At 62.3% G+C, this 90,385-nt stretch carries 73 protein-coding genes and 3 pseudogenes; 27 read left to right on the top strand and 49 right to left on the bottom strand.

What is annotated here, in order from left to right; translation table 11 throughout:
* The 8 genes and pseudogenes from F3J20_RS20040 to F3J20_RS20075 form a co-directional block, all read right to left on the bottom strand.
* Positions 1 to 334 (bottom strand): annotated as a pseudogene (locus F3J20_RS20040) (secretion protein HylD); the annotation flags it as partial.
* Positions 335 to 338: 4 nt separating this feature from the next.
* Positions 339 to 1,184 carry an efflux RND transporter periplasmic adaptor subunit gene (locus F3J20_RS20045; protein WP_167284316.1) on the bottom strand — a complete coding sequence of 282 codons (846 nt, stop codon included), beginning with the start codon at positions 1,182 to 1,184 and terminating at the stop codon, positions 339 to 341.
* Positions 1,181 to 2,620: a TolC family protein gene (locus tag F3J20_RS20050; protein ID WP_240162850.1), complete on the bottom strand. Its 1,440-nt coding sequence runs from the start codon at positions 2,618 to 2,620 to the stop codon at positions 1,181 to 1,183. The genes F3J20_RS20045 and F3J20_RS20050 overlap by 4 nt, the downstream gene beginning before the upstream one ends.
* Before the next feature lie 209 nt (positions 2,621 to 2,829).
* Positions 2,830 to 10,992, bottom strand: coding sequence for a DUF4347 domain-containing protein (locus F3J20_RS20055; RefSeq protein WP_167284318.1), 8,163 nt, complete (start codon positions 10,990 to 10,992; stop codon positions 2,830 to 2,832).
* A gap of 70 nt (positions 10,993 to 11,062) precedes the next feature.
* Positions 11,063 to 11,701 carry a tail fiber protein gene (locus tag F3J20_RS20060; RefSeq protein WP_167039583.1) on the bottom strand — a complete coding sequence of 213 codons (639 nt, stop codon included), beginning with the start codon at positions 11,699 to 11,701 and terminating at the stop codon, positions 11,063 to 11,065.
* Positions 11,702 to 11,932: 231 nt separating this feature from the next.
* On the bottom strand, positions 11,933 to 12,280 hold the full coding sequence (locus F3J20_RS20065) for a hypothetical protein (RefSeq protein ID WP_167039581.1): 348 nt from the start codon (positions 12,278 to 12,280) through the stop codon (positions 11,933 to 11,935).
* Between the two features lie 314 nt (positions 12,281 to 12,594).
* Entirely contained in the window at positions 12,595 to 13,215 is a 621-nt protein-coding gene (locus F3J20_RS20070; protein ID WP_167284319.1) for a GNAT family N-acetyltransferase, read from the bottom strand.
* Between the two features lie 268 nt (positions 13,216 to 13,483).
* On the bottom strand, positions 13,484 to 14,407 hold the full coding sequence (locus tag F3J20_RS20075; RefSeq protein ID WP_167039577.1) for a LysR substrate-binding domain-containing protein: 924 nt from the start codon (positions 14,405 to 14,407) through the stop codon (positions 13,484 to 13,486).
* A 161-nt stretch (positions 14,408 to 14,568) separates the two neighbouring features.
* On the opposite strand from F3J20_RS20075, the gene F3J20_RS20080 reads away from it, so the two are divergent.
* From F3J20_RS20080 to F3J20_RS20130, 11 genes are all read left to right on the top strand, one after another.
* Positions 14,569 to 15,651 (top strand): tartrate dehydrogenase, encoded by a 1,083-nt coding sequence (locus F3J20_RS20080; protein ID WP_167284320.1) that lies wholly within the window; start codon positions 14,569 to 14,571, stop codon positions 15,649 to 15,651.
* A 638-nt stretch (positions 15,652 to 16,289) separates the two neighbouring features.
* On the top strand, positions 16,290 to 17,648 hold the full coding sequence (locus F3J20_RS20085; protein ID WP_167284321.1) for an MFS transporter: 1,359 nt from the start codon (positions 16,290 to 16,292) through the stop codon (positions 17,646 to 17,648).
* Between the two features lie 978 nt (positions 17,649 to 18,626).
* Positions 18,627 to 19,040 carry a DUF2778 domain-containing protein gene (locus tag F3J20_RS20090; RefSeq protein ID WP_345889903.1) on the top strand — a complete coding sequence of 138 codons (414 nt, stop codon included), beginning with the start codon at positions 18,627 to 18,629 and terminating at the stop codon, positions 19,038 to 19,040.
* Entirely contained in the window at positions 19,037 to 19,348 is a 312-nt protein-coding gene (locus tag F3J20_RS20095) for a hypothetical protein (protein ID WP_167284323.1), read from the top strand. The genes F3J20_RS20090 and F3J20_RS20095 overlap by 4 nt, the downstream gene beginning before the upstream one ends.
* Before the next feature lie 134 nt (positions 19,349 to 19,482).
* The gene (locus F3J20_RS20100) at positions 19,483 to 19,815 is read left to right on the top strand and encodes a hypothetical protein (protein ID WP_167284324.1); all 333 of its coding nucleotides are present in this window, start codon (positions 19,483 to 19,485) and stop codon (positions 19,813 to 19,815) included.
* Positions 19,816 to 20,032: 217 nt separating this feature from the next.
* Positions 20,033 to 20,383: a hypothetical protein gene (locus F3J20_RS20105; protein WP_167284325.1), complete on the top strand. Its 351-nt coding sequence runs from the start codon at positions 20,033 to 20,035 to the stop codon at positions 20,381 to 20,383.
* A gap of 54 nt (positions 20,384 to 20,437) precedes the next feature.
* Positions 20,438 to 21,337, top strand: a complete 900-nt coding sequence (locus tag F3J20_RS20110; protein WP_167039563.1) for a LysR family transcriptional regulator — start codon at positions 20,438 to 20,440, stop codon at positions 21,335 to 21,337.
* 138 nt (positions 21,338 to 21,475) lie between these two features.
* A complete protein-coding gene (locus F3J20_RS20115; protein WP_167284326.1) occupies positions 21,476 to 22,792 on the top strand; it encodes an MFS transporter in 1,317 nt (438 codons plus the stop codon).
* Positions 22,793 to 22,829: 37 nt separating this feature from the next.
* On the top strand, positions 22,830 to 23,879 hold the full coding sequence (locus tag F3J20_RS20120; RefSeq protein WP_167284327.1) for an amidohydrolase family protein: 1,050 nt from the start codon (positions 22,830 to 22,832) through the stop codon (positions 23,877 to 23,879).
* Entirely contained in the window at positions 23,876 to 24,547 is a 672-nt protein-coding gene (locus F3J20_RS20125) for an RraA family protein (protein WP_167284328.1), read from the top strand. Before F3J20_RS20120 ends, F3J20_RS20125 begins: the two co-directional genes overlap by 4 nt.
* A 19-nt stretch (positions 24,548 to 24,566) precedes the next feature.
* Positions 24,567 to 24,971, top strand: coding sequence for a hypothetical protein (locus F3J20_RS20130; protein ID WP_167039558.1), 405 nt, complete (start codon positions 24,567 to 24,569; stop codon positions 24,969 to 24,971).
* A gap of 21 nt (positions 24,972 to 24,992) precedes the next feature.
* Here the strand turns inward: F3J20_RS20130 and F3J20_RS20135 are convergent, their stop codons facing one another.
* The 3 genes from F3J20_RS20135 to F3J20_RS20145 form a co-directional block, all read right to left on the bottom strand.
* Entirely contained in the window at positions 24,993 to 26,090 is a 1,098-nt protein-coding gene (locus tag F3J20_RS20135; protein WP_167284329.1) for a sugar-transfer associated ATP-grasp domain-containing protein, read from the bottom strand.
* A 97-nt stretch (positions 26,091 to 26,187) separates the two neighbouring features.
* Positions 26,188 to 27,570, bottom strand: a complete 1,383-nt coding sequence (locus tag F3J20_RS20140; protein WP_167284330.1) for an undecaprenyl-phosphate glucose phosphotransferase — start codon at positions 27,568 to 27,570, stop codon at positions 26,188 to 26,190.
* Between the two features lie 41 nt (positions 27,571 to 27,611).
* Positions 27,612 to 29,126 carry a mannose-1-phosphate guanylyltransferase/mannose-6-phosphate isomerase gene (locus F3J20_RS20145; protein WP_167284331.1) on the bottom strand — a complete coding sequence of 505 codons (1,515 nt, stop codon included), beginning with the start codon at positions 29,124 to 29,126 and terminating at the stop codon, positions 27,612 to 27,614.
* 656 nt (positions 29,127 to 29,782) lie between these two features.
* Here F3J20_RS20145 and F3J20_RS20150 point away from each other — a divergent pair.
* Positions 29,783 to 31,084: an O-antigen ligase family protein gene (locus F3J20_RS20150; RefSeq protein ID WP_167284332.1), complete on the top strand. Its 1,302-nt coding sequence runs from the start codon at positions 29,783 to 29,785 to the stop codon at positions 31,082 to 31,084.
* Here F3J20_RS20150 and F3J20_RS20155 read toward each other — a convergent pair.
* The 6 genes from F3J20_RS20155 to F3J20_RS20180 form a co-directional block, all read right to left on the bottom strand.
* A complete protein-coding gene (locus F3J20_RS20155) occupies positions 31,048 to 32,250 on the bottom strand; it encodes a glycosyltransferase family 4 protein (RefSeq protein WP_167284333.1) in 1,203 nt (400 codons plus the stop codon). The two genes, F3J20_RS20150 and F3J20_RS20155, sit on opposite strands and share 37 nt — an antisense overlap.
* A gap of 50 nt (positions 32,251 to 32,300) precedes the next feature.
* Positions 32,301 to 33,617: an oligosaccharide flippase family protein gene (locus F3J20_RS20160; protein ID WP_167039546.1), complete on the bottom strand. Its 1,317-nt coding sequence runs from the start codon at positions 33,615 to 33,617 to the stop codon at positions 32,301 to 32,303.
* Between the two features lie 20 nt (positions 33,618 to 33,637).
* A complete protein-coding gene (locus F3J20_RS20165; RefSeq protein ID WP_167284334.1) occupies positions 33,638 to 34,648 on the bottom strand; it encodes a glycosyltransferase family A protein in 1,011 nt (336 codons plus the stop codon).
* An 86-nt stretch (positions 34,649 to 34,734) separates the two neighbouring features.
* A complete protein-coding gene (locus F3J20_RS20170) occupies positions 34,735 to 36,180 on the bottom strand; it encodes a hypothetical protein (protein ID WP_167284335.1) in 1,446 nt (481 codons plus the stop codon).
* 21 nt (positions 36,181 to 36,201) lie between these two features.
* The gene (locus tag F3J20_RS20175; protein WP_167284336.1) at positions 36,202 to 37,317 is read right to left on the bottom strand and encodes a glycosyltransferase family 1 protein; all 1,116 of its coding nucleotides are present in this window, start codon (positions 37,315 to 37,317) and stop codon (positions 36,202 to 36,204) included.
* A gap of 51 nt (positions 37,318 to 37,368) precedes the next feature.
* The gene (locus F3J20_RS20180; protein ID WP_206000447.1) at positions 37,369 to 39,687 is read right to left on the bottom strand and encodes a polysaccharide biosynthesis tyrosine autokinase; all 2,319 of its coding nucleotides are present in this window, start codon (positions 39,685 to 39,687) and stop codon (positions 37,369 to 37,371) included.
* Positions 39,688 to 40,449: 762 nt separating this feature from the next.
* Here F3J20_RS20180 and F3J20_RS20185 point away from each other — a divergent pair.
* A complete protein-coding gene (locus F3J20_RS20185) occupies positions 40,450 to 41,421 on the top strand; it encodes a helix-turn-helix domain-containing protein (RefSeq protein WP_167039920.1) in 972 nt (323 codons plus the stop codon).
* A 47-nt stretch (positions 41,422 to 41,468) separates the two neighbouring features.
* Positions 41,469 to 42,485: an ATP-grasp fold amidoligase family protein gene (locus tag F3J20_RS20190; protein WP_167284337.1), complete on the top strand. Its 1,017-nt coding sequence runs from the start codon at positions 41,469 to 41,471 to the stop codon at positions 42,483 to 42,485.
* Positions 42,486 to 42,597: 112 nt separating this feature from the next.
* On the opposite strand, the gene F3J20_RS20195 is transcribed toward F3J20_RS20190, so the two are convergent.
* From F3J20_RS20195 to F3J20_RS20215, 5 genes are all read right to left on the bottom strand, one after another.
* Entirely contained in the window at positions 42,598 to 43,257 is a 660-nt protein-coding gene (locus tag F3J20_RS20195) for a substrate-binding domain-containing protein (protein WP_167284364.1), read from the bottom strand.
* A gap of 35 nt (positions 43,258 to 43,292) precedes the next feature.
* Positions 43,293 to 43,976 carry a 4-carboxy-4-hydroxy-2-oxoadipate aldolase/oxaloacetate decarboxylase gene (ligK, locus tag F3J20_RS20200; protein WP_167284338.1) on the bottom strand — a complete coding sequence of 228 codons (684 nt, stop codon included), beginning with the start codon at positions 43,974 to 43,976 and terminating at the stop codon, positions 43,293 to 43,295.
* Between the two features lie 2 nt (positions 43,977 to 43,978).
* Positions 43,979 to 45,004: an amidohydrolase family protein gene (locus F3J20_RS20205; protein ID WP_167284339.1), complete on the bottom strand. Its 1,026-nt coding sequence runs from the start codon at positions 45,002 to 45,004 to the stop codon at positions 43,979 to 43,981.
* A gap of 70 nt (positions 45,005 to 45,074) precedes the next feature.
* A complete protein-coding gene (locus F3J20_RS20210; protein ID WP_167284340.1) occupies positions 45,075 to 46,433 on the bottom strand; it encodes an aromatic acid/H+ symport family MFS transporter in 1,359 nt (452 codons plus the stop codon).
* Positions 46,434 to 46,972: 539 nt separating this feature from the next.
* Positions 46,973 to 48,745 carry a tannase/feruloyl esterase family alpha/beta hydrolase gene (locus F3J20_RS20215; protein WP_167284341.1) on the bottom strand — a complete coding sequence of 591 codons (1,773 nt, stop codon included), beginning with the start codon at positions 48,743 to 48,745 and terminating at the stop codon, positions 46,973 to 46,975.
* A gap of 909 nt (positions 48,746 to 49,654) precedes the next feature.
* Here F3J20_RS20215 and F3J20_RS20220 point away from each other — a divergent pair.
* Positions 49,655 to 50,749 (top strand): porin, encoded by a 1,095-nt coding sequence (locus F3J20_RS20220; RefSeq protein ID WP_167284342.1) that lies wholly within the window; start codon positions 49,655 to 49,657, stop codon positions 50,747 to 50,749.
* Between the two features lie 128 nt (positions 50,750 to 50,877).
* Here the strand turns inward: F3J20_RS20220 and F3J20_RS20225 are convergent, their stop codons facing one another.
* The 3 genes from F3J20_RS20225 to F3J20_RS20235 all read right to left on the bottom strand — a co-directional run bounded on the left by F3J20_RS20225 (position 50,878) and on the right by F3J20_RS20235 (position 54,428).
* Positions 50,878 to 52,053, bottom strand: coding sequence for a trypsin-like serine protease (locus F3J20_RS20225; RefSeq protein ID WP_167284343.1), 1,176 nt, complete (start codon positions 52,051 to 52,053; stop codon positions 50,878 to 50,880).
* 60 nt (positions 52,054 to 52,113) lie between these two features.
* Positions 52,114 to 53,445, bottom strand: coding sequence for a hypothetical protein (locus tag F3J20_RS20230; RefSeq protein ID WP_167284344.1), 1,332 nt, complete (start codon positions 53,443 to 53,445; stop codon positions 52,114 to 52,116).
* Between the two features lie 491 nt (positions 53,446 to 53,936).
* A complete protein-coding gene (locus F3J20_RS20235) occupies positions 53,937 to 54,428 on the bottom strand; it encodes a hypothetical protein (protein WP_167039522.1) in 492 nt (163 codons plus the stop codon).
* Positions 54,429 to 54,947: 519 nt separating this feature from the next.
* Here F3J20_RS20235 and F3J20_RS20240 point away from each other — a divergent pair.
* Positions 54,948 to 55,517 (top strand): hypothetical protein, encoded by a 570-nt coding sequence (locus tag F3J20_RS20240; RefSeq protein WP_167039520.1) that lies wholly within the window; start codon positions 54,948 to 54,950, stop codon positions 55,515 to 55,517.
* 71 nt (positions 55,518 to 55,588) lie between these two features.
* On the opposite strand, the pseudogene F3J20_RS32185 reads toward F3J20_RS20240, so the two are convergent.
* Positions 55,589 to 55,764, bottom strand: a pseudogene (locus F3J20_RS32185) (transposase); the annotation flags it as partial.
* 111 nt (positions 55,765 to 55,875) lie between these two features.
* Positions 55,876 to 56,943: a hypothetical protein gene (locus tag F3J20_RS20250; RefSeq protein WP_167039516.1), complete on the bottom strand. Its 1,068-nt coding sequence runs from the start codon at positions 56,941 to 56,943 to the stop codon at positions 55,876 to 55,878.
* Between the two features lie 537 nt (positions 56,944 to 57,480).
* Between F3J20_RS20250 and F3J20_RS20255 the strand changes: the two genes are divergently transcribed.
* The 4 genes from F3J20_RS20255 to F3J20_RS20270 all read left to right on the top strand — a co-directional run bounded on the left by F3J20_RS20255 (position 57,481) and on the right by F3J20_RS20270 (position 61,139).
* The gene (locus tag F3J20_RS20255; RefSeq protein ID WP_167284365.1) at positions 57,481 to 58,185 is read left to right on the top strand and encodes a GntR family transcriptional regulator; all 705 of its coding nucleotides are present in this window, start codon (positions 57,481 to 57,483) and stop codon (positions 58,183 to 58,185) included.
* A 51-nt stretch (positions 58,186 to 58,236) separates the two neighbouring features.
* On the top strand, positions 58,237 to 59,643 hold the full coding sequence (locus tag F3J20_RS20260; protein WP_167284345.1) for an MFS transporter: 1,407 nt from the start codon (positions 58,237 to 58,239) through the stop codon (positions 59,641 to 59,643).
* A gap of 55 nt (positions 59,644 to 59,698) precedes the next feature.
* Positions 59,699 to 60,571 carry an isocitrate lyase/PEP mutase family protein gene (locus F3J20_RS20265; RefSeq protein WP_167039512.1) on the top strand — a complete coding sequence of 291 codons (873 nt, stop codon included), beginning with the start codon at positions 59,699 to 59,701 and terminating at the stop codon, positions 60,569 to 60,571.
* Between the two features lie 175 nt (positions 60,572 to 60,746).
* Positions 60,747 to 61,139: a DUF3597 domain-containing protein gene (locus tag F3J20_RS20270; protein WP_167284346.1), complete on the top strand. Its 393-nt coding sequence runs from the start codon at positions 60,747 to 60,749 to the stop codon at positions 61,137 to 61,139.
* A gap of 212 nt (positions 61,140 to 61,351) precedes the next feature.
* Here F3J20_RS20270 and F3J20_RS20275 read toward each other — a convergent pair whose 3' ends face one another.
* Positions 61,352 to 61,624, bottom strand: coding sequence for a hypothetical protein (locus F3J20_RS20275; protein WP_167039508.1), 273 nt, complete (start codon positions 61,622 to 61,624; stop codon positions 61,352 to 61,354).
* Positions 61,625 to 62,034: 410 nt separating this feature from the next.
* Positions 62,035 to 63,726, bottom strand: a complete 1,692-nt coding sequence (locus tag F3J20_RS20280; protein WP_167039507.1) for a Na/Pi cotransporter family protein — start codon at positions 63,724 to 63,726, stop codon at positions 62,035 to 62,037.
* Between the two features lie 352 nt (positions 63,727 to 64,078).
* On the opposite strand from F3J20_RS20280, the gene F3J20_RS20285 reads away from it, so the two are divergent.
* Together F3J20_RS20285 and F3J20_RS20290 are read left to right on the top strand one after the other, a co-directional pair.
* Positions 64,079 to 64,819 (top strand): 3-ketoacyl-ACP reductase, encoded by a 741-nt coding sequence (locus F3J20_RS20285; protein WP_167039505.1) that lies wholly within the window; start codon positions 64,079 to 64,081, stop codon positions 64,817 to 64,819.
* A gap of 178 nt (positions 64,820 to 64,997) precedes the next feature.
* Positions 64,998 to 65,402: a Fis family transcriptional regulator gene (locus F3J20_RS20290; RefSeq protein ID WP_167039503.1), complete on the top strand. Its 405-nt coding sequence runs from the start codon at positions 64,998 to 65,000 to the stop codon at positions 65,400 to 65,402.
* 68 nt (positions 65,403 to 65,470) lie between these two features.
* On the opposite strand, the gene F3J20_RS20295 is transcribed toward F3J20_RS20290, so the two are convergent.
* Both F3J20_RS20295 and F3J20_RS20300 read right to left on the bottom strand, forming a co-directional pair.
* Entirely contained in the window at positions 65,471 to 66,226 is a 756-nt protein-coding gene (locus tag F3J20_RS20295; RefSeq protein ID WP_167284347.1) for a 4'-phosphopantetheinyl transferase superfamily protein, read from the bottom strand.
* Between the two features lie 125 nt (positions 66,227 to 66,351).
* Entirely contained in the window at positions 66,352 to 67,308 is a 957-nt protein-coding gene (locus F3J20_RS20300) for an AraC family transcriptional regulator (RefSeq protein ID WP_167284348.1), read from the bottom strand.
* 102 nt (positions 67,309 to 67,410) lie between these two features.
* On the opposite strand from F3J20_RS20300, the gene F3J20_RS20305 reads away from it, so the two are divergent.
* Complete coding sequence (locus F3J20_RS20305; protein ID WP_167284349.1) at positions 67,411 to 68,655, top strand: DUF1479 domain-containing protein; 1,245 nt, start codon at positions 67,411 to 67,413, stop codon at positions 68,653 to 68,655.
* Positions 68,656 to 68,666: 11 nt separating this feature from the next.
* Here the strand turns inward: F3J20_RS20305 and F3J20_RS20310 are convergent, their stop codons facing one another.
* Together F3J20_RS20310 and F3J20_RS20315 are read right to left on the bottom strand one after the other, a co-directional pair.
* Positions 68,667 to 69,377 carry a hypothetical protein gene (locus F3J20_RS20310; protein ID WP_167284350.1) on the bottom strand — a complete coding sequence of 237 codons (711 nt, stop codon included), beginning with the start codon at positions 69,375 to 69,377 and terminating at the stop codon, positions 68,667 to 68,669.
* Positions 69,374 to 70,780, bottom strand: a complete 1,407-nt coding sequence (locus F3J20_RS20315) for a selenium-binding protein SBP56-related protein (protein WP_167284351.1) — start codon at positions 70,778 to 70,780, stop codon at positions 69,374 to 69,376. The genes F3J20_RS20310 and F3J20_RS20315 overlap by 4 nt, the downstream gene beginning before the upstream one ends.
* Before the next feature lie 244 nt (positions 70,781 to 71,024).
* On the opposite strand from F3J20_RS20315, the gene F3J20_RS20320 reads away from it, so the two are divergent.
* A complete protein-coding gene (locus F3J20_RS20320; RefSeq protein WP_167284352.1) occupies positions 71,025 to 71,822 on the top strand; it encodes a sulfotransferase in 798 nt (265 codons plus the stop codon).
* A gap of 108 nt (positions 71,823 to 71,930) precedes the next feature.
* Here F3J20_RS20320 and F3J20_RS20325 read toward each other — a convergent pair whose 3' ends face one another.
* The 4 genes from F3J20_RS20325 to F3J20_RS20340 form a co-directional block, all read right to left on the bottom strand.
* Positions 71,931 to 72,818 (bottom strand): ABC transporter permease, encoded by an 888-nt coding sequence (locus F3J20_RS20325; protein ID WP_167039489.1) that lies wholly within the window; start codon positions 72,816 to 72,818, stop codon positions 71,931 to 71,933.
* Positions 72,815 to 73,672, bottom strand: a complete 858-nt coding sequence (locus F3J20_RS20330) for an ABC transporter ATP-binding protein (RefSeq protein ID WP_167284353.1) — start codon at positions 73,670 to 73,672, stop codon at positions 72,815 to 72,817. The genes F3J20_RS20325 and F3J20_RS20330 overlap by 4 nt, the downstream gene beginning before the upstream one ends.
* Before the next feature lie 69 nt (positions 73,673 to 73,741).
* A complete protein-coding gene (locus F3J20_RS20335) occupies positions 73,742 to 74,818 on the bottom strand; it encodes an ABC transporter substrate-binding protein (protein WP_167284354.1) in 1,077 nt (358 codons plus the stop codon).
* A 57-nt stretch (positions 74,819 to 74,875) separates the two neighbouring features.
* Positions 74,876 to 75,721 (bottom strand): TauD/TfdA family dioxygenase, encoded by an 846-nt coding sequence (locus tag F3J20_RS20340; RefSeq protein ID WP_167284366.1) that lies wholly within the window; start codon positions 75,719 to 75,721, stop codon positions 74,876 to 74,878.
* Between the two features lie 574 nt (positions 75,722 to 76,295).
* Between F3J20_RS20340 and sfnG the strand changes: the two genes are divergently transcribed.
* The gene (gene sfnG, locus F3J20_RS20345; RefSeq protein WP_167284355.1) at positions 76,296 to 77,402 is read left to right on the top strand and encodes a dimethylsulfone monooxygenase SfnG; all 1,107 of its coding nucleotides are present in this window, start codon (positions 76,296 to 76,298) and stop codon (positions 77,400 to 77,402) included.
* 86 nt (positions 77,403 to 77,488) lie between these two features.
* On the opposite strand, the gene F3J20_RS20350 is transcribed toward sfnG, so the two are convergent.
* The 12 genes from F3J20_RS20350 to F3J20_RS20405 all read right to left on the bottom strand — a co-directional run bounded on the left by F3J20_RS20350 (position 77,489) and on the right by F3J20_RS20405 (position 88,939).
* Positions 77,489 to 78,484, bottom strand: a complete 996-nt coding sequence (locus F3J20_RS20350) for an MxaL protein (protein ID WP_167284356.1) — start codon at positions 78,482 to 78,484, stop codon at positions 77,489 to 77,491.
* Positions 78,481 to 79,068, bottom strand: coding sequence for a tetratricopeptide repeat protein (locus F3J20_RS20355; RefSeq protein WP_167284357.1), 588 nt, complete (start codon positions 79,066 to 79,068; stop codon positions 78,481 to 78,483). The genes F3J20_RS20350 and F3J20_RS20355 overlap by 4 nt, the downstream gene beginning before the upstream one ends.
* Positions 79,065 to 80,051 carry a vWA domain-containing protein gene (locus F3J20_RS20360; protein ID WP_167284358.1) on the bottom strand — a complete coding sequence of 329 codons (987 nt, stop codon included), beginning with the start codon at positions 80,049 to 80,051 and terminating at the stop codon, positions 79,065 to 79,067. Before F3J20_RS20360 ends, F3J20_RS20355 begins: the two co-directional genes overlap by 4 nt.
* A complete protein-coding gene (locus tag F3J20_RS20365; protein ID WP_345889904.1) occupies positions 80,048 to 80,926 on the bottom strand; it encodes a calcium incorporation protein MxaA in 879 nt (292 codons plus the stop codon). The genes F3J20_RS20360 and F3J20_RS20365 overlap by 4 nt, the downstream gene beginning before the upstream one ends.
* Before the next feature lie 122 nt (positions 80,927 to 81,048).
* Positions 81,049 to 81,912 carry a VWA domain-containing protein gene (locus tag F3J20_RS20370; protein ID WP_167284360.1) on the bottom strand — a complete coding sequence of 288 codons (864 nt, stop codon included), beginning with the start codon at positions 81,910 to 81,912 and terminating at the stop codon, positions 81,049 to 81,051.
* 29 nt (positions 81,913 to 81,941) lie between these two features.
* On the bottom strand, positions 81,942 to 82,964 hold the full coding sequence (locus F3J20_RS20375) for a MoxR family ATPase (RefSeq protein ID WP_167284361.1): 1,023 nt from the start codon (positions 82,962 to 82,964) through the stop codon (positions 81,942 to 81,944).
* 301 nt (positions 82,965 to 83,265) lie between these two features.
* On the bottom strand, positions 83,266 to 84,237 hold the full coding sequence (locus F3J20_RS20380; protein ID WP_205192684.1) for a LysR family transcriptional regulator: 972 nt from the start codon (positions 84,235 to 84,237) through the stop codon (positions 83,266 to 83,268).
* 41 nt (positions 84,238 to 84,278) lie between these two features.
* Positions 84,279 to 84,584, bottom strand: coding sequence for a carboxymuconolactone decarboxylase family protein (locus tag F3J20_RS20385; RefSeq protein ID WP_240158832.1), 306 nt, complete (start codon positions 84,582 to 84,584; stop codon positions 84,279 to 84,281).
* Between the two features lie 221 nt (positions 84,585 to 84,805).
* On the bottom strand, positions 84,806 to 85,501 hold the full coding sequence (locus tag F3J20_RS20390; protein ID WP_167284367.1) for a hypothetical protein: 696 nt from the start codon (positions 85,499 to 85,501) through the stop codon (positions 84,806 to 84,808).
* A gap of 50 nt (positions 85,502 to 85,551) precedes the next feature.
* Positions 85,552 to 86,463, bottom strand: coding sequence for a substrate-binding domain-containing protein (locus F3J20_RS20395; RefSeq protein ID WP_167039466.1), 912 nt, complete (start codon positions 86,461 to 86,463; stop codon positions 85,552 to 85,554).
* A 33-nt stretch (positions 86,464 to 86,496) separates the two neighbouring features.
* Positions 86,497 to 86,919, bottom strand: a complete 423-nt coding sequence (locus tag F3J20_RS20400; RefSeq protein WP_167039464.1) for a c-type cytochrome — start codon at positions 86,917 to 86,919, stop codon at positions 86,497 to 86,499.
* Between the two features lie 202 nt (positions 86,920 to 87,121).
* Entirely contained in the window at positions 87,122 to 88,939 is a 1,818-nt protein-coding gene (locus F3J20_RS20405; RefSeq protein ID WP_167039462.1) for a methanol/ethanol family PQQ-dependent dehydrogenase, read from the bottom strand.
* A 426-nt stretch (positions 88,940 to 89,365) separates the two neighbouring features.
* Between F3J20_RS20405 and F3J20_RS20410 the strand changes: the two genes are divergently transcribed.
* Both F3J20_RS20410 and F3J20_RS20415 read left to right on the top strand, forming a co-directional pair.
* Positions 89,366 to 89,755 (top strand): 4a-hydroxytetrahydrobiopterin dehydratase, encoded by a 390-nt coding sequence (locus F3J20_RS20410; protein WP_167284362.1) that lies wholly within the window; start codon positions 89,366 to 89,368, stop codon positions 89,753 to 89,755.
* A 399-nt stretch (positions 89,756 to 90,154) separates the two neighbouring features.
* Positions 90,155 to 90,385, top strand: a pseudogene (locus F3J20_RS20415) (beta-ribofuranosylaminobenzene 5'-phosphate synthase); the annotation flags it as partial.

Below are 90,385 nucleotides of genomic sequence, written 5' to 3' on the forward strand. Positions count from 1 at the left end.
GGCCTTCGACGCGCGCCGCCGCGTCGGCAGGCGCGCTCGGCGCGCCGCGCGCGAGCGCCTTGCACAGCGCGTTGAGCCACTGCACGTAAGGCGCGTTCGGATCGCTTTGCGGCAAGCCCGAGACCGCCGCCACCGTGCCGGGCGCGCTGCCGCGCCACCAGGCCGACTGCCGGTACGGCACCAGCGAAAGCGTTTCGTTGACGATCGTAAAGCCGAGCGCCGCCTCGCTGTGCGCGGCCCGCGCGCGCGCCGCGAGTTGCCACAGCAACGCAAGCTGCTGGCCGTCGATGCGGACCTGCTGCGCCGCCTCTTCCGGCATGCCTGATTCGCTCATGGCCTCACCGCGCCGCGAAAGTGGCCCAGCCGCTCATGCCGGGCAGCAGTTCGGGCGCGCTGCCGGTCAGCGCGCCCGTCACGTCGACGGTCTGCGTGACCGGATCGACGCGCGCGCCAATGCGCGCGACCTTCGCCGGATAGCTCCTGCCGACCTCGTCGACCTGCACGTTCAGCGCATGGCCGGGCTTGAGCCATAGCAGCCACTTCGACGGCACGATCATCTTCAGTTCGAGATGGCTCGTATCGACGATCGTCAGGAGCGGCTTGCCGGCTTCGGCGAACTGCTGCGGCGCGGCGCTGCGCTTCGACACGCGGCCGTCGAACGGCGCCGCGATCGTGCATTTGTGCACGGTCGCCTGCATGTACGCGACGTCGGCCGCGCTCGCCCTCTGCTTCGCCTCGGCCTGCTGCACCTCGAGTTCGCCGACCGAATGCAGCGCGACGAGCTTCTGGTTCACGCTGAGCAATTCGCGCGCGCCGTCGGCGTCGGCCTGCGCCTTGCGCAATTGCGCGCTGTAGAGCGAGCAGTCGAGCGACACGAGCGTCTGCCCGGCGCGAAACGCGTCGCCGTCGCGAAACGGCAGCGAGGCGATCTTCGCCGAGATTTCGCTCGATATGTCGACCTGATCGCGCGACACGAGCTGGATGCGGATCTTGCCGTCGGGCGAATCTTGCGGCGCGGGTTGGGCCGCGGCTCCTGCTGCTGCCGTGGACATCGTTGCGGCCGACGCCTGCGTCCCACCCGCCGCCGAACGCGCCGGCGCAGTCGCATTCGGAGACGCAACGACCTGCGCCGTCATCAGTAAAGCGATACCGCTGCCTGCACACACCTTCAACCACGGTTTCATTGCGGCTGTGCTCCCGCTGCGAGCGCTGCCGCCGCCGTTTTCGTCGGCCCCGGCTGCGCGGCCGCGACCGTGCTGCCCGCGTGACCGAGCGCGTCCCAGTGCTTCTGCTCCGCGCCGATCGATTGCGTCAGCGACGCGAGATCGTGACCGCGCACCGCGTCCGGCACCGGATCGAGCCCGAGCGTCGCGAGCATCTGCCCATACGCGCTTTCGAGTTCGCCGTAGCTTTGATAGAGGCGCAGTTCCGACATCATCGCGCTCGTCGCCACGCGAATTTCTTCGAGCTTGCCTTGCGCGTTGGCCTGCGTCGCGTTGTGGGTGTGTTCGAGAATCTGCTGGTCGACGTCGTTCATCTGCCTGAACAGATCGAACTGGCGCTGCTTCGCCGAGAGTTCGCTGCGCGCGACGTGCACCTGCGTGAGCACCGCCATGCTGAGCGCCATGCGCTGCGTCTTCGCGACTTCGAGTTGCGCGTCGGCGGTGCCGCGAATCGTCTTGACGTTGAGCAGATTCAGCAGGTTCCAGCTGATGCTGATACCGGCCGCGCGCCACGCGTTGTAGACGAGAAAGCTGTTGCTGTCGTAATGGCCGCCCAGTTCGAGTTCGATGCCCGGCAGCAGCTTCGCCATCGCCTTGTGCGTTTCGTTGACGCTGATGCGCTCGTTATAGCTCGCCTCGACCAGTTCGGGACGGCGCTGCAACGCGGTGTCTTCCATCTGCGGCATCGGCATGTCGAAGTCCGGCACCGGAAAGTCCTCGCTCGCGGCGAGCGTGTAGTCCTTGCCCGGTTCGAGGTTCATCAGCGCGGCAAGGCGCGGCTTCGCTTCCTCGAGCTGGTCGCGCACCGCTTCGAGCTGACGCATCAGATCGAGCAGCGAGTGCTGGTAGTTGAGCGTATCGATCGGTGCGCGCAGACCCTGCTTCTGCGCCGCGCGCGAATCGTCGAGCGCGGCGCGCGCCGCATCGAGCAGCGGGCCGATGCGATCGTGCAGCCGCTGCGCGCCGAGCGCCTGCCAGTACGCCTCGCGCACCTGCTGCATCATCAGCTGCACGACCTTGCGGCGGCGCTGTTCGAGCACGAGCACGTGATCGGCCTGCTCCTTCGCCTCGTAATAGCTGACGCCGAAGTCGAGCAGGTTCCACGACAGGTTCAGGTCCGCGGTGCGCGAGTTCTGATCGGTCGAGAACGACGGAATCAGCGACTCCTCCTGCGTGTACAGACCTTCCGACGACGACGCGAGCGGATGGTTGCGGTTCGTATAGCCGGCCTGCGCGGTGAGCTTCGGCAACAGATCGAAGTTCGACAGATCGAGTTGCTTCTGCGCGAGCGCTTCTTCCATCATCTTCAGACGATGGTCGAGGTTGTAGCGGATCGCGCGCGCCATCGCCTCGTCGAGCGTGATCGGGCCGCTCACCGGCTGCTGGCTCGCGAACATCGACGTGCGATCGGCCTGGGCCGTCTGCACGCGTTCGGCGTCGGTAAACGGCACGGGTTTGACCGCGCAGCCGGACAGCCACAACACGGCGGCCGACAGCGCAATGAGCGTGGGACGCGGTGCGCGCACCGCAAGCGACAAGGATTTCACGTCGGCTGATCTCTTATGGAAAAAGTGGAAAGCGGAACAGGAATACGAGGAAAAGAGGCTCATGCGCGCGGCTCCAGCGAGTGCGTCGCGCGGTTGTCGACGGCTTCGGCATGCGCGACCTTTGCGCCGGCTACGCCCGCGCGCGTGACATGCAAGGCCGCGTGCGCGCTCGCGAACTGCGCGCTCAGCGAAGGCTTCGCGGGCGGCAGCGCGGCATGCGGCGGCGCGCTTTTCACCGGCTTCGGCGCGGACGCGTGCGGGGCCTGACGGTGCGCCGCGTCGAGCGACACGACCACTTCGCGATGCGTCACGCGGCCGAACGCGTCGCGCACGGCCAGCGTCACGCGCACTTCGTGCACGCCGGCGGGCGGCACGCCGGAGAGTTCACCGCGCGCCGCGTCATAGTGGAGCCATGACGGCAGCGGTTCGCCATCGGCAAGCGTGATGCTCACGTCGTTGGCGATGCTGGTTGCGCGCGTGTCCGGTGAGTTCGGCAGAAGCGCGGCCGTCAGCAGCGCGAACGAGCCGTCCGCGTGACGCTGCGGATGCACGTCGAGCGACGCCAGCACCTGCAGGCTCGCGGTTTCGTCGCCGAGGTCGGGCGGCGCGATCGAATCGAGCGGACTCACGTGCGTGTCGCCGAGCGAGCTGTTGTGCTGGTCGTCCTGCGTGAACGTGCGAGTCGGCGGCAGCACGATCGTGCCGAGTTCGACCGGCGGCTTCAGCGCTTCGAGCACGATCAGCGGATTCGACACACCGTCGCTGTAACCGGTGGTGCCGCTGACGATCAGCGGATTCGTGCGCGACGGATTGAAGACCGGCGGCGCGACGATCGTGGGCGTCGCCAGCGGCTCGTCCTTGTGCTCCGGCAGGATCGGCGTGCCGGACGGCTGCGTCGTGGCGACGACCTGCACCGTGCGCGTCGCGGGCGCGCTCGACGCGACGCCGTCGCTGATCGCGAAGGCGATCGTGCGGCTGCTGCCGGTGCTCTCGAACCGCGTGTCGCGATACGAGACCGCGGCGAGCGCGGCCTGCCATTGCGCGAGCGTCGCCGTGCCGCTCGCCGAGGTGAGCCTGAGCACGCCGCTCGCGGCATCGTAGGCGGCGCTGATGTCGCCGGTCGCCGCGCCGCCGCTCGTGAACGCGAGCACGTCGTGCTGCGGATCGAACGCACCGCTGAACGACACCGTGGCCGAGGTCGGCGGCGTCGGGTTGCGGTCGGTCAGCGTGATGCCGTCGCCGACCGCAAGCGCGTCGGCCGCGTTGCCGTTGGCGGTATAGCTCAGCGTGACGCCGCCGCCATCGACGATCAGCGTCTGATGCGTGGCCGTCACGCCGACTGCGCGCGAGAGCGCGACGCTCGCCTTGGTGCCGTCGTTGACCGTGAAGCTGATGGTGCGCGTCGCGGTGTTCGGCGTGATCGCCGTGTCGGTGTAGGTGATCGAGCGCAACGCCATTTGCCATTGTGCGAGCGTGGCACTCGCGCCGGTCGAAGTTAGCGTCAACACACCGGTCGCAGCGTTGTAGCTCGCGGCGATGTTGCCCATCGTCGCGCCGTCGTTCGTGAACGCCAGCACGTCTTCGCCTGCGTGGAAGCCTGTGCCGATCTGTACCGTCGCCGAGGCCAGCGTCGTGTTGTCTCGATCGCCGACCGCGATACCGCCATCCACCACGACCGGCGTCGATACCGTGTTATCGCCCGACACGAACGCTGCACTACCTGTGCTGGTGGTCGAGATGAGCGGCGTCTGCTCGGTATCGGCCACCGTCACCGTGCGCGACAGCGCCACGCTGGTTTCGATCCCATCGTTGACCGCGAAGCTGATCGTGCGCATCGCGGTATTCGGCGTGATCGCCGTATCGGTGTAGGTGATCGAGCGCAGCGCGGCCTGCCACTGCGCGAGCGTCGCGTTCGCGCTGGACGAAGTCAACGTCAGCACACCGGTCGCGGCGTCGTAGCTCGCGGCGATGTTACCCATCGTCGCGCCATCGTTCGTGAACGACAGGACATCTTCACCAGCATGGAAACCCGAACCGATCGCGACCGTCGCCGAGGCGAGCGTCGTGTTGTCGAGATCGCTGACCGCGATGCCGCCATCCACCACGACCGGTGTCGACGCCACGTTATCGCCCGCCACGAACGCTGCACTGCCCGTGCTGCTCGTCGACAGCACCGGCGTCTGATCCGTATCGGTCACCGTCACGTCGCGCGACAGCGCGGTGCTGGTTTCGATCCCGTCGTTGACCGTGAAGCTGATCGTGCGCGTGGTGTTATTCGGCGTGATCGCCGTGTCGGTGTAGGTGACCGAGCGCAACGCGGCCTGCCATTGCGCGAGCGTTGCGCTCGCGTTGAACGAAGTCAACGTCAGCACACCGGTCGCGGCATCGTAGCTCGCGACGATGTTGCCCATCGTCACGCCGTCGTTCGTGAACGCCAGCACGTCTTCGCCGGCATGAAAGCCCGAGCCGACCTGCACCGTCGCCGAGGCGAGCGTCGTGTTGTCGAGGTCGCTGAGCACGATGCCGCCATCGACCACGACCGGTATCGACACCGTGTTATCGCCCGACACGAATGCTGCGCTGCCCGTGCTGGTGGTCGCGATAAGCGGCGTCTGGTCGACGTCGGTCACCGTCACGTCGCGCGACAGCGCCACGCTGGTTTCGATCCCATCGTTGACCGTGAAGCCGATCGTGCGCGTGGTGTTGTCCGGTGTGATCGCCGTGTCGGTGTAGGTGACCGAGCGCAACGCGGCCTGCCACTGCGCGAGCGTCGCGTTCGCGCTGGCCGAGGTCAGCGTCAACACACCGGTCGCAGCGTTGTAGCTCGCGGTGATGTTGCCCATCGTCGCACCGTCGTTCGTGAACGACAGGACATCCTCGCCCGCATGAAAGCCCGAGCCGATCTGCACCGTCGCCGAGGCGAGCGTCGCATTGTCGAGATCGCTGACCACGATGCCGCTATCGATCACCACCGGCGTCGAGGCCACGTTATCGCCCGCCACGAACGATGCGCTGCCCGTGCTGCTCGTCGACAGCAACGGCGTCTGATCGGTGTCGGCCACCGTCACCGTGCGCGACAGCGCGGCGCTCGTCTTCGTGCCATCGTTGACCGCAAAGCCGATCGTACGTGTGGTGTTGTCCGGCGTGATCGCCGTGTCGGTGTAGGTGACCGAGCGCAAGGCGGCTTGCCACTGCGCGAGCGTCGCGTTCGCGCTGGCCGAAGTCAGCGTCAACGTACCGTGCACGGCATCGTAGCTCGCGGTGATGTTGCCCATCGTCGTACCGTCGTTCGTGAACGACAGCACGTCTTCGCCGATGTGAAAGCCCGCACCGATCTGCACCGTCGCCGAGGCAAGCGTCGTGTTGTCGAGATCGCTGACCGCGATGCCGCCATCGACCACCACCGGCGTCGACGCGACGTTGTCGCCCGCCACGAACGATGTGCTGCCCGTGCTGCTGGTCGACAGCAACGGCGTCTGATCGGTGTCGGTCACCGTCACCGTGCGCGACAGCGCCGTGCTGAACTGCGAGCCGGCGTCGAGCACGAAGCTGATCGTGCGCATGGCGGGGTTCGGCGTAACCGCCGTATCGGTGTACGTGATCGAGCGCAGCGCGTCCTGCCATTGCTGGTTCGTCGCGCCGCTGCCCGTGAGCGTGAGCACGCCCGTCAGGGCGTTATAGTTGCCGTAGATGCCGTTCTGGCTCGTGAACAGCAGCACGTCTTCGCCCGCATGCAGGTTGCCGGTAATCTCAACCGTCGCGCTCGTAATCACGTCGCCGAGCGGATCGGCCACCACGAGGTTGCCGTCGACCGTGACCGGCGTCGATACCGTGTTGTCGCCCGCGACGAACGTGGCGCTGCCGGTGCTCGTCGTCGTCAGCGAAGGGGCGGAGCTGGTCACGTCGATCGTGTAGGCGACCGGCGCGCTCGTCTTCGTGCCGTCGTTCGCGGTGAGTTGCAGCGTGCGCGCGCCGAGCGGCGCGCTCGAAGCCGTCGAGAACTGCAAACCCTCGAGGATCGCCTGGTACTGCGCGACCGTCATACCGTTCGAGTTGAGCGTGTACGTGCCGGTCGCCGCGTTGAAGGAATCCGAGAAACCAGCCCCCATCGTTGCCGCGTTGTAGTTGAGCGTGATCGTGTCGCCGGACTGGAAACCGGACGCGATCTGCAACGTGAAAGTCATCGGCAGGGACGGCGTTACCGTACTGTCGCGATCGCTGAACGTCACGCCGCTGTCGATCGTGAGCGGCGCGCCGCCCGCCGGATACGTGACGCTGCTCGTCGAGGCGGTCACCACCGGCGTCTGATCGGTCGCGCTCACCAGGACGACTTTGATGACCGGCATGCTCGTCTTGATGCCGTCGCTAACCGTGAAGCTGATCGTGCGGACAATGCCGCTCGGCACGATCGCGGTATCGGTGTAGGTAATCGAGCGCAAGGCAGCCTGCCACTGCGCGAGCGTCGCGCGGCCTGCTGAACTCAGCTCCAGTGCGCCGGCCGCGCCGGTGTACGTGGCGGTGATATCGCCGAACGCGGCGCCGCCCGTGAACGCGAGCACGTCCTCGCCCACATAGAAGGTGCTGTTAAATATCACCTCGGCGGTGCGTATCGTCGCGCCGCCGCTATCCGACAGCGTGATGCCCGGATCGACCACGACCGGCGTCGAGGCCACGTTGTCGCCCGCGACGAAGCTCGTCGTGCCGTTGGACAAGGTCAGCACCGGCGTCTGGTCGGTCAGCGTCACGTCGACCGTGCGGGTCCACACGCTGCTGCTCTTCACGCCGTCGTTGACGACGAAGCTGATCGTGCGCGCGGCGCCGCTCGGCGCGGCCGCGGTATCGGTGAATTGCACCGAGCGCAGCGCCGCCTGCCACTGCGCGAGCGTCGCGATGCCGCCCGAGGACGTGAGCGTCAGCACACCGCTGGCGTACACGCCAGTGATGTTGCCCATCGTCGCGCCGTCGTTGGTGAAAAGCAGCGCGTCGCCATTGCTGTCGTAGTTGCCGATCGTTACGGAAGCCGACACGAGCGTCGTGTTGTCGCGGTCGGACACCGTAATGCCGCCATCCACCGTGACGGGCGACGCCGCCGTGTTGTCGCCTTGCACCCAGCTCGCATCGCCGGACGTGCCGGTCACGATCGGCGTCTGATCGGTATCGCTTACGTCGATCTGCGCGGTGGCCGCCGCCGACGACTTCGTGCCGTCGTTGACCGTGAAGCTGATCGTGCGCGTCGTGGTATCGGGCGTGATGGCCGTATCGGTGTACGTCACCGCGCTCAACGCGGCCTGCCATTGCGTGAGCGTCGCGCTGGCGCCCACCGAATTCAGCATCAACGTGCCGTGCACGGCATCGTAGGTCGCGGTGATGTTGCCCATCGTCGTGCCGTCGTTGACGAACGACAGGACATCCTCGCCCGCGTGAAAGCCCGTGCCGATCTGCACCGTCGCCGAAGCGAGCGTCGTGTTGTCCAGATCGCTCACGGCGATGCCGCTGTCGATCACGACCGGCGTCGAGGCCACGTTGTCGCCGGCGACGAAGTTCGCGGTCGTGCCGCTCGTCGTAATGATCGGCGTCTGGTCGGTGTCGGTCACGGTCACCGTGCGCGTCGCGACCGCGCTCATGGTCGTGCCGTCGTTGACCTGGTAGCTGATCGTGCGCATGGCGCTCGCAGGCGTCGTCAGATAGTTCGCGTACTGGACCGAACTCAGCGCCGCCTGCCATTGCGCGAGCGTCGCGCCGCCCGAGGCCGTCAGCGTGAGCGTGCCGGTGCCCGAGTTGTAGGCGCCGACGATGTCGCCCATCGTCGCCGGATTGGCAACGAACAGCAGCGAGTCCTGATCGGCCGTGAAGTTGCCGGTGATCTGCACGGTCGCGCTTTCGAGCGTCGTGCTCTGACCGTCGGCCACGCTCAGTCCCGAGTCGATCAGCACCGGCATCGAGGCCGTATTGTCGCCGGCGACGAATGCGGCCGAGCCGGGGTCGGTGGTGATCGTCGGGCCGCTCGTCACGTTTACCGTGTGCAGCGCGAGCGAGCTCGAAGCAACGCCGTCGTTGACCGAGATCGTGAAGTTGCGCGCGCCCGATACCGCCGCAGCCGACGTCGAGAACGTGACTGCATCGAGCGCGTGCTGCCATTGCACGAGCGTCGCGCTCGCGCCCACCGAAGTCAGCGTCAGCGTGCCGTTCGCGTTCGCCGTGATGCCGATGTTGCCGAACTGCGTCGAGTCGGTGTTATCGAACGAGAGCGTATCTCCGCTGTGGTAGCCGCTCGCGATCGAGATCGTCGCCGAGGCGAGCGTCGTGTTGTCCGCGTCGCTGACGGAAAAGGTGGAGATCGCCGTGGGTGTCGAGCCGGCCTGATAGCTCGACATGCTGCTGCCGCCGTCGACGACGATCGGCGACTGGTCGGTCGCGGTCACGTTCACGCTGCGCGAGGCGACGTTGCTCGTCGAGGTGCCGTCGTTGAACGAGAAGTCGACCGTACGCGTAACGGTGGAGGGCGTCACCAGCGTATTCGCGAACGTCACCGATTCGAGCGCCGCCTGCCATTGGGCGAGCGTCGGCGTGCCGCTGGCGGTCAGCGTCAGCGTGCCCGTGCCGCTCGAATAGCTGCCGCTGATGCCGTTGACCGACACAAAGCCGAGCACGTCGCCCGCCTGCACGTTGGCGATCGTCACGGTCGCGGACTGCGCCGTCGACGAACCGCCGTCGGAAAGCTGCAGGCCGCTGTCCACCGCGACCGGCGCGCCGCCCACGCCGTTGTTCGCCGACGCCCATGACGCGTTGCCGCTGCTCGTCGTGACGGCGGGCCCCGTGTCGGTATAGGTCACGTTGTCGATATACAGCGAGAGCGGACCGTACGGGTCGTTCACGTCGATCAGCGTGACCGATCGGGTGTTCTGGAAGTCGGGGTCGTTGGCGATCAGGCTCTTGATGCTGCCGACGAAGCCGCCTGCCGCCTCGGTCGCAATCTGCACGCGCGTCGCGGCATTGCCGTTCGCCTCGATATAGAAGTTGCCGTTGACCGAGCTGATGTCGAGATCCGACAGCGTGAAGGTATGGCCGTTCGCGAGCGAGATCGTGAACTCCGTCATCGGATCGTTGTTGACGTTGACTTCGAGGAAGCCGTCGTTGGGGGCCCCGGAATTGACGTCGCTCGGACCGGTCGGCGCATTGCCGTTGTTCCACACGCCTTCCTCGACGGAGCCGTCCGTCGTGTATACGACGCCGTCGAGCGTATAGCTCGTCCGATAGCCGAGGTCCTGGCCCGTGTCGTTGTTGGCCTCGGCGGCCGTGTCGAAGGTTTCGACCGTCACGCCGAGCAGCTCGTTGAACTGCGCCTGCGCGCTCGCCGATTCGATCACGGCCGTGTGCACGTGCCCGGCCTGGTATTCGAGCGTCCAGTTGCCGCCGAGCGCGCTCGCGCCGGTGTCGTCGGTCGATGCCGCGACGTTCAGGTGCGTGAGTGCCGCGATCTGCTGCACGAGCGCCTGGCCGTCGGCCTTTTGCGCGACGTCGCAGCCATAGATCAGGAAGTCGCCGCCCGGCTTCATCGCCGCGCCGATCTGCGCGAGCTCGGCACTGTAGGCCGAAAAATCCGCGCCGGTGAGCCACGTCGAGCCGGCCTGGATCGCGCCGTCCGTGCCGTGCGAAATCAGATGGATCGACTCGATGCCGTGATGGGTTTGCAGGTACTGCGCGATCTGCGCGAAGCCGTCGCTGTTCGCGTCGAGCACGACGTACTGCGTGCCGGCCGGCAAACCGGCGATCAATATCTGATAGTTCTCGACGCTCGGGTCGATGAAGACGACCTGATGCGAGGCGTCCGGTGTGGTGACGCTCGTGTCCTTGAGCGCGTGCGTGGTGGTGCTGGTGTCCTTGCTGCCCGTGCTCGTGTTCGTGCCGGCGCCCTCGCCGTTCGTTCCCGCATCGCGTTGTGCCGCATTGGACGTACCCGACGCCGACGCGGAAGACGTCGCTTGCGAAGCCCCCTGGCCCGACGAACTCGCTGCGGCCGGATCGTTATGCGTTGGCTCCGCACGATGCGCGTGTTCGTGCGCATGCGTTTCCGCGTGCGGTTTGGCCGCGACAGCGGCGACCGACGCGTCGTACACGACGCGCGGTTCGAGCGCGAGCAACAGGGGCGAAGCCGCGACACGCGGACGCGGCATTTCGCTTTCGGTACTCAAACGCTTGAGCCACTGCCTGACGATCTTCATGACGATACTCTCCCGGCCGCCGCGCGTTCCAAACGCGCGGCGCCGCAAAACGGGACTGGACGAAAACGCTTTAGCCGCGCGACGGGAAAATCCCCGTCAACGCGACGATGAAGTTGATGCCGAGATACGGATTGCGCGTGTTGAACGGCAAGCCGCTGCCCGCATTCGCGTTGACGACGTTCGGCAGGCTGGCCGGCACCGTGAGGTTGAACGGCTTGAGCGTGGTGTCGGCGTTGGCGGTGTTGTAGACCGTCGCCGGATGGCCCGACGACAACGCGCCGCCGAGCACCGTCGTCGGTCCGGGAATATTGGTCACGCTGGTCGCGGGGGGCCCCGACGTGGCCGTCGTGCCCGTCGCGGCGGGAATCGCCACGGCAACCGTGGTCGGCTGCGTCGCACCGGTAACTTGCGTCGCGTGCGTGTGAACGGGCAATTGCGCCTGCGTCAGCGTGATGTTTTCGGCTCCGGCCTGCTCGCCGGTCACCACCGGCGCGAGACCCAGCCCCGTCCCCACGCCGACCGGCGAGCGGCCCTGCAGGTTCGGCAGACCGAACGTGGTTTGGCCGTTGCCGCCGTAGTACGTGCCGAGCAGCGCGAACAGCGGGCTGTTTTGCGCAATCGACATGAGCTGCCCCTGGCACAACGCCCAGCCGTTGGGTGCGAAGTCGAAGCCCACCATGCGGATTTCACCGAGGTATTGATCGGACATGCTGCCTCCAGAAGAGAGAAAACGAAAACGACGGAAGAGCCGTGCGGCTGAGCGGAACGCAGCACGCGACGGCATGCGCAACGCAATGCGAAATGCGATGGGGAAAAAGGTGCAAGGCGGAATGCGAGGCTGCGTACAAGGCGCCGCGTGCAACGGCGTGCGGCGCGCCGCACCGCATGTCGTTGCACGCGCGCCGAATGGAACGCCGCGAAGAATGGAATGCGCGACTCATCACACCGCATCCGCCGCGCAAGCCGAACGCTTGCGATGAATCACCGCGCACAGCGTCCGCGCGCCCGATTCGAGCGGTCTGCCCGGCGAGACGAACAGCAGCCATGCACGGCCGTCGGGTGCGATGAAGCGATAGGTGTCCTGAGGTAACGCAACCGCCGGCGGCAACTCGAAGCTCGCCGAATAGCACTCGTGCTCGCCATTCATGGCGAGGCCCGTCCATGCGTCCAGCAAACGCGTCTGCACGAGCGGCAACGCCGCCGCGTCCGCGCTCGCGAGCGTGAAGACCTGCCCAAGCGACGCCCTCAGCGCATCGTAGGCCGGTAAATCCGAAACCGCGTTCGACACTGGTCCCCCTCGATCGCAACGCGCGCGCCGTGCTGCCGATGCAGCGCGCCGGTTGCCGTCATTCTTGTCATGCTCTCAGTTCGCGCGCATTTGCCGTGATGCATCGCCGTGGCTTACAGCCCGGTTGCGTGTCGCTTTAATACGGGTCTACGGAATGACTCTTTTTCTCTATCGTTAGGCTTACGACATATTTCTGGAAAGCTTTAATGAATTCCACGGTGGTCCAATTCGATCATGCCGCGCCCTGCTTATTACTTGCTTGTGGTTTGCTTATTTTTTATTTATTGCCTGTTCATTATGTGCTTAATACTTTCTCATGCGCACACCGTCCGTGCATCGTCCCGCGACGTGACGGATGAAACGGCACGCGCGTCGAGTTGTATATCGAGCGGCGCGCATTCGCGGCGCATCAACCCGTAGACGCCGCCGTCCTGCTCGCTGCTCTGCTTCACGAAACCCAGACGCCGGTACAACGACTGCACCGGGTTGTCGGCCTCGACGTTCAGGGTAACGGGCAAGCCTTCGCGCACCGCCCCGGCGATCAACGCGCGCAATAGCCGCGTGCCGATGCCCTTGCCACGCCATGCGGGCAGCAAGGCGATATCGATGATGCGGACTTCGTCGCCGAGTTGCGCGGGCCGCCATGCGTGATACAGACGCCCGACCGGCTCCGCGCCGGCCAACACGACGTCGAAAAAAGCGTGTGGATAGTGCTCGCGGTAATACGTGTGTTGAAGCTGCGATTGATGCCGCAGAAACGCTTCGATGCGAGACGGCTCCCAACCGGTGCGTGCGAATTCATCCCAACGCGTGCTCACGAAAACGTCACAAAGAAATGCTTCGTCGGCGACACTGGCGGTGCGCAAGCTCACGGTGCCGGCATGGCTTGCCGGACTTTCTAGCGGCGCTGCGGAATGAGTGAATTCGATCTTCATGCGAAAAGCATTGGTAAGCCGCTGAGCTGACGAATACGTGATAACGCCGAATCCTAACTAATTGTTACTTGCGCAGCAATAGAAACTGTGAAGAGTCAGAGAGCCGGTAATTTCCCTGATTGCCCGCGCATTTTTACCCGCTATGGTGACGCTAAAACGACAATGAATCGAAAGCATTTCGAGTGGAATTTGCGCAATTATTTAGTAAGGCATCTAAAGCACTTCGTCAGCCATGCAAGCGGCTGCGCAAATCGCGGAGTACCCCGCCTCAACGATCCGCCGGCGTGCTGCCGAACTGCGCGAATTCCTCGCTGAGAAAATCCACGCATACCCTCACCTTCGCGGACTGCGCGAGCCGCTCCGGATACACGGCCCAAACGTTGGCGGGTTGAGTCGCCTCGGGTAACAGCTGGCGTAACTGGCCGCTGTCGATGAGTCCGCGCACGTCCCACAGCGAACGCAGCACGATGCCGCGGCCGGCCAGCGCCCATTGCACGGCGACTTCGCCATGATTGGTCGACAGCGGTCCGGTGACCTTGATCGATACCGCTTCGCCGCGCACCGTGAGCCGCCACAAGCCGAACGGATGATCGCGCTCCTTGATGGCGAGACACGCATGCGAGGACAGTTCCGCGAGTTGCCGCGGCGTGCCATGCCGCGCGAGATAATCGGGCGACGCGCACAGCACGCGATGATTCGAGGCGAGCCGCCGCGCGATCAGATGCGGCGCGATGTCGTCGCCGATGCGGATGTCGAGATCGATGCCCTCGCCTGCGACGTCGACAAGACGATCGAACAGATCGAGCCGCACGCTCAGTTGCGCATAGCGTTCCGAAAAGCGTGCGAGCGCGGGTGCGACGAAGCGCCGGCCGAAACCGAAGCTGCTCGAAATGCGCAGCTTGCCGCCCGGAATGCGGCGCGTGGTGGAGACGTCCTCGACCAGCTGATCGACGTCGTCGAGAATTTTTTCGGCCCATGCATAGACGCGCTCGCCCGCCTCGGTAATCGCGACACGACGCGTGGAACGATGCAGAAGGCGCGTGCCGAGCGTCGCCTCGAGCACGCCGATGCGTTTGCTGACATAGGCGGCCGAGACCGATAGCGCCTCGGCCGCCGCGCTGAAACTGCACTTGCGCGCAACTTCGCAGAACACGCGCAGATCGCCGAGATCGGGAGACGGGACGCTATTCATGGCGGCGCTCTTTATACACGAATCGTGTACAGTGGTTTAACCAAAGCGCGCATTGTAGACGCAATTAGCGAGAATAGAATAAGCGCCATTGAAACGTCGATACCCGTTGGGTACTCCGCTGAATACCCTGTTGCACACCCATTACACAGAAGGAGCACAGCATGTCGAACAGATATCGGATTGCCGTCATACCGGGCGACGGCATCGGCGTCGAAGTGATGCCGGAAGCGCTGCGCGTGCTGGACGTCGCGACGAAACGCTTCGGCATCGAACTCGAGTACCGGCATATCGAGTGGGCAAGCTGCGACTACTACGCGAAGCACGGCAAGATGATGCCCAACGACTGGAAAACGCAACTGCAATCGATGGACGCGATCCTGTTCGGCGCGGTCGGCTGGCCCGACACCGTGCCCGATCACATTTCGCTGTGGGGGTCGCTGCTGAAATTCCGCCGCGAATTCGATCAATACGTGAATCTGCGCCCCGCGCGTCTTTTCGCGGGCGTGCCGTCGCCGCTCGCGGGACGCAAGGCCGGCGACATCGACTTCTGGATCGTGCGCGAGAACACCGAGGGCGAGTATTCGTCGGTCGGCGGCGTGATGTTCGAAGGCACCGAGCGCGAATTCGTGCTGCAGGAATCGGTGTTCACACGGCACGGCAGCGAGCGCGTGCTGAAGTTCGCATTCGATCTCGCGCAGCGGCGCGAACGCAAGAAGATCACGGTCGCGACGAAGAGCAACGGCATCGCGATCAGCATGCCGTGGTGGGACAAATGCGCGGCCGGCATCGCCGCGCACTATCCGGACGTCGAATGGGACAAGCAGCACATCGACATCCTTTCCGCGCGCTTCGTGCTGAACCCGGACCGCTTCGACGTGGTGGTCGCGACCAACCTGTTCGGCGACATCCTTTCCGATCTCGGCCCTGCCTGTACCGGCACGATCGGCCTCGCGCCGTCGGGCAATCTGAATCCGGACCGCACGTTCCCGTCGCTGTTCGAACCGGTGCACGGCTCGGCACCCGACATCGCCGGCAAGCACATTGCCAATCCGATCGCGATGATCTGGTCGGCCGCGATGATGCTCGACTTCCTCGGCCGCTCCACCGGCAAGGAACGCGAAGCGCACGACGCGATCCTGCGCGCGATCGAGGCGACGCTCGCCGAAGGCCCGCATACCGGCGACCTCGGCGGCAGCGCAAGCACGAGCGAGGTCGGCGCGGCGATTGCGGCGAAGCTCGCGTGACCTGACAGAGCGTGTTGCCTGGGGCTGCCAATCGAATGCGGATGGCAGCCTCGGCATGCGGATACGCTGCCCTTCGGGCAAAGCAAATTCGACTTCGCTGAAGCGATGCGCGTGTTCCATCACATCGATCATGCCGGGCAGATTCATTTGCCATGCGAACTAATGCGCATCGTGAGATAAAAAGCACCGCTGTCGCCTTCGCGCATACTCCGTTGAACATCCGCGCCGTCGATACCTGTGAATTCGACGTCAACGCGAAATAGATCGCCGCACGCGCACGCTGAAGCCGCGCATCCGCACCTCAGGTTCGGCCCGCTCGACGACTCCGGAATCAGCCCCATCGCGAAGTCCTATCGCACCTTCGCGAGGCGCGTTTCTCATCTCGGGTAATCCCCCGTTGCCCGTTGCCATCAAATTACTTACAGTGGCGCGCGTTCGCGTGAAGAATCACCGTTCTTCACGCGAACAAAACGCCGATCCCGGCGACGCTCCCGCACGCGAACCGCAGCGGGTATGATTCATTGCCTAAGCCCAACAGTTCGCCGCAGGTGCAGGCATCGTGCGCCGCTACCCGACGGCACACGGTCTTAAGAAAAAACGCCCGTTATGTCGGGCTTTTTCGCAGTCAGGAGACCATCATGAACCGCAGCACCGCTGTGAACGTTCAAACCTTTATCAACGAGCACCCGTTTTCGCCGTTCCAGTGGCTGATCTTCTTCATGTGCTTCATCATCGTCCTGCTGGACGGTTTTGACACCGCCGCGATCGGCTTCATCGCCCCCTCGCTCATCACCGAATGGGGCATCGACAAACCCGCGCTCGCGCCCGTGCTGAGCGCGGCGCTGTTCGGCCTCGCGTGCGGCGCGCTCGGTTCCGGCCCGCTGTCCGACCGCCTCGGCCGTCGCGGCATGCTGCTCGGCTCGGTGCTGCTGTTCGGGATCGCGTGCCTCGCGTCGGCATTCTCGACCGGCATCGAGCAACTGACCGTGCTGCGCTTCATCACCGGCGTCGGCCTCGGCGCCGCGATGCCGAACGCCGTCACGATGATGGGCGAGTACTGCCCGGACAACCGCCGCGCCACCGTCATCAACCTGATGTTCTGCGGCTTTCCGCTCGGTGCGGCATTCGGCGGCTTCCTCGCCGCATGGATGATTCCGCATTTCGGCTGGCGCAGCGTCCTGCTGCTCGGCGGCGTCACGCCGCTCCTGCTGTCGGTCCTGCTGCTCACGAAGATGCCCGAGTCGGTGCGCTACATGGTCGCGAACCAGAAGCCGGTCGAGCGAATTCGCGCGGCACTCGCGCGCATTTCCGGCGACGCCGTGCAGGCGGGCGCATTCACGATGACCGAAACCGCGCCGCAAACCGGCGGCAAGGGTCTCGGCGTCGTGCTGTCGCGCTCGTACATCGTCGGCTCGGTGATGCTGTGGCTCGCGTATTTCATGGGCCTCGTGATCTTCTACGCGTCGATCAACTGGATGCCGATCCTGCTGAAAGACGCCGGCCTCACGCCGCAACGCGCGACGCTGATCTCGGCGCTGTTCCCGCTCGGCGGCGTCGGTGCGGTGCTGGCCGGCGTGCTGATGGACCGCTTCAACGCCAATCGCGTTATCGCGGTCTGCTATGCGTTGACCGCGCTCAGCGTGTACTTCATCGGCCAGGCGGCCGGCAACGTCGGCGCGCTCGTGCTGATCGTATTCATCGCCGGCGTGCTGATGAACACCGCACAATCGTCGATGCCGGCACTCGCCGCCGCGTTCTATCCGACCGCGGGCCGCGGCACCGGCGTCGCGTGGATGCTCGGCGTGGGCCGCTTCGGCGGCATCGCGGGCTCGTTCCTCGTGGCCGAACTGACGCGCCGCCACTTCTCGTTCAGCGGCATCTTCGCGACGATCGCGGTTGCCGGTCTGTTGTCGTGTGTCGCGCTGCTGATCAAACAGGCAGCACGTCCGCAAGTAGCGGAAGCGAATGCGTCGAAGGCGGAATCATTCGGGCATTGAGTTTTTTCGGCGATGCGGCCCGGTGCTGGGCCGCGAGCCTGGTGGTTTTTCGAAGCCGCTCTGCGAATTGCAGAGCGGCTTTTTCTTTGGGGGTGTCGCAAGTCGAGGTGGGGTTCGGGGCGTGGAGCAATGGATATGTGATTGAGAGTTAGGACTCGATTCGCAACGCTTTGCAACACTTTTGATTGAGTCGACTTCTCGCCATCGGCACAAGGTTTGCGCGCTCTTCCTTCGTCAGTTCCAGACACGACTGTTTGTCCCCTCTTTGAGATTACGTTAGCTTCGGAAACCCTTCCAGCTACGCAGAAACCAGCAGGATGGTCATACTACAGCTTACGCCAGGATGTAAAAATAATTGCTGTGAAGAGGATCAATAACCGTCATTCAGGACACGCGCATCCTGCTTCTATTCATCGCGTCATCCCTATGCATCGCGGCGATCTGAACTGCCCCGGGAATCGTGAAGGCTGTTTGGTTTAAGTCGATACCTGCACTACAGCGGGATTGCTGAGTTGCCGATAGTAGTTATCCTGAGTTACAGGGGCAACTCCAGTCAGTCTCAATCAATCTGTGACTATTTTTAACTCTTATCAGAAGAGAAAAACAATACGGCATAGCCTTGGACTTCAAGGACGAGTTGTCGCCATCCCCCATTATCTACACTCAAAATAGATGGTAAGCACAGGTATTTTTCGCTCAAATTCTGACATGAACGAAGTGACGAGTACCGAGATTCACGGATCGATACCCCCGTGCACTTGCCGACGGTCGCAAATATCGACAAGCTATTAGAGTCGCCGAATTGCTAGCCGTTGTGCAACGAGTGTGCATCTGTGGCCACCGTCACACACCGTGATCTGTGTTGCGTCTGCGACGTTTACTCATCCAATTTCTGTAGTCGAAGAAGAAATGTCTGTATTCTGTACCTTTGCACTCAATAACCGTGAAACTTCGAGCCTCTATTGTTTGGGACTTGGAATGATCGAAGCCTATTCGGGTCATGGTAAGGGTCGAGACAATCCCAATGCAGTTTCGATCCCCATGACTGGAGCTATTCCGCCTGGCACGTACTTTATTGTTGACCGTCAATCGGGTGGAAGATTGGGATGGTTGCACGATCTGAGTGACACATACCTTGGTAGCACCGACCGAACAAAATGGTTCATGCTATGGAACGCTCACGGCGGCGATACCACAATGATTGACGGAATACGTCGTGGTAATTTTCGCCTTCACCCTGAAGGCCCGATGCGCGAAAGTGACGGCTGCATCACTGTGAAAAACGGCAACGACTTCGAACGACTGCAGCGCTACATTCGCTCTCACAAGCCGAATATCGCCATTCCGGGTAGCGATCATCTGAAAGCATACGGCCGCCTGGAAGTCCGATGAAACGTCTCACACTTATCGGCGGGTGTCTCGCCGGACTCGCGCTGTCCTGCCTGGGCGGCATGCAGCTAACCCGGTTCCTTCTGCAACACTTCACGTTCGACATACCATCGTGGCTTTCAGCAATCGTTCGGCACGCAATACGTTTGATATATGCCGACTACCAGCCCGACGCCCTCGACATTCAGGACACATGCATCCTGCTTCTCTTCATCGCGTCATCCCTATGCATCGCGGCGATCATCGCCCTGCTCAGCTTTATCGCGCGGCGTCGATTCGTCGCACGCAATAGGCTCAATCAACCCGATTGAACGCACCCCGCCGTCCGCCTAAAAGCGCGCCGCCCCACTTCCCGATACACTACGTCTTTCTTCACCCCATACGAACGCGGCAACGGCAATCACCGTCGCCGCGCCGTCGCCCGCCTCATCTCAGGATTCCGGTAATGAAACGCGTAGTCGTATCCGCGCTTGTCGCGCTGTGTGTGGCACAGCCGGCCGCTCAGGCCGTCGCGCAGACCGTCAGCGATCAATGCTTCGCGCTCGGCGATATCGCCGGCCAGGTCGCCTCGTGGCGCGCGCACAAAAAGACCCAGGCTCAGGCGCTCAAGCAGGCCGCCTATTACTATAAAGACCCGTCCGATCGCGAGGCCGTCAACGCGATCATCGCCAAGATCTACGCCCCCGACGCGCCGCACATGACGCCCGATCAGGCGAGCATGGCGTTCACGTCGGAGTGCGCGAACCGGCACAAGGGACAGCCCTCATCCACGCAGTGATGCCCGTGTTCCCCCCGATGTGGTGCGGTGTTTCGCGAGCGGAGACGCTCATGCCCGCCTATTCGACGATGTTGAAATCGGCGAGGTACTTGCCCGCTCAGCGTGATGCCGCCGATGCGATTTCTCGCCTCGTCGAAGATTTATCCACGGCCCATGGACTACATCCTCAAAAATATATAACTTCCGGAGACCCAACCATCCGGTAACACAGAAAGACATGAAGATCCGCCCATTGGCCCTGAGCCTGCTGCTCACCGCCGCGCATGCCACGGCATCGGCACGCGCGATTACCACAGCGGATGAAGCCGCGGACAAAGCCGCAAGCGTTACCCAGACCCATCACCTATCAACCCACACCACACAATGCCTGCTATTCGACGTGTCGGACAGCAAGCGCTATTTCATCGTCGGTGTTCACGAAAAACACTCGCGCGAATGTGGCGGCGATCCCGATACTGCACCTGCGCTTTTCTTCATGAAGATACGCAAGCGCGACGGCTACATCGTCACGAACCGTAGCGACGGCGAGCACTTCAAACCGCTTACGCCCAATACCCACGCGCCATAGCACCCGCCGCAACAACACCGGTTATCCTTCCCCACTGGAGACAGGAATACCGACATGAACCTCAGAGCCCTGCAATGCTTCGTGATTCTCGCTGAAGAACTCAATTTCAGCCGTGCCGCCGAGCGCCTGCATATCGCGCAACCCGCACTGAGCCAGCAGATCCGCTCGCTCGAAGAGAGGCTCGGCACGCAACTCGTCGACCGCGCGCGGCGGCCGTTGATGCTGACCGAAGCGGGACACTATCTGTGCACCGAAGCGCGCCAGCTACTCGGCTCGCTGGACCAGATGACGCTCGCCACGCAGGAAATCGGCATTGGCCGGCGCGGCTGGCTCAGCATCGGCTTCACGCGTTCGTCGATGTATAGCGTGCTGCCGCCCGCGCTGAAGCAATTCCACACGGCATATCCGCAAGTCGAACTCAAGCTCTTCGAAATGCTCACCGAGGAGCAAACCGATGCCTTGCGCGACATGCGCATTCATATCGGCATCGGCCGCCAGCCGCTGACCGTGGAAGGCTGCACGTCGTATTCGCTGCTGCGCGAGCGGGTCATGGTCGCACTCGAAGCGGGACATCCGCTCGCCGCGCGCAAAACCGTGCGGATTGCCGATCTCGCCGATACGCCATTGATTCTCTACCCCAAGCATCAGACCGCACAGTTCAAGCACTCGGTGCAATCGCTCTATCGCGATGCCGGCGTAACGCCGCTTGTCGCCCATGAGGCTTACGAAATACAAACGGCCATTGCACTCGTCGCGGCCGGCCTCGGCGTAACGTTCATCGGCGAATCGGTAGCGCGGCACGGACGCACCGACGTGATCTTCCGCCATTTGTCCGGCCCCGGCTCGGCGTACCGCTCCACGCTCGCGGCCACCTTTCGCAGCGACGACACCTCGCCGCATCTGTGCGCCTTTCTCGGCTGCTTGCCGCCACCGCTCGCCGACCCGACACTATAAGCAAAAGCCTATACAAGCATAAGCAAGCACTCTTGGACTCCTGATCGATGCGTTTCTATCATTGGCGAAAGCCATTGCTTGAACACATACGACAAACGCAACGACGGCCGCGCCCGCCGTTGCATGGCAGGAGACAGCATGACCGCATTCGACGAAACCGCAACGATGCGCAAAGTGTATGGGCGATTGATGCCCCTGCTCTTCGCGATGATGTTCGTCAACTATCTGGACCGGATCAATATCGGTTTCGCCGCGCTCGACATGAACAAGCAGCTGGGCTTCAGCCCGGCCGTGTTCGGCTTTGCGGGCAGTATTTTCTTTGTCGGCTATATGCTGCTCGAAGTGCCGAGCAACCTGCTTTTGCATCGCGTCGGCGCGCGCATCTGGATTGCGCGCATTCTGCTGACATGGGGCGCGGTGGCCGCCGCTACGGCGTTCGTATTCAACGACGTCAGCTTCTACGTGTTGCGTTTTCTGCTCGGCGTCATGGAAGCCGGCTTTCTGCCCGGCGTCGCCGTTTACCTGACCCAATGGTTTCCGGTGCGTTATCGGGCGCGCGCGGTCGGCGGCTATATCGTCGCGGGCTCGTTTTCCGCCGTGCTGGGCGGGCCCATTTCGACCCTGCTGATGACCTACGCGAACGGTATTTGGGGTCTCGCGGGCTGGCAATGGATGTTCATTCTCGAAGGCGTGCCTGCGATGCTCCTGGGTCTCGTCACGCTGCGCATCATGACCGAGCGCCCCGCGGATGCCGACTGGCTCTCCAGCGAGGAAAAGAACTGGCTCGAATCGACGCTCGCGGCGGAACGCGCAGCGCTCGGCGGTAACCGGCATTTTCCGCTGCTGCGCGTGGCGAGCGACATCCGCGTCTGGAGTCTTGCCTGTCTGTTCGGTTGCGCCCTGGTCGGCATTTATGGGCTCTTCCTCTGGCTGCCGCAAATCGTCAAGAGCCTTGGCGAATTGAGCAATATCGAAGTCGGCTTTCTGTCGGCCGCCCCGCCGCTGCTCGGTGTATTGGGCACGTTCATCATCAGCCGCAGTTCCGATCGCACGGGCGACCGCAAGAAACATCTCGCGTTCGTGTATGGCATGAGTGCGCTCGCCATTGCCGGCAGCGCCTATGCGCCGAGCCCCGCGATCGCTTATGCGCTGCTGTGCGTGACCGGCCTCTTCATCTATGCGGGCAATCCGCTGTTCTGGAGTCTCGCGTCGTCGTTCCGAACCGGCGCGGCGGGCGCGGCAACCATCGCGCTCATCAACACGATCGCGCAATTCGGCGGCCTCGTCGGACCGTGGAGCATCGGAATCGTGCGTAACGCGACCGGCAATTTCAAGCTCGCCTTGCTGACGATCGCGGCGTTTCTCGTCGTCGCGACGATCATCGCCCTCGTGATGCGCGTGACACCGGCCGACGACGAAGACGCATCGCTCGCGGCCGGCAATGCCGCGCCGTGAACCTGAATCGCACGCAACCGCAAAGGTACTGCCCACTATGATTATCGATTGCCACGGTCATTACACGACCTCTCCGCCGCAACACGAAGCGTGGCGCGCGCAGCAGATCGCTGCGCTCAAGGACGGCGCCGCGCCGCCGCCCCGGCCGTTTATCGGCGACGACGAGATTCGAGAAAGCATCGAAAACGGCCAATTGCGCGTGCAACGCGAACGCGGCACCGATCTGACGATTTTCTCGCCGCGCGCGGCGGGCATGGGCCATCATCTCGCCGGCGCCGAAGCGAACGCGCAGTGGTCGAGCGAATGCAACGATCTCGTGCATCGCGTCTGCGAACTGTTCCCGCGTCGCTTCGTCGGCGTGTGCCAGTTGCCGCAAACACCGGGCGTATCGCCGCTGAACTGCGTCGGCGAATTGCGGCGCTGCGTCGAGGAACTCGGCTTTATCGGCTGCAATCTGAACCCCGACCCGTCAGGCGGACACTGGAGCGGCCTGCCACTTACGGACCGCCACTGGTATCCGCTTTACGAAGCGATGGTGGACCTCGACGTGCCGGCGATGATTCACGTATCGTCGTCGTGCAATCCGAACTTCCATGCCACCGGCGCGCATTACCTCAATGGCGATACGTCGGCATTCATGCAATTGCTGCAAGGCGATCTGTTCGCGGACTTCCCCACGCTGCGCTTCATCATTCCGCACGGCGGCGGCGCAGTGCCCTATCACTGGGGGCGTTATCGCGGACTCGCTCAGGACATGAAACGGCCGTTGCTCGAAGAGCATCTGCTGAAGAACGTGTTCTTCGATACCTGCGTGTACCACCAGCCCGGTGCCGAATTGCTCGCGAAAGTGATTCCGGTCGAGAACATTCTGTTTGCGTCGGAAACGATCGGCGCGGTGCAAGGCATCGATCCGCGCACGGGCCACTACTATGACGATACGCGCCGCTATATCGATGCGATCGAATGGCTCAGCGACGCCGACCGGCAACGTATTTACGAAGACAACGCGCGCAGTGTGTATGCACGGCTGTCGCGGCAACTCGATCGACAATTTCAACCATTCGCAGCACAGGGAGCAAGCGCATGAATCCAGCAGGATGGCGAGAATACGAATGCGCGCCGCAAGCGAGTCCGGCCACGCTCGCGGCTTTGCGCGAACTCGCGGTATCGCTGCTCAGCGACAACATGGCGCGAGCGAGCGGCGCGATCGGCTTGCGGCCGTTTCATCGGCCGAAGCCGCTGGCCGGCACGGCGCTCACGATCCATACCCGCCCCGGCGATAATCTCGCGATTCACCGTGCGTTCGAGTTCTGCCGGCCCGGCGACGTGCTCGTTATCGACGGCGCCAGCGATCTCACGCAGGCGCTGATGGGCGAAATCATGGCGACGTACGCGGAAAGCCTCGGCGTGCAGGGTCTCGTGATCGACGGCGCGATTCGCGACGTCGGCGCGCTGCAGCAACGCGACTTTCCGGTGTACGCGCGCGGCGTCACGCATCGCGGTCCCTACAAGAACGGCCCCGGAGAAATCAACGTGCCGGTCACGATAGGTGGCATGGTGGTGCATCCAGGCGATATCATTGTCGGTGACGAAGACGGCCTGCTTGCCATTTCGCCCGCCGACGTCGACGCCGTCATCGAAGGCGCGCGACAACAGCAGGCGAAAGAAACGGCCGCACTCGCGTCGATTGCGAACGGTACTTTCGACCGCGCATGGGTCGCCGCGCAACGGGACCGGATGATGACCGGATCATGAACCACCTGCCAACCGCCACATGGTGCAACAACTGAACGCCGCCGCCCTGCTCGCCCTCGCGCGCGCCGCGCAACAACAGCCGCGCGCCGGCGAGCCTTGCGAATGCACCCGTACGCCGCTCGACGGCTGGCAATCGCAGCCGCTCTCGCTCGATGAAACGCTATTCGAGGAAGTCGGCACGCTGATGCCGGAAGACGATCCCGAGCCGACCTTCAGCGAGTACCTGCCGAATAAAACCACTTACTGGTCCGCGGACGCGCCTATCGCCCCGCGCTATTTCCCCTACAACCGTTGCGGTGTGTGGCAATGCTCGTTGTGCGCGCGTCTTTATCTACGCTATGTCGAAGGCGGCGGGTACTTTGTCGACCGCAGGATTCGCGTGGTCAAGGCCGAATTGATCGAGGACGTGCCGCTTTCCGCATGACACGCTTTCCCCGCCTACCGACTAGGGCGTTCTGCCCTGGCTGCCCGCCCGCGGTGAAAACCCGGGCGCGGCGTGCAGCTTCTCCCAGTTCAGCCCCATAAAACAGGGCCCTTGCGTGGTCTCGCTGAACTTCACGTCGTTGTGCTCGCCGTTCCACTCCATGACCTGCACGCGATCGTCGGCATCGACGGTCACATCCCATCCGACGCAACGCGCAAACGGAATCTTTCCGTGCAGTCTCAACACGGTCGCGACGCACTGCGCAAATGCAGGCAGCTTCATGCCCGCAAAACGCACACCCGAATCCGGATGCGCCTCGACCGCGCCCCAGTTGCCCAGATAACCTTCGTCGCACAACTCGCCCGTTTCGATTTTGACGGGCACGCAGACTTCGCGATCGATCAGGATATGCGTATCGTCCGCTCTTCCAAGCCGCAGGAAAGCCGCGCGAAGCGAAATACGGCCGGCATCGTCCACCACGGTGGTCAGACGCAACGTTGCCACCGGTTTCGATGCGAACGCCTTGAATAGCCGGTGCTGAATGATGAACTTCTGGATCACGCCATTGCCGAGCGAGCGGATGACCTCGGGGTCGAAATTCGTCCTGTCGAAGATATGCACGCCATTGCCCTGCATCGATCCATCGAGCTTGAAGACCACGCGCTCGGTGTGCTCGAAGATAATATCCTTCAATTCGTGCGCCGGCACGACCACGCTTTGGTCCGTGAAAAACAGGCCATTGACGTAATACGCGAGGTCCGGCAATACGTCGCCGCCGAAGATCAGCTGCGATATCGGCTTCAGGTTCGAAATCTTGCCGTACCCGCCCTTCATATACGGCATCACCACGGTCGCATAGTAGTTGTCGGGAATCCAGCCTTCCTTGAACGCGCCGTTGAATGCCGTGTAGACACGCAGCCACGGCGCGTAGATCGCGTCGCCGAACACGTCGCTCGCATAGGCGTCCGCGAGCTTCAGGTTCGCCGGATCGGCGCGGCCGTACTTTTCTTCGAGTAGCTGCAATACCCGTTTCGCCTGCGCGGCATGGTCGAGGTGAAAACGGTATTGCGCGACCCGCTTCGCGGATCGCCTCACTACACTCTCAACGTCGGATAGCATCACGTTATGTCCGCCAATGTCCGGGTGTTGTTCCTACCCATTATTTCCATCCGTTATTTTCGTCCAGTGTCACGTATTGAACGCCTATGTCGAACATTCAATACGCGTTCGGATGATGAATTCCCTTGAAAATCGTCGCCAGAATGATCCTGACGTCGAGCCAGAACGACCAGTTCCTCAGGTAGTACAGATCGTGCGCGACACGGCCTTCCATTTTTTCGAGCCGATCCGTTTCACCGCGAAAGCCGTTGATCTGCGCCCAGCCGGTAATGCCGGGCTTGATCCGATAGCGATGAATGTAGCCGGACACGATGTTCTGATAGAGATCGTCGTGTTCGAGCGCATGAGGACGCGGCCCCACTACGGACATATCGCCGCGCAATACGTTGAAGAACTGCGGCAGTTCATCGAGACTGGTCCGGCGCAGGAAAGCACCCACCGCCGTAATGCGCGGATCGCCGCGCGTGGCCTGTTCGAGCACACCGGCCTTCTGCTCATGCAAGCGCATCGTGCGGAACTTGTAGATTGTAAAGACACGCCCGTCCGCGCCTTTGCGGCGTTGCCTGAAAAACACCGGTCCATGCGAACTCAGTTTGACCGCAATTGCGCAGCCAAGCAGAATCGGCGAGACCGCAATCAGTGCAAAGAGCGCAAAGAGACGATCGAACAGGTCTTTCTGCACCAGCGCATTCGGCGGCAACGGCGACGCGGCGAGATTGATCGCCGGCAGACCGAGCAGATCGGTCATGCTGCCTTCGAAAAGCGCGAGCGTGCGCACGTCGGGCATGAAGCGGATATTGATCAGATCGTTACGAAACTCCGCGACGAGCCGGAGAATCGCGCGCTCTTCCGAAAGCGGCAGTGCAAGCCATACTTCACCGATGTTCTGCTCGCGCACGTAGCGGGCAAACGCCTCATGCCGTTCGAACACGCGCACGGACGAACCCGTCGGGAGCCCGCAACCGGCGCTCAGGTTATAGAGCGCATTCGCGCGAAACCCGGCGGCCGGCGACTGCTCTATCTTGCGGATGATTTCGTCGCAATGATCTCCGCAGGCGGCCACCGCGACCTGCTGCAAGTTCATTCCCGCCACGCGCACGTGGCCGAGCAGCGCATGCGTCAGCATGCGGCCCGCCATCATCGCGGCCCCGGAAATACCGGTCCAGTACGCGAACCAGAGCCGCGACACCAGATCGATCCGGTGCAGCGAGAACATCAGCACCATTGCGCAGGCCTGCACGACAAGCCAGCTCAACGCGATATGCCCGGCCAGTGCTCTCTTCGAGCGGCCGCGCCATGAGTCATAGACGCCGAGCGCCGGAAACACGGCAAGAGAAAACGCTGCGGCAAACGCGACGAACGCAAAGTAGAAACTCCGTTGCGAGCCGTCGTCGAAGCGAATCTGCGAGGCCGCGAAAGCGCCCGCAACGATCATCGCCACGTCGAAACATCTCGCCAGTAGACCAGTCAGCAATCGCATTGCAGCCTCCTGAGGGTGCGGTTCCGTTCGACTCCAGCGCATTAGCCGCAACGCCCATACTTGTCGTCGAAGCGGACGATGTCGTCTTCGCCGAGATAGGTACCGGACTGCACCTCGATGATCTGCAGCGGCACGCGGCCCGGATTTTCGAGCCGATGACGAATACCGAGCGGAATATAGGTCGACTCGTTTTCGCCGAGCAGAAACTGCTCGTCTCCGCGCGTGACCAATGCCGTTCCGCTCACCACCACCCAGTGCTCCGCGCGATGATGGTGCATTTGCAGCGACAGACGCGCCCCCGGGCTGACGACGATGCGCTTCACCTGAAAGCGCCCGCCTTGATCGATGGAATCGTAAAAGCCCCATGGACGACGGACTTTTCTATGCGTGTCCGCTTCCGGCGACTTCTCGCGCCGGATACGCGACACAAGCTCCTTGACGTCCTGCACGTGCGCGCGATCCGCGACGAGCACCGCGTCGTCGGTTTCGATCACGACCAGGTTGTCCGTGCCGACACAGGCGACCAGCCGGCCGCCCTGGGAGCGCGCATAGGTCGCGGTCGCGCCTTCGAACAGCACGCGGCCATTCGAAGCGTTGCCGCATTCGTCCTTCTCCATCGCTTGCCATACCGCATCCCACGAGCCGAGATCGGACCAGCCCGCTTCGAGCGGCACCACAATGCCGGTGAATGTCGAGCCGGGCTTGCCGAGCTGCTCCATCACCGCGTAATCGATCGAATCGGCGGGCGAGCGCAAGAACTCGGCCGCTTCCGGCATCAGGCATTCTTCGGTCTGTTTGGCATTGCGATAGGCCTGCACGCAGGCGGCATGCATTTCCGGCTGGCATTGCCCGATGACCTCGAGCCAGATCGACGCACGCACGACGAAAATGCCGCTATTCCACCAGTAATTGCCGGAGCCGACATACTGCGCCGCAAGTTCCACCGCAGGCTTCTCGACGAATCGTTCGATATGGCGCGCGCCATCCTTCAAGGCACCGCCGAGACGGATATAGCCGAACCCCGTATCGGGACGCTCAGGCGGCACACCGAGCGTGACGATGGCGCCCTCCTGCGCGTGAGTCGCCGCGATGCCAATCGCGTGGTGAAGCGCATCGAGATTCGCTATGGCATGGTCCGCGGGCATGGCGACCAGAATCGCGTCCTCGTTGTCGGCGCATGCGGCCAGTGCCGCGAGCGTCAGTGCTGGCGCGGTGTCGCGCCGCGCGGGTTCGACCACGATGCGTGCATTCACGCCGATTTCGCGCGCCTGCTCGCACGTAGCGAAATAATGCTCGGCACCACAGACGATCACCGGATCGTCCGCGACATCCCATGCGCCCTCGAAGCCGGCCATGCGTCCCATCGTGGCCTGCAGCAAGGTCTGATTGCCGATCACATCGATCAACTGCTTCGGAAACTGTTCTCGCGACACAGGCCACAGCCGCGTGCCCGAACCGCCGGCCAGAATCACCGGCACGAGAGGAGGAATATCGACCTCGTGCTGCAGCGTCGCATCGGTATCTCTTGTAGCTGCCACCGCGCCAACCTTACTCATCTGTAACTCCTCGCCATCGAAGCCGGCTCGCGCACGATTCTCTGTCGACGCGAGCGCCTGACGCGCTGCGACGTGAATCGTCTCGATGCCTTCTTGTGTGATTAATGACAGGACGTCCGCGTCGGACAGACCCGACCAGCCGCTCAGTTCGCAGTGAAAGACAGATGCCGGTATGGAGTCCGGCTCGTTCGGGAAATACGCAGAACCGCGTGGCCGGATCGCTGCCGTCTGTTCGACGACGACCGGATAACGAAAAAACCGAAAGAACAAGTGAGGCAACGATGTTCACGATACTGATCGCGACATTCGCGACACATCGCGCCCCGATGTGTCCCATCATAGTCAGCCGATACTGAAATAAGCCGTTCTGGCGCGAACCGTGGAAGTTTTGGCTCTGGCTGCGGTCTCCGATTGCGAGGAATACGAACGAGCTTGCATTCCTGTTGCAGACAGCACGCTGAAGATTGGAAATCATCACCTACACGTGCTACCGTTCAGATGAACGTCTCGACACATTCGTGTCAAAGTTCATGTCAAAGACGGACACCTATCGTGTCTTTCGCCGGTGCAACGCCAGCATCCTGCTTCATGTTCACGCCGTCATCCAGCGTATCGCCAGCTCATCGAACGGCGCGCTACTGTTTTCCGGAGTTGCAATGGCCTATATCTCACTGCTCGCACTTTTTCTGACCGTCACCAATTTCGTGCCGATCAGTGCAATTGGCTTCGTGCCCCTTATCTTCTGCTCATGGCGCTTCTATGGGCGTAGCTATCCTGCGTTTATGGCACCGTTTACCGCGTTCACGCTTTTCGTCATTGCCTCGACGCTGCTTTACGATCCGCGGTCCTTTCTGGAGTTCGATTTTTACCGCCGCGACGGCAATTTCTTCATTTCGTATGCACCCATTTTTGCCGGTTGTCTGTATGCGCACCGTTGGGATCTGAACAAAGTACTGCGCACGTTCTTCACGTTCGCGGTTCTCATCAATCTGCCGCTCTACGCTTACTACATTGTCGAAAACGGCCTGATCGGCATTTTCACGCATCCCGCCGATACGTTCGGCAGCTACTTCATCGCCCGTAATGCGGCTGGCGGCTTCTTCGCCATGCTGTTCTGCCTCGGTGTCGCGTGCTACCTGCAAAAGCGCAGCAAGCTGCTCGTCGCGCTGCTCGCCTGCAATGCGCTCATGCTGTTTTCCACCTACAGCCGGGGCTCGCTGCTCGGTGCGGCAGCGATCCTTCCGTATCTGTACTTTGGCCGCAAACGCTGGATTCTGGCTTCGCTGGTCGCCGCCATGCTGGCCGGTTCGCTCGCGATGGCGATCCACCATACCGATCCGACCGTCGATTACATGGGCTACACGTTCTCGATCCACAATCAGGACGAAAAGGTCGCCAATCTGGACATTCGCTACGAATGGCTGTGGCCGCGCGCACTCACCTATTTCGAACAGAGCCCGATTGTCGGTCTCGGCTTCGGCTCGTTCGACGACCATATCGGCAGCGTCGCCTCGTACTTTCATCTACTCGGCGTTCCGTCCGACGTCATCATTGAACATAGCGACTCCCACGCCCACAACTCTTATCTGAACATCCTCGCCGAACTCGGCGTGGTGGGCCTGACGCTGATACTGGCGTTCTACTGGAAGCTGGTCGAGTGGAGCAAACAGGGCGCGGCGTTCGCGGCCCTTGTCGATGGCGGGCGTAATTTCGCGGCTTTCCGCTTCGTCGAAATATCGTCGGTGTGCCTGCTCGTGATGTCGGCCACCGAACATCGGCTGGTGTCGCCGTCGAATGTTCTGATTCTTTCTCTGGTGATCTCACTGCTGCTTGCGGCACGCCCGCTCACTGCTTCCGTGTTCGCGTTCGATCCGCGTACGCGCCGCAGGGCGAGCGTCGTGCAGCAACGCCCGGCTCAATCTCAGGGCGTAGTAACGTCGGCGAGGTCGGCGAGATGACGTTCTTCGACGGGGCGCGGCGCGCTCGGTGCAGGTGGCAAAGCCTGTTCGACACAGGCACCCGGAAGCCGCGACTCGACAAAACCCTTGAGCGATTTCTTGAAGTTCTCCGATGAGAAACGCTCGGCGTTCCTGCGGCACCGACGAGGGTCGAATACGCCCGCGTTGTCTTCAAACCGGCTGACCGCTTCGAGCAACGATTCCACCGTTTGTGCGTTGAAGAACACGCCGGTGGCCCGCTCGAGCGGCAAGCCCACCACCGATTCGAGTGCTCCGCCCCGGCCGAATGCGATAACCGGTGTACCGCATGCCTGTGCTTCCACGACGGAAATACCGAAGTCTTCCTCGGCCGCGAACACGAATGCGCGAGCGCGCTGCAAATGGTCGATCAGAACATCGGATGGCTGATGGCCGAGAATCTCCACGTTTTCTCCGGCCACAGCCTTGATCTTCTTCATCTCGGGGCCATCGCCGATCACGACGAGCCTGCGCTCGGGCGTTTGCGAAAACGCCTGCACGATCAGATCGATGCGCTTGTAAGGCACCATGCGCGAAGCCGTGACGTAGAAGTCGTCCTTCTGCATGCGAACCTTCATATTGGCGAGATCGACCGGTGGATAAATGACCGTGGCATCGCGCTGATAGGCCTTTCTGATTCGCCGCGCAATGAACTGCGAATTGGCGACGAGATAATCGACGCCGTTCGCCGAGCGCGAATCCCAGCCGCGAATGTAATGCAGCAGCACGCGCGCCAGCACCGAGCGAACGCCCGTGTCGAGGTGCGATTCACGCAGATACTGATGCTGCAAATCCCACGCGTAGCGGATCGGCGAATGGACGTAGCTGATATGCACCTGGTTCGGTCCGGTCAACACGCCCTTTGCCACCGCGTGCGAACTCGAAATCACGAGATCGTAGCCGGACAGATCGACCTGCTCGATCGCCAGCGGCATCAGCGGCAGATAAGCGCGGTAACGTCTCTTCGCGAACGGCATTCTCTGGATAAACGACGTGTTGACCGATTTCCCCTTTACGCACTCGCGGTCTTCGAGAAAATCGACAATCGAGAAGATGTCCGCATTCGGGAAGCACTCGATGATGTTCTTCAATACTTTCTCGGCGCCGCCCGAGACCACCAGCCAATCGTGAACAATAGCGACTTTCACTTCGACCTCCTGTGACTTTCCAATCGAACCCCCAGACATCCTTCACCACATCAATCTTCTTTGCCCGCCTGCGCCTGTGTGTGCAAACCGAATGCAATCCGCACCCGCTCCATGGCACGCTCGGCGCCGGGCAACAGGCTAACCAGTTCAAGACGGATCAATACGCCCATCAGAATCACGGACAATGTCGACTCGCCGATCACGCGCGCGGTCGCCATGCCCATCGCGCCATAGCGCGGTGCAAGAATCAGTGCCGCGCAGAGATTGGCGAGCCCGGATAAGGCACCGACAACGGCGAGCAAGCGGTCTTTTTTGCGCGGCACGAATACGTAGAACGCGACGAATTCGTTGAAAGCCGCGAAGGGAAACATCCACGCGAACACCTGAAGCACGTGAGCGCTGGGCTCGAACGCCTGGCCCAGGATGAGCGGCAGAACAAAAGGCGAAAGCGTCAAGGCGCCGCACAGCACGAGCATGCCGTAGCCCATCAGCAGGAACGCGCCGCGACGCGTCGTAACGCGCGCGCCTTCCTTGTCGCCGTTCGCGAGTTGCCGCGATATCGTCGGAATGAATACCTGCGAAGCCGGCCCCATCAGGCTCAGTCCGATCGTCGCAAAGCGTTCCGCCGCACCGAAATAGCCGACCTGTGCAGGCGTCGACAGGAGCGTCATCAGATAGGTCGAGGATGCCGTGAGCACCACGGAGCCGGACGAATAGCAGAACAGCATCGTCGAGCTGCGCACGAGCGGCACGACACCCGAGAGCTTGAGGCGCGGCCAGCCCAATTGACGAGTCGCGAGGCCATAGGCAACGAGCGACGACGCAATGCCTGAAATCAGCAGGCTCGCCAGGACCCACACGGCGTCGCCGGGTCCTTTGACCAGGCTCAGCACCAGTACGAGGCTCAATGCAAAACCGAACACCTCGATCATGATCGGCGTACGGAAGTGCTGGCGGCCCTGAAACAGCCAGCCGAGATTCAACGCCGAGACGATGCCGAGCAGCGTCGCCAGCAGGCCGATAAGCGGCCGCTCGGACAATACCGGCGAGCTCATCGTCGCCACGACGCCGATCGCCGCGCCGATTACGCCCAGAATCAGCCGCGCGCTGACATGCAGCGAATAGATCGAATTGCATTCGGCCGCCGAATGCGCTTTCGACACCTCGCGCATGCCGACGAAAGTGAATCCGTAGCTCACGAGCATCCAGATCACGTTCATCAGCGACATCGACGCGAGCACCCTGCCGTACTCGGCAACGCCTAGCACCCGGCCATAAAACGGCACGACGATGATGAGATAGACGTACCTCATCAGATACCCGCCGTACACAAACGCGATTACATTGGCGCTCGCCCGTTTATCCATTCCCGTCTCCTTCCTAGCCTTCAACGCCCGGTCGCACGCCGGCGTGCGAGCGGGTTGGCGATATAGCGCACGGCAAAATCGGACAGCGGCGAATAAGGCAGGAGACACAGGCTCGACAGTACGAGCGTGCCGAGCTTTTTCTTCACGCCCCAGAATGGATTCGCAATGATCGTATGCAGATAACCGCTCGAATCGTGGAGCATCCAGCGCCAGCGCGAGAGGAGCTTCGCGCGATAGAGGGTCGAGCAGAACGTCGCCTTCTCGTGCGAGAAGTCATGGAAAGTCGGCGGGAGCTCCAGATTCAGCCGGTCCTTGGCGATGTTTCTCAGTATCGCCCATCGCATGTTGAATGCCCTCGGCGCTTTGTTCAGTTGCTCCGAGTTCGCGAACGATACTGTTTCGCCTCCCGCGTTATGCACGCGATAGCCGCCGAGCGACTTCGGCACGGTTCCAATCGGCCCGGTCAGCGCAACGCCGTAAATCGCGTAAAAGTCCGCGCCATAGCGATTCACGCCCTCTTCCGGAACCGGAAAGATCTGCCTGAGCGCGCTGACCCGGTAGGCATTGCCCGATGCGGGCGGTGACGGATAGAGCCAGCCGCCCTGCAATAGCTTCGTGCAGTCGTGAGGCGGCACGGTGTGCGGCACGTAAGCGCCGGTCAAGGCCCCCTGACGATCCATGACGTCGAGACGGAATTGCACCTTCGACCATGCACCGCTATCGAACAGGCGCATCACTTCGGAAACCGCTTCGGGATACAGAACGTCATCGGAGTCGAGAAGGATCACGTACTCGGTGTCGAGCAAGCTGATGGCGTAGTTGTATGCCGATACCTGTCCGCCGTTTTTCTTGAAGACGGCGGTGATACGGTCGCCATAGCTTTCCAGGATCGCACGCGAGCTGTCGGTCGAGCCATCGTCGATGACCATCACGCGCGTATCCGGATAGTCCTGCGCGAGCGCCGAGTCGATTGCCGCACGCAGATAGCACTCGTAGTTGTAGTTGCAGATTGCAATGGTGACGTGTTTCATGATGTTTCGACTCTATTCGTCAGGTTCGGGACACCGACAACCGGCATCCGGGATACTCGCGACCGGCGACCGGGCCATGACTACGCTCAGGCGGCACCGCGCACCACCAGATAAGCCAGATGTCTGGGCGGGTTATTGCCGGCACCATTCATCTGGCTCGGTACTTTGAATCGCACTTTCATCTGCCCGTTTTCCCAGTTCGATGCAATATCTTCCGCGGCACTCGTAGTGCCGGTGAGCGCATCGATAAAATCGACCTGCGCCTCGCGCAGACGCGCACTGTCGAGCCCGCCAATGGCGACGGTCTGCCAGCCTGTACTCGCACTCACCTGCATGACGAGATCGCTACCGGAGAACAGTGCGTTGCCGCTCACGCCCTGGCCGAACTGCACGGGCTTCGAGAAACTGCCGAGATGGCCGCCCGCGGTCTTGCGCAGCACGATCAGGCTGCGCCCCGAGACGTTGTAGGTTCGCGCCGGCGGCCCGCGATGCGTCAGACGGAAAGGCTCATAGCCATCCCAGTGATAGATCATCGATACATACTTGTCCGCATCGTCCCAATCCCTCTCCAGCGCCCATACCGCAAACTCGAAGAAATAGCGCGGCAGATAATGCGGGTCCTTCATGTACTCGTCGCCGATTTCCGTTTGCCAGATACCGCGCGCGGGGCCGTTCTTCACGTACCGCTGATACAGCGCATCGAGATCGGAAACGGCGAGATAGTGCGTGTCGATATAGTCGACCCAGTCGAGCATCCGCTCGTTCAGTACCGGGCTGCGATACGCCAGCCATTGCTGGAAATTCGCGAGACCGCCCTGATCCGGCCAGCCGCCATAGACCACGTACGCGTGGTAATTGCGGATAATCCGCGCCGCCGGAATATGAATTCGCTCCACGTAGTCCTGCATCGCGCGCTCGTAGGGCTTCGAGCGCTTCTCATTCTTGCTGAAGTCCGGGCCGTGCCAGAACGTGGCCTGCGGCAGGCCGCCCGACAACTGGCCGGCAGCCTCGTTCCAGATCTGGAAATAACGCAGGTTATAAGGCGGCGCAGAGTACTTGCGGACCACCGCCTCGACATATTGTTTCCATGCGTCCACGTCGACGGGCGCCGAATTCGAATCGCCCGGCACGCTCGCATTCCATCGCGGCGTATAGCCGAGTATCAACAACGAGCCGATGCCGCTGCGTTCATTGCGAATCAGCACCGGCGGCAGGTCGCTATCGAACGCGGCGCCTGTCCTGTCGATGCGCATGGTTTCACCAGGCCGATCGGGCTGACCGGGGCCCACCGAACCGCGCCCCCAACTGATGCCCATCGCGCGCCACATTTCTATGTCGGCGGCCGAGCCGGCCCAGCCGTTGGTGCCGATCAGGTTCGTCATAAGACGGGCCTGCGCACGTTGGCGCTGGGCATCCTGTGTCAGTGCCAGAGCGGGCTGGGTCCGTGCCAACGGAACGACCGCTCCCGCCGCAAGCGCGGCAAATGTGCGCAGCGCCCGCCTTCGGCCTCGATGGACTTTGACGCGATTCATTTCCGTGCCCGTCCATGTCAGTCAACTCGCCGACGCGCGCGGCGTCAGGTCGGGCAAGCGGTCGCCGGTGTGCTCGTAAAGTATTTCGAGCACTTTCTTCGCCGTGCGATCCCAACGAAATTCGCGGGCACGCAATTGCCCCGCCACGCGGTATTGCTGGCGCAGATCCGCGTCGCTCATCATCTGCGAGATCTTCGCCGCGATATCGTCCGCCGAGGTCGCTTCGCAGTACATCGCGGCATCACCGCACACTTCCGGTATCGACGTCCGTGCCGATGCGATGACGGGGCAACCGCAGTACATCGCTTCGAGAGGCGGAAGACCAAATCCCTCGTAGAGCGAAGGGAAAACGAGGCAGCCGGCGTTCTCGTACAGAGCTTTCAACTCGTTATCCGATACGAAGCCCGCCCACACGATCCGCTTCGAATCCACGGCATGTGCGGCGCCATCGCTGCTAAAGATGCGCGAATTCCGTCCCCCTACGATAACGAATTTGACCGTGGTCAGATGTTCGAGCTCCGCAATCGCATCGAGCACGCGCTGCAGGTTCTTGCGCGGATCGAGACTGCCGACGATCACGCAGTACGTGTCCCTGCCCAGTTCGAGACGTTCGAGCACGGCCGGGTCTGCTACGACGCGATCGAGATGGTCTGCGCCGGGCGTCACCACTTTCACGCGCGACGGATCGATCTTAAGGTGGTGGCAGATACGCGTCTTCGAGAACCGCGACACCGTGAGGATCATGGGACGCGTTCGCCGCAGAAACGCGAAACAGATCCGGTACCAGAGCCGGAATTTTCTCGAGAAGCCTTGCGGCACGTCGTAGACCGCCATGTCATGCACCATGACGATCTGCCCGCGTTTGAAAAGCGGATTGGTATTGCACAAATTCAGCAGCGTGATTCCGCGCGCCGCGATGGGCAGCGTAATCTGCTCCCACAGCGTGCCGCGCAGCCACGGAAAGCGCCGCTGGTTATCGAGCAGCGCGCCTGGCGCGACGGCATTCTGCGGCACGAAAACTTCGAGTTCGTCGCCCGGCATCGCGTACATCTGCATCGCTCTCGTGAGTTCATACGCGACGCGTTGAACCCCCGTCATGGTCTGCGAAGTAAACTTTCCGTTGATTGCAAAGACCATCCGCTTCTCCGTTTAACGCGCTGTCGCACATGCAACTATTCCTGTGCCGGTTCAGTGCACGGCTCGATGCGCCATGTCGGCGTCGCCGAAATCGCTCGCGTAATTCGTCTCGTAGTCATAATTCTTCGTGCTGCGGCGCAACGGAATACCGTTGAAAACCGCGCCCGAAATACGCCCTTCCGCGCGCTCCATCTTCCTGACCGTGTCCTCGATTTCCTCCTCGCTTTGCATGCCCGAACGCAACACGAGCAACGACGCGCCCGCCTCGTTCGCAATGATCGAAGCATCGGTCACGGCGAGAAATGGCGGCGTGTCGACGATCACGAGATCGAACTGGGTCGACAGACGCTCCAGCATTTCCCTGAACCGCGGCTTCATCAGCAGCGCCGCCGGGTTCTCGGGGCGTACGCCGCACGACAGGAACGTCAATCCGTCGATACCGGTCGAGCGCAAGGCATTGCGCAGCGGTATCCGTTCCGACAGTACTTCGGAGAGCCCGCCGCGATTGCTCTCGTTGAATAGCGAGGCGAGATGGCCGCGCCGCATATCGGCATCGATCAGCACGACGCGCGAGCCGATTTCCGCGTGCAGAATCGCGAGATTCGCGGCAATGAAGCTCTTTCCCGCCGAGGGCGTCGGCCCGGTAATCATCACGATGTTGTTGCGCGCGTGCGCCAGATCGCGAGTCAGTGCGGTACGTACGCCTCGCAGCGCTTCGACCGAGGAATCGTGCGGAAAGCGCGCGGCGAGAATTCTGTTGTTGTGACCGGCGCTGAACTGGATCTCCTGCGCGCTTCTCTCCAGCGGCGGATCGGCGCGCCCGGCAGACGCCGGCAAGGACTTGTGCCCCACGCTGGCCGCATTGCGATCGATCAACAACTGCTGCTGGCTGAATAGAATCTCGCCGAACATCGGCACGCTCATGCGGCGCTCGACGAATCTCGGGTCGGTCACGCCCGTCATCACATGACGGCGCACGAAAACCAGCATGACGCCGGACACGATACCGAGTACCAGCCCGCCGCCGAGCACGAGTACCGGCTGCGGCATGACCGGGCGATGCGGGCTGATAGCCGGATCGAGAATATGCGCGCCGCCCGTCGTACTGGCGCGCCGAACCTGCAATTGCTGGGCCTTCTGAACCATGCCGAGATAAATCGTTTCCGCAACCTTCTGCGCGCGGATCAGATCGACGCTTTCGCGTTCGGACGCCGGCATGCCGTTGAAATGAGTATCGAACTTCCCTTTCGCGTCCTTCAATTGCGCCAGTTGCTCGTCGATGCTCTGCACCCAGCGGCTCTGCGGGGTAAAGCGCTCGAGCATTTGCGTGCGCTGCAATTGCAGTGTCGCGATCTGCTTGTCGAGATCGAGACCGCCTTGCAAATAAGCCTGGGCTTCGTTGGTCGGCTGCATCGACTGCGAACTGGAACGGAAGTTCTTCAGCGATTCCTCGGTTTTCTTCAGATCGGCGAGCAGGCGCGGCAATTCGCCGTTGATAAACGCGAGCGTTTTCGTATCGTTGAGTTGCCGGCTCGCAATCGCGGACGCGAGATATTGCTGCCCCAGAGCATTGGCAACGTCGGCGGCTTTTTCCGGACTCTGATCGCGGTACTGGATTTGCAGCAGCCCCGAGTCCTTGACCTTGTCGCCTACCTTGACGAGATTCAGGAAGCGTTTGGTTGCATCGAGTTCGTTCCAGCGGATCACCTCGAATTTCGTACCCGGCCGCGCATCGAGTTCCTTGATGAGCATCGACACGCCATTCGCTTTCGCTTCCGTGCCCACCGTACCCGTCAGCAGAATCTGGCCGGACGGACCGAGCAACTCGTAGGCGCCGTTCTGGAGTGCAATCAGCGTGAGCTTTTCTTCTTCGAGTTCATGCGGCACATCGAGTGCGCCCACTTTCACGCGCTCGCCGCCCCAGGCAAACGATTTCAAGCCCAGCCACGGGGCTGCGGGCTCGCCCGGCGTCGCGAACTTCTCTGCGATATTGCCGAGTATCGGAATGCGATGCGGCGTCACCGAGACGTCGAAGCGGAATTGATCGATCACCGGCTGCACGACCGAGCGGCTCTCCATCACGGCCGCTTCCGTCACCGGCGACGGCGCGGGCGGCGGCAGCACGTCCTGATTCTGCAACGCGAGGCCGAGCGCGTTCGGCTCGGGCGGGTCTACCCGCACGACCACGTCGGCGGAATAGATCGGCTGTGCAATCAGCAGATACGTGACGGCCAGCGTGAGGACGACGACCGTCGTCACCACGATTTCCCAGATATGGTCACGCATCAGCGTGAGCATCGCGCCCGCACTGAGCTGCCTGCGCTCAGTGTCGATGGCGGGATAGAGCGAATTTTGCGGGTAGTAATCCACCGGTCTGATCCTTACAGGTTGATAAGCAGAACGATCAACGACACGCTCTGCGTCGTCACGTTGCAAATGACGCCGCTGCCGGCCGGAAAGGCCCTGAATTGGCTGGCGCACGGCGAAGCGACGTGCTGGGTCGGGTTAGGTCGGGGAACCGCACTCGGGACCTCTCGAGCGACGGAAGGCTACACAGCTATTGCGTTGTCCACTGCGGCATTGCCAATCGCGCTTCTCGGGAATTCGAAATACGAAGTCCCGATTCCCCCGAATCGCAATGGGCAACTTCTCTATGGATGTTGCGGTGAAGCATAGCCCGCAAAAAGAAGTACTCAATCGCCGGAGGCATAAATTCGGGTGTTATTGGCCGAATGTGCGGAGCGTTTTACATTTGCAGACGCTGTTGTTGCGATCTGCAATTGGTGTAACAGAGTTATACGATTCTCACGAAACATCGCGACAGAACGCGTGTTGCGCGCTTCGAGTGCGAGGCATCGGGCTTTGAACGGACTCATATCGCCTCATCCTTTACCACGCTGCGTATTTGACGATTTCGGCACAAAGTGAGGTACCGAAATCGCGCCAATTGAATGAGAAAAAACTTCACTGAGAGACAGGTAATAGAAAGCGTTCGAACGGAGTTCAAGGTAAGAATTTCCCAGATCATGACGATTACGCCAAAACACCCGCGCATGCCGGCCAAGTTCGTCTTGATCACCTCGATGCGCTAATCTCAATGCGTAGTTTTTCCCGTCTGGAGAATCCCGCGTGATGAAGCACATTGGTCTTTTCGTCTTCCAGAACTGTTCGGTGGCCAGTACCGGCGCGATAGGCGACGCGTTCCGGCTTGCCAACGAGTTCAAAAGATCCGCTGGTGAACAACCGGCCTATCGGCTCTCCGTACTGTCGGATGGCGGCGGTCTCGTGACCAGTTCTTCCGGCATTTCGATCTGGACCCAAGGACTCGATCGCTACTGCCTCGCCGATTTCCATGCATTCTTCGTGGCCTGCCGCGACGTCACCGAAGTGGCGGAATCGAATGACCGTTTTCTGTCGTGGATCTCATTGCAGGGCTCGATCGCATCGTTCGGCATGCAGCAAGGCGCAAACCTGGCCGTGATATGCAACGACCCGCTGCAATCCACGGTGCCGATCTATCTGTTCGACGACAGCGGCGACGCGTCGCGAGCGCCCAGCAACGTTACGCCGACCGATCTCGCGATCGCGCAGATAGAGCGCGACGTCAATTCGGATACGGCCCGAAAAATCGGCCGCATTCTGCAAACGGGCTACGCCGAAAAGAGCCGCACCGAAATCGACGATGCGAACATCACGACCACGACCGAGAAGATTCGCGAGTCGGCGCGCTGGATCAAGGAGAACTACAGCAAGGCGATCTCGGTTGCTCAGGCCGCGGAGTCGGTCGCGATGAGCAAGCGCAATTTTCAACGCCGCTTCAAATGCGAATTCGGGATGACCCCGCTCGAATACCTGCTGCGCACGCGCTTCGAAATCGTGCGCTCGATGTTGAAGAACACCGATTTGCCGGTCGACAAGATTGCGCGCCGGTGCGGCATGGGGGACGGCAATCGCCTCGGGCGGCTCTTCAAGGAGCGCTATGGCATGTCGCCGACGCAATTCCGCGCGCAACAGCAGATAGAAGCCGAGGAGCGCTGGCAGACGGCCGAGGAAAGTTGGGGCACCACGGCCGAGATGCTGCGGCAGGTTCCCGCCACTCTTTGATGCTTCGGGACGAGCGCTTCGCGACCCATATATTCATGGATAAGAACATGACGATCACCGAACCCACCGCGTTCGATGAAGAAGATACGGCGGACGCCACGCAGGACACGGCGTCCGAACACGGGGCTGTTGCCCTCTCTGACGCGGTATCTGGCGAGCAGACGAGGCAATATGAGGAACCGCTTCATCAGTACCGGCAAGCGCCTTCCAGAGTGAGAGCGATCAAGGAAGCCGCGAAATCATTGCTGCCGGACTCCATCTTCGTGAGTCTGCTGCATCACAAATGCATTGGCCGCTATCCGAATCTTCTTCATCCCGCCACGTTCAATGAGAAGATCCTGCAACGTAATCTGAAGCCCGATCCGCGTTACATCGATCTGGCCGATAAACTCAAGGTGCGGGAATATATTGCAGCAAAGATCGGCGAGCAGTATTTAATACCGCTTCTCGCCGCGCCGGAGCTGTTGACGCGCAAGGTCTTCGACTCGCTGCCGGATGCCTTCGTCATGAAGGCCAATCACGGCAGCAATTTCGTCGAAGTGGTGAGAGACAAATCGAAGACGTCTTTCGAGAAATTGCGGATGCTCGCCGAGCAATGGCTGGCGACCGACTTCTACCACATCGCGCGCGAGCGGCATTATCGGATGATCAAGCCGCGCGTCTTCTTCGAGCACCTGCTGCTCGACCAGCACGACCAGATTCCCGCCGATCTCAAGGTGCACTGCTTTGGCGGCCGTCCCGGTGGGCCGATCATCTATATCCTCGTGATAGCGGACCGGTTCGGCGACTGCCATGGCGACGTATACGACGCCGACTGGAATCATCTCGACATCGCCATCGGCCCCTATAAACGCAGCGCCGCACCCTCTGCGCCCCCGCGGAATCTGCAAGCGGTACTGGACGTCGCGGTGCGATTGGCCGAAGACTTCGACTATGTTCGCGTCGATCTATATGCACCGGATAACGAAATTTATTTCGGCGAATTGACGTTCACGCCGGGCGCGGGCGTATTACCCTTCACACCCGACAGCGTCGATTACGAGTGGGGCAAGCTGCTTGCGTGAACCGGCGGCTCAGGCAAGCGAAGCAGTCAAGCTCATTCACGGGAGCTTCGACTCCACCGCTGATTCCCGCTGCTTTCCGCCGATTCCCACTGCCAGTCAGACCGTTGAACCATCACGCCGGCATCATGCCGTTCTCCATCTTCGCGCCGTTGGCCTCGCGCGAAATCAGAGACGACAGCCATGCCCGCGCGGCTTCACGCCGACGAGCCGCCGTGCAGATCGCAGCGGTAAAAGTCGTGATGGATTGAAGGCTGCCCGGGAGTGCCCCGAGCACGTCGATACCGGCTACGTGAATCAACTCGCTCAACTGCTGAAATCCCAGCGCGACCTCTCCGCGCGCCACCAGCGCACCCACCGGCACGCCCGGCGGCGCCTTCACGAGACGCGGCGCAATACTCCCGGCAATGCCGAGGCGTTCGAGCAGCCAGAGCAGATGCGTGCCGCTCGGTCCCGTCGAATAACCGATGCTGCGTGCGCCGAGCATTGCCTCACGCAGCGCCGCTTCGGTGCCGATGTCCGGATGCGGCTCACCGGTGGCCACCGCGACCGCGACGCCCGAGCGCGCAAATGCGATCCGGCTCGCGGAATCGACATGACCGGCCAGCGCGAGCCGTTCGATCGCGTTCTCCGCCAGCACGACGATATCGAATACTTCGCCATCCTCTACACGACGCGCCGCGTCGACACCGCCAACCGATTCGATCGCCACCGGCTGTCCCGTGCGGCGCTCATACGATGCGGCGAGTTTGGCCAGAACCTGGCGCGTCGCCATCGACGAAATGCCTGTGATCGGCTCAAGCACGCTGTTCAATCCTTGTAGCGCAGTCCGGCCTGCTCGAGCGGCCCGCGCATGTTGTACATGTCGAGACCGAGCACGCCCGAGGCGAGCTTCGCCCGCTTATCGCTCTCGAGCGCTTCGCGCTCGGCCGCTTTTTCGAGTACCGCTGGCGCCGCCGCGGCGGGCACGACGACCACACCGTCGTCATCCGCGACGACGACATCGCCCGGCGTCACCAGTGCGCCCGCGCAGACGACCGGAATATTCACCGAGCCGAGCGTCGCCTTGACGGTGCCCTTCGCGGAAATCGCCTTGCTCCAGACCGGGAACTGCATCCCGGTCAATACGCTCACGTCGCGCACGCCGGCATCGATAATCAAGCCGCGCGCGCCACGCGCCTTGAAGCTCGTCGCAAGCAGATCGCCGAAATAGCCATCGGTGCAATCGGCGGTAACGCCGGCCACGACGATGTCACCGGGGCGAATCTGCTCGGCCGCGACGTGCAGCATCCAGTTGTCGCCGGGATGCAGCAGCACGGTGACGGCCGTGCCGGCCGCCGTCGCGCCCGCATAGATCGGGCGCATATAAGGCTTGAGCAGGCCCACGCGGCCCATGGCCTCATGCACGGTTGCCGAACCGAGCGCGCCGAGTTTTTCGGCCACGCCGGCATCCGCGCGCTCGATGTTGCGATAAACCACTCCGAGTTCATACATGATTACAGCCCCTTTGATTTGAGCAAGGCATCGAGGCGCGAATAAACACGCCGTGCATTTCTTTCATAGATCTTCTGGCGTTCCTGCGCATCGACATGCGCCGCTTCGATATAGCGCTTCGTATCGTCAAAATAGTGGCCCGTCTCCGGATCGATGCCGCGCACCGCGCCGATCATCTCGCTCGCGAACAGGATGTTGTCGACGGGGATCACGCGCGTCAGCAGATCAATACCCGGTTGGTGATAGACGCAGGTGTCGAAGAAAATATTGTTGAGCAGATGGTCCTTCAGCAAAGGCTTTTTCAACTCCTGCGCGAGACCGCGAAAGCGTCCCCAGTGATACGGCACCGCGCCACCACCGTGCGGAATCACGAAACGCAGCGTGGGGAAATCGCGGAACAGGTCCGAGGTCAGGCATTGCATGAAGGCGGTCGTATCCGCATTCAGATAATGCGCGCCGGTCGTGTGGAAGCACGCATTGCAGCTCGTGCTCACGTGAACCATGGCGGGAATGTCGTACTCCACCATCTTCTCGTAGATCGGGTACCAGTAGCGATCCGACAGCGGCGGACTGGTCCAGTGACCGCCCGACGGATCGGGATTCAGATTGATCGCGACATTGCCGTATTGCTCGACGCATTTGACGAGTTCAGGAATGCAGGTGGCCGTATCCACGCCCGGACTTTGCGGCAGCATCGCGGCCGGCACGAAATGCCCGGGGAACAACTGGCTCACGCGATAGCACAGCTCGTTGCAGATCGCGGCCCATGTTGCCGAGATGGCGGCATCGCCAATGTGATGCGCCATAAAGCTCGCGCGCGGACTGAAGATCGTCAGATCGAGGCCGCGTTCGCGCATGAGCCTCAACTGATTGTTCTCGATCGACTCGCGCAGTTCGTCGTCGCTGATCTGCAACTCCGATACGTTGGGCATCGCCGACGGATTCGCAATGCCTGCGATCTGGCGGTTGCGCCACGTCTCCAATGCTTTCGGCGCAGTCGTATAGTGGCCGTGAATGTCGATGATCACCGTAATTCCCCGGAAAATAAATTTAACCGGCGACGCGCGCGAAACTCGCGCGCCGCATGTTTCGTGCTGGCTAGTGCGCGGTATTCGGCTGAACCGCCGCTTCGCTGCCGCTCACGCGCTGGCTCACGAGAATAGCGATGGCAGCCAGTGTAGCGGGAACAGCGAGCATCGCCAGAATCGCGCCAAATTGCCAGCCGAGACCGAGCAACGCACCGCCGATCGCCGAACCGAAGATGCTGCCGAAGCGACCCATGCCGAGCATCCAGCTCACGCCGGTCGCGCGTGCCACGGTCGGGTAGCGGCCCGGTGCGAATGCATTGAGGCCGGTTTGCGCGCCGCTCATGCAAAAACCCGCGGCAAACACGAGTACCGCCAGCGACGAAGACAACGCACCGATATAGCCGAGTGCGAGCACGCACAGCGCACCACCGACATACGCCGCGCTGATCACCGGAGCGGGACGTGCGCGGTCCATGATCCAGCCGACCAGAATCGCGCCGATCGTGCCGCCGATCTGGAACATCGCCGTGATGTTCGCCGCGGTCGTGACGGACAGGCCCGCATCTTTCATCAGCGTCGGCAGCCAGCCGGTCAGCAGATAGATCACGAGCAGGCCCATGAAATACGTGACCCACAGCGCGATGGTCATCGAACCATAGCCTTGCGAGAACAGTACGCCGATCGGCTTGCGCGTCGGCAGCGGCGGTTCGTTGGAAACGAAAACTTCGTCACCGGCAAAGCGCGCGCCGCACACACGGCCGAGCACTGCACCGATGCGTTGCGACGGCGCGCCACGCACTGCGAGCAGACGGGCCGACTCGGGCAACAGCCAGACCTGGAGCGGAATCAGCACGAGCGGCAACGCGCCGCCGAAGATCAGTACCGAGCGCCAGCCGTGAGCCGGAATCAGCCAGCCGGCCGCGAAGCCGATCAAAGCCGAGCCGAGATTGAAGCCCGTGAACATCACCGTAATCAGCAAGGCGCGCTTGCGCTGCGGTGCATATTCGGACAGCAGCGTGGTCGAGTTCGGCATCGCGGCGCCAAGACCGATACCGGTCAGCACGCGCAGCGTCGCCATCGCCATCGGCGTTTGCGTGAATGCCGTGGCAATCGTGAATACGCCGAACAGAAACACCGAGGTAATCAGCACCCACTTGCGGCCGATGCGATCCGAAGCCGGACCCGCGGCCAATGCACCGATCACGAGACCGATCGGCGCCGCGCTCATCACGAGCCCGAAGGCGGGACGCGAAATCGCCCAGTCGTGAATGATCGACGGCGCGACGAAACCCATGATCGCGACGTCCATGCCGTCGGCCGTCACGACCAGAAAGCACAGCACTACCAGCAGCCACTGGTAGGCGGAAATCGGCCGTTCGTCGATGAACGCCTTGATATCGATTCTTTTACCGCTCGTGGTACTCGTCATTTGAATTCTCCTGTCTCCTTCATGGGTCTTGTCGCACGGCACGAAGCACATGGCTTCGTGCTGTTCGTCGATCCCGCAAGCGTCATGTCGATGTGTTCCTGAATGTCTTGCCCGGGTCATTGGCGTGAAGGTAGCGTTTGGCCGCTCGGGTTCCAAAGCGCGGGTTAACCATATGGCTGTGGTGAATATCCGCGTTTTTTCTATTCCGCATGGCCTGCGCAAAGCCGGGTGAATTCACACGAAGCCCCGCTGGATAAGCGCTAAACGCAAATACACAGCCTCTGAAAGTGAGCCTTTTCCGCACCGGCTTCAGAGCACACGCATAAACAGAACAGATGACACGGGAACGAAGTCGCATAGAACGGTCACTTAAGCCGCTAACGGCGCCGCTTTTCCCGTTCTTCACGATTGCGTCTGGGTTGCGCCTTGAATCAGGCATCCAAAACAAAAAGCGGAACGACCGTGACAACGGTCATTCCGCTTCGCAAGCGAGCCGGCCTCGCCAGGCCGGCCATCTAATCGACGCCTACAGGTACGGCTTAAGGTGCGGCAACGCCCTGCGTTTTCGCCGTATAAGGCGTGTAGAAGCTTGAGCCGGCCCACGCACGCGAGGCCGCCGTATAGAGCGACGCGCCTTGCGCATAGTTCGCGCCGTCGTGCCAATCGCCCGAACCGGTGTATTTCGCAACCGCCGGATACGGATAGACCGGACGCGAAGCCGTGACGTTGTTCGACGCATCGGTCTGATACGTCATCACGGCATCCGGCGCCTTCGCCTGCTCGGCCCAATCCGTGATCTTCGATACGAGGTCGATGTTCGGGAAGCCTTCGCCACCGCCGCAATGCGCCACGCCCGGCACCAGATAGAGTCGCGCGAACTGGCTCACGTTCGAATCGCCCATCGTCTTCTGCATGGCTTCGTAGTACTGGATCGTGAAGAGCGGCGAGATGTGCTGATCCGCCCAGCCGTGCCACAGAATCAGCTTGCCGCCGGCGGCCTGGAATGCGGAGAGGTCCGGGTTCGTCGCGTCGATGAACGGATGGTTCGCCTGCAGATAGGTCGGGTAGAAGCTCGCATCCTGATAGCCGAAGGTGTCGATGGTCGGCATTGTCGGCGAACCGGTGAAGATCAGGTTGTACGCGCCCGTCACGATCGAATAGCTGAACAACTGCTTGACGGACACGGCCGGATCGGTCGAATTCGAGTTCGGCACTTCGACGCCGATCCAGTTCGCTTCCGAACCATACTGCGGCGAACCCGCCAGCATGTACTCGCCGGTCGTCGCATCGGTCGGACCGTTGAGGATGTTCTTCGCCGTCGTGACTTCCGCCGCGGTCAGGCAGTTGCTCGTGCTGGTCGCGCCGTTGGCGCATTGGATCGTCGCCGGATCGAAATGACAGGTACGCGGATCGGCAATCAGACCGTCGGCCGCGCCGCTGCCGCCTCCGCACGCGGCGATAACGGCCTTGTGCAGTACTTGCGCCTTATCGGCATAGAGCACCGCGTTGCCCGTGCTCGTGCCCGTCGTGCTCTGCGACTTCACGCTCCAGCCGTGATACAGCGAGTTCTGGATCTGGAAATGAGCGGCCGGCGCGCCCGCCACGATGCCGTTGTAGTCGGCCGGATAACGTTGCGCGGCCATCAGTGCCTCGCGGCCGCCGTCGGAGCAGCCGATGAAGTACGAGTACTTCTGCGCCTGTCCGTAATAAGCCTTGATCAGCTTCTTCGCCGTAAGCGTCGTGATGTGCTGGCCGCGATAGGCGAAATCGGCCTGCTTTTGCGGGTCCGTCGTCCAGGTCTGATCCTGGCCCGTGTGGCCCATGTCGGTCGCCGCCGTTACGAAACCGCCCTGCTGCACGAGCGGGCACGTATAGCTGAAGCTGAACGAACTTTGCTGCGTCGGGTCGCTGAGATTGCCGCACAAACCACCGCAGCCGAGTTCCGCGAAACGCTGCGTCCAGGTGCCGACCGGCAGCGCGACCTCGAACGTGTTCGACGGGGCGAGTGTGCCCTTCACCGTGCAGAACGCGACCGTCGCGCCATTGATCGTGGCATTGGTTACGCTCGCCGAGGTAATCGAGCTGCCCGCGCCGCCGATGTCGGTGATATCGACCGAAGCGAGCTTCGAACAATCGACGCTCGGCGTCACGACCGACAGCGGCGTGTATGTGCTGATACTGCCACCGCTGCCACTACCGCCTCCGCATGCGGCGACAATCGCGGCCGTCGCGCAAACGCTCAATAAAGTCAGCAGTGAAACCGCACGCGCCTTGATGCTCACGAATGGATTGAGAGAGTGCAGTGTTCTCATACGTGTTCTCCCGCGTTGTTTGTTCTGGCGAGTATTGGAACCGGATGTGCAGGCGCAGAGCGCATTACGCGTCCACGCTGGGTTACGCATTGCTTCACGTTCATGGATTCATCTCTCCTCTTTGAGTACTTCGGTTCTCAGAAACGTCTCAATCCTTCTGCCGCGGCGAAGTTGCGGTAGAGACACGCCGGCCGGATTTGGACGCGACGTTAGCCAGAGCGGGAATCACCGGAAATCACGGGTTAACCACAGGGATTGGCGATGTGCGTGAACGATTCGCATGCGGGCAAACACGTCGCGATGGCGCTCGATATCGCGCACAAGCCCGCTGCATAAGGACTCGTTCAGGGTAGCAGGCGCCGGATCAGATGGCATCCGGTACAGCGCGCGACAACCCGCCATAATTTTTTTAGATGCCAAAAGAAAGAGATTGAAATGCGCTCAAGCGGGGCCGCGATCGACAACCGTCGCCACGCTGTAGCGTGGCACCAACGCTATTTGAAATCGCGTTGCGAAATAGCGTGAAGAGCTTTCTCTTTTATTTATCGCGCCGCCTTCGAGATCTTTCATCGTTTTACAAATTCCCGCTTCGGCACTTACGCAAAACAAGCATCGCTTGTATCGCACACGGGTACAAAACTTTTATTTTTCAAAGAACTACGGCGTAGACGAAGAAATCTCGCCACACACCTGCAATCCCGTCAGTTCGCGTAAACCCCGGAATTTTCGACGGCAACGCGCTCGATCGAATGCGTTCTTCAGCCCTTTCGCACCACTTCCTCAGGAACATCGTGCCGACTATATTGAGCCCCGTTCGGTGGACTTCGGATTGGCTTCTCATCCATCGACGCTCACCAGATACGACACCACCTACATCTGCATGACTAAATAAAACAGGAGATCATTTCGATGAACAGGAAAAAAATCGCGCTCGCCATTCTTGCGAGCATCTTGATGTCGGCGACAGCACATGCCCAGAGCAGCGTCACGCTCTTCGGTCTTATCGATACCGGTGTTACGTATGTGAGCAACCAGTCGGGCAGCCACAATATCAAGATGGACGACGGCGTCAACGGCCCTAACCTGTGGGGTATGAGAGGCGTGGAAGATCTCGGTGGCGGCACCAAGGCCATCTTCGAACTTGTCAACCAGTTCCAGGTGAACAATGGCCAATTCATGCCCAATGCGAGCCTGTTCAGCCGCACGTCGCTGGTGGGGCTCGTCAACGAGCGCACCGGCAAGCTCACGCTCGGCAACCAGTACGACTTCATGACGGACGCGCTCTATTTCGGCGGCAACGATCCCGCCGAAATTTCCGGGCACTTCTACGCATTCCGCGCCGGCCCGTTCCAGAAGCTCGCCCTGCCGCAAAACCCGACTGGCGCATTCGACTGGGACCGCATGGCCGGCGAGCGTATTGCCAACTCGGTCAAGTACGTGACGCCGGTATTCGACGGATTCAGCGCAGGCGTAATGTATGGCTTCGGCAATGTAGCGGGCTCGGTCGGCGCGGGAAATTCGACGAGTTTCGCGCTTAACTACGCGGCGAACTCATTCGGCGCGAATGCCGCATACACGAATATCAAGTACTACACCGCGGGTTCACCGCAAGTGAGCGTGCGCAACTGGGGGATCGGCGCGCACTACCGGTTCGGCTCGTGGTTCACCAATGCGCTTTTCACGACCGTACGCAATTCCGCGAACGGCGGCTCGGTCTACGAAGGTTCCGTGGGCGCGCAGTACCAGATCACGCCGGCACTCGCGACCGGTGCTTCGTATATGTATATGAAAGGCAATTCGGTCGTCGACAATAACCACGCTCACCAGGTCGCGGCAATCGTCGATTATTCGCTGTCGAAGCGCACGAGCGTTTACGTGCTCGGCCTCTATCAGCGCGCCAGTTCCGGGGGTTTCGCGCAGATCAACGGCATGAACAGTGCGGATGGCGCGTCGAGCGGGCAAACTCAGGCTGTCGCGCGAGTAGGCTTGCATACGCGGTTCTAAAGCCGCGTAAAACCGCGCTCTAGGCTGGGCGTGTTCGTTTGTGGAGCATCTAGTCGGTATGCGGACGGTGAACGGGAACGGCGAATGGAGATGTATCGCCGTCTTCCTTGGCTGCGAACTTGAATCGACTAATTGGATGCCAGGATTTTTTTAATCCAATTCCCGACATTCCCATCAATTCGCTCGTATATTCCGCCGTAGCCGCATTGCAAATTCGAATCGGTATCTGGTCGATCTGCGATGCCGGCCAAAAAGATGCCATTGCCACTCATGATGTAGAGCGGACCACCACTGTCCCCTGGACACTGATCTCCCGGAAGAGCGGCCGAAACTGGGCCCGCGACAAATTCAAAGCCACTGTTGCATCCATACTTCCTGGAATCCTGCGCGGAACAACTCGTACTTATGATGGCGACACTTGCGTAACCGCGTTGACCGTCCATTGCTGCACCGCCGTTGCCAAGATCGCGATTTCCGTATCCAACTGCGATGCCAGCCTTTGCCTTGTCGAGTTCGGCGGTTGTTGAAAATATGGTTGGCGAATTCGAATCGTAGATGTCCTGTGCCGTTTCCACCACGGCAATATCCGGCCCATTGCTATCACCGCATTCTGACATTTTGTTGACGCTCACTATGTTGGTAAAACTCATGTCCCTCCCCAACGCAACGCCAACACCGACCTTTTTCATATTGTGCAGACATACGCAGTGGCGTGCAGTCAGTATCTTTTTCTTTCCGATTGCCACGCCAGAACAAAATCCGTTCTGAGCATCCTGGATAAAAACGACGTTGGGATAATGAGTTGTGGCATTGTAGGACCGGCCTGGTGTGTTTGATGCGGGTGGTCCACCTGGTATGCGTGGCGGCAAACCCGATCCCGCTGTTCCACGAGGCGTATCCGGGCCGTCCGATGTGCCGGAAAGGATTTTTTCGGGATCGCCTAGTGCGGCCTGGTGGACGATCAATGACAAAGCATTGCGGTATCGTGAGTCAGTGTCGAGATTTGTCACCGTCAGTGTTTTTATTTTGTTCAGTATATTTTGAGGCTTGGCGTCGCTCTTTTGCTTTGCATTTAGCGCTCCAATGCTGGCACGGAGCATCGCGCTATATTCCGGCGTATTTTCGTCGAATAAATTCCCGGATATTGCAAGGGCATGCGTGGCAATAGCGCTGTTGGACCCGGTGTTGCCTGTTTCGCCGGGCGCTTGTGCTGAGGCGGTGGAAGACAGGAGTGAAAACAATAGCAATCCAGGATATATTATTCGACATGAAATTTTATCCATTTCAATATACCCCTGAATCATTATATTCAATCGATTCAAATGATGCCTGGCGATGCCTCTGATGTCTGCACTAGTATTGCGTCAAGGGCATGTGAGGGTTTGCTGAGCCGGCAATGTCTCTACGGTACTCTGCAGAGCGGAAGCCGAAGCTGCTGTATAGGCACTTTGTACATTATATTGTGCCGATTCGAGACTGGATTTGTCTGCAGGAATTTTGCTCGCGTTTGTAGGGTTGTTTTTGTCGGACTGAAGGGTGGCACAGGCAGTCTGGTAAGAGCTGACTGCCGCATAATATTTGCCGATGTTGCTTTGAAGGGTTGAATCGTTTTGCTTTTGAGCCAGCTGGCCCTGCGGAAGAACCGCGTTGCCTAGCGCCGTAGTAATGCCGCTAGTCGATGACGTCGACGCAAAAGAGAGTGCAAGCGCTTGCAGGAAAACATTGGGATCACCTAATTCGTGAACCGTTGCGGTTATATTGATCGGCCTGAAGGGTCCGCCTATTGAAACGCCGTCATTATTCTTATATTGGACTCCCGCCGGCACTTTCTCGATCGGGACCAGAGTCCAGGCCGTTTGCGTATTATTGGATACATCGGAAATGGAAATTGTTTTTCCTGGATTTATATTATAAATCAGCATCCCCACGGTCGATGCTTTATAGTAATCCGTTGCCGTCGATGGCGTCGGGTTGATAAAATTTATCGTTATACTGATCTGTTTACTCCTCCCCTCTTCGAAAACTCCCCCTAGCAAAGAGTGAGGGTAGTAAATTGCTGCAATCTGCGGTTTCACCACAAAATAATTTGCCGTTGCGTCTGCTGCGCTGCTTTGCAATTCTATTTCGGCGTAAAACGACGGCACGGTGAGAGGCAGCGTGCCATCCGGCGGATTAAATAATCCCTGGTTCTTCGACAGCGAAGTGATTAGACCAGGGCTATTGGTACAGGAGGCGCCGAGAGAGCTTTTGAAATCCGGGTCCGTGCACCAGTCTGTTCCTTGAGTAGCACTCGGCTTCGCCAGTGCGATTACGTAACAAAATGGCGCTTGGGGCTGATAGGTTTTTTTGGCCGGATCCCAAAGCGCACTTTGATAGAAGGTCGCGCTATTCGAACTCACCTGATACCCCGCCTTATCTGCAGCGGCTGCGGCAGTTAGCGAGGAAGCAATGGCGCCGACCGCCGCGCCGATCAAGTCGCCCCCCAGCAGATTTTCTCCCGCTACGGCGAGCGCACCTGCGTTCACATTGAGAGACGGGCAGCGCGATTCCGGCCAAACGTAAAGCGTCGGCGGGTCAGAGACTGATGCGGCATGAGGCAGTAACGAGCATCCCATTGTGGGCAGGCAGATGACGACCGCGAGCCTCGCCCCCATACGGCGCCATAGATTGACTCTATCCGCAGTCGCGTTATCCATGATTTACCTTTTTCTGTTTGGAGCATGAACTTACAACTGCGGCGAATGCCGTCGACCAGCCAGGTGCTTTCTAGAAAATAGGAAGTGTGTCCTGGTTGGTCAAGCTGTTTGATGCCGCTGCCTGTAGCCTCTGCCAATCGCCAATGGGTTGGCCGCTTGTTGGGCAAATGTCTCTTCGTGGCCGGTAGTATGCGTTTACGCAGATTGTCCGAAAGCTGCTGGAGGTATTCCAACGTCCACTCCGGGGAATGCTCTACGGTCTGGTGCTGTCGGCCACAACCGACCGTATACAGCAGACGTGTCGCGGCCATTCGAGTGGCGCCTTCCTCGTTTACATCGTTCGATCGGGAGCTCAGTTGTTCAACAATTTCTAAAGCCGCGGCTGGCGATCCACGCTTACTAGCGCCGATACGCCAGTTCGAGCGTCGCCTTTCGGCCAGCGCGGACACTCTGCCGGAGGCTAAAGACTTTTTGAGCAATACGTTGGGCGATCATTTCCCGATGCTGTTGGCAATCGCACGAAATGCTTGCATGTCCTGCTCGGACAAGCTTTGCTTTAAGGGGGCTACTCTCTTTACCTCTGGGACGTGCTCATAAATGTAATGATAGACAACCCCGCCATTGCCGTGAGGGTCTTGCCAAATTTCGAATGAGCCTTCCCGGCCGCCCGCATATTTCACGTCGAGAGAGATCGACGGTGGAGGCGGCGTTTCCATTAGCCCCTTCCAACCAGTACGGTGCGCGTCTATCCAGTGTGACAAAGCGAGAATTTGCTCTCGCTCCAGGGATACAGACTGCCCGTGGAGATAGCCGGTTGCCGACACGATCGGCGGCGTATCGATATTCTCCGTGCAGCTCGCGCTGGCCAGAATCAATGGCGCGGCAATCAAAAGGTGAAGACAAAAGAGCAAAGGACCTTTTGTTTTTTTGCCTCGCGCATACTCGGTATCAGAGAGCCCTTGGTGCTTGATGAAAGTGATCAAAGCAAACTCCTCAAATATGTCGAAGCAAAAGCAGCCACACTGCGGAATTTGTCCGAAGCCGACCACCTGGAGCGTGCGGGTCCGTCAAACGTCCACGCCGTTGCAGTTGCGCATGGTCCCCGCCCCAAGTTGCCGCTGAGGTTTAAATAGATCATACAATCGAATGGTCGCTGCACCTCAGAAGCAGATATGGCGACTCGATGGGACTGAACGGCGGCAACGGGTCGGAAAACCCATTCATCCACGACATAGCCGACACTCATCGGCACCGGGTTACAAAACTCAGCAAAACAACCTGCTGCAGCCGCAGGCAACCAGAACAGCGAACGTCCGCTCAGGCCGAATCCCACCCACCACCGAGCCTCCCGAACCCACCTTTGCCATGAACGGCAAATGGCCGCACATGTCACGTTTCCATCGTGCAGACTGTCTATCCTCCACTCAAGCTACCGCCGGATTACCTGCAATAGCCCGACTCCACCAGCGTGGAGCTGCTTATCTAACTTTGAGGAGATTGTCATGATGCAAATGCTCATAGTCAGAGATGTGCGGTTAGAGGGCTCGAAGCCCAAGGGTAATGAGGTTCTCGAGGTCGACGCTAGCACGCCTATCAGCTGGCCAATCGCCTGGATACTCAGCAGGGCAAAATTTTATAACTCGCAGTATGTATGGTTGAAGATCCTGGCTCATGGCTATGAGACGCCCGGGCTGCCTCTGGCGACAGGATTCTCTACGCGAACGGAATCAATGCAAGGCAACAGTCAGGGAGGCTATGGTATCCAGTTCTGCAATGAGGGATTGAATCTGCATACCATCCACAAGTTCAGAGTGCTTTTTGAATGGCTCGATTGGACTGATCTTTACTCCTGCGGGACGGCCTTCATCACGCCTGGCCACGAAGGCCGCTACGGCGACGGCAATACATTTTGCTCGAGGCTAGCCCAGACACTCGGCTCACCTGTTCGAGCATCAACTGCGGCTCAGCATTACGACCCCAAAGGAATGGACTTCGGCGCCTGGGAAGGAACCGTTCTGACATATGGGCCCAAAGGTAATGTTATAAATCTTGAGTACAATCCGAAGACTTGAATAAGGGGTGCAGGATCTACTCGGCCATGGAAGTCACCCGCTCTGAAGCCGCGCATGAATACGCCAGCTTCGAGTGTCATGGCCTTGTAGCGCATGCGCCCTTTGGCACTGTCGTCGCGCCAGCAAAGCCTCACGTCGTGCTCATCGAACACGATAAGACACTGGCTGGAGATAGCGACACGGTGCTGTAGCGCGAGAGGTATACGAGCGCAGCCTCAGGTCCGGCAAAGCAGCGCTTGGCATGGACGCCCCGCCCCACTCGCCGGCTCGCAGCACTGAATAGATGCCTTTACAGACGACGGCAAGCGAGTTGCCATCTATACTTCATGGCACGAGCGGAGCATGACAGATAGACCGATCAATCGACGCGCTTCTCGTAGATCTCGTACTCGACGCCATTCGTTACCTCCGTACCGGGCTCCGCCGGATACACCGTGCCAAACAGGTAGTCCAGCGCCGAGCTGACCGACTTATTGCCAGCGAGCCGCTCGTAGACAAACATGCCATAGTTCGGCTCCAGCACGACGAACACGTCTCTCGGGTGCCAATGGATAGCGGCGGCGTGCCCGGAGTTGTCTCCGGCTTTCCGCATGCCGAACCCGACTATCATCGCACGGCCGCTCGAGAAGTCCGTCGGTGCCGGGGCCGTCACCGCGTCGATCGCCGCTGACAGCGAAGCGTACTGCGTTTTCGGGCTCGACTGCAGCAGCGCGATGCCGCCGAACGTCCTCTTCTTCGGGAATTTCGCGTCCATATGTCCCGTGAAGAGTGCGAAGCTGTTCTGGTCGATGTCCTGGCGACGCGGCGCAGTTGCTCTTACCGGCGCCTGCAGTGACCTGTATTTATCCTCGACCTTCGGATAAAGTCCGCCGATCTGACGCACGGAGAGCTCCGTGGGCGTGTTTTGCAGTTGCGGAAAGATCCGCTTCAGCTTGTCGCCGTAGTCGATCCCCACGACATGCGCCTCACCGAGCTGCAGGTTGCGGTTGTAGTCGTCAACCAGTTGCGAGTTCACTTCCTGCAGGAACCTCTTCGCTCTGAGGTACTTGTCGTAAGCCTGATCGTAGTCGGCCTGGTTGCGATCAATCAGCGCATTGTTGGCTTCAAGATTGCGGTCGCTGATCGCGTTGAAGCTGGCCCAGGCATACCCCTGCCGCTTGGCCTGCTCCTGCATCCGCGTGTAGTAGTCGTAGCCTTCCTCGGCATTACGCTGCGGGTTGGCGCCGAAGCACGGCCGCCCGTTCTGCAGCACACGCCGGATCCAGTCCAGGCAGACGCCGTGGCAGTAGCCGGTGTCGGGCGAGTAGCCTTCGACCGGCAATGCACTGGCGTGCGCGAGCCGTTCCGGATCGGCCATATTGAAGTTCTCGAGCTTGCCACGGCCGAGGGTCGTGAGCTCCGAGATGATTGTTTCACGGTCGGGCATGGTCGGAGTCCCTGAGGAGAGGGCCTTTCACGAAAGTTAGTGGGATCTGCAGGTACATGAAATTCGATTTCATGTGGTTTCTTCCACAACGGCTCAACGGAGACGGACCTGCTTTACGTAACGAGATGCGGCTCTTCGGTGATGCCCGGAACGCACTCCTGATAAGTTCATTCAATCCCGAACGGCCAGCCTTCCGAAGGTTAATTTGCAAAGACGAAAAAGCAAGGTCGACGGCGGTGGGGTTTTCAGTGAGCTAAATGACGTGTGTTGTGTGGGATATCGCGCAGACAAATACATCCTCAGCAGCAGAGCCCAACATGGTCCGTGCATGAGGAGCATGCATGTTTGACGCGGAGCAGTCGCGCGAATGAACGTGTGACAGCGAGGGCGAACGACTGCAACCGGCTTTTCGGAAGTATCAGCGTGGCTGCCGCGAACCCCGCCGACACGCCACACCACGCGCCCAGGGAAACCACCAAGCGCCCACCACTCAACTTTGCATACAATGTATCCGCCTGATTCGTGAATTCCCTCACCATGGTCATGAAAGACGGTGTTTTGCATACAACGTACGCCGCACCGGCCCGCTCACCGGACGACGTCTACCTCACGATCAAACAGTCTCTCGCCGAAAACCGCTACGGCGCGGGTCAATACCTGCGCGAAGAACAACTGGCAAAAAGCCTTGGCGTGAGCCGCACGCCGGTGCGCGAAGCACTGCGCCGCCTCGGCGCCGAAGGTTGGGTCGAGATTCGCCCGAACTATGGCGTGCGGGTCAAAGCGTGGTCCTTGCAGGACGCGCGCGAAATATTCGAAGCGCGTCTTCTGATCGAACCGTTCCTCGCCGGGCGTGCCGCATTGAAAATCGGCGCCGCCGAAATCGAACGGCTCGGCACGCTCGCCGAACAGATGTCCGCCATCACGCGGCGCACGTCCACACCCGAAACGACCGAAGCATGGTTCGCCGCCAACGGCGAATTCCATTCGATCATCACCTCGGCCGCCGGCAACTCGCGGCTCGAGCGATCGTTGACGTCGATGAAGGAAACGCCGCTCATCAAGTGGACGTTCGACTCTTACGACGACGAACACCGAGCGAATAGCGCACGCCAGCATGTCGAAATCGTTCAGGCACTCGAGAACCGCCATGCCGCCTGGGCCGAAGCGATCACCCGCTGTCATATTCTGGCCGCCGAAAAAGCGGTGCTCGACCGTTATCAACGGGAACACCCTTTGCCGTAGTCCGTTGCCGCAACACGAATAGCCGTCGAATAACGACGCAGGAGACGTGAAATGCCGAGCACAGTGAATGCGGGTCCGAGACTGGACCGATTGCCCATCTCCGGTTTTCATCGGCGCATTCTCTGGCTGATCGGCGGCGGCATGTTTCTCGATTCGTTCGATATCTACCTGGCCGGCGGCGTGCTCGGTGCGCTGGCAAAAAGCGGCTGGTCGACGATGCAACTGAATGCGGCATTTCTCTCGTCGACCTTCGTCGGCATGCTATTGGGTGCGTTCACCGCCGGTTTGCTCGGCGACGCAAAAGGCCGCAAGTTCACCTATCAATTCAATCTCGCGATCTTCGGTCTTGCCTCGATCGCCGGCGCGCTCGCACCGAACATGATGTGGCTGATCGTCTGCCGCTTTTTCATGGGCCTCGGGCTCGGTGCGGAGATCGTCGTCGGTTATGGTTCGGTCGGCGAGTTCATTCCCCCCGCCGTGCGCGGCAAGTGGTCCGCGTATCTCTCGCTGATTACGAACTCGGCGCTGTTCTTCTCGACGTTCATCGGCTATCTGATCATTCCGACGATCGGCTGGCGCGCGATGTTTGCTCTCGTCGGCGCGGGCGCGCTCGTTGTGTGGGTGATCCGCAAGAAGATGCCCGAGTCACCGCGCTGGCTCGAATCCCAAGGCCGCGACGCGGAAGCCGAGGCGATTCTTCGCGCGGCGGAGGCGGAATCGTCGCGAGGCGAGGCACTGCCTCCCATCGCGCCATCGCTCGAAGCGCTCGGCGCGCCGCCACGTTCCACAACACTTTTCGACCTGTTCAAAGCCGCGCAGATTCGCCGCACGCTACTCGCGATCTGCGTGCAGATCGGCGTGAATGTGGTGATCTACGGCTTTATCGTCTGGGTGCCGACATTCCTGATCAAACAGGGGCTCGGCATGGCTTCGTCGCTCGGCTATACCACGCTGATGTCGCTCGGCGGTCCCACCGGCGCCTTCCTCGGCGTGCTGGTTGCCGACAGAATCGGCCGTAAAAACGGGCTCATTGCCGTGGCGCTGATCGCCGCGCTGGTGGGCTGGCTCTATGGACATTCGACGAGCGTCGCGACGGCCACCGTGCTCGGCTTTCTGCTTTTCACGCTCACGTATCTGCTGGTCGCGCTCGGTATTGCCACGTATATTCCCGAGCTTTTCGCCACGGAGAACCGCATGCGCGCGAACGGTATCGCCGGTTGCGCGGGGCGCATCGCCGGTATTCTCGCGCCGCAGCTCGTGGTCGTCCTGTATGCGACGGGCGGCGTCAAGGACGTGCTCTCGGTCATCGTCGGCGTGCTCGTCGTCATGGCTGCGGTGCTCGCGCTCTTCGGTATCGAAACGAACCGGCGCTCGCTCGAAGACATCGCGCCACCGCCCACCCTCGATACCGATGCCGAGCTCGCCGGCGCAGCGGTCGCCCCCGAGTCACGTCATTGACTCGGATCATTGAATCGACACATCACGGACACTCATCGTCATCAACGGAACCAGCATGAACGCACAGAGCAAACGTCAACAACTGAAGAGCCGTCTTGCACAACCGGAAATCGTCGCCGCGCCCGGCATCTTCGATCTGATCTCCGCGAAGATGGCGGACTCGATGGACTTCGACTGCCTGTACATGACGGGCTTCGGCACCGTCGCGTCCTATCTCGGCGTGCCCGACGCGGGTCTCGCCACTTACACGGACATGGTCGATCGCGTCACCGCGTTTTGCGGCGCAACCGGCACGCCGCTGATCTGCGACGGCGACACCGGTTACGGCGGTCTGCTCAACGTCGCGCACACGGTACGCGGCTACGAACGCGCCGGCGCCGCAGGCATTCAACTCGAAGACCAGGAGTTTCCGAAGAAATGCGGACACACGCCGGGCCGCAAGGTGATTGCGCTCGACGACATGGTGAAGAAGATCAAGGTTGCAGCCGAAACACGCGAGGACGCGAACTTCCAGATCGTCGCGCGCACCGACGCACGCACCTCGCTCGGACTCGACGAAGCATTGAGGCGCGGCGAAGCGTTCGCGAAAGCCGGCGCCGACGTGCTGTTCATCGAATCGCCGGAAACCGTCGAGGAACTGGAGACGATCGCGCGCACGTTCGATACGCCGCTGCTCGTCAATATCGTCGAAGGCGGACGCACGCCGCAACTGACACCCGCCGAATTGCAGAAGCTCGGCTTTTCGATTGCGATCTATCCGGCATCGGGATTTCTTGCCGCCGCGCAGGCACTGCGGGACGTCTACGGCCAGATCAAGGCACTCAAGGGCACCGTGCAGGCACAGAACAGCATGTATCCGTTCTCGCAGATGTGCGAGCTGATGGGCTTTCCCGCGATCTGGCAATTCGATCGTGAGCATGCCGAATAAATATACACAGAGATGTGCTAGCAACCACTGCTCATTGCCGTTGCCGATAGCCGGCACTAACAATCGCTGACAAAAATTCACGCTCCTCATTTCCGCGGATCGCGTAGCATAGCGAAGGCATGTCCTGCGAGCGCCACGCGCTCGCATTTGTCATTCAACTGTGGAGATTCTGGAAATGAGTATTTTTGGCGACATCGTGCATAAGCTGTTCGGCAAGGCCAAGCCGGACCAACCTGCCCCCGCCGCGGAACCGACACCGGACCCGGCTGCCGCACAAGCCGCCGCGCCTGACACCCCCGCACCGCTCGCCGACGTCGACGTGGCCGCCGTAATGGATCAGCTCGTCAGCGAAAGCGGACAAACGCTGAACTGGCGCACCTCGATTGTCGACACGATGAAAGCGCTCGGCATCGACAGCAGCCTCGAACACCGCAAACAGCTGGCTCAGGAACTGAAGTACAGCGGTGATATGAACGACTCGGCCAGCATGAACATCTGGCTGCACAAGCAGGTCATGCAGGCGCTCGCGGCCAACGGCGGCAAGCTGCCGGCCGATCTGGCAAGTTAAACGCCCGTCATTCAGGCGCGATCGGGCGCGATTGCCCGGCGCACACGATGGCTCGGGCAAGATGAAACGCGGCCGCTCATGAAGCCTGCACGAAGCCATGTATCAAGCCTCGCGCAAGAACCTCTGAGCGGTCGCGCCACTCCCCTACCCTGCGTACTGAACGAGGGTATCCCAACCTGCCGCGACTGAGAACGGCCCGATATCTCACCCGGCTATTGCGCCGCGGTAAGCTTGAGCCCGGGCTTCAGTGGCTGGGTCGTTTCCTGCGGACCTTTGCGTTCGTCCGACACCTGTTCAATACCTTTTCTCGTCACTTCTTCGAGAAAGGTCAGGCGAGCCCGGTAATAATCGGCGCGCAATTGTGCATCGAGCACGAGCTGCTCGGCCTGAAACAGCTCCATACGTAAGTTGTTCAACGCACGCTCGGCCTGTTTCTCGGGAGTAGGAGCATGTTGTGAAGCCCAGTTAGCAAGCCACCGCATCATGGTGAAGCCCTCCTTGAGTTCAATGCTCTGCTACAACACAGGCTATCAAATTCCGGGCACAACGTGTGTTAAATCCTCTCAAGCGTTGCGTATTGTGCAAGCCACGGCGCGTGGGCGCACCATGAACGCCCGTTCATTTCATGCCCGCTATGCGCCATGAGCGGCTATCGAACCCGATGCGCCGCGCTTTGCATGCCGCAATAGCGATGAAAAGAAAAAAGCCCGCACAGGGGAGGCGGGCGAAAACAACGCTCCATTAAAGCGTGTCATGACGATGACACGCAGGCAGTCTACTGCTGCTGCGGTGCGAATCTCTGTGGGGTTACCGGCAATTCATCGCACATCGGACAATCGCTAACGGTAACTGCGGACCCTGACTGTTATTCCAAGCGCAAACGTCAACGCCAACCTCAACGAAGCATTTCCACGTTCTTCACAATGGCACGCGCAAACTGTGCGACCTGCCGGCCCTGTTCGATCAGGTCCATCGCGAGCCGGAACGTCACCACGTCGGCCTTATCCGCGAGTTGAAGCCTGGCGAGTACGACCTGGCGCGCGGTCGTGGCCAATTGTTCGATTTCGCTTTTCGCGCCGATCACCTTCGCGCCTTCTTCGGCATCGGGTTCCTCGATCGTGCGAATCGCCTGTTCGAGATTGCGAATCACGGCGTCGCTAAAGCGCGCGGTCGCCTCGTCGCGCAGGCGCACGAGATCGATCTGCTGCGTGAGTCTTTGCTGGCCGATCGTGATGAGTGTCGTGCTGACCACGCCGCTAATGCTCTCGAGATTGCTCGCCACCTGCGTGAAGCCGACCATCTGCTGACCTTCGTCTTCCGAATGCTGAACCTGCGAGAGCTGGCCGATATAGTGAAGAATCTCCGCAGCAAGCCGGTCGGCTTCCTTGTCCTGATCCAGCAGCAGATTGATCTCCTCGATCGTTCCGGTTGAAATCGTCTGCGAGCCTCGTCGCACGATATCGAGCACCTGTCCGCCGAGCCGCGTCAGTTCGATGCGCACGCGCTGCAATCCGAGCGACGGCACCGTCAGCGAAGACGCGTCGAGATAGAGCGGGTCACCGGCCGGCTTGGCCGCCTGCGCGCGTGTCGGCACGATCAGTTGAGCAAGCCGCGCGATCGGTCCGGTAAACCAGATCAGCACCAGCGTGCTCGCCACGCTGAATATCGTATGAGCGTTCGCGACCTGACGCGGCGCTTCGGCCGCGAGCCGGGCGACGCCCTGCAACTCCGGATGCGACGGCGAAACGTAGCGCACCAGCTCCGCCATCTGTGGAATCACGAAAATCCCCACCGCCACGCCGAGCAGATTGAACACCAGATGCACGACGCCTACCTGCACCGCTTCGGGCGTTTTGCCGATCGACGCGAGCAACGCGGTGCCGCAAGTACCGACCTTCGCGCCGAGAATCAGCGTGATCGCGGCCTCGAGCGGCATCAGCCCTTGCCCGCTCAGCGCGATAACGATCGCGAGCGTCGCCGCCGAGCTTTGCACGATCGCCGTGAAGACCGCGCCGACCACGATGCCGACGATCGGGTTGCGCATATCCTGCATCGCGTCGATAAACGGCTGAAACGTCCGCAGCGGATGCGTCGCCTCGCCCATCAACTGGATGCCCATGAAGAGCAGGCCGAGCCCGAGCACCACGCGGCCGATCTCGCGCAGCAGTTCGCGCTTGCCGAACGCATGCAGCACGAAGCCGGCCGCGAGCATGAACGGCGTGAGCCGCGATACATCGAATGCGATGATCTGCGCGGTGATGGTCGAGCCGATGTTCGCGCCCATGATCATCGGCACGGACTGCGCCAGGGTCATCAATCCGGCGGAAACGAAGCCGACCATCAGCACGGTCGTGATCGTCGACGAATTGAGCAAGGCGGTCACGACCGCACCGGCCACGACACCGCGAAAGCGGCTCGCGGTCAGCACGCCGAGCAACGCCTGCAATCTCGATCCCGCGATCGCCTTCAGGCCGCCGGTCATGAACTCGAGACCGAGAAGAAAAAGAGCGAGGCCACCGATCAACAGCCCGAATATCCCGACCCAGTTCAGCCCGACCGGGTTGATGTCCGTCAGGTAGTCAGTCATCCTGCGAGGCCCTTGTGAGGAAGCAGATGCACGAAATTACAGCGCGCGCGCTGGCATGTAAAGCGAGTTAAGCAACGCCTGATTTCCTTGTGCCGCGATGCGCATCCCCCTGCGCCCGGTCCGGACACCGTTTCATTACAGTTGAAAGCCATGCCGATGAGGCTGCTGAGGGCACCGCCGGTGTCACCGCCAATGTCACATTAATGACAGGATCGAGCCGCGCTCCGGCCGTGCGATTGGCAGTTAACCCGTAGGTAAAAATGCCCATCGTCCGGCCTGCGGGCGGCTGCCAATAATATCCCCATCCTCCGAATCGACTCGCTGCACACCACCCCAGAAAGAAGGAGGACTTATGGCAAATCGTATTGCCTACGTAACCGGCGGCATGGGCGGTATCGGTACCGCAATCTGCCAGCGCCTGCACAAGGAAAATTACACGGTCATCGCGGGCTGCGGCCCGAATTCGGCACGCAAGACCCGATGGCTCGAAGAACAGAAAGCGCTAGGTTATAACTTCGTCGCATCGGAAGGTAACGTCGCCGATTGGGAATCCACCGCGAAAGCGTTCGAAAAGGTCAAGAAGGAAGTCGGCGAAGTCGACGTGCTCGTCAATAACGCGGGTATTACGCGCGACGGCGTATTCCGCAAGATGACGCATGAAGACTGGAACACGGTGATCGACACCAATCTCACGAGCCTGTTCAACGTGACCAAGCAGGTCATCGACAGCATGGTCGAGCGAGGCTGGGGCCGCATCATCAACATCTCGTCGGTCAACGGCCAGAAAGGCCAGTTCGGGCAAACCAACTATTCCACCGCGAAAGCCGGCATTCACGGCTTCTCGATGGCATTGGCGCAGGAAGTCGCAACCAAGGGCGTGACGGTCAACACCGTATCGCCCGGCTATATCGGCACGGACATGGTGCGCGCGGTCAAGCCCGAAGTACTCGCGAAGATCGTCGAGAGCATTCCGGTCAAGCGCCTCGGCGAACCGGAAGAAATCGCCTCGATCGTCGCGTGGATCGCCTCGGAAAGCGCGGGCTTCGCGACGGGTGCCGACTTCTCGCTGAACGGCGGTCTGCATATGAGCTAACGGAAACGGCAGCGCATTTCACGCGGCGTGAGCGTGTCCCGCTTCAATGGACACTTCATCAGGTTCCAGATGATGTCGCGGCCCGGCGCGAGCCGGCCGCGTCAGTGAGCTTATGGCCAGAAAAGCGAGCCCTCCTCACGAAGCACACGCGAAATCGGCCCCGTCGCGCTCGAAGGCGATGCTGCAGCCGATCGTGCCGGCCAAAGCGGGCGAAATCTCGCTCGACTATCACATGACGCTCGAAGCATTGCGCAGCGGCGTCGGCAATCAGTATCACGTCGGCAGCATGGCGCAAGCCATCTATATGACGATGCTGCTCAATCAACGCGGCTATGGCGCCGCGATGCCCGATCTGTTTCGCGACGCCGAAAGCGTCATTTTGCGTTGCCGTCAGGCGGGACTCGAAACAGGCGTCTGTGCCGTCGATAGCGATGCCTATGCCCTGCTCGGCCAGGTGCTCACGCTCTTCGATCAGCAACTCGCGGCCGCGCCCGTGCAGGAACTGATTGCCGTCAACGCGAGGCTGAAGCAGTTGTTCAGCACGGCCAATGCACAGCGCGACGGTAAAGAGCTGGCGCCGTAACGCGCGAGTGTGCTGTTGCTATTCATGCAATGCGCGTCGCGCTTACCCCGAGTACTCACACAGAGCGTTCACCCGGAACGTGCAGCGACATCGCGCGACCATGCGATACAGCCGCAATAACCTGGCGACACGGCAAGCCAAACCGCATCGAGCCCGGTAATCAGGCTTGCCCTACGCGCGCTCGCATCGCTGACCTCGACACGCGGCTCATGCCGTGCGTCGCCGAGCACCGAAAACCACGTCATGCCATCGCCGATGCCGACGCCAAGCGCTTTCAACAACGCTTCCTTCGCGGTCCAGACGCTGAAGAACGCATCGCCCCGCTGCTCCACCGGCAACGCCGCCACGCACGCCTCGTCGCCGGGCGCGAATACCGCGGGCACCAGCGCCTGCCAGTTCATGTCCGTGCGCGCGACCTCGATGTCGACACCGACCCTGCCCCGCGCGGCAATCGCGATCAAGGCATGCCGGCCTGAATGCGATACGTTGAAGTCGGGCTGCGGCTCCTGAGCCGGCACGAGTCGCGGCCGGCCCGCGGCATCCCGCTCGAAACGCAATTCAGCAGCCGCCACGCCGGTTCTTTCGGCGAGCAGGCGGCGCAATACGACGCGTGTCGCCGCATGGCGCAGCGTATCTTCGTGGCGCTGGAAACGCACGGCTTTCGCGCGCTCGTCGGCGGAAAGCACGGCGAAACAGGGGTGGTCGAGCGTCGCGTCAAAGTCGAACGTAAGACAGAAGACTTCGATACCGGCTGCGCGCGCACGTGGCACGTCGAGCAGGTGAACGTCGAAATTCGGTGCAGCAGTGGCGGTCGTCGAATCCATTCGAACGGGATGGTAAGGCATGCCAGTAATGGCCAATGCGGGTTTGCATCATTTACCTGAAACGAACGCGGGCGGCAAGCTCGCTTCATAGGGCCAGCAGTTACGCTGCCGGCCCATACCGTCTGCTATCGGCCACGCCTTGCCTCCCGTCGCCCTGTACTCAACGACGGCGAACGCTCCGTCAGCGGCGGCACGGTTTCGTCTTCCGCCTGCCGTGTTCCCGTGAATTGCTGCCGGTATGCGGCCGGTGTCAGTGCCTTCGCTGTCTTGAACTGTCGGTTGAAATTGGCGACGTTCGCAAATCCCGAGCGTGTCGCGATCACCGAGACCGGCAAGCCCGTGCCGGTCAGCAGCCGACATGCATGACCGATCCGCACGCGCGTGATATAGCGCCCCACGCTCTCGCCGAGATGCTGTGTGAGGTGGCGCGTCAGCGAACGCTCCGAGAGACCCGATGCTTTTGCCAGCGTCGCCAGCCGCAACGGATGCGCGAACTGCGTGTCGATCAGCGCCAGCACGCGATTGAGCTGATCGGGCTGATAACCGGACGGCGCACCCGTATGCGCATCGAATGCACCCGGCGACGCGAGCGGCGCCCCCGGCGTTTGCGCGAGCCAGTCCAGCACGTCGAGCACGGCCTTCAGACGTTCGCGCGGATCGGCCGACAGCAGCCGCTCGAGTTCGCCGCGCAAACGCGTTCCCGCGCCGTTTTCAAAAGCGAGCCCGCAGGCCGCGCGCCGCAGCAGATTGCACAAACCGTTGTACTCGGGACAGACGTCGGCGAGACGGCGTACCCAGGCGCCGTCGAACCAGATCACGATTGCGACCTGCGGCGCCGCTGCATCGATCGAACGATTCGACGCCCACGTATGCGGCAGATTCGGCGGCACGAGCACGAGATCGTCGTCGCCGTACACGGCCACCGAATCGCCGATGAACCGTTTGCCGCGACTGTTCATCGTTAGTGTCAGTTCGTACTCCGGGTGATGGTGCCATTCGAACGGGATTCGCGGCAGACGCCGGTGGTACACCCGCACCGAACAGCTCGCACCGAAATCGACGTGCTCGTAGGCTGCCTTCATGACCGGATTCGCAAAAAGATTGGCCCGATCATATCACTGGCATGAGCGGCGCCGCAGTACGCTTTCGACATCGCCATCACCATCGATAAAGGAGACGACGCCATGGCATTACAGATTGACGACCTGCCGGCAGCCATCGGAAAAGCCAAACGGGAACTGCGCGACAGGCTGCCCAATTACCGCGAGGTATTCGCCGAAGTCGAAGCGGCGATGACCCGCGAAGCGCAACAGATCGCGGCGCTGCGCGAACGCGGCGAAGCCGTGATTCCCGAGATCCGCTTCGCGGACATCGCGGCGAATCGCGTGAGCGCCGACCAGATCTCACTCGTCAAAGCGCGCGGCGCGTGCGTGATTCGCCAGGTGTTCAAGCGCGAACTCGTCGAGCAATGGGATCGAGATATCGCTCACTACGTCGAGAGCAACAACCTCGATGCGAAGCTGCTCAACCGCGCGGAAGACAAGTACTTCGGCCAACTCGCTTCGAGCAAGCCGCAGATTTACGGCGTGTACTGGTCGAAGCCGCAGGTACTCGCGCGGCAGTCTCCCGCGCTCACGCAGGCGCGCGTGTTTCTGAACCGCCTATGGCGCAGCGAAAGCGAAGGCCGCGTGCATTTCGACCCTGAGCGCGTGCCCGTTTACGCGGACCGTCTGCGCCGCCGGCCGCCCGGCTCGGCATCGCTGGGACTGTCCGCGCATTGCGACGGCGGTTCGGTCGAGCGCTGGATCGAGGCGAATTTCCGCAAGGTGTACCGGCATGTGTTCTCGGGCAACTGGCGCGCCTACGATCCGTTCGATGCCGCCTGGCGAACCGAGGTCGAGGAAATTCCGTCGCCCGCGGTGTGCTCGATGTTCCGTACCTTCCAGGGTTGGACCGCGCTCACGCCGCAAGGTCCCGGCGACGGCACGCTTCAGCTCGTACCGATCGCGAACGCGATGGCTTATATCCTGCTGCGCGCGTTGCAGGACGACGTCGCCGACGACGACCTCTGCGGCGCGATGCCGGGCCGCGCGCTGTCGATCAAACCCGAATACCACGCGCCGCTATTTCAGGCCCTTTCGTCGATTCCGCTGATGCAGGCCGGCGACACGGTCTTCTGGCACAGCGACGTGATTCACGCGGTCGAGGACGCGCATCGCGGCAAGGGCTATAGCAACGTGATGTACATCGCGTCGGCGCCGTCGTGCGCGAAGAACGATGCCTATCTGAAGCGGCAACTGGCGAGCTTTTGTGACGGCACGAGTCCGCCCGACTTTCCGGCAGACCATTTCGAAGCCGATTTCGTCGGACGTGCAACGGCTGCGGACCTGACGTTGCTGGGCCGCGAACAGATGGGCTTCGATCTGTAGCCCGAATCGATTCAGCCGCCGATGCCCGACACACCGGACACGCCGGGCATGCCGTCCATGCCCATATTCAGGAGCAGCGACAACGCGCCAACCAGAATCAGGCTCGACGCCCACAGCGCATCGAGATTGAACCAGCTGCGCGAAACGAATCTGAGCCCGAGGTAACGATAGACGAGCCATGCGAGCGATCCGCCGGCCATCATCATCGCGGCCGCGTGAATGACGGAGACCGATACCGCCATGCGTAGACTCGTTGCAATCAGCGTTCGCGCGGCCCGATGCGCAGCGTCGGGATCGTCGGCACGGCACAGACCGAGGTAGATCGGCACGAGCATGAGCCCGGCGCCATGCGCGAGCGCCACCGCGAACGACCAGAGCGCAAGACGCGACGGCGGAATTCTCGCGAGCACGCGCGGATGACGGCGCCGAATCAGCAAAACGATGCCGAAGCCGATCACGAGCACACTCGCGCCAACCTGTATTTCATGCTGCCACGCGAGCACGCCGAGCAGCATCGCGAATGGCAGCATCATCAGCAGAATCGCGAGGACGTGCCCCACGGCGAGATAGGCAAGCGCGCTCCACAGTGCCTTGATGCGCCGCTCCATTAACGCATTCGACACGGCGAGCGGCCACCCCATCGCGGGATTGAGCCCGTGATACACACCACTCGCGAGGACGGCCAGCCACAGGCCGGTTTGCGGCGAAACGACGCCGCTCAAACGCCCACCGACGGGTAGCAGAACGAATCGGTCGAACAGTCGCCGCCTTCGAGCCGGATCTGATGCGCGCGGTAGCCGTCGGGAAACGTGACCCAGTAGTCGTCGGACAGCGTGAGGCCGCCGTTCGGCGCCGCGTGCGCCATCACCTGCACGCCGGGCACGCCGTCGGGATAGAACTGGTCGTCCCACGTCGAATAGAGCGAATTGGTCCAATAGACGCGTTGGCCGTCGCGACTGATCTCGACCATTTGCGGTCCGCCCGCGAACGTCCTGCCGTTCGGATGCGGTGTGCGCCGCTCGATTCCGCCGATACGCACCGAGCCCGTCAGCTTCGGCTTGCGCGGTTCGCTCACGTCGTATTGGCGCATCTCGCCGGTTCCCCAGCAGGCAACGTAGAGGAATTTGTCGTCGATGGACAGATCGATGTCGGTGACGAGCGGCGGCACCGCGCCGAAGCCTCGCAGCAGCGGCGGCAATTCGTCGGCGGGCGCGGGTTCGGGCGGAATCGTCGCGGTCTTCTCGATGTGGAATGTCCCGCCTTCGCGCCACCACGTCCAGATCGAACCTTCGAGATTGGTCGTATCGACCACGACGCCGACAAAGCCGTACTCGCGGCTCGGATCGTGCGCGGGCCGCACTTCGAGCGCCATCTGATGATGCGCGCCGAGATCGAGCGTCTGCACGTTGCGCCGCGCGCGCAGATCCCAGAAGTGCACGCGGTGTCCGTACTTATTCGCGAGCAGATCTTCCGGCACGATGCCGTTTTCGAATTGCGGCGGCAATGCCCATTCGCTCGACACCATATAGTCGCGCGGCAGATTCCACCAGAAATCGTAGTGCTTTTCCTGCGCACCGCGTTCGATCTCCCAGCGGCCGAGCACCTCGAACGTCTGACAGTCGATGATAAAAATCCCCGGCGGCCCTTCGGTGCCGTCCTTGCCCGCGCCGCCGAGCGTGCTGACGTAAATGCCTTCCGGTCCGCAATGCACGGTGTGCGGACGCGAATAGCCGGTCTTGCGGAAGATTTCCTCGGGCTCGATGATCTTGTGGATCTTCGCCTGGGTCGGATGCGGCTTCGTATCGACGATATAGATACGCGAAGAACGCATGCCCGGCACGATCAGATAGCGCCGTTCGAGAAACGCATGGCCGGTCAACGGCGAAAGCGCGGACGAACACGCGTTCCAGCCGAAATGATGAAACTCGTCGCCCTTGTACGGCACCTGCACCGTATGAACGACCTGGCTATACGTCGGCGAACCGGGCTTCACGTCGATCACGGCAAGCGCATCGGGCTGCGAAAAATCGGGACTCAGCAACGCCGTGTAGGCGTATTCCTCCGCTGGCGCGTCCATCGCGAGTTTCGGCGAGGCATGAAAAGTGGGATCGGGGCGCATTCCCATGGCGGCACTCTCCTTCTCCGTTAAGCGGGGGCATAACCTTAAATTTGTAGTCCAAGGCGCAGCCGGGGGCAACCGGAAATTTGCCCGTGCCGCCTTGTGCGCGGCGAACGGCGCAATGGTATGCCGCTTGCTCGCAGCAGATACATACAACGGCACGCGCAGCCGCTCAGAACGGTCACGCCCGCGTCAGGTTCTCGCCATCTGTCGTGCGTATGCTGTGAACGATGAATGCTCAGGAGGACATATGGACTCTGCCCCGCTTTTCATCGTCGGTTCGCCGCGATCCGGCACGACCTTTCTCTGCTCCGTCCTCAACGTTCATCCACTCATTCAATTGACCAACGAATGCCGGATTTTCGCGTTGCTCAAGAACACGCTCGAAGCGGGCGGCACTCGGCCCGATCTGCTCGGCGTGGCCCAGCGCGAGCACTTTCGCCATTTCTGCCGCCGCACGCTGGGGCCGTGGGTCGAGCGTTTCTATCGCGAAGAACTCGGCATGACTGCACCGATCTGGGGCGACAAGCATCCGTCCTATGCCGATCCGACCGTGCTGTCGGGACGCGCCGGTTCGATCGAACGTCTGCCGCGTTCGGGGTCGTGTCTGCGCTTGATACGCGAATTGCTGCCGCAGGCGCGCTTCATTCATATTCACCGCGATCCGCGCCACGTCGCCAATTCGCTGCTGCGCAAGCACTGGATCGGCTCGATCGAAGACGGCATCCGCGTCTGGGAGCAATACGTGAACGAGATCATCGGCTTCTTCGCCGAGATTCCCGCGGACCGCGCGCTCAACGTGTCGTATCGCCGGGTGATCGAAGACCCGCGCACGACGGCGGCAAGCATCGGCACGTTTCTCGACGTGGCCGATGCGTCGCCGATCAGCGACTTTCTCGTCTCGCAGCACCGTTGTCCGACGCCATTCAGCGATCCGGTGACCGATATCGCCGATCTGTACGTGGTCCCCGACGAACCCGCCGACGACGACAAACTGCTCGCACTGGCGGGCACGGCGGCGACGCATCTGGGCTATGCGGCGGCGTGAGATAGCGGCGTGAGGCAGTAGGCAGTGGCCTAAGACAGCGACATAAGACGGCAGAATAAGCCGCCGACGCGCGGCCCACTCACGGCACACCGCCCCCCTGCGCGCCCCTTACTGCTGCACACCCCAGCGCCGCACTGTCACGCGTTCGAGCGTATCGAACACGAGATGCTCGACCAGCAAACCAATCACGATCACAGCGGCCAGCCCCGCGAAAACACGATCCGTGTACAACTCGTTGCGATTCTGGAAGATGTACCAGCCGAGCCCGCCGCTGCCGGAGCTGGCGCCGAACACGAGTTCGGCCGCGATCAGCGTGCGCCATGCAAACGCCCAGCCCACGCGCAGGCCGGCCAGAATCGACGGCAAGGCGGCCGGCACCAGAATCAGCAGCACGTGGCGCATGCCCGTCAAACCATAGTTGCGCCCGGTCATGCGCAGCGTGGCCGGCACCGCCTGAAAGCCCGAGTACGTATTGAGCGCGAGCGGCCACAGCACCGAATGCACGAGCACGAACAGCAGGCTGCCGGTGCCGAGGCCGAACCAGAGCAACGCGAGCGGCAGCAAGGCGATCGACGGCAACGGGTTGAACATCGCGGTCAGCATCGACAGCAGATCGCGCCCCACGCGGGTCGACACCGCGAGCGACGTAAGCACGAAAGCGAGCGCGGCCCCGAGCAGATAGCCGCGCAGCAGCACGGATAGCGACACCGCGGTCTTCACGAGCAGTTCGCCCGACCACACGCCCTGCACGAATGCGCTGAACGTCGCGCCGAAGGTCGGCAGCAGCAGATCGTTGTCGATGATGCGCGCGGCAACTTCCCATGCGCCGATCAGCACCAGCGCAATCAGCGTCTTGCGCAACCAGCCCTGCGCGAACAGACGCGTTGCCGGCGACAACGGCGCTTCGGGCGCGAGCGAGTCAGGCAGTGCAAGCGATTCGAGCGGCCGCTCATATTCGTCGCGAACCGGCGGCCATAGCGTAGCGGGCGTACTCATTGCACGATCTCCGTCGTCTCGTTCTGTTCGGTCGCTTCGGTTTGCTCGAACAGCAGGTGATGAATGCGCGCGACGCTGCGCTGAAAATCGGCACGCCCGAAGCTGTCCTGCGAATACTGATGGCTATTGAGCTCGGCACGCACGCGGCCCGGATGCGGCGACAACAACAGAATCCGGTTGCCGACCACGAGCGCCTCTTCGATCGAATGCGTGACGAACAGCAGCGTGAAATTCACCTCTTCCCACAGCCGCAGCAGTTCTTCCTGCATCTTGCGGCGCGTGAGCGCATCGAGCGCGGCGAACGGTTCGTCCATCAGCAGCACGCGCGGCTGCATCGCGAGCGCGCGGGCAATCGCGACGCGCTGCTTCATGCCGCCCGACAACGTATGCGGATAAGCCTGCGCAAACGCGGCGAGCCCGACCTTGTCGAGATAGTGCAGCGCGCGCTCGTGGGCTTCGGCTTTCGAGAGCTTCCGCGCGACGCGCAGCGGAAACGCGACGTTCTGCGCGACCGTCTTCCACGGCGGCAACTGATCGAACTCCTGGAACACGACGAGGCGATCGGCGCCGGGGCCGCGCACGCGTTGACCGTCGAGCGTGATCGCACCCGCGCTCGGCTCGATAAAGCCGGCCACCGCCTTGAGCAGCGTGGACTTGCCGCAGCCGGACGGCCCCAGCAGCACGAAGCGGTCGCCGCCGTAGACGTCGAAGCTCACGTCGTGGGTCGCGCGCACGAGCCGCTCGCGCGTGCGGTATTCGAGGCTCACGTTTTCGACCGTGAGCAGCTTGCCGCTGGTCGCCGGCGCCGCCGGCGCGGCGTGCTCGGGAAACAGCAGGGTAGGATTGGCCGCCATCAGAGCCCCCCCTGCGAGAGCGTCGGATCGATAAGCAGTGTCGTGCCTGATTTCATATTCAACCTCGATTCAACTTCCGGCGGCCGTCGCCGGATCGTCGAAGAAATAGTCCTTCCAGGAAACCGGTTCGTTCTTGATAACGCCGACGCGATGCATGAACTGCGCGAGCCCGAACGTGTTCTGCGGCGCGACCTTGAACTGCACCTGCGGATTCGCGATGATCTTCACGAGCAGATTGCGATCGATCTTCGACTGGTTCGTGCGGATATAGATATCGGCCGCGGCTTGCGGATTCGCGTTGATGAATTGCGCGGCGTCGGCCAACGCGGCGACGAACGCGCGATACGTCTTCGGATTCCCGTTGCGGAATTTCTCGGTAGCGTAGAGCACCGTTGCCGAACTCGGCCCGCCGAGCACGTCGTACGAATTGAGCACGATATGCGCCTTCGGATTGCCGGCCAGTTCCTGCTCCTGAAACGGCGGGTTGCCGAAATGCCCCGTTATTTCCGTGCCGCCCGCGATGATCGCCGCGGCCGCGTCGGGATGCGGCAACGCCTGCGTGTAGGGGTCGAGCCGGTTGTAGTCCTTGTCGCCCCACCGTTTGGCCGCCGCGTATTGCAGCACGCGCGCTTGCACGGAAACGTTCACGGCCGGCAATGCGATGCGGTCCTTCTCCGTGAAATCGGCAATCGTCTTCACGTTGGGGTTGTTGCTCACGAGGTAGTACGGCAGATTGCCGAGCGACGCGACGCCCTTCACGTTCTGCCGGCCGCGCGTGCGGTCCCAGATCGTCAGCAACGGGCCGACGCCGGCCCCGGCGATATCGACCGCGCCCGACAGCAGCGCGTCGTTGATCGCCGAGCCGCCCGAGAGCTGGACCCAGTCGACCTTGATGTCGAGCCCTTCCTTGCGCCCTTCCTTCTCGACGAACTGCTGGTCGCGCGCCACGTTGAGCAGCAGATAAACGATGCCGAACTGCTCGGCGACACGAATCCGGCCTTCGGCATGCGCGGGCGCAGACACAGAGAAACTCGCGGCAAGACCCGTGGCAAAACCCGCGGCGCCCATCGACAGGCTCAGCAATAGCGCCGTGCAACGGCGGGCAAACGACGGCCGCGCGGCGGTCGAACGAAAACGGAACGGCATTGAAACTCCAGTCGGCGTGCGGTGCGATCGGTGTTGGGGTGATGAAAGACGTGACGCTCAGAACGGCGCATCGCCCTCGATCGTCGTGCGATACAGCTTGCGGCGCAGATGATCGGGCGTGCCGGCCGCGAGATGCATGAGCGAGCGGTTGTCCCAGAACACCATGTCGTGCTCGGCCCAGCGATGCCGGTACAGATGCTCGGGGCGCACGCTGTGCGCGAACAGTTCCGCGAGCAAGGCTTCGCTCTCGTCTTCGGGCATGCCGATGACGCGCGTCGTGAAATGCTCGCTGACGAACAGCGCCTTGCGCCCCGTTTCCGGATGCGTGCGCACGATCGGATGCACGACCGGCTTCACCTGGGCGATCTGCTCGGCGGACAGATTTGGCCGCCACGGGCTGCGCTGCTGCAATTCCGCGTATTTCGCGAGGTAGGTGTGTTCGGCCGTGCACCCTTCTACCGCCTCACGCAGATGCGCGGGCAACGTGTCCCACGCGAGGTGCATGTTCGCGAACAGCGTGTCGCCGCCTTCCGCGGGCAACTCCTGCGCATGCAGCAGCGAGCCGAGGCTCGGCTTGTCCTTGTACGACAGATCGGAGTGCCAGTAGTGGCCGGCGTCGCCGAGGCCGATCGGCTTGCCGTTCTCGACGATGTTCGACACCACCAGCACCTCGGGGTGGCCCGGCAACCCGAACTGATGCAGCACATGAATCTGCAGCGGACCGAAGCGGCGGCTGAAGGCGATCTGCTGCTCGGGCGTGATGCGTTGCTCGCGAAACACGAGGACGTGGTGTTCGAGATGCGCGCGATGAATGCGCGCGAAGTCGTCGGCGGCAAGCGGCTGGGCGAGATCGAGACCGAGCACTTCGGCGCCGAGCGGGCCGTCGAACGCGCGAATCTCGATGTGCTGGCCGGCATGGAAACGGGCGGCGGCGCTGGCCGTCGGGGTAGCAAAGGTGCCGCGCGCGGCGGAAGCGGTAGTCGTCACGGGAAGCTCGTCGTCGAAACTGTTCAGCGGACACCAGGGGAGCGAAGCCCCCAAGGCGCGTTCAGTCAGACGAATTTACCGGCCCGCGCACGCAAAGCCAACGAAGCAAATCCGATACGGTTATCTGCTGGAGTGATAAACCCGATGCTGCAACGCGTCGCGGGCCGTCGGCGCCATTTGCGCGCGTTCGTTTTTTACCGCCAGGAGCGTCGGCAACCGCGCCGCGCGTCCCAACGCGGCGGCCTCGTGCCGCGCGAGCCTCACCCGCTGCTCACCCGTTATTCACCCCAGCCCCACGCCATAGCGCCAAACCTGCTTTGATTCTGAACTTTTATTGGTTCGCTTCGGCGTGCCCGCTCGCTACATTGAACAATCGTCGGCGCGGGTCCCACGGCTCCTGACAGGCTCTTTACAGGTCCTGTCCGATCCCATCCATCACAACGCACCGCTCGCCGCCCGCACCGTTCCATCACTTCATGAGGTAATTCGCATGAGCCATTCCCTCTCGCATGACGACGCCGTGAAGTTCGCCTACTGGGTGCCCAACGTGAGCGGCGGCCTCGTCGTCAGCACGATCGAGCAGCGCACCGACTGGCGCCTCGAATACAACCAGAAGCTCGCGCAAACCGCCGAGCAGGCCGGCTTCGACTACGCGCTAAGCCAGATCCGCTTCACGGCCGGCTACAACGCCGAGTATCAGCACGAGTCGGTATCGTTCAGCCAGGCCTTGCTGCACGCGACCACGAAGCTCAAGGTGCTGGCGGCGATCCTGCCCGGCCCGTGGAATCCGGCCGTGGTCGCCAAGCAGATCGCCACGATCGATCACATCTCGAACGGCCGCATCGGCATCAACGTCGTGAGCGGCTGGTTCAAGGGCGAGTTCACCGCGATCGGCGAGCCGTGGCTCGAACACGACGAGCGCTATCGCCGCTCGCACGAATTCATCGAAGCGCTCAAAGGTATCTGGACGCAGGACAACTTCACGTTCAAGGGCGACTTCTATCGCTTCAACCAGTACACGCTGAGTCCCAAGCCGGTGCAGAAGCCGCACCCCGAGATTTTCCAGGGCGGCAGTTCGCGCGCCGCGCGCGACAACGCCGCGAGCGTGTCGGACTGGTACTTCACGAACGGCAACACGCCGGAGAACCTCAAGGCGCAGATCGACGACATTCAGGCGAAGGCGGCGAAAAACCATCACACGGTACGCATCGGCGTAAACGCATTCGTGATTGCACGCGATACCGAGGAAGAAGCGCGGGCCGTGCTCGACGACATCATCCGCCATGCTCACGTCGAGGCGGTCGATGCGTTCGGCGATGCGGTCCGGCAGGCGGGCAAGGCGTCGCCCGAAGGCGAAGGCAACTGGGCCAAATCCACTTTCGAAGACCTCGTGCAATACAACGACGGCTTCCGCACGAATCTGATCGGCACCCCGCAGCAGATTGCCGAGCGCATCGTCGAACTGAAGTCGGTCGGCGTCGATCTCGTGCTCGCCGGCTTTCTGCACTTTATCGAGGAAGTGGAGTACTTCGGCAAACGCGTGCTGCCGCTCGTGCGTGAACTCGAAGAGAAGCAGCGCGTGAAGCAGGCTGCGTAAGCACGGCCGCGTGGTCCCACCCATGCCGAACGACAGGTGTCGCGCGCGACGTTCAGCGCGGCACTCAGCGCAGCGCAGCACAGTGCTCATTCAACCCGAGGCTTGCGCGCCCCCGCTGCCGCCCCAAAGCGCCAAACGGTCGTCCCGATGCGTTGACGGCCCGCGCGCAGCCGTTGCCAGGCCACATCGGGCACGAACCGCACGACCAGCAGCACCAACGCGAGGAGCGCCGGAATCCAGCGCAAATCGCTCGGCACCGGTTCGCGGCGGGCGAAGCGCGGGTCGAGCAGCGCATCGCCCAACGAAGCCGTAGTCCAAAGCCGGTGATAGTCGAGGCCCGTTTGCCCGGCCACCGACGCCAGATACTGGCCGCGCAGTTCGGACAACTCCTCGTGCGTCTGCGCGTTCGTGGCGGCCCCCGGCGTGTCCGGCACCTGGATCACGTCGTCGGCCTGCCAGTAGCCGATGCGGTTGCCGTCGGCGTCGCTCTTCGGAATCGCCGCCGGCTGATCGCCGCCCACGCCGATCAGCCAGCCCCGGATGCGCGCGGGATTGATACCCGGCATCAACGCGCGCGATGCCGACACGGGCGGCGCTTCCTGCCCGTCGGTCACGAAAACGATCGCCGCGTTTTCGCCGACGTCCTGGGCGACACGCACGGCCGAGTAAACGCCGCCTTCGGCAATACGGCTCCAGTTGGTCCAGCGCATGCGCCCGTCGATACCGTCGAGCGAGACAAGCAGTGCGTCATAGTTCGCGCACACCTCGACGGGCGGCAGCAACAACAAACTGCGCTGCCCCGTGAACACGCTCCAGCCGATCTTCGAGCCGCACGGCAGGCGGCCGAGCGCGTCGCGCATCGCGGCCTGCGCGAACCTCAGTCGGCTCACCGGTTCGCCGTTCAGGCTGACGTCCTCGACATTCATGCTCTGCGTGATGTCGAACGTCACGATATAGCTGAACGCGGCGCGCGGCAGCGTCACGTCCGGCATCGCCACCGCCGCGATCAGCGCGACGAGCGCGAGCGGCGTCAGGCCGTGGCGCAGTCTCGCGAAACCGCGCTCGCGCATGGCGCCGCTCATGGCAAATCCTGGCTCTGCGGGTCGCGCAGCTTGATGTTGTGCTGCTCTTTCACATCGGGCAGCGTGGGCGCGGACTGCGTCTCCGGTGCGAGCCAGAGCGCGCGTTCGAGGTTGTAGCGCACATCCCAGTCGTCGGGCGCGGCGCGCAGCGCCATCCGGTAGCGCGCCTTCGCCTCGCCGATCATCGCCAGCGACCTGACCACGCGCGCCTCGCCGTCGCCACCGCTGCCTTCGCGCAGATACATATTGCCGAGATCGAACAGCGCCGCAAGACCGATCCCGTCGAGCCGCCCCTCGTGGATCAGGCCGTTGTAGAGCCGTCCCGCCGCGTCGTAGGCGCCCGCTTTCGAGAGCGCCATCGCACGCGCGAGCTGCACCTGCGGCGGCTCATCACCGCCTCGGCCGCCACGGCCGCCATCCGCGCCCGCATTCGCGGCCTGCGCGACGCCCGGCGCCTGCGTCACAGCCGCGATCGCCCGCTCGACCTGCCCGGCATGCCGAAGCCGCATGCCGCCATACGCGGCCCACGCGGCACAGCAGATCGCGACAGTGCCGAACGCGGCGTGAATCCATCCGCGTTTCATGCCCAGCTCCTGACCTGAAAGAGACGCAGCCCGACCAGAACCGCCACGCACACCAGCGCGACCGCGAAGCAATACGGACTCCAGTCCTGCCTCGGCAAATGTTCGATAAACGTCGTCGGCGCGTTCTGCTGCCGGTTGATCTCGGCGATGGCCGCCATCATGCCCTTCGCGTCCTCGGCCTGAAACAGCCGGTAAGGCGTCTTGAGCGAAAGGAAATAGCGATGCAACTCCGCTTCCGCCGACGACTCGCCGGCGGGCAGCCGCGCATTCAGATCGGGGCTGAACACGCTGCTGCGCAGATAGATGAAGTACAGCGCAAGCTGGTTGCGTTGCAGGCCCTCGCGAATGCGCCGCTGCACGGTTTCGTCGAGCCGCGCGCCGCCATCGGAAACGAGCACGATCGCGCGGCGCCCCGAGGTGGGCCGGCCCTCGAACTGGGCGATGGCCGCGAGCATGCCGCGATCGAGCTGCGTATCCGGCATGCCGCGGCCGATCGCGGTCGCGGCAACCGCCTGCTCGATCACGCGATGGTTGTACGTGAACGGCATCGCGAGAATCGGGCTCGTACCGAACATCATGAACGCGAGCCGGTCGTTGGGACGCTGCCCGATAAAGCTCGTCAGCGAGGCGCGCGCCACCTTGTTCTTCGACTCGCCGCGCGGCGACTCGACGCCCTTGCTGCCCATCGGCTCGTCCATGCTCGCGCTGCGGTCCATCAGGATCAGGATCTGCGCGCCGCTGCCGGTGCGCTGCACCTGCAGTTGCGAGCGTCCCGGCCCGGCGAGCCCGACCACGATCGCCGCGATCGCAAGCACGCCGAAAGCGCGCGCGAGCCAGCCGGCCCAACGCCCGACGCGATCGACCGGCAGCCATGCGACGCTCGAAAACACGAGCGTATCGCTGCGCCGCGGCAGCAACGGCAGCACGGCGAGCGGCAGCAAAACCAGCAGCCAGGGGAAGTCGAAATCGAGCGCCATGGTCATCGCTGATGGCGCCGTTCGGCCCGATACAGCGCGCGGCACAGCGCCTGCAACGGAAACTCGGCGGCAGGCGGCGCGGGCGCGAAAAAGCGCTCCGCCGACACCTGATAGAAGCGTTCGAGCTGCGCGCGCAGCGGTTGCAGATGCGGCGCGCGCGCGAAGAGGCCAGGCAGCGAGCCCGCATGCACGACCTGCCCGGCCGTTTCGTTGAGCGCCTGATGCAGACAGAACCAGGCATCGCTCGAAGCCGCCGCCTGCGGGTCCGCGAGTCCCTGCATGCGCCGCCATGCGCGCGCGAACGGCAGCCGCGCCGACTCGCGGCGATTGCGCCAACCCCACCAGCCAGCCCACGCAAGCAGCGTCGCCAGCAACAGACCGAGCGCCCACGCGATCTGGCGGCGCAGGCCGGCCGTCGTCGGCAAGGGTGCCGCGCGATCGGGCCGCAACGGCAGCAGATCGCCGCCGGCAAACGGATTCGCGGGCGTCAGCGGGCCGATGCTCGCGGGCCATTCGGCCACCTGCAGTTGCGTGCCGGCGGCCGAACTCAGCGTCAACGCGGGCAGCGCGATTTGCGTGAGCGTCTGCGGCGCGTTGACGACCTGATACGCGATCACCATCCACTGGCGGCCGTCCGCATCGGTTTCGAGCGACACGGGCCGGCGTTCGAGCCAGAGACCGGTGCGGCCGACCGAAGGCGGCGTGACCACGCCGAGGTCCTGGCCGTTGGCCTGCAATAGCACGCGTTGCGTCAGCACGTCGCCGAGTACGTAGCCGAATGCGCGGGGTTCCTGCACGGTGGCGATGACGGTCGCGGTCGTGGCGGTCGTGGCAGTGGCGGCCGTCGCCGCGTTGCCGCTCAGCGCAAACGCGGCATACACGGCAAACACAGCACATGCAACACTTGCAACACCGGCTGCCACCAGCCGCGACGCGCGCCGCGCCGGCTCCTTCAACGCACGGATGAAGCCGCATCGAAGCGCACGCCGAAGCCCGCACGATCTCATGCCGTCATCTCCAGAAAGTAGCGCGACATCGCTTCGGGATCGAACCCGCCTTCGACATAGAACGGCCGGATGCCGCGCGCGCCGAACACGCCGGCCAGTTCCTCTCGGCGGCGCGCGACCCCATCGCGCCAGCGCTCGCGCATATCGCCGCGCAGCCACACCATGCGCTCCTCGCCCGACTCGGCATCGTTGACGGCCAGCAGCGACGCATGACGCGGCGGTGCGATCTCCGCCTCGTCCCACACGACCATCGGCACCACGCAGGCATGCACGAGCATGTCGAGCACCGGCGACAGTTGCGCGAGCGGCCAATGAAAGTCGGACACCACGAACACGAGCGCCTGACGGCCGGCAAGACGCGTCACGCAGCGGTGCAACCCTTCGAGCGCGCCGCGCCCGGCCGCATGGCTCGTACACCCGCGCAGCATCGTCGCGAGCAGATGGCCCATGCCGCGGCCATTGCGCGCGGGCACGAAGAGATCGTCGCGCTCGCTCGCATCGAACGCGAGCATGCCGAGCCGGTCGCCGACGCGAAACGCGCTGTAGCCGAGCGCCTCGACGAAATCGGCGGCCACGTGCAGCTTGGTCTGACGCGAGCCGAACTGCATCGACGCCGAGACGTCGACGATCACGATCACCTGCACCGCCACGCGTTGCAGATGGACCCGCACGAGCCATTCCGAGCGCGCCGCGCGCAGGCTCGCACGCAGATCGAGACGGCGCGGGTCGGGATAGTCGAACAGCCGCCCGTGCATCGCGAACTGCTGCCCCGAGCCGAAGCTCGCGCCTTGATGCGAACCGGGCCGCGCGCCGCCCGCGCGTATCGGCAAACGGTAGTGGAATTCCGCGGTGCCGTTCATGATCCGGATCGGTTCCAGGGCCCGTGCGTTCAGCGCGGCACCGCGACCTTGGCCATGATCTGCAAGATCAGCGCCTCGGCGAGTTCCTGGCGGCGCAACTCGTAGATCGGCGTGAAGAACACGCGATGCCCGAGCGCCGGCAGCAGCACTTCGTGAATGTCCTCCGGTATCAGATGCGAGCGGCCCGCGAGCCATGCGACCACGCGCGCGGCGCGCAATAGCGCGCTCATGCCGCGCGGGCTCGCGCCCGCGAGAATCAGTTGCTGCATGTCGACGCCGTCGAGCGTGATGCCGAAGCGCAGCGGCGTTTCCGTCGCCTGCCAGATGTCGAGCACGTAGCGCTCGATCGCCTCGCTCGCCTGCACGCCCTGCTGGATCGCCGCGCCGATCACGTTCAACTGCTGCCACGGCACGACCGACGCCGTCAGTTGCGAGAGCAGGCGGTCGACGTCATGAAACGCCGTGTCGAATACGAGCGCGCGCCGCGCGTCCTCGTCGGCGGGCGTCGGCATGTTCAGCTCGAACAGGAAGCGGTCGCGCGCGGCCGAAGCCAGTTCGAAGGTTTCTTCCTTCTCGACCTTGTTGCGGTCCGCGAACACGGTCATGTGCGGAAAACGGTGCTCGCGGCCGAACGCGAGCACCGAACGCTCGGCCATCGCGCGCAGCAGGAGCGACTGCACCTGCGGACGCGCGCGGTTGATCTCGTTGAAGAAGAAGGTGGTCAACTGCTCGCCGTGCCGCAAGAGCGGGCCCGGTTCGATGCGCGGCTTGCCGTCGGCGTCGACATAGGTGTGATAGACGAGGTCGCCCGGCATCAGGTCGATCGTGCCTTCGACGCGCTCGAACTCGCCGCCGACCACGTGCGCGAACGCCCGCAACACCGTGGTCTTGCCGACCCCGACCCCGCCTTCGAGCAGCACGTGACCCCGGGCGAACAGCGCAACGTTGATGAGCCTCAGGGTCTGCTGCTGGCCGATGACGACCTTGGCGACTTCGTTTTCGATCTGCTGGGCGTGAGAGCGCCAGTCCTGAAGCTGCTCGCCGGAACTCATCGCTGCGATCTCCTCCGGGTGGATGGTGGGCTTGCCTGTGCCTGCGCGCAGGCCTTGCTCGCGTGCCTGTGCGTGTAACTGTTCGCGATCCTGCCGGCCTGCGCCGCGAGCCGCACTCGCGGCTCGCCGGCATCGGGTCAAGCACGGTTTGTGCCGATCGCGCCCATGCGCGGCACGAGGTATGTCGCTTGCGAATATTTGTCAGGAATACTTGTCAGCCTGTCACGGCATGCGGGTACACACTGTGCCATCGGCGATAGCGGCGCACGTGAAGCTCATACACGCTGAACGAAGCCGGCACCTATCCCCGCCCCGTGCCGGCCGCGGGCTTCGCCAACCGGTTCGCGAATTCCGCGTACTCGCGCTCCAGATGCGTCGCCGCATGGTCGAGCAGAAACTGGCGGAACATCGTCGTGGTCGGCGAAAGCGGCTTCGTGCGCAGATGCACGATCTGCCAGGTGCGCTCGATGGGTGTGCCGTTCACGTCGAGCAGCGCGATCTCGCCGGTGCGCAGTTCGAGCAGCAGCGTATGCAGCGAGATCAGGCTCACGCCCATGCCCGCCATCACCGCCTGCTTGATCGTTTCGTTGCTGCCGAGCGTAACGACCTTCGCGGGCGTGAAGAGGTGCTGGCGAAACATCGTCTCGGCGGCCATGCGCGTGCCCGAGCCCGGTTCGCGCAGCAGGAACGTATCGCCGCGCAGCTCCTGAAGATCGAAACGGCGCGCGCCGCACAAGGGATGATCGAGCGGCGCGATCACGACCTGCGGATGGCTCGCGAGCGGCTCCGTGGTCGTGTCGAGTTCGGGCGGCGGACGGCCCATGATCGCGAGGTCGATCGCGTTGTCCTGTAGAAGCCGCAGCAGCGCATCGCGATTGCCGACCGAAAAGTGCACGTCGACCTTCGGGTACAGATGCGAATAGAGCGCGAGCAGTTTCGGCGCGAAGTAGGTGGCGGAACTGACGATGCCGACGTTGATCGAGCCGCTGTCGGCCTGCTTGAGCGACATCATCGCGTCTTCGGCGTCCTTGATTTCGCCGAGGATGCGGCTCGCGCGATGCGTGAGCACCTCGCCCGCCTCGGTGAGCGTGAGCTTGCGCGCGACGCGTTCAAACAGACGCAGCCCGACCGCGTCCTCGAGTTGGCGGATCTGCATCGACACGGCCGGCTGCGTCAGATGCAGTTCCTCGGCCGCGCGCGCGAAACTCGTGTAGCGGCTCGCCACGACGAAAATCTGCAACTGCCGCAGGGTCAGCGTGCGAATGAAATTCAGCTTGACCCGGTTCGTCGCGAAGCGCCCGCCCGGCATCGGAACTAGCCGCTCTGCTGGCCGAACGCGTCGAGCGCGCGCGCCGAATAGACGAGCGCCGCGCCCGCATTCATGGCGATCGCCACCGAGAGCGCTTCGGCCACCTCTTCGCGGCTCGCCCCGGCGCGCGCGGCCGCCGCGCTATGCACGGCGATGCAGCCGTCGCAACGGGTCGTCACGGCGACCGCGAGCGAGATCAGCTCGCGCGTTTTCGCATCGAGCTTGCCGCCCTTGGCGGCGGCGCCGTCGAGCGCCTGGTAGCCCGCCAGGGTGGCCGGCGTGGCGGTGCCGAGTTGGCCGATGGCCGCCATCAGCTTCGGTGTGTAGTCCTTGGTGTCGATCAGCATGCGTAGGCTCCAATGCGAGGATCAAACGGGGTGAGGGTGGTGGCGGAAAAACGCCGCGAACCGCGCATGCATGCGTAAGCACAGGCAAACGCGTGAGCACGTGCGAACACACATGCGCATGCGAACCCGCCCGGCACGCGTACAGCACGATCACGCGGCAACGCAGCGGCGCGTGCCGTACCCGTTCAACGGCTCGCCCTCGGCGCGTTCGACGGCTTGACCGGCGCCTGCCCCGGCGGCAACTTGCGCAGCACCGACTGGAAGCTCAGCGTCTCCGTGTGCGCCGGATGCGCGAAGTCGTTGTTCGGCCCCGGCACGTCGGTGCGAATCTGCATGACCTGGCCGGGCACGTCGTCGGCGAGCAGGAACGTGTAGCGCTTTCCGGTGTATTGCGCGAAACGCTCGGCGTTCGGATCGTTCAGATAAGGCTGCACGACGATGCGCCGCGCTCGGACCGGCTTGCCGCCGACCTCGCCCGGCACGGTCTCGATGCGCGGCCCCGCCGCGAGTGCAAGGCGCAGGCGCTGCTGGAAATAGCGGCGCTGGCCGCCTGTCAGGCCCTGCATCTCCGCGATGTCGTGCTCCAGAAAATAGATGATCGCCGGATTGCACTGCAGCCCGCCGATCGGCAACGCGACGCTGCCGCTATGGTCCGAGACCTGCGCGTCGCCCTTCGCGTTGTCCTCGCTCACCACGAGCACCTTGATGGTGTCGGCGCTATGCGACGGCTGCCTGGAATCGATCAGCGCGTAATCGAGTTCGGTCTGCGCGGCGACGCCATGCAGATGATCGGTCAGGAAGATCAGACGCTCGGCCGGCGTGATGTCGTCGCCGGCCGCCGCCCATGCCGCGGACGGCATGACCGCCAGCACCCCCGCCATCCCCAGCGCCACGGCGCCGAGCGCGCGCAGCCACGCGCGCCGCGGCGGCCTCACTGGGTCGCGTCGCCCGGCTTCGGCGCCGGCACGTCGACCGGTTTGAGCATCGGCACCTCGTAGGTGGCGAGGATGCCGTCGATCTTCTCGTGATTCGCGCCGATCCATTGATCCACCTTGTCCTTCCATGCCTTCTCGCCGTAACGCACGCCCATCGAGATCGTATAGTCGAAGCGGATGCCGGGCCCCGCCGGGAACGGCACGAGCCGGACTGAATCGCCGGCGCGCTTCGCAAAGTAGCCGGCAATCGGCCCCCACAGGAACACCACGTCGACGTTGCCCGCGCGCAGGTCCTGCTCGATCATCTGCCCCGGGTATTCGGCCGGATCGCCGCTTTGCACGCGGTACGACACGGCCTGGTCGATCAGGTTATGGCCGAGCAGCCAGTCCACGGCCGGCGTCTGCGTAAAGATGCCGAAGCGCAGCTTGTGCAGCACGTCGGGCGGCAGCTTGAGCAGATCGTCAGGTGTCTTGATGTTCGCGAACTCGGGACGGTTCGGCAGCACCATCGCATAGGTCGAGCGCAGATACGGCTGCGTCGTCGAGGTCATGTCGTAGCCCTTCGGCACGCCGATGATCAGGTCGCACTTGAAGCGCTCGCTGCCCTCCTCCTTCTCGCGCAGCGTATGGCGCACGAAGCCCATGCGCTGCGGAAAATACGTGTATTCGAGCTTGTAGCCGAAATCGCTCGCCATCTGGCTTGCGATGCGGTTCTCGTAGCCCTCGCCCTTGTTGTTCGACAACGGCATGTTGTTCGGGTCCGCGCACACTCTGAGCACGCCGTCCGCGCCGTCGTTGTTCGGCAGCGCCGGGCCGTCCGCCCGGACCGCGGCGCTGGCGAGCGCCGCGCAACAGAGCGCGCCGGCGATAACGGCGACATGCACGGACATGCTTCTCTTATCACGCATCGTGAGCCTCCGGAAGAATGACAGCGCCACGCGTTATTTGGCGTCGATGGCTTGCAGATCGCCCGGCTTGATCTGCCCATCGGAGCGACCCTTCAGATACGCATACAGGTTTTCCCAGTTCTTCTGCATCATCTGGCTCGAACTGAAATCGGGCATGCCCTTGGCCACCCGTCCGCCGAACACCGTGCGGTGAAACTCGTCCTTGTCGAGCGTCTTGAACGCGTCGATCAGCGACGGCCCGACCATGCCCTGTTGCTGCGCGCCGTGGCAGCGTTCGCAAGCGAGCGCGCGCCAGGTTTTCCATCCCAGCAGCGTCGCGCTGTCGACCTTGTTGCCGTCGACCACCTTGTACGCAACCTGCTGCGCACTCGGGGCATTGTTCTGGGCGTATCCGGCGGGCAGCAGAACGAACGCGGCGGGCAGCGCCGCGAGCAACAGGATTGATCGGCCTTTCATGCATCTGTCTCCTAGTTGAGCGCGCCCCCGGTTTCATCGACTCATCCGCAAACGGGGCGCGCGGGGTAATGCGTGGATCCGGCGGCGTGAATCCAGCGGCGTGGGTCCAGCGAGGCTGACGAAACGGCCGGCGCACTGTATCGAATGCAACCCATGCGCCGGCCGTGCCCGTGCAGATGGCCCCGCTCGTTCAACGCCTCATTCAGCTCTTTTCGTTAGGAATCGCGAACACGAACAGCGTGCCGCCGAGCGCCGTGTACTTCGCCAGCTCACGATAGCCGCCGACCGCGCCGAGACCTTCGTTCGACTTTTCCAGACCGGCCGCCATGCCGATGCCGGCCCAGCCGCCGATGCCCGAGTACACGCCGACATACTGCTTGCCCTGGTACTCGTAGGTGAAGACGTTGCCGATGATTCCCGACGGCGTCTTGAAGCGCCACAGTTCCTTGCCGTCCTTGATGCGGACCGCCTTCAGGTAGCCTTCGAGCGTGCCGTAGAAGGCGATGCCGCCGCCGGTGGCGAGCACGCCCGACCATACCGAGAACTTCTCCGGCTTCGAGTAGAGGATCTTGCCCTTGCTCGCGTCCCACGCGATGAAGTTGCCCATCGCATTGTTCTCGTTCGGGCCCGGATACATCGACAGCGTCGCGCCGACATACGGCTGGCCTGACACATAATCGACGTCGAACGGTTCGTAGTCCATGCAGACATGGTTGGTCGGCACGAGGAACATGTTCGTGTTCGGATCGAACGCGGCCGGTTGCTGGTCTTTCGAGCCGAGCGCGGCCGGACAGATGCCCTTCACGTTGTGGTCGGAACCTGCCGCCTGGGTCGAGTACGCCGCGTTGCGAATCGGCAGGCCGCTATGCAGATCGACGCGATCGGCCCAGTTCACCGCCGGGTCGTACTTCTGCGCGACCAGCAGCTGGCCGGTTTCGCGATTGAGCGTATAGCTGAAGCCGTTGCGGTCGAAGTGAACGATCGCGGGCACCTTCTTGCCGTCGATGGTGAGGTCCGACAGGATCATCTCGTTGACGCCGTCATAGTCCCATTCGTCGTGCGGGGTCATCTGGTAGACCCAGCGGGCCATGCCGGTATTCAGGTCGCGCGCGAAGATCGACATCGACCACTTGTTGTCGCCCGGGCGTTGCGTCGGGTTCCACGTGCCCGGATTGCCGGTGCCGTAGTAGACAAGGTTCAGCTTCGGGTCCCACGCATACCAGCCCCACGTGGTGCCGCCGCCGAGCTTCCACTGGTCGCCCTTCCACGACTTCAGCGACGAATCCGCGCCCACCGGCACCATCTTGCCGTCGGCATACGTCATCGTCTTTTGCGGGTCGAGCAGCATTTCGTTGTCGGGGCCGGTGCTGTACGCGGTCCAGACCGGCTTGCCGGTCTTGATGTCGTAAGCGATCAGACGCCCGCGCACGCCGAACTCGCCGCCCGAGATGCCGGTCAGCACCTTGTCGCCGAATACGTGCGGCGCGTTGGTGTTGGTTTCGCCCGCTTTCGGGTTGCCGTTCTGCGCGGTCCACACCACCTCGCCGGTCTTCGCGTTGAGCGCGACGAGCTTGGTGTCGGCCTGCTGCAGGAAGATCTTGCCGTCACCGTAGGCGAGGCCGCGATTCACGGTATCGCAGCACATCACGGAGATGACCTGGTCGTCCTGTTTCGGTTGATACTGCCAGAGGAAGGTCTGATCCTTCAGGTTGATCGCGATCACCTTGTTGGGGAACGGCGAGTGGATGTACATCGTGTCGCCGATCACGAGCGGCGCGCCTTCGTGGCCGCGCAGCACGCCGGTCGACATGGTCCATGCGACCTGCAGCTTGCCGACGTTGCTCTCGTTGATCTGCTTGAGCGGACTATAGCGGTGATTCGCATAGTCGCCCGCCTGGGCCGCCCAGTTGGCGGGGTTTTTCATCAGTCCGTCGAGCTGCGAATCGGCCTGTGCAGCCAGCGAGCTAAAGGCTGCCGATGCGAGGATCGCGAGCCCAAGAACCACAGTGCGTAAGTTCATGTCTCCTCCAGAATTGTCCTGCTGTTCAACTCACGAATGACCCACGCTACCTCGTCGCATCGTGCGCGCCTTCTCGAGTACAGGTAACGATCGGAACGCCCTATCCCGATTCGATGTCGGGCTTCGCGGCGCATGAACGGCCAACGCATATTCCATGCCGGAAATGCGCCGGGGTGGCGCGGCATGCCGGCCGCGAGCGCGAATGCGCGGCGTGCGGGTCGCGTCACGGCGGGTCTCACGGCAGGTGTCGCGGCGCTTGTCACGGCGTGTGTCATGGCACTTGCGCCGCTCGCGCGCCACCCGTTTGCGCGCGCCGCGGAGCAACCTTGGGGTGGTTGCGTCACGGAAAGCGGCACATACTGTGTCACTTCCGGGATGCGCAACGTGTCCTTTGCCCGGCAACGGGCGACCGAGGAGCAAACAGTCATGGCACACACAGAGAAGGTCTATTCCGACGACGAGATCAAACAACGCCTCGCCGGCCCGCTCGAACACTGGTATTACGAGGACGGCTGGCTGCGGCGCAAGTACCGGACCGAAGGCTGGAAAGGCACGCTGATGGTGGTCAATACGGTCGGCCATCTCGCGGAAGCCGCGTGGCATCACCCCGATCTGACGGTCTCCTATGCATTCGTGATCGTGAAGCTGATGACGCACAGCGCGAAGGGCATCACCGACAAGGACTTCGCGCTCGCCACGAAAATCGAGTCGGTGATCCACTGGCAGCCGGGCCTCGAAGGCGGGCCGCTCGAAGGCACGCCGGCCGACGACCAGCGCTTCCGCTATATCAAGTACGACGCACCGAAGGCGGGGTAAGGCGGTTGAGGCGGCGGGGCCCGCCTCATGCCTCACGCTTGACACCTCACGCAACCCCGCACCGCATCGTCCGATGAAACAGCGGGTGACACAGTGCACCTTCGGCGTCACATAGCGTCCATTCCCGCGCGGGACAGCGCGGCGCGCAACGCGCCGCACGCCGGGTCCCCCGGCCGCCGGTTTTCCCGGCACGGTCCCCGCACATCCGCGGCAAATTCTCGGCACATCCAGCCAGGCCGCGCTTCGCGCGCGCCTGGTACGGCTTCTGCTTGAAGTCCTCGGCGCGCCGCCGCGACGGCCCACGCCGCATTCACGGACGCCCTTGCGCCGGCATCTGCTCAAGCATCTGCCGAGGCGCACACCACGCCTACCTGCCAGGGATACCTAAGGACACTCGAGATGCCGCTCCAGCTTCGCCGACTCCAGCCCTGCACGGCCATCACGATCGACGCGCCCGCGCGCCTGCATCTGGGTTTTCTCGATCCGAACGCGTCGCTCGGACGCGCGTTCGGCAGCCTCGGCCTCGTCATCGACGCCGAGGGCACGCGGCTCGAAGCACGGCTCGCGGAGCGCGAGCGCATCGACGGCGCGATCGGCGCGGCCGAGCGCGAGCGCATCGCGCTGTGCCTC

The organism is Paraburkholderia sp. Cy-641, assembly GCF_011752945.1.
Taxonomy (GTDB): Bacteria; Pseudomonadota; Gammaproteobacteria; order Burkholderiales; family Burkholderiaceae; genus Paraburkholderia.

Excerpts from the sequence above, each read along its gene's own strand:
- F3J20_RS20045 (WP_167284316.1), bottom strand. The coding sequence starts at position 1,184 with ATGAAACCGTGGTTGAAGGTGTGTGCAGGCAGCGGTATCGCTTTACTG.
- F3J20_RS20050 (WP_240162850.1), bottom strand. The coding sequence starts at position 2,620 with ATGTTCGCGAGCCAGCAGCCGGTGAGCGGCCCGATCACGCTCGACGAG.
- F3J20_RS20055 (WP_167284318.1), bottom strand. The coding sequence starts at position 10,992 with ATGAAGATCGTCAGGCAGTGGCTCAAGCGTTTGAGTACCGAAAGCGAA.
- F3J20_RS20060 (WP_167039583.1), bottom strand. The coding sequence starts at position 11,701 with ATGTCCGATCAATACCTCGGTGAAATCCGCATGGTGGGCTTCGACTTC.
- F3J20_RS20070 (WP_167284319.1), bottom strand. The coding sequence starts at position 13,215 with ATGAAGATCGAATTCACTCATTCCGCAGCGCCGCTAGAAAGTCCGGCA.
- F3J20_RS20075 (WP_167039577.1), bottom strand. The coding sequence starts at position 14,407 with ATGAATAGCGTCCCGTCTCCCGATCTCGGCGATCTGCGCGTGTTCTGC.
- F3J20_RS20080 (WP_167284320.1), top strand. The coding sequence starts at position 14,569 with ATGTCGAACAGATATCGGATTGCCGTCATACCGGGCGACGGCATCGGC.
- F3J20_RS20085 (WP_167284321.1), top strand. The coding sequence starts at position 16,290 with ATGAACCGCAGCACCGCTGTGAACGTTCAAACCTTTATCAACGAGCAC.
- F3J20_RS20090 (WP_345889903.1), top strand. The coding sequence starts at position 18,627 with ATGATCGAAGCCTATTCGGGTCATGGTAAGGGTCGAGACAATCCCAAT.
- F3J20_RS20095 (WP_167284323.1), top strand. The coding sequence starts at position 19,037 with ATGAAACGTCTCACACTTATCGGCGGGTGTCTCGCCGGACTCGCGCTG.
- F3J20_RS20100 (WP_167284324.1), top strand. The coding sequence starts at position 19,483 with ATGAAACGCGTAGTCGTATCCGCGCTTGTCGCGCTGTGTGTGGCACAG.
- F3J20_RS20105 (WP_167284325.1), top strand. The coding sequence starts at position 20,033 with ATGAAGATCCGCCCATTGGCCCTGAGCCTGCTGCTCACCGCCGCGCAT.
- F3J20_RS20110 (WP_167039563.1), top strand. The coding sequence starts at position 20,438 with ATGAACCTCAGAGCCCTGCAATGCTTCGTGATTCTCGCTGAAGAACTC.
- F3J20_RS20115 (WP_167284326.1), top strand. The coding sequence starts at position 21,476 with ATGACCGCATTCGACGAAACCGCAACGATGCGCAAAGTGTATGGGCGA.
- F3J20_RS20120 (WP_167284327.1), top strand. The coding sequence starts at position 22,830 with ATGATTATCGATTGCCACGGTCATTACACGACCTCTCCGCCGCAACAC.
- F3J20_RS20125 (WP_167284328.1), top strand. The coding sequence starts at position 23,876 with ATGAATCCAGCAGGATGGCGAGAATACGAATGCGCGCCGCAAGCGAGT.
- F3J20_RS20130 (WP_167039558.1), top strand. The coding sequence starts at position 24,567 with ATGGTGCAACAACTGAACGCCGCCGCCCTGCTCGCCCTCGCGCGCGCC.
- F3J20_RS20135 (WP_167284329.1), bottom strand. The coding sequence starts at position 26,090 with ATGCTATCCGACGTTGAGAGTGTAGTGAGGCGATCCGCGAAGCGGGTC.
- F3J20_RS20140 (WP_167284330.1), bottom strand. The coding sequence starts at position 27,570 with ATGCGATTGCTGACTGGTCTACTGGCGAGATGTTTCGACGTGGCGATG.
- F3J20_RS20145 (WP_167284331.1), bottom strand. The coding sequence starts at position 29,126 with ATGAGTAAGGTTGGCGCGGTGGCAGCTACAAGAGATACCGATGCGACG.
- F3J20_RS20150 (WP_167284332.1), top strand. The coding sequence starts at position 29,783 with ATGGCCTATATCTCACTGCTCGCACTTTTTCTGACCGTCACCAATTTC.
- F3J20_RS20160 (WP_167039546.1), bottom strand. The coding sequence starts at position 33,617 with ATGGATAAACGGGCGAGCGCCAATGTAATCGCGTTTGTGTACGGCGGG.
- F3J20_RS20165 (WP_167284334.1), bottom strand. The coding sequence starts at position 34,648 with ATGAAACACGTCACCATTGCAATCTGCAACTACAACTACGAGTGCTAT.
- F3J20_RS20170 (WP_167284335.1), bottom strand. The coding sequence starts at position 36,180 with ATGAATCGCGTCAAAGTCCATCGAGGCCGAAGGCGGGCGCTGCGCACA.
- F3J20_RS20175 (WP_167284336.1), bottom strand. The coding sequence starts at position 37,317 with ATGGTCTTTGCAATCAACGGAAAGTTTACTTCGCAGACCATGACGGGG.
- F3J20_RS20185 (WP_167039920.1), top strand. The coding sequence starts at position 40,450 with ATGAAGCACATTGGTCTTTTCGTCTTCCAGAACTGTTCGGTGGCCAGT.
- F3J20_RS20190 (WP_167284337.1), top strand. The coding sequence starts at position 41,469 with ATGACGATCACCGAACCCACCGCGTTCGATGAAGAAGATACGGCGGAC.
- F3J20_RS20195 (WP_167284364.1), bottom strand. The coding sequence starts at position 43,257 with ATGGCGACGCGCCAGGTTCTGGCCAAACTCGCCGCATCGTATGAGCGC.
- ligK (WP_167284338.1), bottom strand. The coding sequence starts at position 43,976 with ATGTATGAACTCGGAGTGGTTTATCGCAACATCGAGCGCGCGGATGCC.
- F3J20_RS20210 (WP_167284340.1), bottom strand. The coding sequence starts at position 46,433 with ATGACGAGTACCACGAGCGGTAAAAGAATCGATATCAAGGCGTTCATC.
- F3J20_RS20215 (WP_167284341.1), bottom strand. The coding sequence starts at position 48,745 with ATGAGAACACTGCACTCTCTCAATCCATTCGTGAGCATCAAGGCGCGT.
- F3J20_RS20220 (WP_167284342.1), top strand. The coding sequence starts at position 49,655 with ATGAACAGGAAAAAAATCGCGCTCGCCATTCTTGCGAGCATCTTGATG.
- F3J20_RS20225 (WP_167284343.1), bottom strand. The coding sequence starts at position 52,053 with ATGATTCAGGGGTATATTGAAATGGATAAAATTTCATGTCGAATAATA.
- F3J20_RS20230 (WP_167284344.1), bottom strand. The coding sequence starts at position 53,445 with ATGGATAACGCGACTGCGGATAGAGTCAATCTATGGCGCCGTATGGGG.
- F3J20_RS20240 (WP_167039520.1), top strand. The coding sequence starts at position 54,948 with ATGATGCAAATGCTCATAGTCAGAGATGTGCGGTTAGAGGGCTCGAAG.
- F3J20_RS20250 (WP_167039516.1), bottom strand. The coding sequence starts at position 56,943 with ATGCCCGACCGTGAAACAATCATCTCGGAGCTCACGACCCTCGGCCGT.
- F3J20_RS20255 (WP_167284365.1), top strand. The coding sequence starts at position 57,481 with ATGGTCATGAAAGACGGTGTTTTGCATACAACGTACGCCGCACCGGCC.
- F3J20_RS20260 (WP_167284345.1), top strand. The coding sequence starts at position 58,237 with ATGCCGAGCACAGTGAATGCGGGTCCGAGACTGGACCGATTGCCCATC.
- F3J20_RS20265 (WP_167039512.1), top strand. The coding sequence starts at position 59,699 with ATGAACGCACAGAGCAAACGTCAACAACTGAAGAGCCGTCTTGCACAA.
- F3J20_RS20270 (WP_167284346.1), top strand. The coding sequence starts at position 60,747 with ATGAGTATTTTTGGCGACATCGTGCATAAGCTGTTCGGCAAGGCCAAG.
- F3J20_RS20275 (WP_167039508.1), bottom strand. The coding sequence starts at position 61,624 with ATGATGCGGTGGCTTGCTAACTGGGCTTCACAACATGCTCCTACTCCC.
- F3J20_RS20280 (WP_167039507.1), bottom strand. The coding sequence starts at position 63,726 with ATGACTGACTACCTGACGGACATCAACCCGGTCGGGCTGAACTGGGTC.
- F3J20_RS20285 (WP_167039505.1), top strand. The coding sequence starts at position 64,079 with ATGGCAAATCGTATTGCCTACGTAACCGGCGGCATGGGCGGTATCGGT.
- F3J20_RS20290 (WP_167039503.1), top strand. The coding sequence starts at position 64,998 with ATGCTGCAGCCGATCGTGCCGGCCAAAGCGGGCGAAATCTCGCTCGAC.
- F3J20_RS20295 (WP_167284347.1), bottom strand. The coding sequence starts at position 66,226 with ATGGATTCGACGACCGCCACTGCTGCACCGAATTTCGACGTTCACCTG.
- F3J20_RS20300 (WP_167284348.1), bottom strand. The coding sequence starts at position 67,308 with ATGAAGGCAGCCTACGAGCACGTCGATTTCGGTGCGAGCTGTTCGGTG.
- F3J20_RS20305 (WP_167284349.1), top strand. The coding sequence starts at position 67,411 with ATGGCATTACAGATTGACGACCTGCCGGCAGCCATCGGAAAAGCCAAA.
- F3J20_RS20315 (WP_167284351.1), bottom strand. The coding sequence starts at position 70,780 with ATGGGAATGCGCCCCGATCCCACTTTTCATGCCTCGCCGAAACTCGCG.
- F3J20_RS20320 (WP_167284352.1), top strand. The coding sequence starts at position 71,025 with ATGGACTCTGCCCCGCTTTTCATCGTCGGTTCGCCGCGATCCGGCACG.
- F3J20_RS20325 (WP_167039489.1), bottom strand. The coding sequence starts at position 72,818 with ATGAGTACGCCCGCTACGCTATGGCCGCCGGTTCGCGACGAATATGAG.
- F3J20_RS20330 (WP_167284353.1), bottom strand. The coding sequence starts at position 73,672 with ATGGCGGCCAATCCTACCCTGCTGTTTCCCGAGCACGCCGCGCCGGCG.
- F3J20_RS20335 (WP_167284354.1), bottom strand. The coding sequence starts at position 74,818 with ATGCCGTTCCGTTTTCGTTCGACCGCCGCGCGGCCGTCGTTTGCCCGC.
- sfnG (WP_167284355.1), top strand. The coding sequence starts at position 76,296 with ATGAGCCATTCCCTCTCGCATGACGACGCCGTGAAGTTCGCCTACTGG.
- F3J20_RS20350 (WP_167284356.1), bottom strand. The coding sequence starts at position 78,484 with ATGAGCGGCGCCATGCGCGAGCGCGGTTTCGCGAGACTGCGCCACGGC.
- F3J20_RS20355 (WP_167284357.1), bottom strand. The coding sequence starts at position 79,068 with ATGAAACGCGGATGGATTCACGCCGCGTTCGGCACTGTCGCGATCTGC.
- F3J20_RS20360 (WP_167284358.1), bottom strand. The coding sequence starts at position 80,051 with ATGACCATGGCGCTCGATTTCGACTTCCCCTGGCTGCTGGTTTTGCTG.
- F3J20_RS20370 (WP_167284360.1), bottom strand. The coding sequence starts at position 81,912 with ATGAACGGCACCGCGGAATTCCACTACCGTTTGCCGATACGCGCGGGC.
- F3J20_RS20375 (WP_167284361.1), bottom strand. The coding sequence starts at position 82,964 with ATGAGTTCCGGCGAGCAGCTTCAGGACTGGCGCTCTCACGCCCAGCAG.
- F3J20_RS20385 (WP_240158832.1), bottom strand. The coding sequence starts at position 84,584 with ATGGCGGCCATCGGCCAACTCGGCACCGCCACGCCGGCCACCCTGGCG.
- F3J20_RS20390 (WP_167284367.1), bottom strand. The coding sequence starts at position 85,501 with ATGGCGGGGGTGCTGGCGGTCATGCCGTCCGCGGCATGGGCGGCGGCC.
- F3J20_RS20395 (WP_167039466.1), bottom strand. The coding sequence starts at position 86,463 with ATGCGTGATAAGAGAAGCATGTCCGTGCATGTCGCCGTTATCGCCGGC.
- F3J20_RS20400 (WP_167039464.1), bottom strand. The coding sequence starts at position 86,919 with ATGAAAGGCCGATCAATCCTGTTGCTCGCGGCGCTGCCCGCCGCGTTC.
- F3J20_RS20405 (WP_167039462.1), bottom strand. The coding sequence starts at position 88,939 with ATGAACTTACGCACTGTGGTTCTTGGGCTCGCGATCCTCGCATCGGCA.
- F3J20_RS20410 (WP_167284362.1), top strand. The coding sequence starts at position 89,366 with ATGGCACACACAGAGAAGGTCTATTCCGACGACGAGATCAAACAACGC.